The following is a 115,343-nucleotide window of genomic DNA, read 5'->3' as shown; positions in this document are numbered from 1 at the left end:
TTCATTTATTTTTATTATCCGTAATAATTGTTATTTATTAGAATTTCCAACCAAAACCCCCATAAGTAACATCATCATTGATACTATCGTGGGTGTTATGAAGACTTATTTAGTACTCTGGTTCAACAGTAATGGTGCTCTACCCTCAGAAGTAGACAGAAGTCTTATGTCCCTGGGATTCAAGGCTGTTCAGGGAAATTATGATTATGTTTATGACTGGGGTGATAATGTAAATCTGGATGATATACTTCATTTTTCCGATAAAATCCAGATGACACTAAAGGGTAGCGGTGTAATGTTTAAAACAGAAACTGTGAACGGTCAGTAATAAAATAGATTAATTCTTATTTTTCCCTAGTTTGCGGGAAAAATCAATATATCCGCAGGATTGGCCGGTTATTGGAACAATGTTTGTTGTCACAGAGCCGTTCCTGATCTCCAGTTCAACTGCGCAGGGATCAGACATACGCGGTTTTGTTGGTGATCCGGGACATATCAAAAGAACATCACTCTTTTCTATAATTGGCCTGTGGAGGTGTCCGAATATAAGAACATCAACTCCCATTTCAAGGGCCATATATCTTGTTGCTGTGGTATCAACAATAGAAAGGGATGCTTCGTGAATAACTCCTATCTTAACTCCTTCAACCTCTAAGACAAGTTTTTCAGGAAGAATTTCCCTTACAGCAGGTTCATCTGAGTTGCCATGAACAGCTTTCAGTTTTCCCGTGGCTTCAAGTGCCTTGTAAAAAGGAAGAGTATCAAAATCTCCCGCATGGATGATCATTTCATAGTTTTCAAAAAGTTCTGACAGGTAAGCAGGAACGCTATCATTGCTTAAATGTGTGTCTGATATGATAATGATCTTCATGTTTCCTCGAGATTGTATTATTGTATACTGAGATCAACAAGTTCGTATTCCAGGTTCTCAGTCTCAAGTCTGCTAAGTATGGTTGGAACTTCTTCATCAATGGCAAGTACAAGTGATGACAGGCCGTGGTATGCAGCTTCGATAACAGATTCCTTTGCACCGAACATCACATGTGGTTCCATGTCTATTCTTCTAAGAGCTATCAGGGATTCCACGCCAATTGTGGCAATATATGCTTTTGACTTTGCAAGTGCCCTGAGCCTTTCAACATCAACATTGCGGGAACCGCCTCTCTCAACCCTTGGTATCCTGCACACAGTAATGCTGGCATTCTCAAGATCGATAAGCCCCATCAGGTCAGTAACACCTACATCCTCGCCCTGCTTTGCAGCAGAAATAGTTGTTCCGGTTGCATTTGTTACATCAGTGGTGCTTACATAGAGCAATCCACTTTCCATTTTCAGGTAGACTTCTTTACCTTCCCCAAGATCTTCTCTTGCAATAGCAGTCCAAGTAGAGACATGACTTATAATATCGCTCATCACGTAGCGGGCATATCTCTTCATATCTGCTGCATTCTCAAGTACCCATTCAACACCCTGCTTTGTGATCCTGTAGCGTACTCTTCCTTCTGAATAGATAAGACCTTCTGCAACCAGTTCTTTGATATACTCAGAAACAGCCTGGGGCGTTACACCTATTTTCTCGGCAATTTCCTTTTGTCTTACATTGGGCTGATGTGCAGCTACTTCTATCAGGATCTGAAATTTAGTGATACCGCTTTTACTGTGAAGGAGTTCTATCATTCTGTCTCCCCATTCTGAAGGACCTTGAGTCTCTGCCCCATAACAGAAAGCTTATCGGATCTGCGGGCAACAGCGCGAATATACAAGGGACTCTTGTTCAACGCTCTGGTAAGACTACTCATAGAGTCATTACCCTGCTCTACCAGTTGTTCAAGTTCTTCAATGGCATCCTTTACTTCTTCATATGGCATAAAAGTAAGCATTATGATGTCGCTCATGTCCTCAAAAGAGCACTGGAAGTTTGTCTGGACTTTAGAATAGGATGTACGATACTCTTTTTCAGGGGTCTTTCCAGGTTCTGGCATGTGCCACTGACTTTCTATCAGACCACTCTTTTTGAGTATGTTAATACTCTTTGTTACATCGGTTCCTAAAAGCTCCTCAAGATCTTCCTTTGTCATCCAAAGGTTCAGAAGTGCATCAAATACTTTTTTGTGTCTCTGGGATCCAAAAACCTGAAGCAGAGGTACGAGTTCGGAAGGATCATTGATAATTCTTGTTCGTTTACTCATCTAATTACCTCGTATAGCCAACGGACCAGGTACAAAACAGACACATCAGGGCATGAAACACTTTGGAATGCGATAAATATTGCCTATATGTTGTCTATTTTTAGTACCTATCATATGGAGGTTAAACTTAATAAATCTGTTGTGATTTCATAATGTTTCGAAATAGATACTGGCCTTTTCACAGTTCAATTTGAATGAAGACTTCTTTGGAACATGTTCTTTTGTTTTTCTATTTGCAAAGTACATTGGTTCGCATCCATCAATCCTCCGAAATATACATAAATGATAAAACAATGTTCGATTCATCATTTCCTGCACCGCGACATGAACCATAATTATATGGTACTTGTATAGTATTAATGGCTTTCAAAAGCCCGGTAAGATGTCATATATTCCTTTAATTGAATAGGAACATAGAAATAACTCTGATGTACTGTTGCATACAGATTACAGGAGAGGACCGTCTTTTCATGTCGGTAAAAGCCGCATATACTACTACCGTATAACTATCTATTTCCATCCTCTTAAGAGGGACTCTTATAACGTCATTATTCCTATTAAAGGTACCTGTTTTCTGCTAAATTAAATTTGGAAGAGACCGGCAAATATATCAGGTTTGTTATCAATTATGATACAATTATTATGTCCGATAATATCTATTTACTCATAAACGATATCCTGAAAGGTCGACAGCTTTCCATTAGCGGTGTTACAAGAGAACTTAAGGACAAAGGTGTTGATGAACATCGCCTTGTAATGACAGGTTATCTGCGTGCTCTGAAGGATCTAAGAAAGCTGAATGAAGTTGAGATTCCACCTTCAAAAGTCTACAGTCTTGCAGAAACAGAGCAGGCCGACACCGAAGACATATATTCTCTTATAGCTGAAAACATAAGATCAGTAGACTCTGCATACATGGTTCCTGTAGCAGCTTATGTACTTTCCAGGACGGTTGAAAGACCAGTTTTCAAGGAAGAATTTGTACGTATGGGTATCGGTCCAAAAAGCCTGACAGATTATCTTGCTTCGCTGGATTGCGTTCTAAAACCTGCGGAAAAGAGTCCAAAAGAATATGCAACTGGAATAACCAAGCTGAAGATCAGTTCTGCAGAACCGGCCTATGAGCTTGAAAAGATAAATGAGGTCATTCTTAAGCATTCAAATTGTATACTTCTCAAGATTCTCAGAAACTCCGTTGACCTCACAGGTCTGATCCCCAAAACAAAGTCCACTTCGTTAGAGGATTTCAGTTGATAATCCATTTGTCAATGAGTTCTGTTTCACTCGTTATGGTACGTGATATCTATGTCTGAAAATAGCAATGATATTTCCATTGTAATGCATCCAATTGGATTTGTAAATAATATCATCTCCGACCCTGCATATGCAAGAGAGAAAAAAGATACTGAATCTCTGATAGTTCTAAAAAGTGAATATGCTGAAGGTCTGGATAATATTACGGACTTTGAAAGAATACAAGTATTTTTCTATTTCCATCTATCAGAAAGTTTCTCTATGATACAGAAGCGCAGATATGATGGAAAAGTAGCTGGTGTCTTTGCTTCAAGAAGTCCAAGAAGACCAAATGGTATTGGTGTTACGGTTGTGGAACTTCTTAAAGTGGATAATAACATTCTTCACGTAAAAGGACTTGATGCGGTAAACGGCACTCCTGTTCTTGATATCAAACCTTATATGTCTGAATGAGCTATTTTCAAAAAACTTCGTATTTGCCGATAACATAAGGATGGAGATAGTATCCATGTCTGGAAAAAACAGCATTAAAGTAGCCTGTATTCAGATGAGTATATCTGATTGTAATAAATTGTGTAATATTGAAAAAGCATTAGCTATGGCAAAAGATGCTGCTTCTACAGGCTCAGAACTTCTGGTCTTTCCTGAGGTTTTTTCCACAGGTTTCTGTTATGACAATATAGAAATATCAGGCGAAACAGAAAATGGAGATACAATACGGGATATGTGTGCTTTTTCAAAGGAACATGGATGTGCAATGGTATTTTCCATTATTGAAAAACAGATGTCTTCAACGGGATTAGAGTATTACAATCTGGGTGTTTGTGTGGAAGACGGATATGTGGTAGGCACTTATCGAAAAACACATCCTTTCAAGCGTGAAAAACAGTATTTTTCAGCAGGAGATTCTATTATTCCTATCAGACTTCCAATAAGGAAATTAACAATTGGTCTTCAGATCTGCTATGAGATACGTTTCCCGGAAGTATCCAGAAAACTTGCTTTAATGGGTTCTGACATTCTCATAACAATAGCCGAGTTCCCAAGTCCCAGAGGGCACATATGGCGTTCACTTGCAATTGCAAGAGCCATTGAGAACCAGATTCCACACATTGCATGTAACAGGGTGGGAGAAGGCTCAGATTCATCATTCTTCGGAGGTTCTATAATCGTGGACCAGTTGGGTGATGTAATGGAAGAAGCTGGCGATCATGAGACAGTAATTATTGGTACTATTGATCTTGAAAGAACTAATAGAATTAGAGATGAGATTTCCGTATTTGATGATCGAAGGACGATTCTTTATTAGAAAAGGCTAGGTAGTCTCATATCTTCGTTTTTTGCAACGTTACTTTGAATGTTGTTCCTTGTCGGTCAGTTCTGTCAAAGACCTCAACTGTTCCCTCATGAAGATCAACTATACGTTTAACAATTGCAAGTCCAAGCCCGGTTCCTTTAATGTTGACCTTATGAGCTCTTTTAAAGCGATCAAATACATATGGTTTTTCTTCATCAGGAATTCCCTCGCCTTCATCAGAGATCGTTATTTCCCATGTGTCATCGACATCTTTGACATCTATATTGATATTGCTTCCTGATGGACTGTATTTGATAGCGTTCCCTATCAGATTAGAAAAAACATCCTCTATTGTAGTATTCACATCAGCAGGATACTTGGCAGATGGATTGAAAGTGATATTCATGTCTTTTTCTTCAAGTTTTGGAATAAGGTGTTCTATAACTTCTTCTATTATCTCTTTAAGATCTAGTGTCTTAAAGGACATATCATCCATGTTCTCAAGTTTTGCAAGATTTGCTGCATTCTCTATGAGTTCTATTAGCTTTTTGTTATTTCTTTCGATGGCTTCCATTGCATCTTTTTTTCTGGGCTCGTCTTCCACTTCAATAAGGAACTCAACATAACCTTTGATCACAGTTGCAGGGTTTATGAGATCATGTCTGAGTATGTCTGTAAAAAGATCCTTCAACTCATTTGAGTTCTTAAGTTCAAGAGAGTACTGTTTCAGTTTTTCCTCTGCAATCTTTCTCTCCCTTATCTCAACTTCAAGTTCCCTATTCTTTGAATTTAATTCATAGGTTTTCTCTTCAACCTTGTTCTTTAGAGTAAGGCTCAATATGAGAAATATCAGGAGAAGGCCGCCACCGATGCCCACAGAGAATTTAAGCCATGACGGACTTTCCCACGTTGCGAGATTCTCTGCATTATTTTCTTCTTTATTTGAAAGGTATTGTATGTTACCGTCTTCCAGCACCATCTGGCGTATGTCCTGATCGATCTTTTCACTGACGGCAGGGTCTGTTTCTTCAGATAGTGCAAAGACCATATCTGTGGGTGATATCACGAAGGGTATTTTTTGCAGATTGAATTGCGTTTCATGTAGTTCTCCATATGATCTTGCTATTATCCCTGCATCAACTTCCCTTCTTTCTACAAGTTCGAATATCTGCATATAACTTTCAGTTTCAATGAACACATAACTGGTGTTGCCATTTCCAGGACTGGCATTGAAATTTTCATAGAATATGTCATCCACATGGGCTATTCTCTTCCCGCTAAGGTCATTCATGGAACTGATTCCTGAACCTTTGTATGTGTAAACTATTCCCCAGTCTGTGTATGGAGCTTCTGATGTCAAAATATAGTGTTGCTCTATTTCGGGTATATAAGGAACTGCAGGAAGGATATCTATGCTATTGTTATCAAGTCTTTGATAACATTGTTCGAGTGTGCCAGGGATATATCTTAACTCCCAGCCTTCTTTTGTGGCTATACTTTCCAGTATCTCTGCATAAAGCCCGACGGCTGTTCCATTCTGATCCTGTGAGATGAGTGGCTCATTCGGATAGACCCCTACTTTGAGTTCCATGGTGGAATTGGCACCAGCACAGGGAACCAGCAGGAAACTGAGTGTTATGAAAACAAGAAATGTTCTGGCTACAAGCCTGATTATGGTTTTGTTGCTTTCATCTGGAGTCAGATTTCTTTCGTTCATTTGATGCTCAATAATTAACTATGTTTTATTGGCTTCAAATTTATATTTATCGTATATTTTAACATTTCCAATACAGTAGAACAAAAATAATGAAAAAAGAAAAAGAGAAAAATACTGATTAAAAAGCCAGTATTTTATTCAAGATATATTGCAGGTCTGAGTGGTGCTGCAAACCTGGATTTATTCTCCGGGTCATACTCTGGCTTATCGGCATTGTATACCTGTATGGTACAACCGATTTCGTTTGCAAGGCAACCGATATTCTCTTTGAGAATTGTCATCTCATCAAGACTCATTCCCAGCAGCATCTCGAATCTTTCAGTCTTCATGCTGGATATATCAGGTACAAGTTTCTGGATATATTTTGGTATTTCCTTGCCATACTTACGGTTATCAGGGTCTGCCATCAGTGTCTTGATCAAAACACCAGGATTGAGTTCTTCTTTATTCTTCATCTCAAGAGCCATCTTGAAGGCTTTTATTTTCCACTCTGGTGCAGTGTAAAGAGCTACCATATTTGGCGTTATCTTTGTGACTTTGATAATCTCTTCAATGTCTGAAAGTGTGCTGCACATGAGTTCCTCGGCAAGTTCAGCATCGTTATCTACCAACCTTGGGCAGAATATTGGATACGCTGCCTGGGATACAAAGTCTCCTTCACCGTGACCCATTGCGCTCCAGAGCTCTTCACAGATATGTGGTGTGAACGGAGCCATCAGACGCACCCATGTATCAAGGACATCGTAAAGCAATGCGCTTCCGCCTCTTCTCTGGTACCACTTTACATCGTTGTAGAGCAGGAAGAATGCATTCTGGAGTGCACTCCTTGTCCTGATCGATGTCATGTCATTGTTAGTTTCCCTGACACACTGCTGGAGTCTGCTGAGCATCCAGCGGTCGATAAGTTTCAGTTCACCATCAATTCCTGATGTGGCACCAGAATCAATTATCTCCATTGCAAGTTTGTAGAACCTTTCCACCTGTTTCTTTGCACTTTCAACGCCCACGTTTCTCCAGTCAGCATCCTGTGTCTGTTCGGCACTTGAAAGGATATACATACGGGAGATGTCCGCACCATAGTTGCCCACAGCTTCCATGAGAGTAAGTATTGGTCCTTTGGACTTGCTCATCTTCTGGCCTTCAAGGGATACAAATCCGTTAACTGCAAGACTGCGTGGCCATTTGTCCTCTTCAAATATTGCAACGTGGTGGAAGAGGAAGAACAACAGGTGATTTGGTACAAGGTCTTTACCTGATGATCTCAGGTCAACAGGATACCAGTAATCGAAATCAGATTTGATGTTTGCAATGAGTTTGACTGAAAGTCCCGTATCTTTGGCTACCTGCTGGACCGTACCTTTTGCAAGTAGTACATAATCAAAGAGTGAAGGTTTCAGTTGCTCGACATCAACACCCTGTGCAAAGAACTTGTTAGTTATGTAATATGACATGTAGATTGTAGAATCACCAAGCGACTCGATAAGCCAGTTAGTGTCAAATGGAAGTCTCGTTCCAAGACCTTTCTTTCTGGCACATGCCTTGTCTTTTAGCCAGTCTACCTTATTGTTGAACTCAACCCTGATCTCCTCCGGGATGATGTCCATTTTCTCAATGCATTTGTAGACCTTTGCTTTCCACTGCGGGTCAGAGTAGTTGAGGAACCACTGCCCTTTTACCATGTTCACTACACATTTTGTTCCGCAGCGGCATACAACAGGTTCACTGAATTCATAGAACACTTCTCCTATACCTTCATCAAGAAGGTCGTGTGTGAGGATGTCCTTGATCTTGGAAACAGCAACACCTGCATATTTGCCGGTGTTCTCTTTCAGGACCCCACCATGGAATTCACGGCGGTAAACCATCTTTGTTGCTTCCTCGGCCTTCGGATCGTTCTGATCCTTTACGCCAAGTTGTTCAACAGCTTCAACTGCCGGATATTCTCCGAATTCCTTGGCCTGGATAAGTGATATCAGTTTGATATCTTTCAGATCTTCTGTAATTCCGTATTCTGAAAGGTCTTTGTCATAGAGGTCCTTGAGTGCCAGATAGTCATAAGGTGCATGAGCAGGCACACTCATGACAATACCACTGCCGTTTCCAGGTTTGACAAATGATGCTGGAAGTGTGATTACCTCCTTTCCTGAAAGCGGATTTTGAACTTTTATTCCCACAAGGTCTTTACCTGGAACATTCTCTATGAATTCGATGGTCCTGTCTGTAAAAGTAAGTTTTCTATGAGCTTCCTGACTGACGATCCATATCTCTTCGCGTCCATCTTTTGTAACCTTGATCTTTGCATGTTCTACTTCAGGGTTGATCCAGAGATTTGTAACACCAAAAATAGTTTCAGGTCTAAGGGTGGCACATGGGAGTACCATGCCGTCATAAGTGAATTTTACAAGTGTGAAATCAACGATGGTAGCTTCCTCACCATGGAGAATATCATGATCTTCAACAGGGTTGTTGTCGTTTGGACACCATTTTACAGGGTGTGCTCCTTTGACGATCAGACCTTTGTCATGAAGAAGATTGAACTGCCATTCAATGAATTTCTTATAAGTAGGGTCGGTGGTTGTGAACTTGCGTCTCCAATCAATGGAGTAACCAATTGCACGCATTGCTTTTTCAGCTTCCACACTGAAATAGTCAACTATGCTTTCAGGTGTTGTAAGCGTTACAAGTATATCTTCGGGAATCCCATGTAGACGGGAGTAAACATCCATTGTCTGTGGGTCTTTGTTTGCAATAAGTTCTGCAAGACCTACAATAGGTGTTCCTGTTACGTGGAAGCCCATTGGGTAAAGTACGTTGTAACCAAGCATTCTCTTGTGCCTGGCAATAACGTCACCAATGGTGAATGTCCTTGTGTGCCCGGCGTGTAAATTGCCGTTTAAGTATGGGTAGGGGATAGTGATAAAGAATTTTTCCCTTTCATCAGGCTCTGGCTCGAATATCCTGCTTTCATTCCAACGGCTTTGCCATTTGTTTTCTATTCCATGTGGATCATAATCCTGTTCCATTGTCAGCACCTCTCACACCGGGTGTAATTAACCGCAAGAGTTTGTATATTAACTTAAGTCAGGTAAAATATTAACTTTCTGTATTCATCCTGAATTGATCGAACTCACAACTTTCATTCATGAACTCTTATTTTTCATTCCAGAATTTAAAATGAAACTTCAGAATGAAATTCAATTGTCTATTTTCAGTAGTATTTGATGTGGTAATAAATAACAACCTACATAAAACACACGGAAAAGGCAATGTAAGTTGCCCTCAAGGTGCTTTCAAAAGTAGATTCGATTATAGCTGAAAATGAAAACAACTAGTAAATCTTATTTATCTACCATTGTTTAGACATGTGTTCTCCACAAAAAAGACACTTGAATTGTCCATCACCACAACTGTGGCAAGGATTTCTGATTTCCATTTGGTATCCGCAGTTAAGACATCGAAAACGTTCTCTAACTGAAGTTACAAGTTGTTCGTTCATGTCCCATCTCCACATTATCATTAGATTCCACTAGTGATAAAGTTAACCAGTTACACAAGTGCACATTATGATGTGATAATGTTTTTTTCTTTCAGACCGATACGCTTATTCTCGGTTACCTGTGTATTCAGTAATATGGAGTTCAAGACGATTGGCGGTTCTGTATCTATCCAGAATGTACCTATTTTTTTGAAAGAACTTGCATCTATTTCTTCTTTGCACAGTACTGTTGTACAGGCAATGGATGCAGACAAGATCGCAGGTGATGATCATATCTCTTTTGCTGTTGAAAAAGCATTAAGGGCTGTTGAGAATGGATCAAATGTTGCCCGTGACACAGGCGTGGAAATAATGAGGTATGCTTCGGGGAGGAGGCAGATCGAAGAAGCATTCTCCATGGGAGTTCGTGAAGGTGACATGAATGTGGTCTTTGTTGTTCTCGGTGACCCCGAAAATATCGAAAACACTTTGCAGGATCTCAGAAATATCATAGACGTAAAACCTGTGGCAGATTACTCTGAAAGCAAAAATGAAACTCTTGCAGGTCAGTTCTCTATAACCGAACAGGAAATTAAGGCAACAGGAAAAGACAGCGTTCCATTGTTGGTACTGGAAAGGGTTGCTCTTGTTGATATCTTAAAATAGGTTTGTTCTAAATGGACAATGACTGCGTATTGAAGCCCTCGCAACTCTAATATAGTAAACATTAATACATGTGGCACACAATCATTCATGAAAGAAAACGATAAGGAAAAGATAATTATGCCTCATCCGAAAACCGCCGAAGCTTTAATTAAATGTGCAGGACCAATCGAATGTTCCCTTTTACCCAGACTTTTACATGTCACTGAAGCAGCCGCAATTGCAGCTTCTTACCAGATGGGTCGTGGTGACAAGAACTACGCAGACCAGGTTTCAGTTGAAGCCATGCGCAGGATGTTGAACTGTCTTGATATGAAGGGTATTATCAAGATCGGTGAAGGAGAACGCGATGAAGCACCTATGCTTTTCATCGGTGAAGAAGTTGGTACAGGTGAGGGAGATCTTGAAGTTGATATCGCAGTTGATCCTCTGGAAGGAACAAACCTCGCTGCTGACGGGATCCCCGGTGCAATAGCCGTAATGGCTATGGCAGAGAGGGAAGGACTTTTCCACGGACCAGATATCTATATGGATAAGATCGTTGTCGGTCCTGAAGTTGTAAAGTATGAAAAAGCACATCCGGATGAAAGAATTGATCTGGATGCACCTGTTATACGCAACCTTGAGATCGTTTCAAAAGCCTTTAACAGGAATATTGATGAGCTTGTTGTTGTTATTCTTGACAGGCAAAGGCACAAGGATAAGATTAAAGAGATCAGGGAAACAGGTGCAAGAGTGAATCTCATCAGTGACGGTGACCTGATGCCTGGAATTGCAACTGCTATTCGTGGTTCAGGAATTCACATGGTTCTTGGTGCAGGCGGTTCAGGTGAAGCAGTCCTGACTGCTGCAGCAATGAAGATCCTTGGTGGTAAGATGCTTGCAAGACTTGTTCTCCCAACAGTTGCAAATGGCGGTACAGCTGAGGAGATTGAAAAGGAAAAAGCTGAAAAAATGCCAAGACTTGAAACAATGGGGATCACTGAAGAAAATATCAATGATGTCCTGGATATTGAGAAACTTGCTCCAGGTAAGGATATCATATTCTCGGCAACAGGGGTAACTCCCGGAATCCTTCTCAAAGGCGTAAGTCTTTTCGGTGAAGGTGATGCCAGGGTTCACAGTATTACCATGGGTAGCTCCGGTGTTGTGAAATTTACTGACACTATCTACATCCATGACAAAGAGAAAACCCCTCTCAGAATGGCTTGATACATTTTCAGCAACTTAAAATGAAAGTACATATTTCTACATATGGCTGCTCTGCCAGTCAGGCATCAGCCGAAATTATGAAGGCGAGTGTCAGGGATGCAGGACATGAACTTGTCCCTGAGAACAATGCCGAGGTTGTGGTTATTAACACCTGTACTGTGAAGTATAGCACCGAGCAGAAGATTCTCCATAAGATATGGGAGCTTGGCGAAAAAGGAATAGCTGTTATAGTCACAGGATGCATGCCGGAAGTACAGCTTGAGGACATAATGCACCAGAACCCTGATGCTCATATTCTGGGCGTTAACTCAATATCCAGATTAGGTCAGGTTCTTGATTCTCTTTCACGCAATGAACTGACAGGCGGCAGTGTGAAACTCTTCCTTGAGGAACCAGAGGGTTTTCAGAGTGTTCCAAGGATCCGCTATAATTCTAATATTCATATCTGTCAGCTTTCCCAAGGTTGTAATTATGCGTGTGCATATTGCATAGTGACAATTGCACGTGGAAAATTATCTTCTTTTGAACCGGAAGATATAGTTGATGATATCCAGAAAGCAGTCGATGAAGGATGCAGGGAGATCTGGTTGACTTCCCAGGATAACGGGCAATACGGAACTGACAAAGAGATCCTACTTCCTCAGTTGTTGAAAATGATATGCAGCATTCCTGGTAATTACAGGATACGTGTGGGAATGATGAACCCATTCTCAGTTATTCCTATTCTTGATGACCTGCTTGATGCATTTGAGGATGAAAGGATATACAAGTTCCTTCACCTTCCAATTCAATCTGCATCTGATGATGTTCTGAATAATATGAATCGCTATCACTCTATTTTAGAGGCCAATACTATTATTGAGGCTTTCAGGAACAGGTTCTCTGACATGACCATCTTTACAGATATAATTGCGGGTTATCCCGGAGAGTCCGATGAGGATTTTGAAAAAACAGTTGAATGGGTGAAGGAATGGAAGCCTGAAAAGATAAATATTTCTCGCTTTACTCCAAGGCCACATACAAAAGCATGGGATATGCGCAAAATTGATTCCCGTGTTGTTGTTAACAGGTCAAATGAGCTGCATGAGGTGTGTGAGGCTGTCAAACTTGCTACTCGTGAAGGAATGATCGGAAAAGAGGTGGAAGTTTTCCTGTCAAAACCAGCAAAGCAAAAAGGTATGATGGCACGGACCGCATCATACAAACCAGTTGTAATTCCGCAGTGCGATCTTCAACCGGGAATAACTTGCCTTGTACATATATATGATGCGACTCCGGGTTATTTCCTCGGTCGCATTGTTAGTGATAAGTGATATTTGATTTGTTCTAGAAATGAAACAAAGTTCTTTGGACTTAAATCTCTGGAGATCTTACTTGTCAGGGTTCATTTTTTTGTAGTCTCTGAACCTTATCCAATATTTTTTTGTCATAGAGCTTAACAATATCACTACGGGTGATTATTCCCAATAACTTAGTGCTGTCTGACCTTGACACCACAGGGAGCCTGCCTATGTCTTTTGCAGCAAGACGTTTTAGTACGGTGTTAAGTGTTTCATCCTGATATGCCACTGCAACATCTTTGGAACATATTTCTGTAATAGTTTTTTCCAGTTCGTCATGACCTACTTTGTCCCTGACATCTTTGAGGGTTACAATCCCTGATAGCTGACCATTGGAATCAAGTACCGGGAAGCCTGCGTGTCTGCTTGACTGCATGAGTGCGATAAGTGCACCTACATTCTTGTTCTCGGAAACTGTCTGGACATTATGTTTCATTGCGTCTTTAACAAGAAGTGCTTCCATAATGTCGACTTCTCTGCCTTTTCTGATGGTAAATCCTCTGCGGCGCAGTCCTTCTGTGAATATGGACTCGGAATTGATAGAACTGGATATCACGTTACTGACGACACATGCCAGCATGATTGGCAGTATCATATTATAGTCCCTTGTAAGTTCGAAGAGAATAAGAATGGAAGTAAGAGGTGCTCTGCTGGTTCCTGCGAAGACAGCTCCCATTCCAACAAGTGCATATGCTCCGGATTCTGCTGTGACTTGCGGGAATATTCCATGAACTATAGATCCATAACTTCCTCCCATCATTGCTCCTACAAAAAGAGCAGGTACAATTGACCCTCCTGATCCGCCGGAACCCATTGTGAATGAGAAGGCAATTATCTTCAAAAAAATCAGTAAAAACATTAGTTGCAGTGTAAGATTGCCGTTTAAGGCATCTGTTATCACATCATAACCCACACCAAATACCTGAGGATAGAAAAATCCGATAAGTCCTACAAAAAGTCCACCTACCGCAGGTTTTATCGCAGGATGTATCTGCAGGGATTCAAAGGCTTGGTGTGTACTGAAAAGAGCGCGCATCAGCAGTGCAGATATAAGTCCTGCTAAAATTCCAAGTAGAAGGTAGAGCGCGAATTCATGGGATGGATCTACGAATTCGTATGTTGCAACTCCTATATTATCAACACCAAAAACAAGGCTTGAAACGATTGTGGCAAATACTGCTGATACTACAATTGGTATGAAACTGCTTGCTTCCAGTTCACCAAGAATCACTTCTACGACAAAGACAACGCCTGCAAGAGGGGCGTTATATGCTGCAGCAATACTACTTGCAGCCCCACATCCGATGAGTATCTTTACTCTGTTTCCGTGGATATTCAGTGTTTCGGCAAGAGCAGATCCTATTCCTGAACCCGCAAGAACAACTGGTGCTTCCTTTCCGGCCGATCCGCCTGATCCAATGGATATTATGGATGCCAGTACTTCAAGAAAAGCATTACGAACTGACATTCTGCCACCACGCAGGGCAGTTGCCTCGATAATCTCTTCTATGTCATATCTTCTGGTATTGATTGAATAATGGACGATAAGACCTACAATAAGTCCCCCGATTGCAGGCAAAAGAATAATGAAGTATCGTGGTGAGGATGAAATTGTTCCAAAGAAAACGTTGTGACCCATCTCCAGCATTGTATCGTAAAAAACAATTACGAGTCCGGTCAAAATTCCTATGATCATCGCAAGCGAGTTAGAAATCAGTGACTCTGTGTGCAACCACTGAACTATATTCTGCTTGAATTTTTGGAAGGCTGTTTTTTCATCCAAAGATTTCATCTCTATTCATGATAGGTGGCTGGTGTAACATGCACATGATAGATATATTTTTTGAATCACTATTCTTATCTATCATTACAATGATTTATGGTGTAGTTGCCAATACATTACTAATGTATTCAATTTCATACTAAATTAGTATATATTGATTTGTATATTAATCGTGTACGATTTATAAAAACAATGATATTGAATACTTTTATAATATATCAGGATATATTGGTAATCGTGGAGTAATGTGGGGGCATCAGTGATACCACTGTATGTCCGTAAAAGCAATAGACGTAGTTGTATTTATGGTTGTATGCAGCTCAAAATGTAGTAAATGATATATCGGACTCAGATCTCAGATATTTCAAGGGTGAGAGTATGCATCCCTTTATGAAAAACAGTAAGGAAAACGGGGTATTGAATTATATAAGGGTTCTTTTGTCGATCTCGATAGTTCTTTCGGCATTCAACCCAATGCTAGTAGCGAGCGCGAGCTCAGTAATAGGCGTTTCAATCAGTTCAGATAAGGTCATACAGGGCGATGTCGCCAATGTGGTTATTTCTCTTGCTAATTGCGAGAATGTAACCGGAGTGAACATGACTCTGGTGTATGGTCCTGGCATAGTTTCTCTAAAGAATGTCACTCTGAACAACACGGTAATGACAGGTCATTCTGTAAATTATACTGACCTGGGCTCTGGAAAAGTGAATATCAGTCTTAATGGACTTGATTCTATAACAACAGCTAACACTCCAGTAGCAGATGTGGCAATGGAGGGATTGGTTAGTGGTACTTCCAGTCTGGTATTGCAGGATGTAGAAATCACTTATAATGATGGTAGTTCCTCAATTGTGCCAGAAGCTGTTGGAAAAGTCATTGTAAACTCTGCTCCATTGTTTGATCCTATTGCTGATATTAATTCAACTGTAGGAAGTCCTGTGAACTTCACAGTTTCTGCAACCGATGCAGATAATGATGATATTCTTGTGTATTCAGTGATGAATAAGCCAGACAATGCCACCTTTGATTCTTCTACTGGTGATTTTAACTGGACTCCTGTATCAGGTGAAATCGGTGTATTCCCGGTAAATTTCACAGTTTCCGATGGTTACGAAGAGGATTCAGAAAACATTACAATAACAGTAATCGCAAAAACAACATCTTCCACAAGCAATTCTGCACCAGTGTTCAATACTATTGCTGATATCAACACAACTGTAGGAAACCTTGTAAACTTCACAATTTCTGCAAATGATGCAGACAATGATCCACTTACATATTACAATAATTCCATATTGCCAGCAGGTGCTCTGTTCTACCCTGGTAACCAGAGCTTCGTCTGGACTCCTTCATCCAATGGTACATATATTGTGAACTTTGGTGTAGATGATGGAAACGGTGGCAATGATTCTCTTAATGCCAGAATTACAGTTGATGATGTTGTCGTTGAAATTAACCATGCTCCCGTTCTTACCCCAATAGGAGATCACAGTGTCAACGAGTCCGAACTTCTTGAGATTCCACTTAATGCAACCGATATTGATGGTGATTCGCTTACATACTCAAGCAATGCCAGCTTCGGTAATATCACAGGTCATATTTTCAGCTGGACTCCTGATTATAATGCTTCAGGAACCTATGCAGTGAACTTCAATGTCAGTGATGGAAATGGTGGGAATGATTCTGAAATTATACACATAACAGTCAATGATGTGATTGTTACCACAAACAGTGCACCTGTTTTTACGCCTATAGCAGATAGAACTGTAAATGAGTCTGAAACTCTGGTTATCACACTCAATGCAACTGATATAGACGGTGACCCACTTACATACTCTAAGGATGTCGGCTTCGGTGATATTTCAGGTGAGGTTTTTAGCTGGACTCCAGATTCATCTGAGGTTGGAACTCATTATGTGAACTTTAGTGTAACAGACGGTGAGTTCTGGGACTACTATCTTGCAAATATCACGGTAAACGAACTAAGTTCCGTAATATATACACCGGCAGACCCAACTAACTTTGTCAGTACAACCGGCAACTTCTGGGTTCTTCATGACTGGGATTCAGGAAATGGAAATGTAGCTGATGGATACAATGTCAGTTACAATGGAAGCTGGTACAATATAACCGATTCAGAGTTTAATAACACAATAGATCTGAAAGCTCACAGCTGGTCAAACATTACAGTTTATGCTTACAATGTTACAAGTTCCATGCTTTCATCCGGAATTGAAAGCAATGTTCAGATCCCAAATAATCCGATAAACATCACTGATGTTGCTCCATCTTACTCAATAAATGAAGGAGACACTCTGTATATAGATGCAAATTATACGGATATCGATGGAGACAGTGCTGTATTCAGTTCTAATGATACTTACATCTTTGATATTGATTCGGCAACTGGTGTAGCTAGCTGGGATAGCAAGCACAAGGACATTGGAACACATTATGTTAAATTAACAGTATCTGACGGATACGGTTCCAAAGATTCACAGGTTGTAGAGATTACAGTAAGTAAGGTAAATACTGCTCCGGAATTTGCAGCAATTAGTCCGCAGTCTGTCTTTGAAGGTCAGGAACTTGCATTCACTCTCAATGCAATAGATGCTGACGGAGACACTCTTGTCTATAATATAAGTGGTCTTCCTTCAGGAGCAACACTGGACACAAATACAGGTGACTTCTCCTGGACTCCTGGATATGACATGGCAGGAGAGTACACTGCTAATTTCAGTGTATCCGATGGAGAGGATGTTGTTTATCAAGAGGTTGCTATCAATGTAACAAACACTAACAGGGTACCTGTATTCACAACAATTGCAGACAAGACAGTGGGTGAAGGCAATGCACTGTCTTTCACTGTCAATGCAATCGATGCAGATGGTGATTCTCTCACATACAGCGTAACAGGTCTTCCTTCTGAAGCAACACTGGATCCCAGTACCGGTGTTTTCTCCTGGACTCCCGGATATGATATGTCAGGAGACTACACTGCAATTTTCAGTGTGACTGATGGGGAGGATGTTGTTTATCAGGAAGTTGTTATCGATGTAACAAACACTAACAGAGTACCTGTATTCACAACAATTGCAGATCAGACAGTGGGTGAAGGCAATACACTGTCTTTCACCGTCAATGCAACTGATGCGGATGGAACTTCTGTATCTTACAATGCAATATCTTTGCCAGCAGGAGCAACATTTGATTCAGCTTCCGGTGATTTCTCCTGGACTCCTGGATATGATACAAATGGAACTTATACAGCTAATTTCAGTGTATCCGATGGAGAGGCAGTAGTTTATCAGGAAGTCGGTATTAATGTAGAAAATACTAACAGGGCTCCAGTTCTTGATTACATCCAAAGTATATCTGTGAATGAAACTGAAAATGTCACAATTAACCTGAATGCTACTGACCCTGATGGAGACAGTCCACTGTACTACTCAAAGGACTCCACTCTGGGTAACCTAACAGGTAATGTGTTCACCTGGACGCCGGATTATAATGACACTGGAACTCATTATATCAATTTCACAGTAAGCGACGGTGATCTTTCTGACACAAAAACGGCAGTCATAGGTGTTAATGAGACTAACCGCGCTCCTGAATTTATTAGTGCAGTGGGTGCACAGAATATTAGTGAAGGTGAATACATTTCATTTACCGTAAATGCCACTGATGCAGACGGTGATTATTTGACTTATAGTATTTCAGGGAACCCTGGAAATGCAACTATATCTACAGTTCCTTCTGGAGGAATTGAATTCAGTTGGACTCCTTCTTACACGGAAGCAGGAAATTATACTGTAATATTCATCGTAAAGGACGAAATGCAGTATTCTGATACTCTTAAAGTACCTATCACTGTTCTGGATGTAAACAGGGCACCATATTTCTCATCACTTAACTCAAGCTATGAGGTAAACGAAACTGAAACTCTAACAATTAACCTGAATCCATATGATGCAGATACGGACGATGATGTTTCTGTATGGATCAATAATACAGGCAACGCTTCAGGTTCACTTTCAAGTAGTGGAGTTTACTCATGGGATACGGATTATTATGATTCTGGAAATTATACCATAGAATTCGGAATCTCTGATGGTACTGTTACAAGTTACTCTAACACTACCGTGAAAGTCAACAATGTCAATGCTCCACCTGTGCTGGGTACAATTGGTTCCAAGAGTGTAGACGAAGGTGACGCACTCACAATTAATCTCACAGCAACTGATGTAGATGGTGATTCTCTGGAATATACTATCGCAAATCGACCTACAAATGCTACTTTCGATAGTTCCACAGGTAAGTTCGATTGGACTCCAATAGATGGTGAGAATGGCACTTATTATGTATTGTTTGGAGTGACGGATGGAAAACTTACTGATACAGAGAATGTAACAATAACTGTAAGTGCTGTTTCTTCAAGCAGTAGCTCCAGTTCCAGTTCAAGCAGTGGTGGCGGCGGTGGAGGTTCACTGTCCACCGGTGAAAAATTCGAGAACATTTTCCTCAAGGATTATGTACTCAAATCCGTGGTGAGGAATATTGAGACAGTGTTCACATTCGAGAAAGAGAAGAACAGCATTGTCTCGGTGAGCTTTACCTCAGAGCTCAATGGTGGTCAGGTCAAGGCAGTAGTTGAAATGCTATATGACACTTCCAGTCAGGTAAGTTCTGCTGCACCGGGTCTTGTCTACAAGAACATGAATATCTACACAAACGCAAAGCTATCTTCAGATGTTATTGGTAATTCAAAGATCCATTTCAAGGTGGATAATAAATGGATCGAAGATAACAAGGTCGATGTTTCTAACATTGTACTCTGCAGGTATGCAAGCGGTTGGACACAACTACCAACCGAACTTGAAGGTGAGGATGATGTATACCATTATTTCGTAGCCACAACTCCGGGATTCTCCCCATTTGCAATATCAAGCATCGATCCTGCACTTGAGATGACAGGCGACACATCTGCTGCTAAAGCTACTGAAGAGATCCAACAGGATGCAACCTCAATGATGTCTACAGACGATACAACACCTCTGGGGCAGACAGCAGAAGCACCTCAGCAAGGTAACTCTTCCATCGTGCCTGTAGTTGTCCTGTTGGGTCTGATAGCTTTGGCAGTTGTAGGAATATTCGGTTACAGGAACAGAGATTACTATGAGAAGGTAAAGTTGCAGCTAGGAAATCCGGATGGAAAGCGTTACAGGCGCACTAAAAAATAAAAACAGAGCGACAATGCGGCAGGTCATATTCTCTTGATGTGTTCTGCCAGTATTTTCTTTTTTATACTTATTTCACTCGTATTTATTCTTTCAAATATATATTTTCCACTCCATACTCAATTAAGTTTATTATTTTAAAAACTTAAGATATAATTATTATGGAGGGGATTTTATCTTTAAACACGTCAGGTATAGATTTCCACAAAAATCTGGAAATTTGAACTATTTTAGGAATACTGGAAATCACATAATCTCATTAAGAACGTTATTATTTCTTGCAGTTATTTCATTATTATTGATCTCAGGGGTTTCAGCATCGACCAACTCCCCTGTGCTTTCAGTAATTGGAGATCGTTCTGTAAACGAGAATAGCCAACTTGTATTTGGTCTTTCTGCAACAGATCCTAATAATGATTCTCTTGTGTTCTCTGCATCAAATATTCCATTAGGTGCAGTTTTTAATAATTCGACAGGTGTGTTCACCTGGACCCCTACTTTTGATCAGGCCGGCAGTTACCTGACTAAGTTTATTGTTTCTGACGGATCCAATGTGGATTCAGAATACATCACAATAACTGTGAATAATGTCAACCGTTATCCTGATTTTTCATCCCCATCTCCGGTCACGGTAAATGAGGACACTGAGTTGAAAATAACACTTTCAGCAACAGATGAGGACGATGACCTTCTTGTATTTGGTAAAGATGTTTCCTATGGACTTATCGATAACAACGTTTTTACCTGGACACCTGGATTCAATGATCAGGGAATTCATAATATCGTATTTAGTGTTAGTGATGGTCAGTCCACAATACATCAGAGTGTTGAAGTCAATGTTTCAAACGTAAACAGGGATCCTGTATTATACCCGATCAGCGATACGGTTGTGGCAGTCGGTTCTGACATTACAATTGAATTAAATGGCTTTGATCCGGATGGTGATTCTCTCAATTATTCAAGCGTTACTGCATTACCTTCCGGTGCGACACTTGATGCTTCAACAGGTGTTTTCACCTGGATCAATCCAACAGAACTTGGCACAAAAGCATTGACCTTTAAAGTAGATGATGGCTCAGGGTCAGATACACAAACCGCTACAATAACAATAGTTGCAAGTGGCCCCAATCTCCCTCCTGTAATAGACACACTTCAAACTCTCTACGTAAATGAGAATTCCACACTAAGCTTTGAATTATCAGCAAAAGATGATGAAGGTGATTCATTGGCATTTTCCTGGCCAACAGGATTACCAAATACTGCATCTATATCTATGCAAAGTTCCTCGGTAAATGTCACCTGGACACCTACATATGAAGAAGCAGGTGATTACCATGCAGTATTCAGGGTAGCAGACACTCATTCAAGTTATAGAGTGGTTGATATAGTTGTCTCAGATGTAGATCGTGCTCCGGTCATGGGTTCTGTAGCAAATAGTACAGTTTCAGAGAACGATGTGCTATACATCAACCTTACAGGTTCAGACGCAGACAACGATGCACTTACATATTCCACAAATAGCACTCTTGGAACCATTAGAGGAAACACTTTCATCTGCACCCCGGATTATACTGATTCCGGAATTTATGATGTGTTATTCACAGTTTCAGATGGCAGTCTAAGTAACAGCACAACTGCAACGATTAAAGTGACAGATGTCAACATGCCTCCAAAGCTTGAATCTATAAGTTCAAAGGAAATAGCTTATAATGATACTCTGGAGTTTAATTTATCCACTGAAGATGTAGATTCCGGTGAGACTCTGACATATACCTGTCTGGAAACTCCTTCAAATGCCATGCTGGATGCTTCCTCTGGTTTGTTTACCTGGATGCCTGTTGAGAGTCAGATGGGTACTTATTCTGTAAGTTTCTATGTCACTGATGGCAGTGCAGAAGATTATGAAACCGTATCTATAACAGTAACAGAACCTTCTTCTTCCAGTAGTGAAGCAACTTCATCTTCAGGAAGTAGTGGCGGAGGCGGTGGGTCTCTGAATACCGGAGAGAAATTTGAGAATATTGAATCCAAGGACTATTCCATCAAATACGTTATGAAGGATAGAGAAACCATATTTGAGTTCGATAAACCTGCTAATAATATAGTGTCCATAAGTTTCCTATCCAAACTTAATGGTGGCCAGACAAAAGCGGTAATTGAGATGTTAAAGGGAACTTCATCTATTGTAAGTTCATCTCCTCCCGGTAACGTATACAAGAATCTTAATATCTGGGTAGGCGATTCAAAGTTTCCATCCGAAGTAATTTCGAATGTGCTTATCCGGTTCAAGGTAGAAAAATCATGGGTATATTCCAATAATGTCGAACAGGATTCAATAGTGCTTTCACGTTACTCAAATGGAAAGTGGGCACTTCTGGATACATCATTTGAAAGAGAAGATGGGGATTATATGTATTATGTAGCTGAAACTCCCGGATTCTCACCCTTTGCTATTCTTGTTCCCAATATCACTGAAACAATTCTGAGCGAGAACAGCTCAGCTGAAAATCAATCTGTTATGTCAATAGGCGATGAGATAGTTCCTGTTGGAACAGAGGTACCTCAAGACAAACAGAGTAACAAAGGAGTTCTGTTACTTTTATTTGTGGGTATAGTTGCTGCAGTGGGAATTGCAGGATATAGATACAAAGGGCACTATGAACAATTGTATCTCCAAATTAGCAATCCCGATGGGAAGAGATACAGACGCCTGAAGAAATGATGTCATACCAGGCATCGAAATTTATTCTATTTTTTGAAGCATTATATCCTATAACATATTATCTATTTTGATTCTGTTCTTCTATAATTATTATATCGATGTAATTAAAAAAATATATAATCTATTAGAGATTAGATTTTATATGGTGGGTGGTAGTGCTTTCTTCTTTAAGGGTACACCAATATAATAAGTTTAATTAGAAGGCAGTTTCATCCTCCTTAAAAAATGCTTTGGGGGAAAAGCATGTTTCCTAATGGAAAGGAAAAATGTAAAAAAGTGGGCTTTGTTTTTATAAGTATAGTTTTGTCAGTGTTGTTGTTATCGGTATTTGCCAGTGCATATTCCAATGAAACAGTAATTGTGGGGTCAACTGTAGTAAATCCAGGGGTTTCATTTTCATTGCCGGTTTTTATAGATAATATAACGAATATCAGGTTCTTGTCTCTTGATATCCTATTTGACAATTCTTCTCTTCGAATAGATGATATTGATGGCAATAGTTCGTCGATATCAGATAGCCAATTCTATCTTGATAACTCCACTGGTTTTTCCAATATGACACTGGAGTTTGATAATCTTTCAAGCGAAGATGAGATTCATGTTGTTAACCTGTTATTCAGATCTCTGGTCAGCGGTCATTATGATGTCGTACTCAGAAATGTCTCATTTTCAAATGATACAACTTCATTCCCGGCAGAATATGTTGTGAATGGCTCAGTGAGGGTTAACTACCCTCCTGAAATAGACGAGATTGATAATAAAACAGTGAATGCAGGTTCAAATCTTAATTTCTCAATAGTCGCAGTTGATTTTGATGATACAGATCTGAGTTTTGGTGTAGAAAAGCTTCCGGAAGGTTATACTCTCAATTCCAGTAACGGATCATTTTCATGGACACCAACTGAAACAGATGTTGGAAACTATAATGTGAAATTCTCTGTTTCTGATGGTTATGCATCAAACTCTACTTATGCAACCATATTTGTTAATGAAGTAGCAGCAGTCATTGATCATCCACCGGAACTTCAGCCCATAGGTAATAAGTCAGTAAATGAAACAGAAACCCTTTCATTTGTGATTAAGGCAAATGACCTTGATTCAGATCCAATTACATACTCTGCGGATTCTCTTCCGGGAAATTCCACATTGAATGAAACTTCAGGTGAATTTAACTGGGTCACTGGTTATTCCGATGCCGGGGAATATATTGTAGAGTTAGTAGCTTCCTCAACTGATCTCACAGATTCTGAAACAATTTATATTGAAGTTTTAGGTGTCAATCGCGCTCCAGCTCTTAATGATATAGGCTCCCAATCTGTATTGGAGAATTCTGTTCTTGAGATTATTCTCTCAGCAACGGACGAAGATTTGGAAGATTCTCTGACATACTCTACAAACGCCAGCTTTGGCAATCTTTCTGAAAACATTTTCACATGGACTCCTGGTTCAAACGATTCCGGGACTTATAATGTTAAATTCAATGTCACCGATGGTTCACTTGTAGATTCCGAAATAGTAACTATAACAGTGAGTAATGTTAATCATGCTCCTGTTTTGGAAGAGATTGGTGAACAATATGTAAACGAAGCGGAACCCCTACAGATCAGCCTCTCTGCTAATGATACCGATTCAGGTGACATCCTTAGTTACTATACCAATGCTACATTTGGTAATCTCTCTGACAATGTTTTCACCTGGACTCCAGATTATGATGCAGCCGGTATTTATGTTGTAAAATTCACTGTAGATGACACCATGGATACAGATTCAGAAACCGTAGTTATTAATGTTGAAAATACAAACCGTCCACCAATTCTTTCCCCACTAGATGATTTTGAGATAGATGAGAACGAATCTTTATCAATAAACTTGTCAGCTACCGATCCGGATGGGAATAATTTGGAATATTCATCCAATGTTTCTTTTGGAAATATTTTAGGCAACATTTTCACTTGGATTCCCGATTTTGATCATGCTGGTACTTATGTTGTTGAATTCACCGTGAGTGATGGTATCGATTCTGATTCAGAGCTTACTACTATAAATGTGAATAACATTAATCGTGCTCCTGTTCTAAATGTTATAGGCCCACAATCAGTTCTGGAAAATTCTCTTCTTGAGATTAATCTCTCAGCTACAGACCCTGATATAGATGATTCTTTGACCTATGGCTCAAATGCCAGCTTCGGTAGTATGGCAGGCAATGTTTTCACCTGGAACACTGGATTTAATGATTCGGGTGTTTACAATGTTGAATTTAATGTAAGCGACGGTTCGCTAATAGATTATGAAGTAGTAACAATTACTGTCAGTAATGTTAATAACAAACCAGTTTTGTCAGAAATTGGCGAGCAATATGTCAATGAAAATGACACTTTAATTATCTCTCTTTCTGCCACTGATGCAGATACAGATGCCAGCTTGACTTATTCAACTAATGCTACGTTTGGTAACCTGTCAGGTAATACTTTTAGCTGGACACCAGATTCTGATTCAGCCGGGGTTCATGTTGCTGAATTCACTGTAAGTGATGGTATTGATTCTGATTCCAAAACAGTAATCATAAATGTTGAAAATATAAACCGTGCTCCGGTACTATCCACAATTTCCAATGTTGAGATCGATGAAAACGAATCTCTTGCAATTGCTTTGCAAGGCTCAGACCCAGATGGTAATGAGCTTGTCTATTCGAGCAACGTTTCATTTGGCAACGTGTCTGTTAATGTCTTTAACTGGACTCCTGATTATGAAGCTGCAGGAATCTATATAATTGAATTTACTGTTAGGGATGAGTCCGATTCTGATACAGAACTTGTTACTATCAAAGTGAACAATGTTAATCGTGCTCCAATCCTCTCACCTCCTGGTTCTTATATAGTGGATGAGAATTCGTCGCTTATAATTTCCCTTGATGCAACGGATCTAGATTCAGAAGACACTTTGGATTATGATTGCAATGTTAGTTTTGGAAATCTAAATAACAATATCTTCACCTGGGTTCCTGACTATGAAAAATCGGGTGTTTATGCTATTGAATTCACTGTAAGTGATGGTGATGCATATGATTCAGAAGTTGCTATTGTTACTGTAAATAATGTCAACCGTGCTCCAGTCCTTTCATCCCCGGGTTCTTACTATATTGCTGAAAATTCTTCACTTATGATTACTCTTTCTGCAACCGATTCAGATTCAGAAGACACTCTTGCATATAATGACAATGTGACTTTTGGAAACATAGAAGATAACATATTCACATGGATTCCAGATTACAACTCTTCGGGTACTCATGAAATCAACTTTACTGTAAGTGACGGCAACCTTTCCGATTCTGCTATTGCTATCATCGCTGTAACTAATACGAATCGTGCACCATATATCGATTATATTCCTGACAAATTGATTAATGAAAATCAAGAGTTGATTATCGAGATAAATGGAAATGATCCTGACGATGATATTCTGACTTATGAGAAAAGTGTAGATTTTGGTATTCTTGATAACAACATTTTCACCTGGAAACCGGGTTACAATGATAGTGGAATATATGATGTGAGTTTCACAGCTTCAGATGGAAATCTGTCTTATACGGAGAGTTTCAAAATAGCAGTCGGTAACACCAATGTTCCACCTGTTCTTGAATATATAGGAGGGAAATCTATAGATGAGAACCAGTATCTTTCGTTCACTATAAATGCAATTGATGAAGATTCAGGCGATACTTTAACTTATTCCGCATCAGGTCTTCCTCTTGGTGCATCATTCAATGCTCAGACACGTCAGTTCTCATGGATTCCTACATATAACCAGTCAGGAACTCATAATGTGGTTTTTGAAGTCACCGATGGGACCTTTATTGATGCAGAACTTGTGCAAATAGTTGTCAACAATGTCAACATTGCTCCAGTTCTTGTACCTATAGGCAATATGACGGTCAATGAGAATTCAGAACTCAGCTTTATTGTAACAGCTACAGATCATGATAAGGATAATCTTGAATACTCAGTATCAAATCCTTCCCATATAGGAAGTTTCAACTCCATAACCCATGAATTCCGCTGGACTCCTGATTATGATGATGCTGGAACCTACAACCTTACTTTTACTGCAAGTGACGGTGACCTTTCCGACTCAGAAACCATATACATTGAAGTTCAGAATGTCAACCGTGCTCCAGAACTGACACCTATTGGCAATAAAGTTGTCAATGAAGCAGCGGAACTGTCATTCACAATAAGTGCAAATGATTTGGATGGTGACTCTTTAGCATATTCTGCCAGTAACGTTCCTTCAGGTGCGGACTTTGATGAACTGACACATACTTTTAGCTGGATTCCTGACTATGATCAATCAGGAATTTATGATGTAACTTTCACTGTTAGTGATGGTGATCTTTCCGATTCTGAAACAATTACAGTTAGTGTTGGTTCAGTAAATCGCCCTCCTGAACTTGCCTCTATTGGTGACAAAACCGCCTTAGAAGGTTCATCACTCAATTTCACTATAAGTGCCATTGATCCTGATGAGGATACTCTTGAATACTCTACATCTGTGCTTCCTGACGGAGCCGATTTTGATGAACACTCTCATGCATTCTCCTGGACCCCGGATTATGATCAATCAGGCAGTCACTCCGTCACCTTTACCGTAAGCGATGGTAGTCTTTCTGATTCCGAAACAATATCCATAGATGTTGCGAACACAAATCGCGCTCCAATCCTATCGGAAATCGGAAACAAGAACGTTGCAGAAGGTGAAAAACTTTCATTCACGATAAATGGCAGTGACCCGGACTACGATTCACTTAGCTACTCAGCTTCAGGTGTACCTGATGATGCTGATTTCAATCCTTTGAGCCGCAGTTTTGTCTGGACCCCTGACTATGAGGATTCCGGTTCTTATGAAGTAACATTTACAGTAAGTGATAGTGACCTTTCTGATTCCGAAACCATTATTATTAGCGTTGGTTCAGTAAATCGTCCGCCTGTGCTTTCCTCCATAGGGAATAAGGATATCAATGAAAACTCCGAACTATTGTTCTTTGTTACTGCAACAGACCCGGACGTTGATGACCTCACATATTCGATTGAAAATAAACCGGATGGTTCCTATTTTGATGAAGGTACAGGCCAGTTCCGCTGGACTCCTGATTATAATGCATCAGGGACCTATACTGTAACATTCAGGGTGAGCGATGGCAACCTTACTGATTCCGAAACCATCACTATTACTGTACATAATATCAATCGTGCTCCAATTCTTGATAATATTGGCAATATGCAAGTAAATGAAGGTTCATCACTTACATTCAATGTATCAGCACACGATGAAGATGGTGACTCATTGATCTATTATGCAAGCAGAATCCCGCAAGGTGCAAATTTTGACCCCAACACACAAGAGTTTACATGGATTCCTGATTATGAAGACTCCGGTACTTATTCCCTAACTTTCTATGTAAGTGATGGTTATCTTGTTGATTCTGAAACTATCACTATCAACGTAGGTTCAGTAAATCGCGCTCCTGAACTTGTTCCTATTGGAGATAGAACAGTTGATGAAGGTTCAGAACTAAGATTCACCATATCAGGTTCCGACCCCGATTCAAACGGTCTGACCTATTCAGCAACAGGTCTTCCATCAGGTGCAGAGTTCGATGAAGATACACAGGAATTCGTCTGGAATCCCGATTATGACCAGTCAGGAACCTATAATGTAACTTTCAGCATAAGTGATGGATCACTATCAGATCTGGAAACTATCACTATTACAGTAAATCATGTCAACCGTGCTCCTATCCTTTCTGTCATAGAGGATGTATCGGTAGATGAAAATGAATTAGTAACCATAAGTCTGCAGGCTGATGAGTATGATGAAAGTGACATTCTTTTTTATTCTGTGACTGGTGCATCGGAAAGTTCTTCAATAAATACGTCTACAGGTGTTTTCACCTGGATTCCTTCATATGATGATGCTGGCGTATATAATGTTGTATTTTCCGTTTCAGATGGTACGGCAAAAGATACTCAAAATGTTGAAATTACAGTGCAGAACATTAACCTTCCACCACAGATCGATGTTCCTTCTCAGGTTTATGTGAATGAGAGCAGTACATTGGTACTTGATCTCAACGCTTCTGATCCAGATAATACTCCACTTGGTATTACTAAGGATTTCTCCAGGGGTTCCTTGAATAATGGTATTTTCATCTGGACTCCAGGTTATGAGGATGAGGGCAGTTACGATGTTACCTTTACCGTCAGTGACGGAGAGTTATCAGTGAGTGAGACAGTAGAGGTCATTGTAATAGGATCCAATTCTGCACCGATACTTTCATCGATAACAAGTGTAGTTGTTAATGAACTTGAGACGGTGAAGATCAACCTTACGGCAGAGGATATAGATGGTGATGAACTGACGTTCTCCAAGGATGTAGAATTTGGTGAAATCGTAGATAATGTATTTACCTGGACTCCCGGATTAAATAAAAAAGGATTCTATGAAATTCTCTTCACAGTATCAGATGGGCAGCTATCTGATTCTAAGATCGCTATTGTTGCAGTTGGTAGTACTAACCTTCCTCCAGGCATAGTTCATATGGGAACACAATATGTAAAAGAAAATGAGAGTATTGAGTTTACTCTGAATGCCACGGATCCGAATAACGATACTCTAAGCTATGCAGTAACAGGTCTTCCGGAGGGCTCCTTCTTTGATAATTCAACAGGTCATTTCTCATGGACCCCAACCTATGAGCAATCAGGTAAATACACCGTTGAATTCCGTGTATCCGATATTCGGTACACAGCTGTTGACACTGTAATCATCAATGTAGAGAATGTCAATCGTCCACCTGTATTTGATTCAATGCCCATGTATGAAGTAAATGAGACAGAACAGGTAATGATCAATCTCAGTGCCACAGACCCTGACGGTGATTCTGTTTCCTTCTCAACTGCTTTCAATAATGGAAAAATAATCGGAGATACATTTGTCTGGGATACTGGTTATTATGACAGTGGAGAATATTACATACTTTTCAATGCCACAGACGGCAGTCTTTATGATAGTACTACGGTTCATGTAAAAGTGAACCCGACAAATATGCCTCCTGAAATAGAATCTATTGGCTCACGTTACATTTATGAGAACGAGACATTGAAATTCTATGTTAATGCAACTGATGATGACAACGACAGCCTTATTTATTCGGTAAGTGGTGCACCATCAGGATCCTCCTTTGATCCGGTAACACATCTTTTTTACTGGATTCCAGATTATGGTCAGTCAGGCACTTATTCTGTAGAATTCCATGTAACTGATGGCCAGCTCAATGATTCAGAGGCCATTACCATCAGAGTCTATGATGTTAATACCAAGGTTACAGATTACAGTGGTTTTTCAACATCAAGCAGCAGTAGTAGTGGCGGTGGTGCAGGTGCTTCCAGTGGCGCTGAAGACTACAATAATGTTGCATTCAAAGATTATTCAATCAAATATGTGACCCGTGGTCAGCAAATAGAATTCAAATTCCCAAATTCAGAGAATGATCTTGAATCCGTGGAGTTTTCCGCACTTAAGGCTGCAGGCCAGGTAAAGGCAATAATTGAGATCCTGTATGATCGTTCTTCCCTGGTGAACACGAATCCACCTGGAGATGTCTATCGCAATATCAATATATGGGTGGGTGATGTCAAGTTCAATTCAGGAAATTATTTCTCATCAGCAGAGATCACATTCAAAGTTTCAAAACAATGGCTTGAGGATAACGATGCAGACCCTACTTCTGTAAGACTTTACAGGTATTCCGGTGGTTCATGGAATGAATTAAAGACTTCCAGAATCGGTACTGATGCAAATAATTATTATTTCAAAGCCCAAACTCCTGGCTTCTCTCCGTTTGCTATTGTGAGTACAGGCAGCGGTCAAATCTTGCGCAATTCAGTTCCTGAGTCTACGGCACAGAACACACAAATCACATATAAGAGCAATGCCGGATTAAACTCCGTGAATGATGTCCCAGATGTGGAAATAATGAGCAAGGCACTGGAGCAGGAACCAATCAGTCCTTTTAATACAAGTTTCTTCTTCATAGGAATTATAGGTATTTTGTTAATAGGCTCTGCAATTGGATATCGTTCAAGGAATGAATCTCCTGTCCTGAAAAGATATTATGAGGCAATTCATGCATTTGTTCTTGGAATAAAGAATGCAACAGAATGGACAATTCATAAACTAAGCTCCGAATCCATGCATAAGGACTATGCAACCCTCGGTGTGAAATGGAATGAGTTCAAGACTGCTGATTATAAGGCTATCTATGAAAAGAAACTGGCTGAAATAAAGGAAAGACAAAAACAGTAGTTATAGGGAGATTTCCAATTTAACGCAAAATCTCTTTTTCTTTTCACTTTCTCCCTTAATTTTATCTATTATTGAACATTATTAATAAAAAGGGAATAAACACAGGGAGAAATACATGCTCGAGAAAATGTTCAATCCTGATTCTGTAGCCGTTATCGGTGCATCCAGGAAAGAAGGTAAAGTAGGGAGGGCAGTGCTTGAAAACCTCATGCAGAATAGCAAACTCACCATCATACCTATCAATCCTAATGTCGATGAAATACTGGGACTTCCGTGTTATCATAATATACTGGACGTTCCGGCTGAAACCAAGGTAGACCTTGCAATAGTCGTGGTTCCAGCAAAGTTTGTGCCCGGCTCTATTGATGAGTGCGGCAGAGCCGGCGTTGGAAATGTCATTGTCATATCTGCCGGTTTTAAGGAAGCTGGCATTGAAGGTGCACGTCTTGAACGCGAATGTATAGCATTATGTGAAAAATATGGAATAAACCTTATAGGTCCGAATTGTCTTGGTATAATTGATACTGCTTCAGGACTTAACGCATCATTTGCAGCCAATATGGCATATGAAGGAAACATAGCCATGATGTCCCAGTCGGGTGCGATATGTACGGTTACTCTTGACTGGGCTGAAAGAATTGGCGTTGGTTTTTCCAAATTCATAAGCCTTGGAAATAAAGCAGTACTTGCAGAAAATGATTTTTTACAGCTTTTTGAGACAGATTCTACAACAGCAGTTATTGCAGCATATCTTGAAGGTGTAAAAGACGGTCCGGAATTCATAAAGATTGCAGAGCGTGTATCACGTTCAAAACCAATTGTCATTGTAAAATCGGGACGAACCTCAGTTGGTTCTAAAGCAGTTTCATCACACACCGGTACACTTGCAGGTTCGGATGCTGCATATAATGCAGCTTTTAAGCAGGGTGGTGTCCTGCGTGCAGATTCACTTGAGGAAATGCTTGATTACAGCCGTGCATTTTCAGTTTGTCCTCTGCCGGAAGGCAGGAACATTGCCATTATCACTAATGCTGGTGGTCTTGGTATCCTGACAGCAGATGCATGTTATAATTCAGGTCTTTCAATCGCTTCATTTGAAGAGAAAACAGTGGAAAGATTAAGAGAGAAATTACCACCAGCATCAAATTTCTACGACCCGGTTGATGTGCTCGGAGATGCAGGTGCCGACCTTTACGAACATGCTCTTGATGTTGTCATGGATGATATAAACGTAAACGGTATCATAGTTCTTGTTTCACCACAGTCAATGACAGACGTTCCGGGAATAGCGGAAAAAGTCGCAGCAAAGATCAAGGATTCTAAAAAGCCGATACTCTGCAATTTTGCAGGTGGAAGTAGAATTGCAGCAGGTGAGGAAATTCTCAACAAATATGGGATACCAAATTACTCATCTGCAGAAAGGGCAGTTGCAAGTATGAATGCTCTGTGCAACTATTATACGATAAGGAATCACAAACGTGGTGAGCCTGCAGAGATTAAAGCTGACAAAGAGTATGCCCAATCGTTTATAGATTCTGCTTCTGAGAATAAAAGAAGAATGCATGGTCTGGAATCAATGGATATACTGAAAGCATACGATATTCCGGTTGTTGATGCAAGAATAGCAAAAACACTTCCAGATGCGGTCAAAGCAGCAGAAGACATGGGATATCCCATTGTTATGAAAATCCTGTCACCTGACATCTCACATAAGAGTGATGTGGGTGGTATCCGTTTGAACCTCAAGCATGCAGATGACGTGGAACGTGCTTATAATTCGATGATGTCGGATGTGAGGCATTACATGCCCGATGCCACTATTACAGGTGTTCAGCTCCAGAAGATGATCAGCGGAGGAAAAGAGGTCATCATTGGAATGGACAGGGATCCGCAATTTGGTCCACTGTTGATGTTCGGACTTGGAGGAACTTATGTTGAGTTCCTGAAAGATGTTTCGTTTGCAGTTGCTCCTATCACAGAGGCTGAGGCGAAGCACATGGTGTCGTCAATTAAGACTTATCCGTTAATTGCAGGTGTAAGGGGTGAGGCAGCATCGGATATCGACTCAATAGTTAAGACTCTGCTTAAGGTGTCACAGCTAGTTACGGATTTTCCGGAAATATTAGAATTTGAAATTAATCCTTTAATGGTAATGCCTGAAGGTCAGGGATGTGTTGCAATGGATATCAGGTTCACACTGAACCTGAATGAGTAAGGAGATGGTAAGTATGGCTTCAATATTGGTTAGTTCATCAGAAGAGTACTCTGGTAAGAGCTCTATATGTATGGGTCTGGGTAAAATATTCCAGGAAAACACTTTGAAAATCGGTTACATGAAACCTGTTGGAAATCTCCTGATCGATGTGGATGGTTCACTTACGGATGAAGATTCTGAAGGTATTAAGAGATTACTGGGAATTGAAGACCCTGCAAAATATGTAACTCCTATCCATCTTACTGATAGTCTCATAGACGATGCTCTCAAAGGTGTTGAGAAAGATCTTGATAAAAGACTTTCAGATGCATATTCTGTGATCTCAAAAGACAAAGATGTAATATTCGTTGAGGGCACCGGTTGTATCGGTGGCGGTTCAATGTACGGTCTTTCAGACCCTGAAGTGGCATCTAAACTCGGAATCCCAATGCTGCTTGTCACACGCTTTGATTCTATATCTGCAATTGACAGAATACTATGTGACGTGCGTATTGTAGGGGATAAAGCAACTCTTACAGGTGTGATACTCAACGAAGTTCCACGCAATATGGAAGACAGGGTTACTGAGATAGTTGTTCCTTTCCTTGAGCGTAAAGGCATAAAGGTTTTTGGAGTTATCTACGAAGACCATACTCTACGTTCGGTATTCATTTCTGAGATCGTGGAAGACCTGCATGCCGAGGTTCTTGTAGCTCCTGATAAACTGGACCAGCTTGTTGAGAACTACCTTGTAGGCGCAATGGAAGTCGGCTCTGCAATCAAATACTTCAGACGTCAGCCAAACAGCGTTGTTATCACCGGTGGTGACAGGGCAGATATACAGATGGCAGCCATTGATTCAAGAGTGAAATGTCTCATTCTTACTGGTAATATGCGTCCAAGTGGTGCTGTTCTTGCAAGTGCAGAGGAAGCAGGAATCCCTGTTATCCTGGTGCGTGGTGATACCATGAACACAATTGAAAGAATGGAAAACCTGATTGGTCATGCTCATATAAAACAGCAGGTAAAGCTCGACAGGGTCACTGAGCTTTTGAGAAATCATCTGGACATAAATGCTATTGCAGAAAGTATCGGCATTGAATTAAATGAATAAAGGAGATGTGTTCTCCTTTTACCATTACTATTTATTCTGAATATTAATTTTGAATTCTAATATTCGATTTTGCAATTTAACCATCAAGCAACTTTGTTTTTTGTTTTAGTACCTGAACTACATCAGGATCTTGCAGGGTTGTAAGATCTCCAGGGTCTTTTTCATTTGCAATTGCTTTAAGCACTCTTCTCATAATCTTGCCACTTCTTGTTTTTGGCAGGTCATCGGCAAAGATTATCTGTTTAGGGCGGGCAAAAGGACCAATATTCCTTTCAACATAGGTTATGAGCTCTTTCTTGATGTCTTCACTTTCCTCAACCCCTGTTCTGAGAGTTACGTAACAGTAGATTACTTCACCTCTGATCTCATCTTCCTTTCCTACAACTCCTGCTTCAGCTACTGAAGGATGTGACACCATTATGCTTTCAAACTCAGCACTTCCGATACGATGGCCTGAAACTTTAATGACATCATCCACACGGCCTATTATCCAGAAGTAGCCATCATCGTCTCTTTTTGCACCATCACCTGCAAAGTAGGTCTTATTGTCCCATTTGCTCCAGTAAGTTTCTATGAATCGTTCTTCATTTCCAAACACAGTGCGTACCATACTTGGCCACGGATTAAGGATAGCAAGATAACCATCCTCTCCAGGTGCAGTCTCGTTTCCTTTCTCATCAAGGACTGCTGCTTTAATTCCAGGGAATGCCATTGTGGCACTTCCTGGTTTTGTTGTTGTTATTCCGGGAAGTGCGGATATCATTATCATTCCGGTCTCGGTCTGCCACCATGTATCGACCACCGGACATTTTCCAAGTCCTATATTTTCATGATACCACAACCATGCACCCGGGTTTATAGGTTCACCCACAGAACCTATCAGCCTGAGTGTGGATATATCATGCATCTGAGGCCATGAAGGTCCCCATTTCATGAATGTTCTGATGGCTGTTGGGGCGGTGTAAAGTATCGTTACCTTATGTCTTTCAATAATATCCCAGTACCTGTCCTTATCAGGATAATCAGGCGCTCCTTCGTAAGTTACAAGGGTAGTACCGTTGGCCAGTGGTCCGTAAACAATGTATGAGTGTCCTGTTATCCATCCACAATCCGCAGTACACCAGTAGATATCATCTTCTTTCAGGTCGAAGATAAATTTGCTTGTTGTTTGGGTTGCAACCATGTATCCGCCGGTTGTATGGACAATTCCCTTTGGTTTTCCTGTAGTACCGCTGGTGTACATCAAAAAGAGCATATCCTCTGAATCCATTATCTCGGGTTCACAGGAAGTATCCGCTCCTTCCATGACATCATGCCACCAGAGGTCTCTTCCATCTTTCATCTGAATATCATTGTTCTGGTGTTTGACAACAACTACTTTGTCCACAATTCCGCAGGAACGGATTCCGTCGTCTACCTTGTTCTTTTGCTCAACAACTTTTCCACGACGTGAGTATCCGTCACAGGTTACAAGGATCCGGCTATTGGCATTTCCAATCCTGGTCGCAAGTGATTCCCCGGAGAACGCTGCAAAAACAACACTATGCGGTGCTCCAATACGTGCGCATGCCAGCATAGAAATGATGACCTGAGGTATCATCGGAAGGTATATTGTAACAATATCTCCTTTTTTCACTCCGAGGTCTTTGAGAACGTTTGCAAATTTACAGACCTCCTCAAGCAGTTCTTTATATGTATATTTGAGAATCTCCCCACTCTCGGATTCCCAGATAAGAGCATTCTTATCTGCCCTTTCCTTTAGATTCACATCAAGACAATTGTAGCAGGCATTGAGTTTTCCTCCAACGAACCACTTTGAATGCGGAGGTTCCCATTCCAGGACTTTTTCCCATTTGCTATACCACTCAATGTTCTCTGCATTCTTTTCCCAGAACTTTTCCGGGTTTTCATCAGCTATTCTGTAAATATCAGGATCATTGACATTTGCGCTTTTGGCGAAATCTTCCGGTGCTTTGAACAGAGCTCCGCTTTTTTGAGATTGGTCTGATTTTTCTCCCATGGTAACACCCACATGGACAAATAAATCCTATATTTGTCCTTAAAATAAGATTGTATGAATTTGTTTATATGGTTTGTTGTAGGCTGATGAGAAATCATTCATAATAAATTGAAATGACAAATTGTAAATTAATATAGATTGACTAAAGATGTGAAGAAAATATTTCATTTCTTCATCATTTCAAGTACATCACAGACTTTGTTGATCGTATCAATTGCTGTTTTCATGCCTTCATCATCTTCGGCAGCAGGTTTCTGGAGAATTCCACCGAAGTGTCCGCCGTCACCGACAACTATCATTCCATGGATGTGCATCCACTCGTGAATGGTCTGTATTGTTTTTTCCTGGCCACCATTTCTTGAACCGCCGATTGCCATTGCTGCACCAAGTTTGTTGCTGAGCTTGAATCCCTGTCTTCTGTGAACAACGCTTCTGTCACAAAGTGCTTTGAGCTGTGCTGTCATGGTTCCGAAATAGACCGGGGAAGAAACAACGATTGCATCTGCTTCTACAAGCTTGTCATAGACTGGTTGCATATCATCATCAATTACGCATTTTTCTCCCTTTGCGCAAACTCCACATGCAGTACATGGAGCTACTTTTGATTCTGAGAGAAATACAGCATCAGTTTCAAAACCTCTTTCACTTGCGATCTCAAGCACTTTCTTTATCAAAGTGTCATTATTCTGGCCAACTTTTGGGCTTCCTGATATTCCAAGTATCTTCATATGATCACCACTTTGCAATAGAAGGCAAGCAATATTAGTTTTTGGCTGATTTGCTTTATAGAAAAGATATAATAAGATTAGTTCATTATGACAAAAAATTAGACAACATGTGTCATTTATATACTTACATAGACTTATTTACTCTATATATTATATTGATCAGGTCATTCAGGTTAAAAGAAGCGGTGATGGAATTTTGACTAGCAGGGACTATCTTACTATTGATGATTTTGATATAGACGGTAAAACCATACTTGTGCGGGTGGACCTAAACACTCCAATGGATACTGAAGATAATATTCTCGATGATATGAGAATAAAAAGCCATATACCTACTATAAAGGACCTTGAGGATGCAAAGGTTGTACTCATGGCTCACCAGAGCCGTGCAGGTAAAAAAGATTTCACAACTATGAAACCGCATTCTCAGCTGATGTCTCAATATCTTGGTAAAGAAGTAAAGTATGTGGACGACATTTTTGGAACACATGCACGTTCTTCTATTGCTTCCATGAAAAAAGGCGATGTGATTTTACTTGAGAACGTTAGGTTCTATTCTGAAGAAAGTATAACAAGGCCTGCAATCGAACATTCAGGTACACATATGGTAAGAAAACTGTCTCCTTTGATCGATATTTTCCTTAATGACGCTTTTGCTGTTTCCCACAGAAGTCATCTTTCCATCATGGGCTTTACTGAAACTCTTCCAACTGGTGCAGGACGCGTCATGGAGAAAGAGATCTCATCCCTTGACAGAGGAGTAAAAGGTGGTGAGAGGCCATGTATCTTTGTACTTGGCGGAGCAAAGGTTGATGATTCCCTGACAGTTGCTGAGAATGTGCTCAGTAATGGTGGTGCTGACAAAGTGCTTGTTACTGGTGTTGTTGCAAATGTGATGCTTGCAGCATCAGGTGTGGACATTGGTTCTACAAATCTTGATTTTATTGAATCACAGGGTTATACTGAGCAGATAGAAAGAGGAAAAGAGATACTTGGCAAATTTAATGGCAAGATTGGACTTCCTGTTGATGTTGCATTTAATGATGGTGGAAAAAGGATTGAAGCTCTTGTGAGTGAGTTGCCTGACGGAAATCTTCCGATAAATGATATTGGTCTTGAGACAATTGTTGCTTTTTCTGATGAAATAAAAGCTGCAAAGACAGTGGTCCTTAATGGTCCTGCAGGTCTTTCAGAAGTTGAGCCATTTGCTCTTGGTACTCATGAGATTATAAAAGCTGCTGTGCAGTCTGAATATTCTATTGCAGGTGGTGGTCACATTTCAGCAGAAGTAAGAAACCTTGGTTACGAAGAGAAATTCTCTCACCTCAGTACTGGTGGCGGGGCCTGCATTGATTACCTTGCAGGGGCAGAGTTGCCGGGAATTGAAGCTCTTAAGGCTGCAGCCACTCGATACAGACTTAACAGATAAGAACTAAATTAATTTGCTGATGATAAAAGGTCAGCAAAAAGGAGTCTTATTTATGAGTGAAGGGGTAAAATTGCTTTCAGATACCGAAGGTCAGGCAGCTGTTCAGCTTGCCAGGGATGCCATTGAATTGTATTTACGAACAGGCGAGATGATGGATGGTTCGGAGATTCAGCTTCCTGCTATATTCAATGAAGTAAGAGGTGTTTTTGTAACCTTGACCAAAAATCACGATCTGCGTGGTTGTATTGGTCATCCGTATGCTGATTCATCATTAAGGCACGCAATTACAGATTCAGCTCTCTCTGCAGCACTCCGTGACCCAAGATTCCCTCCGGTGAAAAAGGAGGAAATGGAGGACATAACTGTGGAAGTAACTATACTCACAAAACCTGAGCTTGTAGATGTTCCGCCAAAGGACCTGCCATCATCTATTAAGATCGGCAGACATGGACTGATCGTTAAAAGTGGTTACAGGCAGGGTCTGCTATTACCGCAGGTGGCTCCGGAAAACGATTTTGATGAAATAGAGTTCCTGAATCATACATGTATAAAAGCAGGTCTGCCACATGATGCATGGGTTACAGGTGCTGAAGTTTATGCTTTTGAAGGTCAGATATTTACAGAATCTGAACCTCGTGGCGAAGTTACAGAAAAAGATTTCAAGGAAGGATCATGTTCAGGTAAATGATCGATTACCTGACATGAAATTTTATTGCAAAATAATTTTTTATTCATTTTCTAAAGGTAGTTCTCAAGCACTTTGAGTATGGAATCCACATCTCTTTCAAGTGCTTCAACTGCCATTTCCATCATCAAATTGACGATTCCTTCATCACCAAAAGTCCTGAAGTCGGTCTTAAGTCCAAGTACCGGAATTCCTTTTGCATAGGCATAACCCATTTCCCATGCTGTTCCTGAATCCACATCGCTGCCACCATCCAGCACTGCCAGTACAATGTCTGAGTTATCAATTCCCCGAACATCGTTGTCAAAGATAGTTTTCTGCCTGTCCTCCATACGGCTTGATTCGGTGTCATTACCATCCTCCTGTGGCAGGAATACAGAGAACCCCATCTCAATCAGTTTGTCCCTGAGCAGTACGTTAAAATCCCTCTCCGCCTGTGAAAAAAGTGGTCCTGCTAAGTATATCTGTTTTTTTCCATCCATTAATTATTCCATCCATTTAATTTAAGAGAAATCTATAATTGACTACCTGATTAATAACAGTGTTGTAAGCGGGGTGAAAATAATGTATGGTGGTCTACTCTTCATCGGTATCGATGTTTTCCATTTCGTCAAGGAAATTTTCGACAATTGATTCGAGTTTCAGTATCTGCCTGTAATAACGGGTAACTATTTCCAGTTCACTGGCAGTTTTATCTGATCCGTCACGCTCGTATTTTTCGATGATATCCGGTAATATTTTTTTAGACGGAAGGATCACATTGTCGTATTTCATTCGCAGTGCCTGTGCACCGATAGCTGCAAGATTCTTATCAAGGAAAAAGAAAGCTTTTTTTGAGCCTGGTTTTTTGAATCTTTTTATAATATGGAACTGTGAGAGGTTCTTCATAGCTGTGCTGACAGCAGACAAACTGTATCCGGTCTCAATGGATATCTCTTCAAGTGACATTTCTTCAGGTTCTATGAAGAGCACTCCGACAATTCTTGAAGATATCTCGTCAAAACCCTCTGACTTTAAATTCTCTACTATAAGTTCCGTAAATTCCTGCTTAGGGCTTTCCGGATCAGAAGGTATCCAGGATACAGCTCTGGTTTCCCTTTTCGTATTCGGATAGAGCAAAGAACATTGTTCTCTTGTATTGCATCCTCTTTCATCGTCCGAATGCAGAGATGTTACATTTGCTGTTTTTTTTTCGTTATCATCCATGGAACTGCCTCAATATCGAAATTGCCGGATATTCGAATATGTGCGAAAATACGATATTTTAGTCATGAATTCCATGCCTATAATGTTTTCTATGAAAAAAGTACTGGAACTCGCTAATTTCGGCTCTGTAGAAATCCTGATCATATGAATTATACAGTCTTTGCCATATTTTATTTCCACAAAACAATTGGCAATCAGAAAACAAAGCAACCATCCGCCGAAAGCGGCACATTCCCATGCTGCTGTGCAGAGTATTAGTCATAAGATCATTACATTAATATTAATAATTCTACAGAAGTCCTGAGACGAAAGTATTTGAGAGTATTATGCAAATCATTTTGTTTTGTTTTGTGGGAAAACGCCGGCTTTGCCAGGCCCTCCGGGATAACTTCAGTTATCCATGAACCAAGAGGAAATGATTTGCTGCTTGCTTTTAAGTTTTAATCGCAGGATTTCTACAGAGTCCTAATTTCAGTATTCTATAGTAGCTTGTTCCCGATCAGAATTGTTGAAAGCTGATTGAGAAATGGAAAAAAGAAATTGCTTTCCTCCTTCCATAACTTCGTTTAATCTGTTATTCGTCGATAGCCTTCCACATATAGTTAAGACCCGAACTCATTCTTATCAGTGAAGCTACAAGTATTGCTTCATTGATTTCCTCGTCCGAAATTCCTGCATCCATTGCACGCTTTTTGTTAGCTGAAAAACATGCATCACAACCAACGGCAACAGCACTTGCAATTAAAAGGAGTTTCTTGGTTCTGCTGTCTATTGCTCCATCTTCCATAATGGTTTTTTTCATGGCCGAGAAGCCGATCTTCCTGTCAATTTCGTCAATTTTTTCCTGGTCGTTCATCATTATGTCTCCTCTACATTCTCAAGAAAAGCTTCTCCTCTAGGCGATATCTGGTACATGAGCGGCTCACTGTCCACAACTCTGTCTACGTAAAGTGCGTTTTCCAGCATTTCAACATGAAACTTGGTCATAGAGCTATTGAGGTTCAGGCTATTCCTTATCTCTTCTATGCAAAGTGGACAGCCATTGAGCATTTTGAGAATCTTACGACGTGTCGGGTTTTGCATCGTCTGCAGTCCTATCTTATGATCTTCAGTCGGATTTGCCTTCAGTCTTCCTTCTTTCTCCAGCCTGTTAAGCCATTCATGTTTTTTTGTTGAGTTTTCTTTTTCACTCATCTGACCACCGGTTTATATTCTAAGTTATCAAAATTTCAGTAATTACAGAAAGTTATAAAACTTTAATTTATTTAATTTTATGGGTCTGGTTGTATTATCCGGGACCGGCTTGCAAAAACTTTTATTTCCTTGGTTCCAATTATTAACAGGGGTTGTGATGTCACGATTATTATCAAGTCAGAGGGTTTGGTGGATAGCTTTTGTTTTCATATCAATTCTTGTAATTCTTGTCCTGTCTGCCAATTATCTGGGTGTTCGTCCAACAGTTACAGGTTCAGGAGTGGAAGGAATCACTTTACCTGAAGGTTTTGTTATCGATGTCTATGCTGAGGATCTTGGAAGCACCCTGCTTTCTTTCGGTGGCCCTTCACCAGGTCCTCGCATGATGATGATAAAAGATGGTCTGCTTTTTGTCTCAATACCGAACAAAGGAATGATAGCTATTCTGCCTGACAGGAACGATGACAATGTTGCCGATAAGTTGCAGGTTTTCATTCAGGACCTTGATTATCCGCATGGAATTGACTATTATGATGGCTGGTATTACATTGCAGAGGAAAGTCGTGTCATTCGAGTTAGGGATGATGATGAAGATCTTGTAGCTGATAATGGTAGTATTGAAGTGCTGATAGACAATCTTCCTACAGGAGGTCATTATACAAGGACCGTCAAAGTTCATGATGGTGAACTTTACCTGAGTATGGGCTCTTCATGTAATGTCTGTGACGAGTCCAATAAAATGAGAGCAGCTATATCAAAGAGTGACCTTGACGGAAGTAACCTTACAGTATTTGCAAGTGGACTTCGAAATTCAGTAGGTCTTGCATTCCACCCTGTAACAGGAGAGTTATATGCAACTGAGAACGGAAGGGACTGGCTTGGTGACAACACTCCGCCTGACGAGATCAACCTGATAGTTGAAGGCGGAAATTACGGATGGCCGGATTGCTATGGCAAGAATATCTTTGACACTGATTTCAACAATAGTGAGTACATCGGAAACCCCTGTAATGACAGTGGCAGGATACCAAGTTTGATTGACCTTCAGGCTCATTCCGCACCACTTGGACTAACATTCTACGATGGTGACATGTTCCCTGAAAAGTATCAGGGTGACCTGTTCGTGTGTTTCCACGGCTCATGGAACCGTCAGGAACCCACAGGATACAAGATAGTCAATATTGATATGGACACTCTTCAGGTCAATGATTTTGCAACCGGATGGCTCAAGGCAGCAACAATAAGCGGCAGACCTGTTGATGTTATAGTTGCAGATGATGGTTCGCTTTTTGTTAGTGATGACAATGCCGGAAAGATATACAGGATACACTATGCAGACTGAAAAAAGGAACTACTTAAATATAAGAGTTGGATACAGTTATAGTGAACTAATTTATGTTGTTCTCATAACAACATTACATTCATATTCACATTAGCGGGGTTATATTATTACTATACAGAGTATCCGGTCAGATATTAATTTTAGAGAGGATATGATACAGGGTAATTCATTTTCCCTGCTCTATGACACCACAGAGCAACTTGTGGATATAGTTGCTTCCTTTTTTGATGCTGGGCTAAAAAACAATGAGTGCTGTCTCTGGGGTGTAGCAGGGCAACTTGATACTGAAAATGTGAAAAACCTTCTCAGGGATTCAGGACTTGATGTTGACAGGTATGTTGAGAGCGGACAGTTGATACTTTCGCAGTGTAATGAATGCTACATTGCCGGAGAAGGTGCAGTTTCTGACATGGATCTTCTGAAATGGGAAGAGATATACAATATTGCAATGTATGAAGGTTACAATGGTCTGCGGATCGTTGACAAATTCACAATTGTAGATGGTGATTCCTGGGACAGCTTTGTGGAATATGAGAAAAAGGCCATGGACCTTATCAGGGCAAAAAAGATCACAGGTCTTTTTGCATTTCTCCTTGAGGCACGTTCAAGAATGGAAATGATCGAACTTATCAGTATGCATGACGGGACAATTATTGAGAAGAATGGCAAGTGGACCCTGCTTCAGAGTTCATCGTCCTGCAAGACTGTTAGTAGGAGTCAGTATTTCAGAGATGAGATCCTTGAAAATGTCTGGACAGGTTTCTGGGCTGTTGATGAGAATGACAAGATCGTCTTTTTCAACAAGGGTATGGAGTCTATATCCGGCTTATCAAAAAGTGATGTATGCGGGAAGAGACTAACTAATTTCATACCACAAAGCATTGGGGGCGATGACCCCGGATTTGCAGATGTTTTTCAGGCTGTGAAAGAAGATCTGCAATCAAGAAGTTATGACGTTTTTCCATTTGTAAAACCGGACGGTCAGTTCATTTATCATAGTGGTTTCCTGCTTCCTCTCACAGATGACAAGGGAAATTACAGCGGTATGATAGGTACTATAGGTAAGCTTGTGGAGCAGACCATCGATCATGAAACACTGCGTGATAAGTTCAAATCCATAGAAAAACTGGAAGATATATACAGAAAAAGTCCTGTTGTTGCATTCCTGTGGAGTGCAGAGGATGACTGGCCTGTTGCTTTTGTTTCAGAGAATATTTCCCAGTTTGGCTATACTCCAGAGGACCTGATCTCCGGTAAAATGAATTACGGAGACATCATCCATCCTGGTGACCTGGATCATGTACGCACCGATGTATCGGAGCTTGAAGTTCAGGGCAAGATGTTCTTCTCAAAGGAATACCGCCTAATGACAAAATCCGGCAAGGTTCGCTGGGTTACGGAAAGGTCACACCTTATCAGGGATGAAAAAGGTGATCCTGCTTACTATCAGGGAATAATCATAGATGTTACGGAAAGGAAAAAAGCAGAAGAAACCGCTCTTGCTTCTGAGAAGAAATATCGTCTTATTTTTGAGAATTCCCCTCTTGGAATTTTTCATTTCAATGAAAAAGGAATCATTACTCACTGCAACGAAAAGTTCCTGGAAATAATGGCGCTGAAAAGCAAGGAAGATATCATTGGATTCGATCTTGGAGCCTCAATTATAGATAAAGATATGAAAAAAGCAGTTGATGACGCTCTTTCAAGAAAGCAGGGTTTCTTTGAAGGAGAATATCATACAGTTTCCACAGATATTACAATCTATATAAAAGCATATTACAGTCCAAATATTGCAGAAGATGGCAGTTTCCTCGGTGGCATAGGTGTTTTTGAGGATATCTCTGAGAAAAAAAAAGCAGAAGATGCTGTTCTTGAAGCGGAGAAGAAATACCGCCTTATATTTGAGAACTCTCCGGTCGGGATCTTTCATTTCAATGAAGAGGGCATTGTATCTCACTGTAATGAAAAGTTCCTTCAGATAATAGGAGTCGAAAACAAGGATAAGGTAATTGGTTTTAACATGGTGACCCAGATACACGATGAGGATATGAAAAAGGCAATTTCGGATGTCCTGTCAAGAAAAAGCGGTCATTTTGAAGGCAAATATCATACTGTCATCAGTGGCAAAGACCTTTATCTCAAAGCTGATTTTAGTCCTAACCTTGCAGACGATGGAACTCTGCTTGGAGGCATTGGTATCTATGGCGATGTTTCTATTCGTAAAAGAGCAGAGGAGGCTTTACGTCTTGATGAATCACGTCTTGAAGCATTACTGAAGATAAGTCATGTCACAGATCTCTCTCTCAGTGGTGTTGCAGACTTTGTACAGGAAGAGGCTGTAAGGTTGACCCAGAGTAAGATCGGTTATCTTGCTTTCCTCAATGAAACAGCTACAAAGCTCATAATTTATTCATGGTCACAAAGCATCATGGACAAATGTAAGGTGAAGGGAAAGAAGCTGGAGTACACTATTGAAGAAACAGGTCTCTGGGGAGAACCAATCAGGCAGAAAAAAGCTGTAATTGTAAATGATTTCGCTGCTCCCAATCCGTTAAAACATGGTTACCCTAAAGGTCATATAAGGCTCAGACGTTACATGAGTATTCCAATATTTGATGGAAAGAAAATAGTAGGTGTTGCTGGTGTTGGAAACAAGGATGATGACTACGATAAGACTGATGTAAGGCAACTAACACTGTTCATGGAAGGCATGTGGAAACTTATCCAGCGCCAGAAATCAGAAGATACTTTACGTGAGTATGCCAATGAACTCTCCAAAGTCAATGAGGAACTTTCAAAGACAAACGAAGAACTTTCACAGGCAAACGAGGAATTGAAGTCCCTTGACAGGATGAAGGATGATTTCCTCTCAAATGTCAGCCATGAGTTCAAGACTCCGCTGACATCTATTCAGGGATATAGTCAGCTCATTTCGGACGGAACACTGGGTGAGGTTAACGAGCAGCAGCAAAAAGCTGTTGAAACTGTTCTCAGGAACTCGGAACGTCTTCGCAGACTTGTAGACTCTTTATTGTATCTAAGCCGTGCTCAGTCCGGCAAGCTGAATTATTCTTTTGAAAAGTTTTCTATCAAGGACATACTTGAACATTCGGTTCAGGATCTTGCACTTCAGGCTGCAAGTAAGAATATAGAACTTGTAACTGATATTCCGTCCGACCTGCCACAACTTGTTCTTGATCGCGATAAAATGATGGATGTATTTGTGAACCTGATCGACAATGCTGTTAAGTTTACTCATGATGGTGGAAAAGTTACAGTTTCAGCACATGTTTCCGAAGGTTCGATGTATATGGATGTAGAGGATACAGGTATCGGAATTCCTGAAGATAAGATTCCAATGCTTTTCCAGCGTTTCTATCAGGTTGATTCTTCTGTGAAGAGAAGATACGGCGGTACCGGACTTGGTCTTTATATCTGTAAGAAGATAGTTGAAGACCATAAAGGTGACATTTACGTCAGCAGTGAAGAGGGTAAAGGAACAACAGTTCATGTTCGTCTTCCTCTTGAACAATGAATCTCTTTGAAATCCTGCATCACGGACTATTTTCAAAAAGCTTTTAGTTTAGTAGTCGGATTTATGGGTATATTTGCTTTTGGACCCACACTAATTACAGGCAATATTAAGATATTATGTTATGGTGAAAAAATGAAAGTCATAATCATAGGCGGTTTTCTTGGCAGTGGCAAAACAACTACGTTAAGGAATCTTGGAAAACATCTAATTGATAAAGGTCACAAGATAGCCATAATTGTCAATGAAGTTGGTGAGGTTGGAGTGGACGGTGAGACCATTTCAAGCAGCGGTCTTGTGACAAAGGAACTCACAAGTGGTTGCATATGTTGTTCACTCAAGGTAAGTATGGAGTTTACTCTGGATACTCTTATCGAGGATTATAATCCTGATGTTGTTATCATCGAACCTACCGGAATTGCATTCCCGCTTCAGATAAAGGAGCACATTGAACTTATGGATCTTGGCGAACTTTCCTTTGCTCCGGTTGTTACAATTATTGATGCCAGCAGGTTTGGTGCTGAATGGAAGCAGATCCCAAAGTTCATCGAGAACCAGATAAAAGAGTCTGAGATAGTTTGTATCAATAAGATCGATCTTGTTGACAGGGAAACAATAGCTTCCTCAACTCAGAAGGCACTGGAAATAAATCCTGATGCTATTGTTGTTGAGTTCTCTGCAAAGAATGCCGATGATAAGTTTGAGAGGTTCATGGACCTGCTTACCGGTGAAAGTGATCTTCATCAGGAACGTGAGGACATGAACTCCATGGAAGTTTCAGGTGTTGGAAGCTATGCAGGTGAGTATTCCATTACTTCCAATGGCAAAGATGTTGACAGGATTACATCTATGCTTGTTCATATGCTTGTGGATATTAAGGAGAAGGTAAAGGAACAGAATCCTGATTTTGTGGGTCATGTAAAGATAAGTTTCAAATCATCCTCTGGTCTTGTCAAGGGCAGCCTGACATCTTCAGATGGTGAACCCGTGGTTGAGATCCTTGATGAGAAAGGAAATGGGGATGAACATATCAAGTTCCTTAGTGCTGTTACCAAGGTTGAGAAAGAAAAACTTGTGAAGATTGTGGACAGTTGCATCCAGGCTAATCTCAAAAAGGAAGCTGTGGAGTTTGAAAAGACCCATTCTCATGTTCATGATGAACCTAATTTCCTGAGTCTTAATCTTTGATCTTTCGTTTTTTTAGTGTGAACGATAATCGGTTTGATAGATTTTTTCTACAACCTTTCGTTCTCACATTCATTAATATATTCTTATTTAAATATTGGTACATGTGAGTTTATATCCAATTAACTCCTATTATTTAGCATGAAAGGATTTTCTATCAATATCGAAGAGGCTACTCTGGAAAATACCAATTTCCGCAAGGTTCTCTACACATCAAAGCACAGCCAGCTTGTACTTATGAGTCTTAAGCCCATGGAAGAAATAGGAATGGAAGTTCATGAGGAAAACGACCAGTTCTTCCGTTTTGAAAGCGGACAGGGCAAATGCATAATTGATGGTAATGAGTATGAACTTGGTGACGGTGTTGCAGTAGTAGTACCGGCAGGTGCACAGCACAACGTTGTCAACACCTCAAAAACAGAGGAACTTAAATTGTATACCATCTATTCCCCGGCACACCACAAGGATGGAATCGTACGTTCCACGAAGGAAGAAGCCGAGGCAAATGAAGCGGAATTTGATGGAAAGACAACAGAGTAGGTTCTGAAAAGGTCGAATCAGAATCCTCAATGAATATATACAATCAAAACATTTCTTCTTTTATGAAACAGAATCCTGAACTTGAAGTGGTTGAATCGCTTGGAAATACTATTCTTGTGGCTGCGAGGACTGCACCGAAAGGTAAAGGTATCGATGATATAGTGACCTATATTTTCGATGATGACGAGAAAATGGAGCTTGCTGATAAGATGGTGGAACTCAGTAAGATCAAAGGTCTGAAATTCCTGATACGCGATGCTCAGAATGTCAGGGATGCTGATTGTTTGTTGATAATTGGTCTGAAACCTTCAGGTGTAAGTTCACTTAATTGCGGGGCATGTGGATTTGAGACCTGTGCTGATATGGTTATGCACAAAAAAGTAAAGGTTGAATTCACAGGTCCTCACTGTATGATCAAGTATATGGATCTGGGAATTGCAGTAGGCTGCGCTGCTGCCAGGGCAAAGGACCTGTGCATAGATAACAGGATTCTCTATTCTGCGGGAGCAGCTGCATGTTATTCAGGAATGATCGATGCAGATGTTGCAATGGCAATGCCGCTGAGTGTTAAGGGTAAGAACATCTTCTTTGACAGGCCATCCACACGGTGAATGGCCGGTTGGCAATCTACTAGATAGTCGAAGCAGTTTCTTCTATCTTACTATTTTTTTCTTTTTCTTTTATTTCATATATTATGTATCATAGAAAGTTGATATGTGCTTCTAACTATACCCTCTATAATCTATATAGAGTAACTTTATATCATGGACTGTTGACAACTCTACTACATGGTGTCTGACAAAAATAAAATCAATGTTCTTTTTATTTGTATTCGTAACAGTGGCAGAAGCCAGATTGCCGAAGCTTATCTGAAAAAAATTGGCGGTGAAAGGTTTGAGGTTGAAAGTGCAGGCTACAAACCAGAACCAATAAATTCTCTGGTGCTGAAAGTTATGGAAGAGGATGGCTTTGACCTGAGTGGGAGCAAACCTCAGTCAGCATGGAACCTTTTCAAAGAGGGAAAATTGTACCAGTATATAATCACGGTATGTGACAGGGCACATGAAGAAGAATGCCCGCTTTTCCCAAAACCATTTCTTCAACTTCACTGGCCTTATCCGGATCCTGAAACCTTTACTGGTTCTGAAGAAGAAAAACAGGAACAGGCACGTAAGCTCAGGGATTCAATAAAGAAAAGAATTGAACAATTTGTGGAAGACATTAACAATTCATAAATCCAGTTTATTTTCATATCAATGAGTTTTATGAGCCTGGATTTGAAGGATTCCGGAGGTGGAAATTATAGAAAAGCAGAATAAAATGAAGATCCTTTTTGTGTGCTACCACAATTCTGCAAGATCACAGATGGCTGAAGGGTTAATGAAGTCTATCTATGGTGATAGTTATGAGGTATACAGCGCAGGTGTGGAAACAACTGCTGTTGACCCTCGTGCTATTCAGGTAATGCGGGAGATTGATATTGATATTTCAGGTCAGCGTTCAAAAACAATGAGTGAATATAAGGATGTTGTATTTGATGTCCTTGTAACCGTTTGTGATAAAGCTAAACAGGCATGTCCTGTTTGCAACACACCGGAACTTGTAGGTGTAAATGTCAGAAATGATCAGCCACAGGCGAAAAAGTTGATGCACAGGACTTTTAAGGACCCTGCAGGAGCTACAGGTTCAGATGCCGAGCAACTTGAATTTTTCAGGCAGATACGGGATGAGATTAAGGACTGGATTGTTATGGTTTTTGGTAAATAGCTTTGTATATTTTCTGGCACCGACGTGGTACCATTTATATATGCTTGTAAAGAGATATGTTATTGGGAATATTGGGGTAATATTTCGTGGCTACAAAAGCATGTATAACTAAACAACCTCAAGGGCTGGCTTTCTTTGAAAAATATCTTCCTTTATGGGTAATTCTCTGTATAATTGCCGGGATATTTCTTGGAAAATTAGCACCCGAAGTTGCTCTGTATCTTGACAGTCTTTCAATTTATGTAGAGGGAGCACCGGTTGTTTCAATTCCGATTGCTATTTGCCTGTTCTTTATGATGTATCCTATTATGGTGAAGATCGATTTCGGGGAAGTTGTCAAGGCCAGCCAGAATCTGAAACCTGTCGGTCTTACTCTGTTCATTAACTGGGCTATAAAACCATTCACAATGTATGCTATCTCTCTCTTCTTCCTTGGAACACTGTTCCTCGGTTTCATAGGTCCTGAAGCAACTGACCTCGTAAAGATGCCGTTCGGACTTGACCTGCCTGTTGGTGCAAGTTATGGTGTAGGTACTGTCGTACTCCACGAAGGTGTGAAAATGCTTGAGGTTCCGTTGTGGAGAAGTTACCTTGCAGGATGCATCCTTCTGGGAATCGCTCCGTGTACTGCAATGGTGCTTGTATGGGGATATCTGGCACGCGGAAATGACTGTCACACACTTGTTATGGTTGCGATAAACTCCCTGACAATGCTTTTCCTCTATGGTCCTCTTGGAGGTTTCCTGCTTGGAGTTGGAAAACTTCCTGTTCCATGGCAAGCGCTGGCATTGTCCATAGGAATATATGTTGCACTTCCGCTTGCAGCAGGTTATATTTCCAGAAAAATGATAATCAGGACAAAAGGCGAGGAATGGTTCAATACAAGTTTTGTCCATTTGCTGACACCGATAACAATAACAGCCCTTCTTATAACACTGATATTGCTTTTTAGTTTCAAGGGTGAGACTATTCTGGCACAGCCGCTAACAATACTGTGGATAGCCATACCACTTTTCATCCAGACAGTGTTCATCTTTACACTTGGATATGTTCTTGCGAAGCTGCTTAAACTTAGTTATGAGGATGCTGCTCCCTCGGCAATGATTGGTGCATCAAACCACTTTGAGGTAGCTATTGCAACAGCAACCATTCTTTTTGGTCTGTCTTCCGGTACAGCGCTGGCAACTGTTGTAAGTGTTCTTATCGAAGTTCCTGTTATGCTGATGCTTGTGAGGATATGCCTGAGAACCAAAGGATGGTTTAGCTGAACATTCCTTCCTAATTGTCATAGTCTCTGATAACTATTTTTCACAGGATGTTGTTTCTGTTTTATAGAATAATGAAGTGTTCAATTTGTCTATTTTTGTTTATAACAGTTGACTTATTTTTAATTATACTGTAAAAAAGTATGGCTAGATTTATTACGTATGTGTGTATAAATAATAAATATAGAATTTGCATATTTCCTGATATGAAGTTTTCAGGTATGTGTTGTAAACAATAAATAGGAATGGAGTAAGCGGATGAAAAAAATAATAGTTATTTTAATGCTGCTGATGTCAATGATGATGCCGGTTGCCAGTGCTGACATCGTTACTGATCTTAAGGCTGATGTAGCCGAATATAATGCGAATGTGGCTGCTGTCCCATCTTATCTTGTAACTCTTCTGGGTGATGAGACCATTAAACTTGTAATAGTCGATGATGACGGAGATAAGGTCTACATAAAAGCCATTACAGAGGGTGCCAAAATCACAACATTTGAAGAAGTAGATGGAGATGAGGATTTTGGTGCGACCATGGTTGTCGGTGCCAATGCATTCACTGTAAGGTCAGTTCTCAGGTCATCTGATCCGTTGACAGAGTTCATCGCAGCAAAAGACAACGGTGAGATAGTTGTGGAACCTGTGGGTATTACAAGTACTGTGAAATATACCGTTGCCAGTGTAGTAATGGACGTAACGTCATTGTTTGGATTTTAAGATTGATTTTTGAGGGTGGTTTTTTTAACCATTCTTTGTTTTCTGTTTTTTGGAGCGTTTTTTAGAATCCGAACTTCCTATTAGTCAGCATAATAGGAAATTAATTTCCACACCTTCTACCGATTCAACAAAATCCGAGATTGCATATAAACAAAAAAGAGATTTAATAGCGGTTGTTGGAAGTTTTTCTTTTATGGGTGGTTCGGGAAGCTTCCATGTAACAGAATAGCTTCCAAGGCAGAAACTGCTAGAAGTAGATGACCACACATTTCTTTAATTGTTGAGATATAAGTGCCCCTTGTTATTTATTTCCTCTACTGGGTGGTTTATTACCCAATATTCAGGAAAAGTAATTAATGTTTGCACCACTTTATCTCTTTTAGTTGATATTAATATGGTAGATATTCGTATCAACAGTGACAACAAAAATAAATACAGGATGGCACAAACATAGAATTGCGAGATGATTAATAAGTAGGAAAATAATAAGTATGCAGCTCTGTAAAAGCTACATACAATGGATTACAGGCATTCACAGTGCCTGCTGTAAAGATAGCTTAAAACAAGCCAATTTCACATGTTACCATTGTAACAATTAATTAATATAGGTTGCGATGATCGCACTTGTTTTAAGTTCTCAGCATATTAAAATGAGGCATAGCCATGGATATCGAATTTGCGTTAATAATCGCATTAAAAGTTATTCAGATTGCTGATTATGGTAGCCGTATCATTGCACGATATCATAAGAAGAAATAAGCAAAAGAACTTAACATACAAACCAAAGAGGATTCTATCCTCTTAGGTACCAATCATTCCTTTTTTGTGCAATCTTCCTTTATTATGAGATTTATGGTGCTTAAGTATTTATAGCAAAAAAACAAATTATATCTTACGTGTCTTACAGATATTACATGTAAGGACGTGTGGTACAAAAACTTTCAGGAGGAAAATATACATGTCTGTAATAGACATTCGCACTGCAACAATAACAAGCAAGGGACAAATTGTAATCCCATCTGCCATGCGAAAAGGGCTTTTTGAAGTCGGAAATAAAGTTGCAGTCATAGCCAAAAAAGATCGTATTGAAATTCGTCCACTAGATGATATTGAGACACGGATGGATACAGCGATAGCATCAGAAAAAGCCCTTTCTAAACTTTGGGATACTCCCGAAGAAGATGAAGCATGGAACTATCTATGAACAACAAAATATGAGGAAAAAAAGTGAGTCACTGGAAAAAAGGATCGATAGTAGTAATTCCATTTCCGTTTACGGATTTGACGAACACTAAGAAACGTCCTGCACTCGTAATTGCTGATTTAGAAGGAGAAGATGTAATACTAAGTCAAATAACAACTTCTTCTAATCGACAAGACGAATATGCTGTAACATTAAGTGAAACAGATTTAGATGAAGGCTCTTTAAGAGTAGAAAGCCTTATTCGGACAAATAAAATATTTACAGCTGCAGAAGATTTAATTGAATATAAAGTAGCAAAAATTAATGCAGCTAAAATGGAAGAGGTCCAAAATAAGTTAATAGATCTATTTACAAAGAGATAATATTCATCTCCTTTCTATTTTTATAATTGTCTTTTATTTTCTGAAAATTTTAATTGCCTTCCTTTATTATGGGAAATCTGAAAACACATATCCATTTCCTAATCTGCACCAAAGCGCAACCATTATACCCCTGCAACCACTTTTTCACCTTATATTCAAAAAAGCATGGACTATGTGGAATTCTGCCCTCACTTGAGGTGCAAATCCTGAAATATCATAGTAAAGTAAGGTATAATCATGGACGTAAAAGATGTAATGAACACTGACGTTGTAACCTGTTCCTCTGAAACACCTATCAGGGAGGTAGCACAACTCCTGAAGCAAAATAAGGTAAGTGGTCTTCCAGTGGTAGATGACGGTAAAGTAGTTGGAATCGTTTCAGAGGGGGACATTCTCAAACTGCTTGAGGTTCCGGAACATGGTGGTCTCTGGCTGCCAAGTCCTTTTGAGGTTATCGAAGTACCTATCCGCGAGCTTCTCAACTGGGAAGAGACCAAGGACATGCTTGAGGACTTTGGTTCAAAACCAATTAAGGAAATAATGACCAAGAGTGTTTACGCAGTAGGTCCTGATACATCTATCGAGGATGCTTCCACAATTCTTAGCAAACATAAGATAAATCGTCTCCCTGTAGTGAACGAGGACGGCACGCTTGTTGGAATTGTAACACGCGGTGACATCATCAGCGGTCTCGGGCAATTGTAAGTCCGGCCAAATCTTAAATTAAGTCTGAAAATCACTCTTAAAACTAAATTCTGGCAATCACAATCACAAAATCATATTCAAATTAAGTAGAAGGCATATTATGAAATTCATTGAAGGCGGTATCTGTGCTGTAAAAGGCGTGCGTGCCGGTGGAATCAAACCCGGAAAGATGGGACTGGCAATCATCCAGGCAGAAGGAAATGCTGCCGGAGTTTACACAAGGAACAAGGTCATAGCAGCTCCTCTGGTAGTAACAAGGGAGCATATCTCAAAGACCGGCCGACTCTCAGGTGTAATTGTGAACAGCGGCAATGCCAATGCTTTCACAGGTGTTCAGGGTCTTGCGGATGCAAGAATCATGGCATCCGCTCTCGCATCAAAGATGAGTGTCAACGAGGAGTTTATTGGTGTGGCTTCTACAGGTGTTGTAGGCCGAAAACTTGACACCGGCTGGATTACTGCCCACATCGACGAAGTTCTAAAATCACTGGGCGAGGACGGCGACGCTAGCATGAAAGCAGCACGTTCAATCATGACAACCGACACAGTCCCAAAGGAAATCGCGATTGAAATGGACTGTGGCATCCGCATAGCAGGAATTGCCAAAGGTGCTGGAATGATCGAGCCAAACATGGGTACAATGCTCGCTTTCGTTTATACCGATGCGGAAGTTCACCCTGATGTATTACAGTCATGCCTGACAGTTGCCGTTGACAAGAGTTTCAACATGATAGTAGTAGACGGTGACACAAGCACCAACGATATGGTTCTTGTAACAGCTACAGGTCAATCCGGCATCACTCCTGAAGTTTCTGACATTCAGGCAGGTCTTGATTATGTTCTCACAGAGCTTGCAAAGATGATAGCAGTTGACGGCGAAGGTGCTACCAAACTCATTGAATCCAAAGTAACAGGTGCAGCAACAGAAGAGGATGCCCGTCTTGTAACCAAAGCAATTGTCCGTTCCCCACTTGTAAAAACCGCAATATTCGGTCAGGATCCAAACTGGGGACGTATCGTAGTAGCAGCAGGCTACTCCGGTGCCAATATGGATCCTGAAAAGATCTCTCTTTCATTCTCAGCAGGAACCGAGGTTGTGGAGCTTGTAAAGAACGGTGAGGTCGTCAGAAACGATGAGGAAACCCTTTCACAGTTAAAAGCCATCATGGAAGAAGATGAAATTTACATCATCACCGACCTTGGCATGGGTGATAAGAGTGCAACAGCATGGGGTTGTGACCTGACTTACGATTATGTCAGGATTAATGCTGAATACACAACCTGATAATTCGACCTGATTACTAATCTAATTATTAATTTAACTGACAATTATTGATTTCGAGGAAGATAATGTACAAGATATATGTGGACGGTCAACACGGAACGACTGGATTACTGGTAAATGAGCGTCTGGCAAAGCATCCGGAAGTAGAGATACTTGAGATTCCATACGATGAGCGTCACAACAGGGAACTGAGAACAAAGCTACTCAACGAGGCAGACCTTGTATTCCTGTGCCTGCCGGATGAAGCTGTCGCAGACACTGTCAATCTGGTCACAAATCCTGACACAAGGATAATTGATGCATCCACAGCCAACCGTACAAACGATTCATGGGCTTACGGACTACCGGAACTCTCTGCTAAACACAGGGAGAATGTAGCCGGAGCAATCAGGGTTTCCAATCCTGGTTGTCATGCATCAGCGGCCATAGTTGCACTTTATCCTCTTATAGAAGAAGGAATCATCTCAAAGGACACAGCAGTTCCATTGTTTTCAATCACTGGATATACAGGTGGTGGAAAGCAGATGATACAGACATACGAAACCACAGAAGAGAGAGCTTACAAAGCTCCAAGGCAGTATGCTCTTGGCCTGACACACAAGCACGTTCCAGAGATAAAGGTACGTGCCGGTCTGAGCGTAAATCCGATCCTCATGCCAGTTGTTTCTAATTTCCCAAGGGGACTTGCAGTTACATTACCTCTTTCAGTGAAGGACCTGGAAAAACCTGTAACAAAGCAGGATCTGTATGAGATCTACCAGAAGTATTTCGGTGATTCAATATTCGTCCGGGTCCACAAAGTTGATGAGGCTGATGACCTTGTGGACAATGCTTTCGATGTTCAGGGAAGCAACGACACGAATTATTCTGACATTTACATCTACGGCAACGATGAGCAGATCCAGGTAATCTCACGTCTGGACAACCTTGGAAAAGGTGCATCAGGTGCTGCTATACAGAACATGAACATCATGCTTGGCATGGATGAAACGACCGGTCTCATTTGAGATTGGTTTTGTTATTTTCTTTTTTGACTTTTTAATTCTTTAATTTTTTTATATTTCCTCTCCATCCATCGTTTATAAATACTCTATAAACATAATTAATATCAATTGGGTGAAGTAATGGAGATCGAGGAATGGGAGAAACGTTATTCTGAAGCTGTTTCCAATGTAAAGGGAGAGCTTGGGAACGTACAGGGTGTGTTTGTGGCTTATAACAGCAATGTTGATGCCATGAAACATGTTCGCAAAGATGACATTAAAAAGCTCACAAATATCATTGGTTATGAGCATGTGAGGGAAAGAATAATCGCTTATCCCCGTGAGATCAATGAACCGGCTGATTTTCTTGCAAGACTTATAATCGCTATGCGTGATGGGAAAGCCGCCGAGGTTCCAACTTATACATCTGACCTTCATGAGTGGCTCATGGACAACATGGTCTTTGACTCTGCACGCATGGGAGGTCAGGCAGGAATAATCTCAAACTTACTTGCAAACCTTGGCGTGAAGAACGTAATAACATATGTTCCCTGGCTTTCAAAAGATCAGGCGGACTATTTTGTAGATTCTCCCAACCTGAAACATCCTGTAATAGAGAACGGCAAGCTATATCTCAAACACCCAAAGGAAGCATACGATCCTAATCAAAAACCCAAGATCAACTGGATACTTGAATTCTCTAAAGGCATGCGTTTCCGCTGTTCTGGTGAGGAGTTCGTAGTTCCAAGGGACAACCGACTTATTGTTTCATCAAGACCAAAATGGCTTCGTATTGATATGAGTCCTGAAATGTACGAGCAACTTTCAGATATCAGGGAAGACATTGACGGTGCCATACTTTCAGGTTACCAGATGATCAAGGAAGAATATGATGACGGCACCACATACAAGGATTATGTTCAGCGTGCTGTCAAAGTCATAGAACGCCTGAAAGGATGCAATCCCCAGATGCGCCTTCATGTGGAATTCACATCCATACAGAATAAGGTTATTCGCAAAGCATTGCTCGCTGAGATTGTAAAAAAGCATGTAACCTCTCTTGGTCTTGACACCGTGGAAGTTGCAAACGCTCTCAATGTCCTTGGTTATGAGGAACTTGCATATTCTGTTATCAATAAAGGAGAGAACAGCATTGTTTCACTTTACGAAGGCGCTGTAATGCTGCTCAGGGAACTGGAACTCCAGAGAGTACATATTCATTCACTAGGATTCTACATTTGTGTGGTCTCAAAGGACCATCCTCTTGATGCAGATGCACATCGTCAGGCGTTACTTTTCGCATCGGCCGTGGCAGCAACACAAGCTGCAACCGGTAACATCACAGGTATCGATGACATAGATATAGGTCTTGGAGTGCCGGTTTATGATGAGGGTTACAGGGATCTGATAGAACTTGAAAAACACCTTGTCAGGAACAACATATGCTCAGCCGAAGATTTCGAAGATGGTTGCATAAGTGCTCTGGATCATAATCTCATAATCATTCCTTCCAAGGTCGTAAAGGACCCCGTTGCAACAGTAGGAATTGGTGATGCCATCTCAGCAGGTGCGTTCATCGCTTTACTGGCAAAAATGCCAAAAATAAACATATGCAGAATAACGGAGTAATCGATGAATATTCTTTGTGCCTATAATGCCAATATAGATTCAATTTACCATATAGATGGCAGTGAATTATCCCACATGATAAGAGAATTGGACGCAGATGATTCCGTATTTTCAGATAAGCTTCAAAAAAAGCTCACTTCATCCCCAGGTTCGATTTCTTCAAAGACTGATTTTCTAGCAGGGCTTATCACCTGTATGCGTAAAGGAACAGGTGCAGAGTGGATGATTAAAGATTCACATGTTTTCCAATGGATAAAGAACACGTTCATCGATGGCTCTTTTATGAGAATGGGCGGCAACATGGGAATAATGTCAAACGTCCTTTCAGAACTTGGAGCTTCCAGAGTTGTGCCTAATGTAGCAAGTTTATCAAAGTTACAACTATCATTTTTTTCCAATAAAGCCATTTATCATCCATTTGAAGGGAAGCTTTACAAAAGCGCTGAATTGGAAAATTTTCTTCCCGCAAATAACAATCAACCAGAGCTAATACATTTTGTTTTTGATTTTAGAAAAGGTGATGTGGTCTCTTTTTCAGGGCAGGAATTTGAAGTTCCAAGGGAGAACAGGTTCATAGCAACCTATGATCCGTTGAATTTTGAGCTTCATATGGATGAGGAATTCAGGAACTATTCAATGGACCATGTATCGGAAATGAATGGGGCTATAATTTCCGGTTATCATATGCTTCATGAGAATGAGGTTGACTCTTTACCAGCTGGCTCTGAAAAAGCTTCTTCAGGGTACAAGGAAAAACTGAATTCATCTTTAGATCAACTTCAAAGCTGGAAAGATATCCGTAAGGATTTGCACATCCATGTTGAATTCGGTCATTTTTCATCAAACGATATTGCATTATATGCATTCTCTAAACTTTCGCCAATCGTTGATCGTATAGGAATGAACGAGGATGAACTTGCCATGCTTGCAGGATTAAATGGCATTGACTCGAAATCTATTCTTGAAATGGATTCTGTAGCAATTGCAGATGCTGCAATTTCTCTATGCAATGGTTCTGGACTTTGCAGGATGCTTGTTCATACAAGAGAATTTGTTGTTTCAGTTTCGTGCATGAAAAATGATGACCCTGAAATTATAATCGAAGCGATGAACTTCGGAGCCGGATGCGCTGCAGCTTTTGCATGTTCCGGTAAACTTGCTGACAGGAATTCATTACTTGAAATTGCATCTGAGATTCCTGAAAGTGAATTTGGTAAAAATGAATGTTCGAAATTGGCACAGCACATTGGGGATAAACTGAAGTGCAGCACCGTGTGCGGAATGCATGATTCATACCAGGTGACCATTGTGCCGACACGTATCTGTGATGAACCGGTTTCAACCGTGGGACTTGGGGACACTATATCAGCCGCCATTTTTTTAAGGGAGCTTGAACTCAGTTCCTGACATGTACACTCTTTTCTCTGAGAATTTCAATCTTGACTACACTCTTGATTGCGGGCAGGTCTTCCGCTGGGACCTTATTGATGGTTGGTGGACCGGGGTTGTGAATGGTCATATTGCGAGGTTGCAGCAGGACAAAAACAGCCGTGAAGTTCTTGTAGACTGCTCCCTGCCAAAAAGTTTCTTTGAGAATTACTTCCGTTTTGACGATGACCTTGATTCCATTCTTCAGGAAGTGAATAAGGATGAATTCATGGACGAAGCCATTAACAAGTATATGGGTCTGCGTCTTATCAGGCAGGACCCCTGGGAGTGTTTAATATCCTATATGCTTGCAACGGCGTGGAGCATTCCTAATATTAAGCGTGCAATTTCCATGATGTGTAAGAATTACGGAAAAGAGATCGAAGATGGTTACTACAGTTTTCCTGAACCTCATGCACTTGTTCATGCATGTGATGATGATCTGAGGGCCTGCAAACTAGGCTTCAGAGGTGGCCGTGTCATTAAGGCTGCAAAGCATGTAGAGGATGGTAATCTAATTCTTGATGATATTTTTAAAGTTGACTACGAGGAAGCCAAACAGAGGCTGATGTTCCTTGAGGGCATCGGTGAGAAAGTTGCGGATTGTATCCTCCTTTTTGCATTTGAGAAGATGGAAGCATTTCCTGTAGATACTCATGTTGAAAAAGTTGTGAAAACAATTTACGGTCACCATGAATATTTCAATGGGAATGCAACCAAAAGTAAAATTGGCAACTGGGGACGAATGTATTTTGGACGCTACTGCGGCTATGCGCAGCAGTATTTCTTCTATCAGAAAAGACTTGAAGGACTCTGATTTAAATCCCCCTGGAATTTGCTAATACAAAGTGTCGGGTGTAGGCCTATTTACCCTGCTCCCATTTTCTCATGAAAACCCTGAAACCAGGATCTTTTATCTCAAGGATGGCATTATTTTCAAGAACTGTAAAGCTTTCCAATACGGCTTTCCCAAGGTGTTTTCCAAGGGAACAGGTTTGCATTCTTTTCTGAAGCAGTTCTTTTGCAGTTGTGAACTTACGTTTTATATCAGCTACATAGAACCCGTTTTCAATGTACATGGAAAACAGCTCATCAGAGTTGCTGTATTTAGTCTTGAATCCTTTTGCATGTTCCGTTACCCATACCGGCGGTCCTCTGTGCTTTTTCACAGCCGGGAGTTCAGATGCTATCAGCTCGACAACAACTATGGACTGTTCATTCGCCCAGTATCCTGAGTTGAGAACCTGGAACTCGTAATCTTCCAGAAGTGCATGGACTGAGTGTTCCATCTTATCAAGTTGCGGATAGAGTATGTCATCCACAAGTTCAGGAGTTTCAAAAACAATTGCTATAAATGAGCTTCCTCTGGATTGCATCATGTTTCTTATCTCATAATCTGACATTGGTTCCTTTGCTTTTGGGAAAAAGAATTCTTCTGAAGGATTATCAGAATAAGCCCTGCAAGCATCGATAAACTGCGCAAAACGGTTCAGGGAAAGTGCTGCTGCTACATTTCTTTTAGGATCAGTGGGATCAATGACAACCAGAGGATCTTCGTGCCTGAGAGTACCGTGTTCCAGCATATCTATTACAAGTCCTGGTTTCCAGGTGCAGGCATTGCGTATCAGGTTGCGGAATGAGCCATAGTGTACTATGAGCAGTTCAGTAAGGTAGCCAGAAAAACCCTGTGTCCGAAGTTCTGAACCATAAGTGCCGGTGCCTTTCATGAACTGTTTCATCATGAGTACATCGTCCTCTCTTCCGGGGATGCTCATTTTGATGAATTCGTTGTGGAATGGCGTCCTGTCAACAGCAGATTTAATCTCTGATGCGGATTCAACGGCAAAACAGGGTACGAGATCAACATCGAAGCCTTTGTAATGCATGTTAAGGTAAGGATGCTCAGCATAGCGTTCTTCAACATTGGTTCCATTTCTTGCAACTTCTCTTGCGATCAGGAGGCCGTTCTCTTCCAGTTCTTCACGGCTCACACTTTCCGGGAATGAGATAAAGACATCAAGGTCGTGTGTGCCTGATATCCATGTGTCTCTGGCCGCAGAACCTACAAGCTTTGGGATGATGCCCTCTATTCCTTTTATTCTTGCAATGGTACTGACTCTTGCAAGTAATTCTGAAGCAACTTCCTGCAACTTCTCTTTTTCAGCAGGACTGGGTTTTATTTTTTCAAGTACCTGTTCTTCGAGTGTCATTTTTGATCTTGTGATTTGAATCCTTATAAGCGGGACTAGTTATAATAAAGTAATGAAGATATCATTAAAAAAGTTAGCAAGAACTTTCGTAGCTGTTAAAAGGTATCCTAGCAAATACCGATGTTCTCTTTCTTCATTACATGGTTATAGTTCTTATAACCAAGAATGTCAACTATCAGGTCTGTATGCTGCCCTTTGACTTGTTCCAGTTCATCGGATGTGTAGTCAGTTATGCCTTTTGCAAAGACTTTGCCTTCACAGATTATCTCTACTATCTCTCCTCTGTCAAACTCACCATTGACTTTAGTAACTCCTGAAGGTAGCAGGCTCATGCTGTTAAGTATGGCTTCTCTTGCACCTGTATCTACTTCAATGGAACCACATGATTTTGAAAGCAGTATCCAGCGTATCCTGTTCTTGTGAACTTCCTGGTTGGCAAGGAAAAGCGTTCCGATATCTTCCCCGGAAAGTACTTTTGTGACTACATTCTCAGTAGCGCTGTTAGTGATGATCATATAGCAGCCTGACATGTAACATATCTTGGCGGCTTCTATTTTGGTTCTCATGCCGCCCACACCTTTCATGCTTGTGGGACTGCCTCCGTAACTTTCGATCTCGGGAGTTATTTCTTCCACAAGGCTCAGAAGTGTGGCATCATGATTGCGTTTTGGGTTCTTGTCATAAAGGCCGTCAATGTCTGAAAGGATTATGAGCAGGTCAGCTTCCATCTTGCTGGCAAGCATTGCGGAAAGTTTATCGTTGTCGCCGAATGTTGCTTCTATCTCGTTAACGGATGTGCTGTCGTTCTCGTTGATAATCGGTATGACTCCATAACTAAGCAGGGTGGAAATACTGTTCCTGAGGTTGAGATAGGTGAGTCTGTTTGAGAATGATTCGTATGTCAGGAGTATCTGAGCTACCTTCAGGTTGTGTTTTGCAAAAGAATTGCACCACTCCTGCATGAGCACACTCTGGCCAACAGCAGCACATGCCTGTCTGACCGGTATCTCTTTGGGGCGACTGTCAAAATCAAGAATGTCAATACCGATCCCGATGGCTCCTGAACTTACAAGGATGACTTTTTTTCCTATTTCATGGAGTTCGGCAACCTGTGCAGCCATGTTCTCCATGAAATCCCTGTTAAGTTTGCCGTCTTCGGTATTGATGGATGATGTTCCTATCTTTACAACGATCCTGTTCACATCTTTGAAGAGCTCTTTCCTGTTATGCAAAAGTGATGCCCCTGCGTGTTGTTAACCTTTCTTATTTTCTGGAAACTGCATCACCGACTTTCTTATTGAGCGTGCGGTGTGTGTATTTCTTTGCTTCAGGACCGACATAGTCTGCAACTTTGTCTCCATTGCCTACGAGTATGTACTTGTAGATGAGGAGCCCTTCCATTCCTACTGGGCCACGTGCATGGATCTTGTTTGTGCTTATTCCGACTTCTGCTCCTTTTCCATAACGGAAACCATCTGCGAATCTGGTTGATGCATTAAGCATTACACTGGATGAGTCCACAAGTTCTGTGAATTTCTTCTTCTTGAGGTCATTCTCTGTGATTATGCCGTCAGTGTGATGTGAACCGTAGTTGTTGATGTGCTCGATGGCTTCATCCATTGATTCTACTATCTTGATGGAGAGTGTGAGGTCGTTGTACTCTGTTCTCCAGTCATCTTCAATGGCTCTTGCTATGCTTTTAAGGAAGTCGATCTGTCCGAGTAGCTCAAAGGATGCTTCGTCACAGCGCATCTGGACACCTGCTTCATCATACATTCTTGCCATCTTTGGCAGGAATTTGTCAGCTATGTTCTCGTTGACAAGCAATGTCTCCATTGCGTTACATACAGCAGGATACTGTACTTTTGAGTCAAAACAGACATCATATGCTTTTGATAGGTCTGCTTCATCGTCAACATAAACATGGCAGATACCGTCTGCGTGTCCGAGGACCGGGATCTTGGTGTTGTCCTGCATGTATTTGACAAATGCATTGGAGCCTCTTGGAATGAGCAGGTCGATGTATGCATCCATGCTCAGGATGTCGTTGACCTCTTCCCTTGTTTCCATGAGCTGGAATGCACCGGATGGCATTCCTTTTGTGGATTCCGCAGCTTCATTTAATAAGTCAAAGATTACACGATTTGAATTTAGTGCCTCGCTTCCGCCTTTGAATATGGTTGCGTTGCCGCTTTTAAGACATAAGGACATGACTTGTGGCACTACATCAGGACGTGCTTCAAATATTACTCCGATAAGTCCGATCGGACAGCTTACCTGATAGAGTTCTAGTCCCTGATCAAGTTCAAGAGCATCAATGGTTTTGCCCACAGGGTCTTCGAGCTTGATTACGTCACGGATGCCATCTATCATTCCGCTGATCTTGCTGTCGTTGACCTTGAGCCTGTCTACAAGAGCCTGGGAAAGTTCGCCTTTCCTTTTGAGCTTCTCTGCTGCTTCAATGTCTTTCTTGTTTGCTTCGAGTATCTTATCGCGATTATCATCAAGTGCCTGTGCCATTGCTTCAAGGGCTGCATTCTTTGTGTCTGTGCTGACACTTGCAAGAATGATGGACGCCTTCTTTGCCTCAATGACCTTTTCTTCAATTTCAAGAACCATGAATAAACCACCCTGGGTTTTTTAAAACAGTGATGTCAGATTATATACTATAGAGGTATTGCACATAGTTCTTTGGTTTTATATTTGTCGATTATGCTTTAGATATAATTTTATTCAAAGAAAACTCTTTTTAGTTATTTGCTATTATCTTGAATATTGTAATGGGAGTATCAATGTCGTTAACAACTGAAATAATAGGATTTACATTTGGGTTTTTAGGAGTAGCTTTAGCTTTGTATTCTATAATAAAACAGAAGAACCTTGAAAAAAGGCTTAAAGAAAAAGAGAAGCTTAAGTTGTTATCAACAAAAATTAACGATGGCTTGTTAAAAGATATTCATAGGTTTTACAAAATTACTGTCCCTAAAGATGACGAAGATACTATCTATCAACTAGATTCTTTGGGTAGAGATATTATTTCAACATCTTATGAACATAAGGAGGATACTGTTATAGTTGAAACTTCTACCGATATTACTTTAGAAAATAATAAAGAAATATCAATTGAAAACAAGGGTCTAATACTTGTTTCTTTTAGAGAAGGTAAGTGTAGTTATGTAAGTTTATATTGTTCTCCAATTGGTAGTTCAAATATGAATTATGATATTGATAGTATGTCTATGTTATACCTTTTAGGCATCCTAGAAAATCTAAATGAACTAGAAAATGAATTTGGCTCTATAATTCAAGAGTTTAAACCTGAATTGTTTTCGAATTTGAGAGTGTGTATTACTGATATATTCGAAGAAATAATAGATTCAGCTTGTGCAAATGAAAAAATAGTTGTCAATATCAGGGATTTTGATAAAGCTGAAGATATCGGATTGTGGATCCATAATATTTATTTAGGACTAGATAGGTTGCTTCCTTTAATAGCAGAGCTGAAAGAACTAGAGAATGATCTTGATGAGTTTAGGGAAAAGTTGATTCTTACAAGTTACACGTAACTTACCTTCTCCATCACGATCTCAATAGCTATCAGCACAATAATTATCCATTCAAGATAATTGGAATGCTCAATCCTTACCTCGTTAGAGGCATTGAATAATTGCCCAGTACAGTTGTCTTCTTTTGATGAATAACAATTTGTCTGCAAGGGAAATAAACTCTCAAATATTATTCGTACCCCTACTTATAATATCCACATAGTCCGTAAACAGATACCTCTTATATCTCTTCTTGCCGGTGATCTCGGTCAGAATGCCGATCTCTTCGAATTTGTTCATGAGGCTGGTTGCGGTTACGGATGTGATGTTGAGTTTTTCCACAACATCAGCATTGCTTATAAGAGGGCTTTCAAAAAGAAGGTCAATAAGTCTTATTGCATGGATGCTTGAGACTGATTTCTCATAGAGGAGTTTTGTCATATCATCTTTTAATTTAATGATTTCTCTTGCAGTGTTCACAGCTTCCTCTGAGGTTTCGCTCACTCCTTTGAGGAAGAACTTGAGCCAGTCCTCCCATGCACCTTCGGTACGAACCTTCATCAGCAGGTCATAGTATTCGCTTCTGTTGTTCTTCAGGTAGAAACTCAGGTACAGCAGGGGTTTTGAAAGAATCTCTTTCCAGACGAGATCGAACGTGATCAGAAGTCTTCCAATCCTTCCGTTCCCATCAAGGAAAGGATGGATTGTTTCAAACTGTGCGTGGATAAGTCCAATCTTCACAAGTGCCGGTATGTTATCTTTCTCAAGAAGGAATCTTTCAAGTCCTTCGATTGCAGGGATAGTTATTTCTGGAGTGGGGGGAACAAATATTGCTTCCATGATAGAAGCACCTGGAGTTCCGATGTAATTCTGGCAGGTTTTAAAATTGCCGGAATTAAGTCCGTCCCCTCGTGTACCTTCAAGCAGGATTTTATGGATCTCCTTAATCAGCTCAATAGACATTGAAGTCTCTTTCAGTCTGTTTATTCCATAATCAAGAGCTGAAATATAGTTCACTACTTCTTTGATTTCATTGATGTCTTCTTTTGGAACAAGGTCTGCCTCAAATTCCAGCACTCCTTCAAGAGATGCCTGAGTGCCTTCAATCTGTGAACTGAGAAGCGCTTCTTTCTTCACATACATGGCAATGAACAAATCAGGATTTGGAAGCACTGAAGTAATCCCGTCAAGCCTTGCTAAATTTCTATCAGCTTTCGATAAAAGAAGTCTTAGCTCATCATCGTAGTCAATTGGAGGCTCTGGTGGCAACTCTTTGGGTATGAACGACCTATATCCGTTAGGTGTCAGTACAAACTTTCCTGCTCTTTCACTCACGACTTCCTCCTCCAAACTAAACAAAGAATATATTCAATATCTAAATTAAGGAATCTTAATTTAAAAATTAAATCTCATTCTAAGTAAAGCCTTCTTTACTTAAAATGCTATCTTCTATTCTAAGCAAAGCATCCTTTACTTAGAATCCTCCATTTCACTCTAAGTAAAGCAAACTAAAGTTAGAGCAAAAACCACAAACTTCAAACAATCCTATCCACCACAGCCATAACAATCTCAATAGCTATCAGCACAATAATTATCCATTCCAGATAATTGGAGTGCTGGATCCTTACCTCGTCGGAGAGCATTGAATAATTGTCTCGTATGACCTCTATTTTATGGTTCACACTCTCGCTCCACTGCTCGCTTCTTAGTGTTTTCAGGACAGTTTCATATACCCTTGCATAGTAAACGTCCTCAGTGACCTTGATAAGATTGTTGACCTTCTCGGTGACCTCCGAAAGTGCTGCATTGTCCTGCATGAGCTTAGTCATAATTGTCCTGTACAATTTCCTTCTTTTGAAGAACGAGAGTTTGTCTGCAAGGGCAATGTCCTCATACATCTTTTCCATGCTCCTGCTCAATTCCCTGTCATAGTAACGCAGTTCAAAGACCTGTACATTTGCAAACTCAATGAGGTCAAAAAGGTCTGTAGGTGTGCCAGGATCGCAGATAAGGGCAGAGTCCCAGGAAAAAATAGCACGGTCATTTTTAGTATAACTATGCGTACCTTTGAGGATTTCCTCTCTCATCTGCGGCGAAAAATCTATTTTCTCGCCAGCAAGGAGTGGTAGCAGGTCAATGGAATCGTCAATCCAGTTCATATGGTAGATTGTATAGTCCTCAAAGAAATCAGGGGTCATCTCAAATCCCCTGATGTGAGGTTTGAGTATGTCTGCAAGGGTATTTAGATGTGAAAGGAACAGATCCTCAAGCCCTTCCTGCTCGGAGAATAATAATGCTGTATTCTCAAGGAACTCAAAGTCAGCATCTTCGTTCTCATATGCAAAACACAGGCTGATGGCACCAATCCGGAAAATACGTGCAAAGACAGAAAAATTGAATTTCCTTCCATCCTTCTCCACACCGCACTGCCCGAGTCTGATTAGCAGTGGCGGAACTTCCATTATAATAGATGTGGGCCTCACACGCACAAAGCTTGCTCTTGCCGTTGTAAAGCTGCTGGCAAGTTCCTTTTCAAGCCAGTCAAGGTCGATATCCAGTCCGATGTCATATATCCTGTAAAAACGAATCGTTATCATGGATTTTGTCTTCCCGTGGAGAACTATAATTTATATTCTACAATGTAAGCTTATAAACCTTTACAGGAAGCTGTTGACTTTTGGATCTCTCGTGTTCAATTATTGGTAAATCATCATGCAGTGACATGTGTTAACACACAACATCCGTCCAGATATCTTTATCAATAATCATTTTGTATGACTTGGCAGGAGATTAAAATGAGCACACGCGAGTACATGCTGGGAAACGTTGCAATTGCACGCGGTATCGTAGAAGGAGGCGGACAGGTCATATCCGGTTATCCGGGAACACCATCCTCTGAGATCATCGGTACACTGGCAGGAATGAAGGAAAGAGACTTTTACGTAGAGTGGTCGGTCAATGAGAAAGTTGCCCTTGAAGTAGCAGCCGGTGCTGCAATGGCTGGCGTGCGTTCAGTAGTTACAATGAAACACGTCGGGTTGAATGTAGCAGCAGATCCCTTACTCACACTTGCTTACACAGGTGTCAAAGGCAGCATGATAATAATAGTAGCAGACGACCCATCATGCCATTCATCACAGAACGAGCAGGACACCCGCAGATATTCACAATTCTCACTCATACCATGTCTTGATCCTTCCACACCACAGGAAGCCAAGGACATGATTCCCTACGCATTTGCATTCTCGAACAAGGTTCAGATGCCTGTGATTTTCAGGCCAACAACCCGTATCTCCCACGGAAAATCCGATATTGAGCTCGGACCGGTGGAAGAAACCAGACCTACAGCAGAGTTCGTAAAGGAGCTGGAGCGCTGGGTCATGGTTCCAAAGAATGCAAGGATACAACATCCTCACCTTCTTGAGATACAGAAAACCATGCAGGAAGAACTGGAGAATTCACCCTGGAACTCTCTTGAACTCGTTGACAGCGCAAAGGTCGGAGTCATAGCATCAGGCATTGCTTCTGTTTATGCAAAGGAAGCCGTAATGCAACAGGGAATCAACGCATCATTCCTCAAGATCGGAACCTATCCTGTCCCGGAGAATAAGATCCGCACCCTCATGGAGAACACAGATAAGATAATCATCTTCGAGGAAATGGAGCCAATAGTTGAGGAACAGGTTAGGATTATTGCACAGCAGACCGGTTCAACTGTAGAGATAGTCGGCAAGATGCCAGGTCCGGTGCCAAGGATATATGAACTGAACACTGATATCTGTGCAGACGTTCTTGCAGAGGTTCTTGAACTTGAAAGACCGGATGTTCCTGCAGAAGTTGCAGAGGATTTCGATTACGACAGGTGCAGGATAGACCTGCCAATGCGTCCTCCTGTCATGTGTCCTGGATGCTCTCACAGGGCAAGTTTCCATGTCATGAAAAAGGTCTACGGCAAGGATGCGATCTTTCCAAGTGACATTGGATGTTACACACTGGGAATTCAGAGCGGCACAGTTGATACAACACTCTGTATGGGTGGAAGTATAACCGTGGCAAGCGGAATGTATCAGGCAGGAGAGAAAAAACCTATATGCTGCTCAATTGGTGATTCTACATTCTTCCACACTGGAATGAATGGTCTTCTCAATGCTATCTATAATAAAGCGGACATCACAGTTACTATAGTAGATAACCGCATCACTGCAATGACCGGTCACCAGCCAAACCCTGGAATGGGTAAGCTTGCAACAGGTGAGCCAACCATTGAAGTTTCCCTTGAGGAATTATGTAAGGGCATGGGTGCAGGATTTGTTGAAACAGTTGATCCATACGATCTTGAAAAGGCAGAAGAGGTCTTCAAAAGGGCAAAAGAATACAAGGGAACATCAGTTGTTATCACAAGGCAGTTCTGTGTCATTGATGCAAAGCGTTCCGGTATTCGCAGGAAGCCATTTTCAATCGATGCCGAAAAGTGTGTCGGATGCAAACTCTGTGTTAATCTTGGTTGTCCTGCAATTGAGTTTGACACAACAACCAAGAAAGCATCCATAAATGCGATGTGCACTGGGTGTGGAGTATGTGCAGCCTTGTGTAAGTTTGATGCCATTACGGAGGTGAAGAAATGAGTGCAGAAGGAATATCAAAATTCGATCTTGTCATCGCCGGTGTAGGTGGACAGGGTACTATACTTGCATCTGATATAATCGGCAAGGCCGCCGTTAAGGAAAACATGTCAGTGCGTGCAGCAGAGACACATGGAATGGCACAGCGTGGAGGTTCAGTTGTCAATCATATCAGGCTTGACTGTGAACTTGGTTCCATGATCCCGATGAAAGGTGCTGATGTACTACTTGCACTTGAACCAAGTGAGGCACTTCGGTATCTTGAGTTCCTTTCCGATGATGGTATTATTATAGTAAACACAGACCCGATTCTCCCGGTAACTGTGACCTCAGGACTCTGTACTTATCCTGATGTTGATGCGATTATTGCAAAGCTGGAAGAATCTCATAAAGTAAAAGCCTTCAATGCAACCGAGCTTGCAAAAGAGGCTGGTCATCCACAGTCCATGAACGTTGTCATGGTGGGCGCAGTCTCAAATTATCTGCCGGTTTCTGTTGATACTCTTGTGGAATGTGTGAGGGAACTTGTTCCACAGAAAACTATTGCCATCAACGTAAAGGCTTTTGAGATGGGTAGATATGTTACTCAGGGATGATTCAATCATCCTTTTCATCAATTTTTTTAATTTAATTATTATTTTGTGCATATTCATGCCATAATATCATTTTTGATTCTTTTTTTGATAGAATATATTCTTTTATATCATTTCAGCATGGGTCTTGGTACTTATTATTTACAGTGTTTTTATTTTTAGTGTCGTATTATTTATTTCGATGTGTGCAGGCATACTCAGATATCTTTTTTATATTTACTGTGTTATTTTTAGCAAAGTCTTTAAATTATATTGTCCTATATTATATTGCACCATAAATTTTGGAGGGTAAACTATGGTATCAGTTGGTCAAAAACTATTAGATGTTCCATTCGGGGACATGATTAAAGAAATGGCATTCGCCATTGCCGAGGGTCAAACAGCACTTGATATGAACTCTATCAATGTTGCGCAGGCTCTTGCAGAGACAGAACTAGAGGCTGGAAGTGTAATTTTATACATAGAAGAAACTGTAGATGAGGACGGTAACGTTACTGCAAGTAATGTTGTTACCAACGACAAACCAATGTCCTTATTAACATACGGTCTTGAGCCCCGTTTCTATGAGTTTACTGAATCTGTCATTGAGGTCAAAATGACAATTTCAATGAAGAAGGAGTATTCTACAGAAAGGAAATACGGTAGAGAGTTCAAATTTACCAATGAGTCCAAGATCAAGGGAAGCTATAATTCAGGCGGACTTGCAGGTCTTCTCTTTGGTAAAGCCAAGACAAGTTTTGAGAACACTACAAATGTTGCATACACATCTACTTATGATGCAACATACAAGTCAAAGTACACCTTCAGCGAAGAAGGTACAAGCCTTCTGAGGACCACTTTAAAGCCAGTGCCTGCACCTGAAAGAGCTGTTCCTACCGTAAGGGTAAAAGAGAGCACATCTTCAGAATAAGGTGGATATTTGATATCAATGCAGAATTCCTGCATTGGTAATCTTTTTTCAAAATAATCAGGAGGTATTGTATTGCCATCCATTAGTAGTGAAAATATCGAAGAGGTCCTTGTCAGTCCACTTTCAACGATCCTTGGTGAAATGGGTAAGTCGATTGCCCAGACCCAGAGAGCACTTGATCGTAATTCCATTGATACTCAAATTGAACTTTCAAGTGATGAAGTACTCAAGGATTACAACCTGGAAGCTACATGGTATCACATTCCGGAAGTGGATATTGAACTTAAAATGACCCTTTCCATGTCATATGAGGAAGAAAAAGATTCCAAGGGTCGTGTTCGTGGATACAAACGCATTCTTAATGCAGCACCTTTGAATGCATCTTACAAGTCACTCAATTCCTATGATGTCGAAGGCTCAAGTGTCCTGAAGGCCAAGATCGTATCCGTACCACCATCCTATCGTGTAACAGAAGACTAAAGGGGGAGTGGAATGGTCGATATTACTGATCTCAGGAAGAATATTGAAAGTCTGAACAAAGCAACTACTGCTGCATCTAAAAGAAAAAGCTATCTTCTAACTGAAAGGAGTATTGCTACAATTGAATCTGAAGTCGATACTATCAACAAAGAGCTTATATCAAAAACAGATGCCCTTGAAAAGCTCCAAAAAGAGAATCTGGCTTTAAAACAGGAGTATAATATACTTGATAGCCGTGTGAAGGACATTATCAACGAGAAGCTGGAAATCGAGAAGAAGCTGGAACAATTATCCCGCACCAGATCAGAGCTTTCATCCACGAATCTGGTAAAGGCATTCAGTGATTCACTTCAGAGTATGGATTCCTCTCTTAAAGGAAGTTCCTCAAGGGTAAACTATAGCATTAGTTCCATGAACATTAAACTTAAGACAAATATCGCCATGGATGGCAATGATCTTCGTTTCCAATTACCAAAAGCTGATGATGTCATTCCTGCAAGTAATTTGAGTGAGGTTGAATTCACTATCACTTCATCATCAAAGGCTCCGGAACTTGCCAGTTTTGAAGATGTGCCTGGTGTTGTGGGACTTGAACTTGAAAGTGCACTTTCTGTCATTAAAGAAGCAGGTTTTGTACAGGGTGAGATTATCGAAAAAGACAGTGAGCTTGCACAGGGTACGGTACTTTCACAGATCCCGTCCGGCAGTTCCGTTGCAAAACCAGGTGATGCCGTAGATCTTGTGATCTCAAAGATCACTTCTGTAGAGATTCCTGACCTGACTGGTAATACTCTTGCAGCTGCTAAGAAATCACTGGCAGATATTGGTCTCTCTGTAGGTAATGTCACTGAAGAAATAAATTCTATGAAGGCAGGCACAATCATAGGTCAATCTGTTGAGGCAGGTAGCTATACGGATATTGGTTCTGCTATAGATCTCGTTGTTGCAAGTTCAAAGATTGAGTTTGCTGCGGTTTCAGGAAAGACAACTGTAAATCCGATAATTTCGAGGTCCGTTGATAAAACAACGTCTGATATATCCACCAGGATTAGTTCTACAAGGAGATCCGTTTTACGGAAGTAGTAGGATGCCAGTTGAAACACATCTTGTAAGGGTTGCAGACAATGCAACTCCTTCTCAGATAGAAGGGATACTAAAAGCCCTTGTAAGTATAGGTGGTCGAGTAGACGTTATTGCAAATAAGACTATAATTGCCACATTCGATGGTGATTATTCTGAACTTATCAAACGCAGACCTGGCGTTCTTCTTGTAGGTGGTGTGAATTTCAGGGGAAGGACTGTGAGAAAAGTTGTTAAACGAAGTTCACAATGAGTTGTGTGTTGTGAACTTACGTCCTTACCTAATATATTATACTGTGCATGCTGTGAACAGAGTGGCAGGATATGATACACTATATAAAAAAGGTCACAGGTTGATACCTGTGATGTGCTCTTTTATTTGTTCTCTCATATCTTCTTTATTCAGGGCAAAGTCAATCACTGCTTTTACGTATTCTACTTTGTCACCGGTGTCATATCTTTTACCCGTGAACTTGTAAGCATAGACTTTTTGTTCTTCATTTAGAAGACGTATCCCATCGGTTAGCTGGATCTCATTGCCTACTCCTCTGTCGGTCTGTTTTATGCAATCCAGTATTTCAGGTGTGAATACGTATCTTCCGATTGCACCAATGTTTGAAGGTGCTTCCTGTGGAGATGGCTTCTCTATTATATCTTCTAGAATGTAGAGTGAATCGTCCAGTGGCTGTCCCTTGATAATTCCGTAACTTCCGGTTTTTTCCATAGGGACCTCTTCCACTGCAATAGTCGAACGGCCATATTTCATGAAATTATCAATAAGCTGTTTTGTACATGGTTTTTTATTTACTATTATGTCGTCACCAAGGAGAACAGCAAATGGTTCTTCATTTATGTGTTTCTTGGCAGTTAGGATTGCATCTCCAAGTCCCTTGGGTTCTTTCTGGCGGATATAGTGTATATCTACCATAGAAGATATATCCTGTACGACTTTCAGGAGCTTCTCATTATTTTTCTGGCGAAGGTGGTTCTCAAGTTCGGGTGAGTCGTCAAAATAATCTTCGATAGAACGTTTACTTCTACCTGTGATGAATATAATGTCGTCAATTCCGGATGCTATTGCTTCTTCTACAACGTAATGGATCACTGGTATGTCAATTATAGGTAGCATCTCTTTTGGCATGGATTTTGTAGCAGGCAGGAATCTTGTGCCCATTCCTGCAACAGGTATCACAGCTTTTTTGATTTCCACTTTTTAACTCCTTATTTTATTTCTATTGTGAATGGTAATTTGTTATTATATGTTGTTTCTCTGATGAACTTTATGTATATATAATCTATACATGCAATATTATTCTGAACTCACTTCATCAACTTTATCATGTGAAATTCGGTAAAACAATTTGAATTGTTCTTTTTGTGGATTGTACATAGCATTGATATACGATCAGAATAATCAATTTCCTATTGAACAATAGTATGTTTTCAATAATCTATAGCCTTTGTATTTTTATCTGTTTTCTTGCAAAGGTTTTATATATAATATGTTCCTTTAATGGCGCAGCGTAGATTACATAGGAATATGTAATTCTGCATGTATTAAGATTACAGTGCGAAAAAGTCGGATTTAACATGAAGTATAATTGGGCCTCTTCAAGAATGCCCGCTTACACATAAGGTGTTAAAATACTGGGATGTTTAAATCTTTTCGAGATGACCCCTCAGTAGTTCCTTTGGGCTACGAAGGTCCGGTGATGACTGGAATATTGTACAGGTTTGGCGTTGAATGCGTATCATATGAATACGTGGAGTCCGCCTTATCTAGTCTTTTTCCTGATTGTTTTCGGTTCCTGCCTGACTTTCTCGCGTAAATTGGCCTATGCAAAATTGCATAGACCTGCCAAGAAGAAAATGTGTAAATTAGGAGAATAATAATGGCAAAAGGACATAGACCAAAACGAGGATCACTCGCTTTCAGTCCACGCGTAAGAGCAAAAAGCCACGTACCAAGGTTTAACTCATGGCCAGAGGCAGCTGGAGAACCAAAGCTCCAGGATTTTGCAGGCTATAAGGTAGGTATGACTCATGTGGTAATGATAGATGACACAAAGAACAGCCTCACAGAAGGTATGGAGATATCAGTTCCTGTAACTGTTGTAGAAACTCCGGCTGTTCGTGTTGCTGCAATTCGTGCTTACGGGAAATCCACACACGGTGAGAAGGCGCTTTCTGAAGCATGGGCAGCTGATCTTGATGAGGGTCTTGGGAAGACAATTGCACTTCCAAAAGAGTCAAACACTGAAGAGGCTCTTGGTAAGCTCGAAAGTCTTGTTGATGAAGGTAAGGTTACGGACGTTAAGGTAATCACATACACTTTACCAAAGAAGCTTACAGGTGTTCCAAAGAAGAACGCTGATATTATGGAAACAGCAGTAAGTGGTTCTGATGTAAAGGCAAAGCTCGAGTACGCAAAATCCGTGCTTGGTGCAGAGATCAAAATTACTGATGTATTCAATGAAGGCGAATTTGTTGACGTAGCAGCTATCACAACCGGTAAGGGTACTCAGGGTCCTGTAAAGAGATGGGGTATTAATCTGGCTAAGAACAAGCACTCACGTCAGGGAAGCCTCAGACAGATAGGTACTCTCGGTCCGTTCCATCCTTCCATTGTCAGATGGACAGTTCCACAAATGGGTCAGATGGGTTACCACCAGAGAACCGAATACAACAAGCGTATCCTTAAGGTAGGCGAAAATGGAGATGAGATCACTCCAGCCGGCGGTTTCCTTAACTACGGTCTTGTACGCGGTGAATACATCCTCATCAAAGGCAGCATTCCAGGTCCTTCAAAGAGGCTTGTAAGGCTTAGAGATCCGATGAGGTCCAAGGTACCTGCTATGGGTGAACCGGAGATCGTTCACGTAAGCACACAGTCCAAGCAGGGGTGAACTGAATGGTTACAGCAAATATTATAGATTTATCAGGAAACACAAAGGGTGAAGTTGAACTTCCTGCTGTGTTCGATGAAGTATACAGACCAGACCTTATTAAAAGAGCAGTTCTCGCAGCTCAGGGTAACAGGTACCAGCCATATGGTCCGAGGATGTACTCCGGTATGGATACGTCTGCACGCTCCTGGGGTTCAGGAAGAGGCGTAGCACAGCTCCCAAGGATTGCAAATGGCAGTCGTGCAGCAAGAATTCCTCAAGCAGTAGGCGGTAGGAGGGCACACCCACCAAAGCCTGAAGCAGACAGAACTGAAAAGGTCAACAAGAAGGAAAGACGTATGGCCATCCGCTCGGCAATTGCTGCAACATGCGATGCAGATCTTGTAAAGGCACGTGGCCACAGGTTCGAAGCTCAGCTTCCTCTTGTCGCTGCAAATGAATTTGAGAACGTTGAAAAGACCAGGGATGTAGTAAGCTTCCTTCAGAATGCAGGTCTTTACGATGATGTACTCCGTGCAAAGGACGGAAGGAACATTCGTGCAGGAAAGGGTAAGCTCAGAGGAAGGAGATTCAAGAACAAGAAGAGTCTTCTTATAGTTGCAACATGCGACAGTCCTATCATGAAATCTGCAAAGAACCTTGCAGGCGTGGATGTAGTTTCAGTCGATTCACTGAGCGCTGAAGTTCTCGCACCAGGTACACATGCAGGTAGGCTGACAGTCTGGACAGAATCTGCAATCTCTTCACTTGGAGGGATGTTCGAATGAGCGTCATCAAATATCCGTTTATTACTGAAAAAGCAATGATGCTGCTGGAAGACAACAAACTTCAGTTTATTGTTGATTCCCGCGCAAACAAAAAGCAGATCAAGGCCGATGTAATGAAGATGTATGGGTTCCCTGTATCATCTGTCTGCACAATGAGCACAATGAAAGGTCTTAAGAAAGCTGTGGTAACTTTCGAAGGAATCGATGCAGCTCACGAGATCGCAACCAGAATTGGCCTGATGTGAGGTGGACGTAAATGACAAAGAGAATCATATCACAGAACAGAGGTCGCGGATCTCCAACATACAGGGCTCCATCACACAAGTACAAAGCTGCACTTAAACACCCACGTGTCGATGAAGAAGGCACATTGTACGGTACAGTTATCGAGATTACACACGATACGGCTCGTTCAGCACCAATCGTCAAAGTATCTTTTGAGAATGGTGAAGAGCGCCTTATCCTTGCTCCTGAAGGTATAGCAGTTGGTGAGAAGATCGCCTGCGGAATTTCAGCTGAGATCAAACCCGGTAACATCCTGCCTCTTGCAGAGATCCCGGAAGGTATTCCAGTCTGTAACATTGAGTCCAAGCCAAATGATGGCGGACACTTCGCACGTGCATCAGGTACCTATGCAACTGTTGTTTCCCACGACCGTGGTAAGACAGTTGTCCAGATGCCATCAGGTGAAATGAAGTGGTTAAATCCTAAATGCCGTGCAACAATCGGTATTGTTGCTGGTGGTGGAAGGGTAGATAGACCTTTCCTCAAGGCAGGTAAGAAGTACCACAAGATGAAGACAAGAGCTGCAAAGTATCCTCGTGTATCAGGTATTGCTATGAACGCCATTGACCACCCGTTCGGTGGAGGTAACCGCAAGCATCCTGGTAAGCCAACAACAGTTGGAAGGAATGCACCTCCTGGACGTAAGGTAGGTCAGATAGCAGCACGCAGGACCGGAAAGCGTTAACCGGAGGCTAATACATGGCAAAGAAATCATCATCAAGATTACCAAAACGAAAAGGTGAATATACCTACCGTGGAAAGACGGTAGCAGAACTCCAGGCTCTGGATATGGATGAGTTTATCAGTATGCTTCCTGCACGTGAACGCCGTACTCTTAAGAGGGGCTACACAGAAGGTAGGAAGGATGTTGTCCAGAAGCTCAAAGATGGTAAAGACAACTTGAAGACTCATTACAGGGATATCATTATCTTCCCTGATATGGTCGGCAAGAACGTAGAAGTATACAACGGTAAGTCATTTGTGGCATTTGAGATACAGCCGGAAATGATCGGACACAGGTTCGGAGAATTTGCACCAACCAGACCAAAGGTTTCCCACGGTAGCGCTGGTGTAGGAGCAACCCGTTCAAGCAAGTTCGTGCCACTTAAGTAAGGTGAGATAGATGGCAAGAATTGGATATTCAATTGAAATAGACCCTGCGTCAAGCTCAAAGGCAATGGGTGCTGAGCTTCACATCTCTCCGAAAAAGTCACGTGAACTCTGTAAAGCGATCAAAGGCATGCGTACAAGTGTTGCCCAGAAGTACCTTGAAGATGTAGTGATTATGAAACAGGCAGTACCTTTCAAGAGGCACTGTGATGGTTCAGGTCACAGAAAAGGTCCAATGGCAACTGGCAGGTATCCTGTAAAGGTTGCTGAAGCATTCCTTAAAATACTGGAAAATGCCAGAAGCAATGCCGAATACAAGGGACTTGACCCTGAGCACATGTACATTGTACATACTGCTGCAAAACGCGGACGTGTGATCCATGGTATGAGACCAAGAGCACGCGGACGCGGCAGTCCAAGTAACACAGAGACTGTAAACGTTGAGATTATTTTGAATGAGGTGCGCTAATGGCAATAGAAAAGAAATTCGTTCAGGAAGGATACGTAAAAGCTTCAATGAACGAATATTTCGCAAAACAGCTCAGCAAAGCAGGTTACGGTGGAATGGAGATCAACCGTACTCCTATGGGAACCCAGATCACTGTATATGCTGAGAAGCCAGGCATGGTCATTGGTAAAGCTGGTAAGGTTATCCGTAAGCTGACACGTGATATTGATAGGATGTACGACATTGACAATCCACAAATTGATGCACAGGAAGTCAGAAAGCCGGAACTTAATGCTCAGATGATGGCAAGCCGCCTTGCTTCTTCCATTGAAAGAGGCTGGTATTTCAGAAAAGCTGGTCATAATACCCTTAGGGCTATTATGAACTCCGGTGCACTGGGCTGTGAGATCGTTATTTCAGGTAAATTGACAGGTGCAAGGTCAAGGGTTGAAAAACTCGTTGACGGATACATCAAGCACGCTGGAAAACCTGCTGAAGATATGGTTGATGAGGGATTCGCAGTAGCTGTCAAGAAGCTGGGAACCCTTGGATGTAAAGTAAGGATCATTTCTCCAGGAGTTGTACTTCCTGATGCTTTTGATATCAGAACCGATGTTGTGGACGAGGTCATAGAAACAGCTGCACCAGAAGCTGTAAAGGCTGATGTTACAGAACTTGTTGGCAAGGAATCAGAAGGTGAGGTTGCAGACGAAGAGGAAGCAGTGGAAGTTGCCGAAGAGGCTGCAGAAGCAGGAGTCACAGAAGAAGCTTCAGCTGAGGAAGTTGAGGAAGAATCCTGTGCAGAAGAGGCATCTGAATCTGATGATTCAATTCCGGTAGAGGATCTCGGAGATGAACAGCGTAGGCTGGTTGACGGTGTATGGCAGCACAAGCATGAAGGCTATGACTACTGGCACCCTGTCGCACGTGTTCATAAGGAGGGATAATTAATGGCAATTCTTCACATGAACGAGATCAGGGATATGTCCCCGGAAGAAAGAATGGACGAACTTGAAAAGATGAGAGATGAGCTTATTCGCGAGCGTGCTCTTTCATCTGCAGGTGGTGCTCCTGACAACCCCGGAAGGATTGGGGAACTCAGGAAAACCGTTGCAAGGATAAAGACCGTCCAGAGGGAAATGAAGGAGATCTGACTTGGAGATTACTCCTTCAAATCTGGTATTCCATGAACTGATCGGATTACAGGTGGAAGTTGCAGTGTCTTCAAACTCTGCGCTAAAAGCCATAAGTGGAAAAGTGGTCGACGAAACAAGGAATATGCTGATAATTCAAACAAAGGAAAGAACTGAGAAAATGGTTCAAAAAAACGGTACAACCTTTGTGTTTCAGATACCTGCCCATCTGTCCGGTAAACATGCTGAGAGGTATGTCAAAGTAAATGGAAACCTTCTGCTCTCACAACCTGAGAACAGAACAAAGAACATAAGAAAAGTACACATGAGGTAATAATCATGGTTAAAGATATTGGATTGGATGTCCCTGCTCCTGAAAAGGAGTGCGATGATGTCAATTGTCCTTTCCACGGAGAACTCCCTGTTCGCGGACAGGTTCTTGTAGGGACCGTTGTCAGCGACAAAATGGACAAGACAGTGGTCATCCAGCGTAAACATGAAATGCTGATCAGAAAGTATCAGAGATACGAGAAGAGGCAATCCAAGATCCACGCACACAACCCTCCATGCATTGATGCAAAGGTTGGAGATGTTGTAACCGTGGCAGAATGCAGACCTCTTAGTAAGACAAAATCATATGTAGTCATTAATAAGGAGGAGGCACAGGAATGAGGGGTATAAGATCCACCGTTCCACGTGCACTCAACGCAGGTGCTAAGATAGACTGTGTGGACAACACAGGTGCACGTGTAGTTGAGATTATCTCTGTAAAGGGCTACAGAGGTGTTAAGAACAGACACCCAAGGGCTGGTGTAGGCGATATGTGCGTAGTTTCCGTGAAGAAAGGAACTCCGGAGATGCGTAAACAGATTCTCCTCGCAGTGATTGTACGTCAGAAGCAGGAGCTTCGCCGTCCAGATGGTCTGAGGGTTTCCTTTGAAGACAATGCAGTAGTCATTGTTGACAAGGATGGAATTCCAAAGGGAACCGATTTTAAGGGTCCTGTTGCCAGAGAGGCTGCAGAAAGGTATCCAAAGATCGGTACAACTGCATCTATGGTAATGTGAGGTGTGAATAATGGTATCAAATCAGCCAAGAAAACAGAGAAAAGCAAGGTTTACCGCTCCTCTGCACATCAAACAGAAGTATATGGGTGCTCCTCTTTCTAAGGATCTCCGTGATAAATATGGGCGCCGTAGTGCCAATGTTATCGTTGGCGACACAGTAAAACTTATGCGTGGCGACCATGCAGGGACAACCGGTAAGGTAGAGGCAATTTCCCTTAAGCACGGAACCATCGTTGTTGAAGGTGTTACAGTTTCCAAAGCAGATGGAACTGAGGTTGCAAGACCGGTCTACCCTTCAAATGTGATGATCACAACCCTCGATATGAAAGACAAACGCAGAGAAGAAGTAATCAATAACAGGTGATTTTGTGGGCAAACATCAGAAAAGAATATCTGTCCCTAACAGCTGGCAGATATCAAAGAAATCCAACAAATGGATCACATCAACAAGGCCAGGTCCACATAACAAGCAGCAGAGCATTCCTCTGGGTGTAGTTCTCAGAGACATGCTGGGTGTAGTAGACACTCGTGCAGAAGCAAAGCGCGTTCTTTCCGAAGGTAATGTGCTTGTTGATGGTGTCATCAGAAAGGATCTCAGGTTCCCTGTAGGTCTTTTGGATGTAATTACAATCCCTCTTGAAAATGTAGCATACCGTATGCTTCTGGACCGCAAGGGAAGACTTGAGGTTCACAGGCTTGAAGATGTAAATGCAAACAAGCTTTGCAGGATCAGCGGTAAGACTGTATTAAAAGGCGGAGCTGTACAGCTTAATCTTAATGACGGTACAAACCTTGTAGGTTCTAACGACTACAAGACAAAGGATTCACTTATCCTCTCACTGCCTGACAAGTCAATTGTCAAGCATATCAAGTATGAGGTAGGTAACCTTGCTATGATCGTAGGTGGAAGACACACTGGCGAGATAGGAACCATCAAGGAGATCAACACAGTAAAAAGTTCCAGGCATAACACAGTTTCAATCTCCGGCGACTATGAGTTCGAGACAATCGAGGACTTTGTAGTTGTGATCGGCGAGAAGGAACCTGAGATCAAACTAGGTGGTGAGGCAGTTGAGTAATCCAATGAGAACACCTGTAGTTGAAAAGGTCGTTGTTCACATGGGTGTCGGCGAAAGTGGTCAGCACCTTGTAGATGCTGAGGGAATTCTTGGTGAGATTACCGGTCAGACCGTTGTAAGGACTTATTCAAAGAGAACTCTTCCAGCATTTGGTATCAAGAAGAATGAACCAATTGGATGCAAGGTCACACTCAGATCTGACCAGGCAGAAGAGTTCCTTAAGACAGCACTTGATATTGTAGAGAGCAAGCTCAGATCATCCCAGTTCGACAAGTACGGAAACGTTGCTTTCGGTATTGAAGAACATACAGACTTCCCAGGCATGAAATACGATCCGAACATCGGTATCTTTGGAATGGATATCAATGTTGTTGTAAACCGTCCAGGTTACAGGATCAGTAAAAGAAGGATAGTCAAGAGGAAGATCCCATCATCTCACAGAATTACAAAAGAGGATACAATTGCTTTCTTCAAAGACACATATTCCGTGGAGGTAATATAAATGGTACAAACCACAAAGAGCTTTGGAAGAGGAGCAAGCGAATGCAAGAGATGTGGAAGAAAACAGGGTCTTGTAAGGAAATACGGTATTTACCTTTGCAGACACTGCTTCCGTGAAGTTGCCCACGATATGGGATTTGAAAAGTATACGTGAGGTGAAAGAAATGGTATTATTAGATCCACTCGCTGATGCTTTGTCTACAATCAAGAACGCAGAGGCAATTGGTAAGGATTCCTGTATCATTAAACCCGCATCAAAACTCATAGGCACTGTACTGAAAGTAATGCAGGACCGTGGCTATGTTGGTGAATTCGAATTTATCGAAGACGGTAAGGCGGGTATTTACAAGGTAGAACTCATTGGTAGGATCAACAAGTGTGGTGCTATCAAACCACGTTATTCAGTAGGTGCTGCAGACTTTGAGAGATGGGAAAAACAGTTCCTTCCTGCAAAGAACTTCGGGACACTGATACTTACAACATCTAACGGTGTAATATCACAGTACGAGGCCCGTGAGAATAATGTTGGTGGACAGTTACTTGCATATGTGTACTGATGGATGTGATGTCACATGGCAAAAGAAATAAAGAAAACAATCACAATCCCAGAAGGTGTGACCGTTACAATGCAGGGCAGGCTCCTGTCAGTCACAGGCCCAAAAGGCAAGATTGAAAGGAACTTCTGGTACCCTGATGTTAAGGTAGAGGTTGTAGGTTCAGAGGTCATTGTGGACTCAACAGTCATGAAGAAGACTCAGAAAGCAATGGTTGGTACCTTCGCATCTCATATCACTAACATGGTAAAGGGTGTCACCGAGGGATTCGAATATCGTATGAAGGTCGTTTACTCTCACTTCCCTATGCAGATTAAGGTTGAAGGGGACAGATTGATGATCGGTAATTTCCTTGGAGAGAAAAAACCAAGGTCTGCCAAGATCCTCGGAGAGACCAAAGTAAAGGCTTCAGGTGACGAGGTAGTTGTTACAGGTAACAACAAGGAAGATGTAGGGCAGACAGCTGCCAACATCGAGCAGACAACAAGGATCAAGAGATTCGACCCTCGTGTATTCCAGGACGGAATATATACTGTAGAGAAGATAGTGTAGGTGATTTGAATGGATGATAAAGTAAAACGCCTTTTTAAGGTAAGAAAAATCCAGAAGCACAAGAAACCTCAGTTCAAGAGGACAGACAGTCACAAGTACAAGCGTCTGGATGATAACTGGAGGCGTCCAAGAGGTATCCAGGGCAAACAGCGCAGAGGCATCAAGGCAAAGGGTGCTGTGGCACAGGTAGGCTACGGAAGCCCGGCTGCTGTAAAGGGATTACACCCATCCGGATATGCAGAAGTTCTCGTTTGTACTGTTTCACAGCTTGACAATGTCAACGCAGAGGCAGAGGCTATCAGAATCGCTGCAAAGGTCGGCGGAAGAAAGAAGGCACTCATCGAGGCTAAAGCCGCAGAACTTTCCATAAAGGTCCTTAACCCAACAAGAGGTGAATAAGATGACCGATCTGACAAACCAGAAGAGGATTGCTGCAGCGGTTATGGGCTGTGGTGTCAACAGAGTTTGGCTTGACCCTGAAGCAGCTGAAGATATTGCGGTAGCTATCACAAGAGCTGATGTCCGTGACCTCATTGAAGCAGGTAGCATCAAGGTAATCCAGGCAAAAGGTGTAAGCCGTGGACGTGCAAGAGAAAGAGATGCAAAGCGCAAGTACGGTCACCGTAAAGGACATGGTAAGAGAAAAGGTAAGAAGGGCGCACGTAATCCTCGCAAGGAGCAGTGGATGAAGAAGATCCGTGCTCTGAGAAAGGAACTTAAACAGATGCGTGAAGATGGCTCACTTGACAGGTCAACCTATTGTAAGGTTTACCGCAAGGCAAAGGGTGGAGAATACCGCAGTGTAGCTCACCTTAAAGCACACCTTGAGTCAGAGAAGCTCATTAAGCACGAGGAATAATCATGGCAACAGGACCCAAATATAAAGTCGCATTCAGGCGACGAAGAGAAGGGCGTACTGATTACCACCAGAGACTCAGGTTACTCCTTTCAAAGGAGGACCGTGTGGTAGTACGCAAAAGTTCAAGGCACATGCAGGTCCAGCTTGTAGCTCCAAAACCTGAAGGAGATGTAACTCTTTCAGCTGCAATTTCAACAGAACTTAAGAAGTATGGATATGATGCTCCAACAGGAAACACAACAGCAGCGTATCTTACAGGACTGTTATTCGGTTACAGAGCACTGAGCAAGGGATATGATTACGGCGTTCTTGACATAGGACTCCAGGCATCATCCTCTGGATCACGTGTGTATGCAACCTTAAAAGGCATCGTAGATGCAGGATTCGAGATTCCTCATGACTCATCTGTTCTTCCTTCAGATGAGAGAGTAAGAGGAGAACACGTAGCAGAGTACATGGAAGACTCAAATCTGCCTGAGCTGTTTGATGCAGTTAAGGAAAAGATCTCTGCAGAGTTCAATTAGGTGATTACATGGCATATGAATATGAAGACGAATGGGTTCCACAAACCAGACTTGGAAAACTCGTTCAAGAAGGGCAGATCACTTCCATGGACGAGGTAATCGATTCAGGTCTCCCTATAAGGGAATCCCAGATTATCGATATCCTTTTACCTGATCTTGAGGATGAGGTTCTGGATATCAACATGGTCCAGAGAATGACTGACTCCGGACGTCGTGTAAAGTTCAGAGCAACAGTTATTGTTGGTAACGGAAACGGCTTTGTCGGTCTTGGACAGGCAAAGGATGTTCAGGTCGGACCTGCTATCAGGAAGGCTATCAGCAATGCAAAGATCAACATTATCAAGGTAAAGCGTGGATGCGGTTCATGGGAATGTGCATGCGGTCTTGAGCACACAGTTCCTTCACAGGTACGTGGAAAGGCCGGCAGTGTCCTGGTAGAGCTTAAACCAGCACCACGTGGACTTGGTCTTGCTGCAGGAGATACTGCAAGGAAAGTTCTTGAGAAGGCAGGCATTAAAGATGTCTGGACAAGAACCGAAGGTACTACAAGGACAACCCTGAACTTCGCAAAGGCTACATTTAACGCGCTGGAAAACACATGTGTTGTAAGAATGCCTGCAAACCGTGGCAAGAAGGAGGCTTAAAATGTACGCTTTGATCAGGGTACGTGGTGACGTAAATGTCAGGGGTAATATTAAGGATACTCTTAAGATGCTCCGTCTGCACAAAGTAAACCACTGTGTTCTCCTTGCTGACAATCCTCACAACTCAGGAATGATCCAGAAGGTAAAGGACTACGTTGCATTTGGTGTAATTAATGCAGATGCACTCGCAGAGGTGCTTGCAAACCGTGGAAGACTTGAAGGTGACGTAAGACTTACCGATGAGTACGTGGCAGAAAACTCTGACTTTGACTCAATCAAGTCATTTGCACAGGCAGTCTGTGATGGAAATGCAACTCTTAAGGATGTTCCAAAGCTGAAACCTGTATTCAGGCTCCATCCTCCAAGGAAAGGTCACGCAGGTATCAAGAGAACAGTCCAGCAGGGCGGTGTACTTGGTAACCACGGCGAAGATATCAATAAATTACTGAAGAAAATGAGGTAATTCCATGACATCTAAGAAAACCAACACAAAGAAGTTCAGAGGTTCACGCACATGTGGTGGTGGAACAACCAAGAACAGACGTGGTGCAGGTAACCGTGGTGGTAGAGGCAGAAGTGGTGAGAATAAACATCATTTCTCCCGTGCAGTACTGCTCGGATACTGCCGTGGACACCAGAGAGGTTTCACACGTCCGTTGAAGGTATTGAAGGATGCTTCAATTGTAAACGTCGGTGAACTTGATGAGCTTGCTGATCAGCTTGTTGAAGATGGTTTTGCAGAACTTCAGGATGGCACTTATGTCATCGACCTTGCAGTTCTTGATATCGACAAGGTACTTGGTTCAGGCAAGGTTTCAAAGAAGCTTGCAATCACAGCAGCTGAATTCTCTGCCAGTGCTAAAGAAAAGATAGAAGGTGCAGGTGGATCTTGCACTGAGATAGAAGCTGAGATAGAAGAGTAATGCCATCTGGCATTACCTATTTTATTTTATAATATTGCAAATTAAAGGGTGCATATTTATTAATGTGTAAATCCATTAAGGTGTACTTTACCTAAATTTGCATGGATTTTTCCATTCAAGGGTGGAATTAATGAGTCTTAAGGATAGTTTGGAACCAATTTTTAATAAATTGCCTGCGGTTGCAAGTCCAGAGGGGCATGTCCATTTCAAAAATAAGTTAATGTGGACGCTTGGAATTCTTGTGCTCTATTTTGCACTTGCAAATGTACCGCTGTTTGGATTGTCATCGGATTCGATTGACCTTTTCGAATCCTATAGAGCGTTTTTTGCCGGAGCTTCGGGTTCTTTGATGCTTCTGGGTATAGGTCCTATTGTTACCGCATCCATCGTCCTTCAACTTTTGGTTGGTGCAGATGTCATTAAGCTTGACATGTCCGATCCATCTGACCAGGCATTCTTCCAGGGTGCACAGAAGTTTATGGTCTTTGTAATGATAATACTTGAGGCTCTGCCGCAGATAGCCGGAGGTTACATACAGCCAGATCAAGCACTTGCATCTACTCTGGGAATAAGTATTGGAGCAATCACTTTTATCATATTCATACAGATCTGTATCGGTGGTCTCCTTGTACTCTTCATGGATGAAGTTGTATCAAAATGGGGTATCGGTTCAGGTGTCGGTCTCTTCATCGTGGCTGGTGTTTCCCAGCAAATAGTAACCGGTCTGTTTAATTGGGCCACAGATTCCAGTGGTCTACCAACAGGTCTCTTCCCTAAGTGGATCTATATTGTGCAGAACGTGGGAGCAGACTACCTCTTTTCAGGTGATGGTATTACCTTTATGTTGGTAAGAGGTGGAATTCTCGCATTGATAAGTACAGTGATGATCTTCCTGTTTGTAGTCTATGTCGAAAGTACCCGTATTGAGATCCCTCTGGCACACAGTGCTGTAAGGGGTGCCAGGGGTAAATTCCCTGTCAAACTTATTTATGCTTCAGTCTTGCCAATGATCCTTGTAAGGGCATTGCAGGCAAATATCCAGATGATAGGTCTTCTGCTTAGCAGTAAAGGAATTACTTTCCTTGGTGAGTTTAGTGGTTCTAAGCCTATTAATGGTCTTATGTACTATCTGGCACCGATCCACAGTCCATATGATTGGATTCCTTCCCTGGTAAGAGAGACATTCACAAGTTATGGTGCTCCAGTGCCTGCAATCTGGCAGATCGTTTTGCACGTATTTGTTGATGCGACTTTCCTTATAGTCGGAGGTATTATATTCGCACTGTTCTGGATCGAAACCACTGGCATGGGTGCAAAACCAACAGCTCAGAAGATATTTAATTCCGGTATGCAGATTCCGGGTTTCAGAAGAAACATTGGAAGTATTGAGAAAGTTATGATTAGATATATTCCAAAAGTAACTGTTATCGGTGGTGCTTTCATAGGTTTGTTGACACTTATTGCAAGTTTACTTGGTACCTTGGGAAGTACAAGTGGTACAGGACTTTTGCTTGCGGTGAGTATCGTATATCGTCTGTATGAGGATATAGCATCTGAACAGATGATGGAAATGCATCCGATGATAAGATCCTTCTTCGGACAAGAATAAAGGTGTTGATTATGAATATTGCATTATTTGGCCCACCGGGTGCTGGCAAAGGCACCCAGGCAAAGGAATTATCAAAATATTACAATATCCCTCATATATCCACAGGTGACATTTTAAGAGCAAATGTCCGTGATGGAACAGAATTGGGATTAAAAGCAAAACAGTATATGGACAAGGGTGAACTTGTCCCTGACGAGGTCCTTATCGGACTTATTAGAAACAGGCTTACAGAGCCTGACTGTGAGACAGGTTATCTTCTTGATGGGTATCCAAGGACTATCCCTCAGGCAGATGCACTCACTGGGATTCTCTCTGACATCAACAAACCTCTTGATGCTGTAATTAACATTGAGGTAAGCGATGATGAGCTTGTAAAAAGACTCAGTGGACGACGCAGTTGCACATGTGGTGAAAGCTATCATGTTGTGTTCAATCCTCCTGAAAAGGAAGGAGTTTGTAATGCATGTGGTGCTGAACTCTATCAGAGAGATGATGACAAAGAAGAGGTCATACGCCAGAGACTTTCTGTCTATAATGAAAAGACAAAACCTCTCATCAACTATTATGATGATGCAGGTATTCTTGTCAACATAGATGGTACAGGTGCAGTAGATGCTGTATTTGCAGATATTTGCAAGGTAATGGACCAATTCAAATAAAAAATTAAGAGAGGCTATCCCTTGGTTACAGAACAATTCAAGAAAAAGCTGGACCAGTTTCTTCTAGCTTTTGGACTTTCCCTTATGCTGGGAATAATGATACTTGGTCAGGATTTCAGGGACTCCCTTGGAACAGCAATGAGTGTTATCATGGATCCTGTAGTGGGTGTCTTGGGAACTGATAACCTTCACATTGTTCTGTTCATTATGGCATCCATAACAGCTCTTTATGCGTCTCTCATCCAAAAATATACAATTGACTGGGATCTCATGCGCAACACCCAGGAAAAGATGAAGGTATTTCAGAAAGAGTTCAGGGAAGCACAGCTTTCCAACAATACAGCTCTCATGAAGAAGATGGAAGACGAGCGTAAAGAGATGATGGAAGATCAAATGCAAATGTCCAAGCAGCAGTTCAAACCCATGGCATACATCAGTGTGATTTCTCTTCCACTGTTTATGTGGGCTTACCACTATATAAAAAGTCTTGAGTTTGCTACACTTGTTTTTCCTTTCTGGGGAGAGCAGGCACTGACCACTCCTGCAATCGGTCCTTTCCAGCATTGGATCTTCTGGTATTTCATTGTCTCTTTGGGTGTAAGTCAATTGATAAGAAAGGCTCTGGATGTTGGTGGAGTCTGAAGTGTTACTGACTATCAGCGGCCTTCCGGGAAGTGGTACTACCACTGTATCCCGTTTACTTTCTGAGAAATATGGACTTGAAATGATCTCAGCAGGTGAGGTTTTCCGTTCTCTTGCAAAAGAATACGGAATGACCTTAGCAGAATTTGGTACTCTTGCTGAATCCGATGACAGTATCGATCTGAAAATAGATGAGCGTCAGAAAGATATTGCTTCTACTCGAGACAATATCATTCTTGAAGGGCGCCTTGCAGGGCATATGGCTGAAAAAGCATTAAAAGTCTGGATAAAGGCTCCCGTGGATATCCGTGTAGAAAGGATTGTCAGCAGAGAAGGCAGTTCTTTTGATGGTAAGCTAGCTGAAACAATTGAACGTGAAGCATCCGAAGCTATAAGGTATAAGTCTATATATGATATAGATATCAACGACCTTTCAGTTTACGATCTTGTGATCGACTCTCAGAAATGGGATCAGTTCCAGATAACAAGTATTATTTCCGTTGCAATTGATAATTATTCAGATGTTTGATCGGATATCCGGCGATTTTTATGAATAAGTGTATTCTTCCTTCTGAACAAAAACGTGAATTACTTCACAAAGCGGAGGCTACAACCAGTTCTCTTTACGGTTGTTCCCCATATGATCGCCCTATGAGAAAATACATTGAGATGGGCGTTGTAAATCTTGATAAACCAGTAGGTCCTACAAGCCACGAGGTTACCGCATGGGTCAAGGACATCCTGGAGTTAAACAAGGCCGGTCACTCAGGTTCACTCGATCCTATTGTGACAGGTGTGCTTCCTATCATGCTTGGCAAAGCAACTAAAACAGTTGCAGCTCTGCGTCTTTCAGGGAAAGAATATATCTGTCTGATGACATTGCATGAGTCTGTCCCTGAGAAAAAAGTACGCAAGGTATGTGCTCAGTTCACCGGATCTATTTTTCAGATGCCTCCTGTTATTTCGGCAGTAAAGCGGGCGGTCCGTGTAAGAAAAATATATTATCTGGAAGTTCTTGATGTAAAAGAAAAATCAGTTCTAATGCGTGTTGGCTGTGAGGCAGGAACATATATGCGCAAACTTTGTCATGATATAGGTGTTGCATTGGGTTGTGGAGCTCACATGCAGGAACTGCGCAGGACAAAGACCGGTCCTTTCAGAGAAGATACTCTAGTAACGCTTCAGGAACTGAAGGATGCATATGTTTTCTGGCAGGAGGATGGTAATGAGTCATTCCTGCGCAAGGTTGTCAGGCCAATGGAAGAAGGTCTATCTCATCTTCCTCGTATCATCATTCGTGACAGTGCTATTGAGGCTATATGTTGTGGTGCGGCAATTGCGGCGCCAGGAATTCTAAGTTTAGACAGCAATATTGAAAAAGGCAATGATGTTTGCCTCTTTAGTTTAAAAGGAGAGGCTGTTGCTTTGTGTAAATCTCTAATGGGTTCTGAGGAAATTCTTCAAAATGAGCATGGAATCATAGCTACGACCGAAAGAGTAATAATGGATGCTGGCACTTATGCGCAAGGCTGGCACAGCAAGCCTGCAAAAACATAATGAAACTCGTGTGCCGAGATAGTCTAGCGGTAGGGCGCAAGCCTGGAAAGCTTGTGGGGCATCCGCCCCTCGGGAGTTCGAATCCCCCTCTCGGCGCCACACTTTTTCTAAATTACGATATCATTTGCAGTTGAGTTGTTCACCAGTTATTAATCTATATAATCTATAGTATCTTGGATTCTATAATGTTGAGACTTAAATAAGGGTATAATTATGTCTGATGTTAATGTATTCTACATAAAAGAAAACATGGATGTCAATGATGATGGCACCACTATTGTTACATGTCCTGAATGCGAGAGTGAAATAAGTGTTCCAATCTCTAATGTATTGGATGATAGCATGGCACTTGCTGAGTGCATAGATTGTCCAGTCTGCAACAAAACTCTGGATCAGGTACATCCTTCAGAAAACTTGAACAAAAAGATTGCTGATCATGTGGCAAAGGAATTGTTGAAGGGACTTGAACTTGACCTGGGCAAAGTATTATCAAAACGATGATATACGAAGTGTAAATGCATTCTACTTTTTCAAATCAATAGATTGCTATTCAGTAAAAAAAGTAATGATGAGCAAGCAGATGCTTACTCTTGCTTACGGCGCTGGATAAAGAAAGCCAGTCCAAGTATTGCAGCTACAGGAAGTGCAATTGTTGGGAACTCTGGAATTAGGAAATTTCTTGCTGCTGAACCAACATCTTTAGTTACTGCATCTTCTCCTGCTCCAACGGTAACTCTCCACTGTCCAGTTGCTGGTGCATTTGCATCAAGTGTGATTTGAATTACACCTACATCAGTATATGGGTCAGCAGTTCCTGGTTCAAAATTTGCTTTACTAATGGTCACTGTCATATCCGTATCTACAGCTCCTCCACTTACAGCCACTACCTCTGAATAGTATGGAAGTACTTGATTGTCAGCTGCAAAATTAACTCCATGGTAGCTAAATGTGAGCGTTTCTCCTGGATGAATGACTATTGGATTCGGCGCTGCTGCCGTTCCTGCCGCATTCCATATATTTGCATCATAGGGCTCAGCAGATGCAACACCTACTAACAGTGCACACATTGCAAATACAATTAGTATTTTCTTCATTGTTTACCCCCTCCGTACATTGTACGGATTTTCCCGTTTTTCGGGAAAGTTTCCCATATTATAATTACTAATTTTATGTATTTATACGTAATCATGGTCTGTATTTTTATTCAGTACTGTTGCTGCTATACAGTCCTTATACCATTTTTGTACATTGTTATATCTTGATGATTTTTCAGTTTGTAGTGCCCCATGTATAGTAGATTTATTTGTAATTTTACTTCACGGGAAAGTATTTATGTAATTAACTAGTACTGAGTGCTCACCTGTTTCACTATTTTCTGTGACATGAATACTGTTAAATAAGAACAATGGTATAGACAGGCAAGTTATTCTATTAATCTTTAGAATTGCCTGCTCCGTAATGTCGGAGTGTGTCGAAACTTATGTTTCGGGGCTACAGGACGCATGCGTCCCTAAGGAGGAAGAACTAATGGCAGATGAAGAAATAAGACACTTAGTCCGTATCATGAATACTGACCTTCAAGGTAGTCAGCCTGTTATGTACGCGCTGACTGGTATTCGCGGTATTGGACTTAGGACATCAAGAATTATTGTTGATAGTACGGGTATTAACCCAAAAGAAACAATCGGTTACCTTTCCGATGAGGATGTTGCAAAGCTCGATGATGCTATTGCTAATTTTGAAAAGAACATCCCAACCTGGATGCTTAACAGATGTGAAGACCCATTAACAGGAGACGACAAGCATCTTCTTGGTCAAGACATCATTATGACTCTCAGGGAAGACCTGAACAACCTCAAGAAGGTCAGGGCTTACCGTGGTCTCAGGCACGAGAGAGGTCTTAAGGTCAGAGGTCAGAGAACAAAGTCCACAGGAAGGCGTGGCTCTACCATTGGCGTAAGCAAGAAAAAGTAAATAAGGTGATCTTATGGGATATCCAGGTAAAAAGAGAAAGAGTTACGATACTCCAAAACACCCATGGCAAGCTGCCAGGATGGCCAATGAAGTAGAACTCCTTAAGAAGTACGGTCTCCGTAACAAGAAGGAACTCTGGAAAGCAGTCAGTATTCTTAGAAGGTACAGAGCTGATGCTCGTAGGATTCTTGCAGAATCTGCAGAAACCGAACTTTCCGGTCACCTCAAGACAGAATCCGATCAGATCCTTGCAAGGCTTATTAGGTTCTCAGTCCTTCCATCCGATGCAAACATCGATGACATCCTTGCACTTCAGACTGAATCAATCCTTGAACGCAGGCTTCAGACTCAGGTATACAGACTTGGACTTGCCAGAACTCCAAAGCAGGCAAGGCAGTTCATCACACACGGTCACATTGCTGTCAATGGGCAGAAGGCAACCGTTCCAGGTATGCTTATCTCTAAAGAAGAAGAGATGCAGATCGATTACTATGGTAACTCACCACTGACAAGTGAGTCCCATGCAGAAAGACCTGCACAGATCGCTTCAGCAGTAGCCGGAAAGGAGGAGTAATACTATGGCAGCAAACGGAATCTGGGGTGTAGCACACATAAAATGCTCATTCAACAACACTATTATTACCATAACTGACATCACAGGTGCAGAAACCATCGCTAAATCATCTGGTGGAATGGTTGTAAAGGCCGCACGTGATGAAAGTTCACCTTATACTGCTATGCAGATGGCAAGCCAGCTTGCAGATACTCTTAAGGACAAGGGCATTGAAGGAATCCATATCAAGGTGCGTGCACCTGGTGGAAACAAGCAGAGAAGTCCAGGTCCAGGAGCACAGGCTGCTATCAGGGCATTTGCCAGGGCAGGTATCAAGATCGGAAGGATACAGGATGTAACACCTGTGCCACACGACGGTACACGTCCAAAAGGCGGTAGAAGAACATAATACTAAATAAGATGGATATGAACTCATGACAATGGAAGTAGACATACTTGAACTGTCTGAGAGGTCTGCAAAGTTCATATTATCCAATGCAAGTGCGGCATTTGCCAATGGTGTCAGAAGGGCGGCGCTCTCTGACGTACCAACTCTTGCTATTGATGATGTGAACATCTATAACAATACGTCAGTCCTCTTTGACGAGCAGTTAGCGTTAAGGCTTGGCCTTATCCCTTTGACAACAGACATTGAGGAGTTCGTACCTTTAGAAGAGTGCACCTGTGGCGGTACCGAATGTCCTGCATGTAAGGTTTCCCTTACACTCAGTGCAGAGGGTCCGAGAATGGTATATTCAGGAGATCTCGTATCATCTGATGAGAGGGTGCAGGCAGCTGACCAGAACATTCCTATCATTGATCTGAAGGAAGGCCAGAAGGTTGTGCTTGAGGCCATTGCTCATATGAATTATGGTTACAAACACGCAAAATGGCAAGCTGGTGTGGCGTGCGGCTACAAGAATATGCCAATAGTCACGTTCAATGACTGTGACGAATGTGGTGCATGTGTGAACGAATGTCCTAAGAACATTATTCACATTGGTCCGAACGGTGCAGAAATATCCGGTGACGATATCCTGAAATGTATTCTCTGCAAACTTTGTGCATCTGTCTGCGAGATTGATGCAATAACTGTATCTGAAGATGAAAATTCTTTCATTTTTACAATGGAATCTGATGGTTCATACACGGTTCAACAGTTAATTATAAATGCAGGAACAACTATTAAGGAGAAAGCCAGCCGGTTAGGGGAGATTTTAGAGTCCCTCTGACACGGTTTTAGGAGATTTACTCTCCTAATAATTTATATTTGAGTATAGGAAATCCAACTTGATGCGGGGGTTGCCCAGCCAGGCCAAAGGCGCTAGGTTGAGGGCCTAGTCTCGTAGGAGTTCGTGAGTTCGAATCTCACCTCCCGCACCAAATTCTTCTTAAAAGAAGAATAAAGTCAATGGCAAATTTCCTGTAAACTAACAATTCAACTGCATATCTTGTGCGGGGGTTGCCCAGCCAGGCCAAAGGCGCTAGGTTGAGGGCCTAGTCTCGTAGGAGTTCGTGAGTTCGAATCTCACCTCCCGCACCAAATTCTAATTTTGTAACTCTTCGAATCCTCTTCAATTATAACAGTCCTTTTTTCCAGGAAAAAATATATGTAATTTAGCATCTCACCTTTAAAGGGCGTTATGTCTAATTTAAGTCGTGGAGAGTAAACATGGATAAGAAATTTACAAAGGACGAAGAGGAAATAGAAGAGCTGCGTGTCAATAATACAACAGCAGACGAACGTAGGAACGCAATAGAAAATATAGAAGAAAATGAAAAAAAGAACATTAAGCCGGATGGTAAAACTGCAAACTGGAATAAGTGATACAACCGGGAAAGTTCACTCTTTTACTTTTTAAATTATATCTTTTCAATTTTAGCTTTTCTTACTTCCTGAATTTCCGCTTTTCCAAGAGCTTTTAGGAAATGTGCTGCGCGTATGGTGGTATGCTGGTTTTTTTCTCTCATACGGGCCTGATATACGCGAATAGAACGAAGAAAATCTATCTTACGGAACTCCGGCCAGAATGGAGCACAGAAATAAGCAGCACACTCATTTCCATTGGCTTGCCATGGGAGGAAATTGGATACTCTTTCATCTCCTCCTGTACGAATAATAAGATCTACGTCAGGCAAAGCAGAATTCCCGGAAGGATAAAGATGACTGGAGATCATATCTTCATTTATATCATCAGGTTCTATATCTCCTGCTTCAACTTTGCTAGCTATCTCTTTAACTGCCTGGATGATTTCCTGTCTGCCACCATATGCAATAGCAACGTTGAGGACAAAACTATCATATTCTGATGTTACAAGTTCTACGTTCTTAATTGATTCTTTAAGAGGTTCTGGCAATTTATCAATATCACCGATGGCATGAACCCGCATTTTTCTTTCATGCGTTCTTTCGTCAACTACTATTTCATCGAACTTCACTCTGATAAGGTCAAAAAGCTTATCTTTCTCATCATTATTCCTGTTAAAATTCTCAGTAGAAAATGCATAGATTGTAAGATATTCAATACCCAGACTACAGGCCCATTCCATAACATTTTCAGTTACATCTGCACCTCTGGCATGTCCATAAGAAGTGATCTGCCCGAGTTTGCGTGCATACCTGCGGTTACCATCCATAATAATGGCTACATGTCGGGGGACTTTCTCACTCTTCACTTCTTGAGTTAGAAGACGTTCATATCCTTTATAGACTATTCCGGGTATGTTTTTTAGTATATTTGACACTCCCGTAAGTTAGGTAAGAATAATTTCCATACACATTTAATTTCTACTTGAAAAAATGATCAAACAAAAAAGAGATGGAATTAGTAGTTATCAAGTACATTCCTGACAATATCTCTGTAATCTTCTTTAAGTAAGTAAATATTGTGGTCACCGGTAACATCAATGCTCAGAATTCCAAGTCTTGTGTTCATGAGGCCAACCATTGCGGAAACACCTCTGTAACTCACATCAAAATCTGTATCATGAAGATGCTCGTACACGTCTCCTGTAGTGAATTTACCACCATTAAGGAACAATTTCAGAACTACTTTACGTATACCTGTATCATCGCGACTAAGATATTTTATAAGCCTTTCTCTTACTCGCTCTTCAATCGTTTCCAGTACAAACACCTCTTTCTTCAATATGTTATTTTATCTTATAAAACTATTTATTTGCAATAGCTTTAAAACCTGTATTGTATATGAAAATTGTACCATCTATATCATTCTCACATATATATTTTGGCCTTTCACAAGGGTATTTTCTCAACAATTAGTCCCTCTTCAAAAGGATATCTTTCTATAATGTACAATTTTCTACCTGGTTTCTTAATAGATTCTGCAATTTCTTCAAGTATCCACCAGGCAAGATCAACACCTTTAGATTTTGTTTCCATCATGTCTGCCTGAACTTCCATCTGCACCAGTTCTTCTAAAACAGATTCCAAGTCATTCTCCGCGCATTCAATATTCCCGTAATAAACAGTACCTTCCTCGCCGATATCATCAAAAGGTCTTGCCGTATTTCCTGCAATCCGTATGAGCCTTTTGCGAAGCTGTACTGCATCCTTATAACTTGATGAGCAGAAATGAATTCTTTCACAATCCTTTGCCACTTCACGGGCAAACTTTTCAGAACCTTCTACTGCATTTGATACATCATCGATCAGAGAGTATCCCAGCTTTATCATAGCATCGGAGTTAGTGTCTGAAAATTCCAGTTCGTTGAGGTTCAGGAAACATTCTATATTGTTTGCAAAATGTCCTACTTTTTGCACACCAGCAATAGATGGAATCTCAATGCCCGTTTCCATTCCCAATTCCTTGGCATATTTGATAGAATTTGCATAGTCCGTCCTCTCAAGTTCATTCCATGCTTTCACAGGTGGATGGAACCTTATCTCATCCAGACCCGCATCTGCTAATTCTTTTAATGTATCGAACTCCGGTGCCATGGATGTGTACATGTGAATATGATGTTGATGCCCGAAATTATCTTTCAGGAGCCTGATATAATGAATAACTTTCTCTTTTCTCAGGAGCGGTTCACCGCCGGTAATTCCTGTTCCCAAGGCATCCATCTGTAATGCTTCGTCAACAACATCCTGGTCTGAAATAACCTTTCTTTCGTTCACGTAGGTCACGTCTGCACGTCTTTCTTCAGATACGGGGCAGTAGAAACAATCCTTTGGGCAGATTCCTGTAATGAAGAGAACCATCTTTGCTCCCTGTTTACAGAGCTTACAACCTTCTGAAAGAAAAGAATGGAAAGAACCTGCCTCTCCCTGTGTGACCTTACTCATCAGGGCTTTCTATAACCTGCTTGTATTTAAGGATATTTTACTTCAAAGGGTTAAGGCTTATCTAAGATTCAAACGTTTATCTGTTCTGATGGAAGAAAGAGATGGTTTTATTGTCTCAATAGGTTGCCGCAAATGCGGTAAATGTGAGAATATTTGTCCTAATGGGGCACTTTACAGGATCAACGGTTTTGTTAATGTTGACCATGGAAAATGCGATCTTTGTATGAAATGCGTGAATATATGTCCTAATAAAGCTCTGGTATACATGGAATAAGTTCCATGTTCCAGAACCGATTAGCCATCAACTTACTTTTTTATTCCTTCCATGCCAATGGAAAATGCCTTACCCAGTAACTCACCAAGTCCGTAATAACTTCTTTCAGGTGAATAGATGATAGGTTTTATCTTTTCGATCACAGGATTTCCTTTTTCGTCCAGTACAGATTCATCTGCTTTGATATCCATGATCTCACCTATGAATTGAGTATGAAGCCCAAGTTCAAAGCTCTGTACCAGCTTGCATTCAAGAACAACAGGGAATTCTTCTATGTATGGTGCATACACGACATCACTCTTAACAGGTGTAAGTCCCATTTTTTCAAACTTGTCCTCATCCCTGCCACTTGCGATTCCAAAATAATCCGTTTCTTTGACATAGTTCTCAGACGGAATGTTAATGGTGAAAGCTTCCTTTTCCATGATATTGGCATAACTGTATGTCGCCTTTCTTAAGGATACGCTGATACATGGGGGGTCTGAGCAACATATTCCTGCCCAGGCGGCAGTCATAGCATTTGCTTTTCCGAACATGTCATAAGTTCCTACAAGCCATGCGGGAGTAGGGTATGCCAGTGTCTTTGCTCCGATTGATCTTTTCATAATAGCACCTATATAAAAAAGAGCATTAAAGCAGCTTTAATCTTGCGGCAGTTGATATATGATAATTATCTTTCAAATTTTCCTTCATTACGTGCTATTTCCCCGAATTCATATCATTCCCCTGAAAATGATCCTTGAGAATATGGTTGAAACTGTAAAGACAATTATTGTCACTGGAAGTATCTGCCCAATCTCATATCGCAATTGTGATTTATCTCCGCCATATTCTATTGTTCCTGAAAATCGTATCAATATAACGGTTATTAGTATGATGTAAATCCCTATCGCAAACATGAAAAGATCAGAGGGTATGGACTGGTTCAGATTATCGGGTGATATTTGTGCAGGTCCGGGTAGTGAATTCTCAGGAAGTCTCCTGATGCTGTCAGATATATTCTGAAGTATCTTTGCTATGACTTCAGAAAGTGCGATGGTGACACCAGCTATAAGTGGCGCGAAGACTGCCGCAGTTGAACGCATGGTAGAAGTCATGTCATATAATGATTGTTTGATATTGAGTTCCACATTCTGAAGCTCCTTCAAGTGGTCTGCAAGTTTTACAATTGCAACACCTGCTATCTCATGGCTTTTATGAGTGCTTTCCACAAGCAGTTTCATCGTGGTCTTTATCCTTTCTGAGTATATGTCTTTGAAAGCCCCGAAATTCTCATCAAATATTGCAGAGTAAACATCTGTTCTCATATTCATCAGATTCAATGATATTCTTTCAAATGCTGGCGCAATATCTGATCCTTCCATGGTGCTTGCAGTGTGTATGAACGCCTCTTCTGCAGATCTTCCTTCTGATATCCTTCTTCCAAGAATGAAGAGTGCATCTGAGAACTCATTCTCCATCTTGCGTATTTCGTCTCTTATTTTCTTGTATGGGGCGTAGCTGATGTTCAGATAGATTGCCACTGCAAATACAATCCCCCATATCACAAAGAGCGTAGGCGGGATTATTCCTTCAAGTGTATTGGTAGAAACAATATTCCATGGATTTCCTTTGAGGATTAATATATATCCGAGTGAGGATATCAAAAGACCAATGGACAAGGAAAGTATCAATGATTCACGTTTTCTTTTTTTGATACCTTCAAGTCCCGGGTGGCTGTCAGGAATATTCTGTGGTATGAATGCAGCAGGTCGCTGCATGAGTATATATTCCGCATAGGCGAATGTGAAGAGTGGCAGGACAACGTCGTACACTATCACAAGTGTACCTATTCCAAACTTTATACCCACAACTGTTATGGCAGGCATGAGTGCCACAAGTGCAAGGGGTATCAGGATGAAAACTGAGTAAAGCACATAAGTGGGCGTTTTAAGTTTGGATGCAAAGCTGTCCATCAGGTTCTTCGTACTTTCAAGCACAAGGTCAAGAGACCTGTTCAGCGTGATTATTCTCTGTGCTTCATCAGGTTCGCTGGTTGAACTTTTAATGAGGTGTAATGCCCTTTTGAAGAATTCACTGTCCTTGCCCCAGAGATTTGAGAATTCAAGGATCGCATCATCAATTCCACGATATTCCCTTACATGCAGGTTCCATATCATTTTCTTCAGGTCTTTTGCAAGTGGTCTGCCGGAATTCTCAGCGGCAAATCTGATGGCTACTTCCATATTCGGCACAAGTTTCATGGACATTACCAGATAGCTCACTATCTCCGGCATATCTCCTAGAGAGCTTACCTTCATCCATTTTGCATGAAGCTTGATATACTCGCTAGTGTAAAGCATCACGGCCAGGGGAAACAAAAGGCTCAATACGATAACTGCATGCAATGTTGAGCTTTCAAAGCTTGTTATCCTGAACAGGAAATAATCAAATATCAGTATGCTTACAAGTGCACAGGCAGCCGCAACATAGGAAAACATAACTGTTTCATAAGGCTCAAGTCCCATGCCAGTGTAGACCATTGCATTCCTGTATTCCTCGCTGGTTGAATTGTCAGCTTTTCGCCGGAATGAATCAAGGTCTTTTAACAGCCAGTTGAAGTTTGCAGATATGAATTTACATCCATGGTAGTACCAGTTCTCACTGTACAGTCTGACCACCTTCTGTGAAGTAATCTTCATTCGTGATCAGGTCACAGGGTCCATCTGGAATAATATCATCAAAAGAGAGTGCAGCCATTTTTTCCGAAAGAGTGTTCGCATCACTTTCAATGTCTCTCTCGTTGCTTTCATTTGACCTCTCTCCAGTATCATCTTTCCTTCCTGCAAATGAACTGAACCATTCATACCACCTATCATAGACTCTCTGGTAGTTCATTCTATCTGGTTCTGTGATCTCTTTGTCCATGAGCACCCAGAACATATTGTTAGCTGTTGCCACATTCTTAGCCTCAAGCAGATGAGGCTGCTCCAGTCCAAACTCTGCTATCTTTCCTTTGATCATTGCTCTCATGCGGATATTCATAGCAGCATCATCCATGGATATGCCCCATTTATCTGCAATTTTTCCAATGAGGACAGATTGGCCTCTGTCCATGAGGTCGGATGGCACAATTCTGTCAGTTGAAGCATCGTAGCTTAGTATATCAGAGAAAACCTTTCCAGAGTTCTCATCCCATTTCTCGTTAACCTCTGCAACCTGCATAACACGTCTTTTCATTGTCATGCTACCTGAGAGTCTAGTATTAGCGCAAACTATCACAGCATCGGTGGCCTTGAATGATGCAGGAGGAACTTCCAGGGTGTTGACTATCCTTTCGTACACTGCATCTGTAGAAGATCCGTGAATCGTACCAATGACAGAGTTTCCTGCCGCACCAACCTGCATAGCCTCGTACAACACTGCCACTTCAGGTCCCCTTACTTCTCCCATAATAAGTGATGAACTACCAAGCCTCAGGGAAGCACGTAAAGCAACGGACGGTTCGATCTCCACACCATATTTCATTATGGCTGACTGTGAATTAAGTCCCTGCACCTTCCATCCCATTTCCTGAAGTTCTTCAATGGGTATCTCCGGTGTGTCCTCTATTGTTATCATGCGGTATTTCTGTGGCATTTCCAAAAGTAGTGCACACATGAGTGAGGTCTTTCCAGCTCCTACGCCACCGGCAACCAGCACTGACGCCTGGCCGTCCATGATAAAGCTCAGAAGCCCTGCAGCAAGTGGTGAGATGGAACCCTTGTTGATGAGTTTTGGTAATGTCCACGGGTCTTTTGCATGTTTTCTGAAAGCATAAGCTATACCTTTTGCACTAAGAGGATCACCGATAACAGATACTCTCACTCCATACTCCCTGAGAAACATTTCAAGAACAGGAGTAGCTTCACCAAAAGGTCTTCCACTTATCGAACGCAGCCTTGAAACCATGGATTCCATATCTTCTTGTGACAGATAAATGTTGGAAATACATTCCTCTCCATCAAGCACTACATGAACAGGATTCAGGTCCGCAGGTGCATTTACATAAACATCTGTAACTCTCTCGTCAGACAGCAAATCCTCAAGGATGCCAAGTCCTGTTGTATATTTAGTGAGCAAGTCGCAGCAGAGTTTCACCTTTGCAGGATCAGTAAGTATATCCTCTACATCTTTTTCTTCATACAGGAACTGTTTACTAAGCCTGCGAAAATATTCTCTTGAACTTCCCGGGTCTGCGAACTGCAAGTCTGCAGGCCGGTGAGTTATCATTTTCATCCTGATCCTTTCTATTAGTTTCAGTTCCTTTTCCTCAAGCGAATACTCCACAGGATTGATGATGTACATTTTCTCCGGGCGGTCTGTCAGCTGGTAGATATTTACCGGCAGTCGTCTTTCATCCTGATAACTGATGTCATAACATTCAAGGAAAAGAGTATTGTCAGGTGGTTCTGTGTATATTCGGGATGTTGAAAAGGGAGGCCTGACATAAGAACGCAGCTGGCTCTCATAATCTATTGCACATTTTTCGTCACTTATACCATCTGCCTTTATGTAGCAGATCATGGAATTCGCAGTTCCTGCCCTGATATTACTGGTTATTCGTCCGGATAATGCTTTCATTTCCAGCAAAGTGTTGAGAAATCTCTTTCTGCAGATCGAACACTCATGCCGGATATCAAAGCAGCTGTCTTTTTTTTCATTATATACTACCAGTTTCTCAATTGAATAACAGGTCTTTAACGGATCAGTTCCAGCAGCCGAAATGATTGAATCCATTATTCTGGTGTGCTCTTTTTTGCAGAGACTGGAATTGTCACAGCTTTCACTTGTGAATCTGGAATTTCTGTATGGTATAAGTTTGTCCTGCAAGCCTGCCATGTGATAAATTGTAGCCAGAGATCTTCCTTCGTAATCTCTTTCATAGAGTTTTGCAAGCGTAAGTCTCTCAACAGCAGGCTCTTTTCTTAATATATCAAAAATATTCTTCCTGCAATGTTCGTTTTGCAGGCTGGACCCGTGTTCACATTCACTGCAATCTATTGTTATATTCCTGCTGTTTCTGTTTACTTTGGATCTGTAAGGGCAGATCTCATCCTGCTGCGCTTTCTTTCCAGCCAGAATGCTGAATCTGCCAACCAGTTTGCTCACCATATTTTTAGTCTTATCTTTCTCTTGATCGTTTGCGGCAACAATGCCTGCAATTATCATCTTTTCCTCAGGTAAGACCATTTGCATTTGCGGATAGTCAATGACATCTGTTATCGCGTCAGAATTGTCATTTAGATCACTATTCACTATGCAGGTAGTTTTTCTTTTTTTCAGTACCACGTTTTTCACCACCTATGAACTTTTTTCAAATGAAAAACGAACATATTAAAACTTTTCTAAATTAAATTTTAACTATTTACTTATTTACAAACTTATTTTTTAGAAATATTTGCTGTCAGAAGGTATCGGGGGGAAAATATCAGCAACAAGCGTTAATACAATACTTTCACATTACTTCCCACTGGTTTTAATACTCCCGGAGCATATTCTCTTAAAAGACCGGAGGTCTGTATGGGTATATACACCGTATCACAGCTAAATGAGCACATAAAAAAGGTTCTGACAAACGATCCGCAACTATCGCAGGTGTGGGTTCGCGGTGAGATATCGAACCTGACGAAACATAGCTCCGGCCATTATTATTTCACACTTAAGGATGGGAACGCGCAGATAAGCTGCGTGAGTTTCAGGATGACCAACAGGACCCTGAAATTCGAACCAGAATCCTCAATGAAAGTCCTTGTGTTCGGAACTGTTGACGTGTACACTGTCCGAGGTCAGTATCAGCTTAGGGTTCTTGATATGCGTCCTGATGGTATCGGTGAGCTTTACAAAGCATATGAACAGCTCAGGAACAGGTTACAGGAGGAAGGTCTGTTCGATGTTGTTCACAAGAAGAAGATTCCTCAATATCCTTCCAGAATTGGTGTTATTACGTCACCGACCGGAGCAGCAATTCATGACATACTTCATGTGCTCAGGCGCAGGTTCCCTGTTGACGTCCTGCTCAGTCCTGCGATAGTTCAGGGTGAGAACTCTGCAGGGAGTATTGTAAAAGCCCTTGAATATCTAAACCAGACCGATGTAGATGTGATTATCGTGGGAAGAGGTGGCGGCTCTTTGGAAGACCTTTGGTCCTTTAATGAAGAGCTTGTTGCAAGAGCCATATTTGATTCCGAGATTCCTGTTATATCTGCTGTGGGACATGAAACAGATTATACCATTTCAGATTTTGTGGCGGACGTAAGAGCACCAACTCCATCTGCTGCAGCTGAAATTGCAGTTCCTGAAAAGACTGGCCTGAAAAAACATGTTGAATCTGTTTCATCACGTATGCAACAGGCAGCAATACATCTTATTGCTGACAGACGGCATCATGTTGAGTATCTTTATTCCCGCATAGAGCCGGAAAGATTTGCTGAAATTGTGCGGCGTGATATGCAGAGGATCGATGAGATGGGTTCCCGAATGGAAATGGCTTTTGGGAGGGCAATGGAATCCAGGTATGCTTCACTTAGTGGACTTGCAGGCAGACTGAATGCAGTAAGTCCTTTGAACACTCTTGAACGTGGATATAGTATTGCTCTGAAAAATGAGGATCATGCTGTGATCAGACGTGTTGATGACGTGGAAACCGATGAATTGGTGGATGTAAGGTTAATAGATGGTACACTAGAGTGCAAAGTAACGGGTAAGGCCAGAGAAAGGAAATAAAGCTGAAAATAGGAGTTGAAGTTTATGGCAGGAACTGGGAAAGGTTCTGAAGAAAGGACAGATGTTGGGAAGCGCCAGATGAGTGATCTTATGAGCGGATTGGAAGATTCAGAGACTATAAGTTTTGAAGATTCCCTTGTAGAACTTGAATCTCTGGTTGAGAAACTTGAAAAAGGACAATTGACCCTTGATCAGAGTCTGGGACTATTTGAGCGTGGCATGAAACTTGCTAGGATCTGCAACCAGAAACTATCCAAAGCTGAAAGAAAGATCGAGATTCTGATAGAAGAGAATGGCAATCTGAAGACTGAGACCTTTATTGAAGAATAAGATCATCCAAAATTAAGGGGGATTTCTGTGAAAAAGGGATTTGATGGTGAGAAGTACGAGAAATTTTCAGCACCACAACAGGAGTGGGGCAGCAAAGTAATGGATGAGCTTGCCCTGAAAGGCAATGAACACATCCTTGATCTTGGTTGCGGCAATGGTCTTCTCAGCGCAAAACTTGCAGAAAAGGTTCCGGATGGAAAAGTAACTGGTATTGACAGTTCACCTTCTATGCTTAAACAGGCAAAAAAGCACAAGAAAGGCAATATGGATTTCTTATTGTGTGACATTACCGGGATGGACCTTGAGGATGAGTTCGATGTTGTGTTCTCAAACGCTGCTCTTCATTGGGTGAAAGATCATTCTCTTGCTTTGCGTCAGATCAATCGCTCAATGAAAAGTGGCGGAATCATGAGAGTACAGTTTGCGGGTGAAGGTAATTGTATGAATCTGATTCCAGTCCTTAAAGAAATAATGGATTCTCCGGAATTCAAGGATGATTTCAGTTCATTTGAGTGGCCTTGGTACATACCCGGTGTTGAAGAATACGAAAAATTGCTTATCGAGGCAGGCTTTGAAAGCATCCGTGTGTGGATAGAGAACGCTGATCGCAATTTTCCTGATGAAGAATCTTATGTTGGATGGATAAACCAACCAAGTCTTGTTCCTTTTGTATCTTTTCTCCCGGAGGATAAGGCTATTCTTTTCGCAAAGCGCGTTATCAAAGAAGCAAAAAAGATAGCTGAGCAGGAAGATGGAACCTATTTTGAATATTTCAGACGTCTGAATGTTCATGCCTTAAAAAAATAGAATGACAAATGCTCTAAAGCAATTATCTGTTACTTTTTCCTTTTCAATTTTCGTCCAGATATCTCTTACCCAGAAGGAATATACTACCTCCTGTAAGAAGTACCAGGAATATGGCTATGACCAGTCCTTCTGTTGTGAAGTCCTGCCATGAGTGTACAGAAGCCCAGATGCCACTTCTTGTTACAAAGGTTGCGAATATAACAAGAATAAAAGATACCACTGCCATAAATGGTGCCAGGAATCCATATTCTCCATACTTTGTACGTGATTGCGCATGAAGATATGCTGTTGCAGTTATCCATGGTATAAGAGAAGATGTTTCTACGGGGTCCCAGGTCCAGTACCATGCCCCCCATCCAAGCACTTCGTATGCCCAGAATCCTCCAAGACCGATTCCAAGTGTCAGGAATAGCCATGCAATTCTCATCCAGTCTCTTGATATTAGTGTCCAGCGATTGTCTTTTGTGATAAGGTTGGCAACGGCAGCAGAAAATGGAATGGTAAAAGCTGCATATCCCAGGAAGAGCATTGGGGGGTGGACAGCCATCCATGGGTTTCTCAGGAGAGGGTTCATTCCCTGGCCGTAGGGCACATTATAGAGTGTTGCAAAAGGATTCCAGTTAGTTGGTTCTATGGAACCTGTTGGCAGAACCCTGAAAGCTGAAAAAGGATTGTCAATTACAAGCAGTATCAGGAATACAGAAACAATTGCCATGGTCACCATTGTGGTGATATCCATTAACTTTGATTCTGAAAGTTCCTTTGTGTGTCCGGTATATCGCACGAACATAAGCATCACAAGGATCGCCCACGCCCAGAGCAGTAGTGAACCCTGCTGGCCTGCCCAGAATGCTGAAATGCGATAGAACCATGAAAGATCGGTGCTTGAGTGATTATACACGTATTCGTAGGATGCGTTCACACTCAACAGGTGTATAATGAGGATCATGGATGAGAGTGTGACGGCAAGCGTGCAGAGTATTTCCAGTTTTTTTGTCAGTATTCCTGATCTCTGGTCAGAATTCAAATTATATCTTATTGAGGCAAATGTGGCACCCAGTCCACAGATGAAGGATATCCATATTAGTATCATTCCAAAATTCAAAACATCACCTCTTTCCCTTCACCCTTTTTGCTTTACGCTTCTCTATTTCCTGCTGAAGCATTCGGTCGTACTTATCTCCACTGTCTGTAATATTTGAACTGGTTTTTACTGAAGTGTTGTTGGATTCAATTGCTCTATCTTTGTTCCCGCGGTCAGTCAGAAGAAGGGCAATGATGCCTATTATCATGAGGTAGATACCTCCCCAGAGGCAGTTGATAAATGGTACAGTTCTCATGTAGAGGTCGATCTCACCGGCAGATTCGTCAATAGCTCTTGGAGCGATGAAAAGTTCCTCAGTGAGTCCGCGGTTTATGTAAGTGGTTGTATATGTCTGCCCCCACTTGAAATCGGTGATGTAGTTCACTTTTCCGCCCTTGAAATATCTGCCATTTTTGTAGATATCAAAAATGACCTCTGTTGTGTACGATGATGCTGGATAGTTTCTGAAAGCTTCTCCGCTGTAGTATGAGTTCATACTGTTCATTTTAAGTTGGTAGTGTTGTCCGTCGAAGCTTATGATCTCGCTGGAACCTGAATTTAGGACTGCGGAGCTTTCCATCTTCATGTTGGAGCTGAGTACTATGCCGAGAAGGATAAGCAGTATTCCAACATGGATTATGTGTGCGCTGATCTTACGTATCTTATCTTTAGTTGCAGTATTCTGTTTACTTGAAATCATTCTGTATATGCGGTACAACGTTGCCAGGAGAGCTACTATCAGTATTGGCAGGGAAATGTCGATCGGAGTATTTCCAAATGGTGATAGCACTGCAAAGATCAGTGAAATCAAGGCTGAGCCTGTTACTACGGGGATAATATATTTTTTATCTGCATATCCTATCAGCATGCATGTGCTTAGAAGCAGCACCAGTACAGCAACAGGAATTGCAGATCTGGTGTTATAATATCCAGGGTCAAGGCTCAGATTCACGCCGTTTACAAGCTTTGCGATCAGGGGAGTTAGCATCCCTATTGTAATGATAGTTGCCAGTATGAGAAAAGTGACAACAGTCGCAAGCATGGTATTACTAGTTGTCAGGTTCGGTATTTTGTTTTTCATCTTGCGGGAATTTTTATGTGTACAATGTATTTATAGTTAGAGCTATTTTATCCGTTGTACTTTGATATATTAAATAACGTATATGCAAACGGAAATTGCAAAAAAGAGTTTTCAAAGAGGGTTGTTACTTGATAGAGATAATCATCACTGCTGTCTGGCTGATGCTTCCTGCTTACCTTCCAAACTCCATGGCTGCTGTTTTTGGCGGTGGCCGTCCTATAGATGGTGGCAGAACGATGTCTGATGGGCGTCGCATGCTTGGGGATGGAAAGACCTGGCGCGGTCTTATTGCAGGTACTGTGTGCGGAATGTTGCTGGGCATGTTGCAGATGTATTATCTTAGCAGAAGCAGTAGCATATTTGGAGTTGAGTTGCCATCCTTTGGAGAGGGTATGGGTGCTTTGCTTGTGATATTCACCCTTGCATTCGGTTCGCTGTTGGGTGATATGTCCATGAGTTACTTCAAACGCAGGATGGGATACAAGAGAGGTGCTGCCCTGCCAGGTGTTGACCAGCTTGATTTTGTCATGGGCGCATGGCTGCTGACATTAATAACTTCACCTGCATGGTTTTTGGGCAATTTCACATCCAGTATTGTTCTTACCCTGCTTATCATAACTCCTCTGCTGCATTTTGTAACAAACGTTATTGGTTATTTCATAGGGGTAAAGAACGAGCCCTGGTGATTGACAGAGTTTAACAATTATCAAACAAATTATCTATTTAGCAATGATTTTAGCAATAATCGGTGATCTTATGTCTGACGGGAATGGCAAACGTACATTAATTGATGCATTAAAGGCATGTGGTGCAGTCAAATTTGGAGATTTCACACTTGCTTCAGGAAAGAAGAGCAGTTATTATATTGATATAAAGAAAGCAAGCACGGATCCTAAGACCCTCAAGGTTATAGCAAAGGAGGCAGGCAAGGTCATAAAGGGTCTGGATATCGATTCAGTCGGTGGTGTTGTGCTTGGTGGTGTTCCACTTGCAACAGCAGTTTCAATGGAGACCGATCTTCCACTTATACTTATTCGTAAATCTGCGAAAGAATACGGTACTGGGGGACGCTTTGTTGGTGATTTCCAGAAAGGTTCAAAGGTACTGCTTCTTGAGGATGTGACCACCAGCGGTGGTTCTGTAATGGATGCCATTGTGGCAATTCGTGAAGCAGGTGCCGTGGTTGACAGGGTCATTACTGTCGTTGACCGTGAGTCTGGGGCTGAAAAGAGCCTGAGTGATATCGGTGTGAAACTTGTGCCTCTTGTCAGGGCAAGTGATCTCATCTGATGTATTGACTGAGAGTCTCATCAGAAGTATCATCTGAACATCCGAATAAAAGACAAGTTATTTATTTCAGGAATTAGAACTTTCTGATATTCTAATTCCTACTTATAATCAAACAAAAATATCTCTAATTAATCGAATACCATATACAATTTTGATAAGATTTTTCTGACAAATTTTGATAAATGAGGTTTCATAAATGAATATACTAGTAGTTGGTGGCGGCGGAAGAGAGCATGCTATCGTGGCAGCAATTGAACGTAGCAGAAAAGACCCGTCCATCTATGTGGTGATGTCAAAGAAGAACCCGGGCATTGCTGCTCTTTGTGAGGATTATCTCCTTGAGAAGGAGACAAACGTTGAGAAAGTTGTCGAGTATGCTGTTTCTAAGAACATTGAACTTGTTGTAGTTGGTCCGGAAGCTCCTCTTGCAGTAGGCATTGCAGATGCCCTTGAAGCAGAAGGTATCAGCGTTGCAAGTCCTAAGCAGAAGGTTGCACAGCTCGAGTTCGATAAGGCATGGGCACGCAACTTCATGAAGAACAACAATATTGCAGGCTGTCCTGTTTTTGATGTTTTCACAGATAAGGCTGCAATGGATGCTTTTATCGATGAGCTTGGAAATGTTGCTATTAAGCCTGCAGGTCTTACAGGAGGAAAAGGTGTCAAGGTAATGGGTGACCAGTTACCTGATGTTGAAGCTGCAAAAGAGTATGCATCAAGTCTTCTTGATATGGGAAGTGTTGTTGTTGAGGAGAACCTCGTTGGTGAGGAGTTCACACTTCAGGCTTTTGTTGACGGAAAGAACCTTGCTTTCATGCCAACAGTCCAGGATCATAAGAGAGCATTTGAGAATGACCTCGGACCAAACACCGGTGGTATGGGTTCATACAACGGCGCAGGCGAGATTCTTCCGTTCCTGACCGCTGAGGATGTTGAAGGTTCAAAGCAGATCATGAAGGACACCATTAAGGCTCTTTACAAGGAGACCGGGCAGGAGTATAAGGGAACGCTCTACGGTCAGTTCATGATCACAAAGGACGGTCCAAAGGTTATTGAGTTCAATGCACGTTTCGGTGACCCAGAAGCAATGAACGTATTGCCTCTTCTGGAATCAGATTATGTTGATGTGCTGGCTGCAATGGCAAGTGGTACACTTGATAAGATCGATGTGAAGTTCAGCAATAAGGCAACAGTGTGCAAGTATGCTGTTCCTGCAGGCTATCCTGATGATCCTACAAAGGACAGGGAAGTAACAGTTGGTGATATTGGTGATGCAATTCTTTTCTATTCAAGCGTTTACGAGAAGGATGGGAAGGTGTACACCACAGGTTCAAGGGCTGTTGCTGTTGTAGGTGTTGCGGATTCAATTGAAGAAGCAGAAGAGATCGCCCAGAATGCTCTGGAGAATCTTTGCGGTGACCTTCATTACAGAAGTGATATCGGCAAAGCGTTCCTTATTCAGAGACGTATTGACCACATGAATGAAATACGCGGGCAGTAATTTTATTAGGTATATAGTGAGGGTTTAAGTATGAAGCACCTGATTTCAATGGCAGACCTGACTCATGATGAGATCAATGAGTTACTTGATATGGCGGAGGATCTTAAGGAGAAACGCCTGAGAGGTAAGGTCACAGACCTGCTAAAGAATAAGAGTCTCGGCATGATCTTTGAAAAGTCATCTACACGTACACGTGTGTCCTTTGAGGTTGCTATGTGCGACCTTGGAGGACATGCTCTCTATCTCAACGCCAGGGATATGCAGCTTGGCAGAGGCGAGACTGTGGGCGACACTTCTGAGGTTCTTTCCAGATACCTCTATGGTATCATTGCAAGGGTTTACAGCCATGAAACGGTGAAACAGCTGGCAGAGCATTCCTCTATTCCGGTTATCAATGCGCTTTCGGATAAGGAACATCCATGCCAGATACTTGCCGACCTTCTCACTATCCGTGAGTATAAGAGCAAGATTGCCGGCCTGAAGTATGCGTGGGTTGGCGACGGAAACAATGTTTGTAATTCTGCTATTATCGGCGGTGCCCTGATGGAAATGGAGGTGGCAGTTGCATGTCCTCCGGGATATGAGCCGGATGAGGACATTGTTGAGCTTGCAAGAGAACTTGGCGGAAATATAACTATCACCAATGACCCGAATGAGGCTGCAAAGGATGCAGATATCCTTTATGCTGATGTATGGGTTTCCATGGGCGATGAGGATGAGCGTGAGAAACGCTTGAAGGACCTTGCACCATACCAGATCAATAATGAACTGGTGGAGCAGGCTAAACCGGATGTCATCGTTATGCACTGTCTCCCTGCACACCGCGGTGAAGAGATTAGCGCAGAGGTTATGGATGGTCCTCATTCAGTTGTTTTTGACCAGGCAGAGAACCGCCTGCACGCCCAGAAAGCTCTTCTTATGAAAATGATGGCATGAACTTTTGTAGGCTTTAATACTTTTCAAATCTCATAATAATTATGAGATTTCTATTTTTATCAATTAACTGGGTCAGGTTTATATAACTTTGTTACTGAACATAATTACGTATTAAACGTACAGTGGTGGTAACGATATGAAAATGATGAAAACATTTATGCTACTAGCTGTGCTTATATCTCTTGTAGGTATGGCATCAGCTGCAACGACTGTAGAACTAGACCAAACAGATTTCGGATGTACTGAAGGTCAATTCGATGTTACAGTAACTGAATATCCAACATATGTTGAATGGGTGGTCGAGATCGATCCTTCAATTGCACCAATAAGTTCAGCAACAGGTGTTCAACTTGCGATTTCCGATCAGACAGCTCCTGTATTCATTCTTGGTGTAATGCCTGGTGAAAGTGGAATTGATGACTCGCAACCTGCTTATAAAGAATATTCTAGTGGCTGGGGACCTGCAACTAATGTCCTTCCTGCAGGAATGTCTGTTACAGGTAACAATGCAGATCTGACAAAAGCAACTACTTTCACTATAATGATTGATAAGACGGTCTTTGAATGTGAATCATTCAGATGGGCAATGAACATCGTAATAGATGATGACAACAATCCAGGACCTGATAATCTTCAGTGTAAGTATCCTATAGGATGGGGATGGAGCTCACCAGCATGTGATTACGTTCCAATGGAAATAAGCTGTGACCAGGAAATCCCTGAATTCCCAACTGTTGCACTGCCTATTGCCGCAATCATCGGTCTGGCATTTGTGTTCCAACGCCGTAAGGACTAATCAGAAAACTTAGTAAGCAAATATTGACCGGAATAACCGGTCTTATCTATTTTTTCTTCTATTCTCCTTATTTAATAGCGATAGCTCTATATGTCATTAGCCAATACCAGAGTCAACGTTGTTCTTTCCGGGTCAGAACACCCAATAATCGATAAAGGATATATAGAATAAATCCATTTAATGACCATTCACAATGCGGGAGTTGCCCAGCCTGGCCAAAGGCGCTAGGTTCAGAGCCTAGTCTCGTAGGAGTTCATGCGTTCGAATCGCATCTCCCGCACCACGATTTTTGTTATTTATGAGTGACTTATGCTCTAAATTTCATAATGCTTAATTTCATTTTTGTTATAGTATATTTTGTGATGACATTGTACCCAAAGTGAGACTTACCACCTTTGTTACCGGTGTCCTACTTCTGGTTCTTATTGTTTAGCATCATTTTTTCAGGTTTATAAGTTTTAGAATCTATTGGATCCTCCCTTTTTTTATTTTCAACCCAAGGACATTAAGCTGGCTATGAATCTCATATTTTTTGATTTTTACCATTATCGGCAATTCTCTGTCTGAATGATCAAACAGTTGTGCTTTCAGGAACTTATTCTGGGATACACAAGAATTTCCTAATAGATATTCTGTCAACATATTGTCTTTCAAGTTTGGATCAGATGAACCATGTCATTGTCGCAGAACACGTATTTTGACCATCACAATAACATCAGCTTCAGGTCTGCCGTATAAAGCTGTTTTATTGCTATTTATCAATTCTAAGATTAATCTAAAAGTTTTCCAATCGATTAATGATTCAATTTCAGCAATTTTTTGATCAATCGATTGAAGACGTTTGTATTCTCCATAAAGGGCAAAATCAGTTAAATTACTCACAATACTTGATTTATTCATGTGTTATTTATATTTTAGTTCTATATTGAATGAGTTCATCGAGTTCCTCCATATACAAAAAATCCAATTATCAGTGCTATGACAATAATTGCCACAAGTATTACAAAGAATTGTAATATCCTTTTAATTAAGTCCATGGTTAATTAGTCCCTCCTGAATGATATTATCTACATATTCACTAAATTGTTGTGTAGCTATATATCATTTACTTTTTTTTTTAAATTTATGTAAATATTCTTTTTTAGTATTACTCTTAGAATTGTATGTTATTATACTTGTTTTATGTTCATTATTTACTATCAAATTACTCACAGTTAATAATAAATAATTTACTTCATGTATTTTATTCTATAAGTATTATCTTTTTTGATTAAGATATTACTTTTCATTTGGAAAATATCCTATTTTTTAATATAAAATTAAAAATAATTGGATATATTCCTCGTAAAATGTGGAGATAAATAAAATGTCACTTAAATTTAGAACAAGTATATTGCTTATTGCGATGCTTTTGGTATGTGCATTTATTGTACAACCTGTAAGTTCACAAGAAGTATTGACAGCTAGTGAAACACCTTCCGATTTTGAACAAGGATTAATCGATGCATTGAATTCAAAAAGTAACATTCTGACAACAGACACTATAATTACTGATTATTTTGAGAAAAACCAAGTATCCACAGATTATATTAAAAAAGATAGCACCTCCTCTAAGACGATTAGTTTAAGAACATATGAACTAAATGATGGGTCTTACATATCATTCCCAAACGATAATTTCTTTTTCATAAGTGATATTAAGGAAACGGAGAACACTAGCATTGTAACAAAAAGTACTTCTAGAACATCTGATATTTTGGCATCGAGAGCAGTGTACTCCAAATATGGTGGTCAAAAAGTTTATACTCTATACACACAAGGATACTTCACCTATGATGGTGAAACTGTAGATGCTCACCTTCTCAACTCATGGTATAAGAAGGAGTTTCTTGCCGCTGCAATTTGGAAAGTTTCAAACTGGGAAAAAGGCACATATGAATATAGCTCTGGCACCACCTCTAAATTCTATGGCAGAGGTAATTTTGAATGGGGACTATACATCAGTGGTTATGGTCTGACTTTGGGAGACTATTACAATGAGCTATATGTTGTAGGTGATGAGGATGGAGATTATATAATAGCTTTTGATTCATATTAAATGAACACTATGTTATATTTTTAAATTCAACTTGAACTATTTGCAGCCATGTGTGCTGCTATTTTTTTAACCAAATAATTGCTTTTGCAAGTATTTATTTACTATTTTTAAAAATTTATTGCAATAGGCCTTAAACGAGATAATAAGTGGTAGTGTTAATGTTTAATCGGCATTGTTACTCAAACATAGTTAGCTCTTTATTTCTGAATTTCATTAACAGTAGGACAGAGTACCGCAGCATTTCAATACTCTTTGTATAACACTTGGACTTTCTTCTCAACCTTGCCAGAAAATGCCTAAATATACTATTATATCCTTCTACAGTATATGTTTCTGCTTTGGATCGAGTATGAATCGCCGCTGGAAGAAACTCTGCATATGCTTTCCAGTGATCCGTCATGACTTCTTTTATCTCAATATCCTTTAATTTGTCCCAGAGTTGTATTCCAGTTTCTGTGCCTCTGCTGCCAAAAGAACAGTTGATGAACCTTTTCCCAACTCTATCAATAGCAATCCAGATCCAGCAATATTTTTTTTGTTGC

At 41.2% G+C, this 115,343-nt stretch carries 112 protein-coding genes and 4 tRNA genes; 86 read left to right on the top strand and 30 right to left on the bottom strand.

The genetic code is table 11. From position 1 onward, the window contains the following. Positions 1–97 precede the first annotated feature (97 nt). A complete protein-coding gene (locus tag BLP52_RS05390) occupies positions 98–328 on the top strand; it encodes a hypothetical protein (RefSeq protein WP_091709389.1) in 231 nt (76 codons plus the stop codon). A gap of 9 nt (positions 329–337) precedes the next feature. Here the strand turns inward: BLP52_RS05390 and BLP52_RS05385 are convergent, their stop codons facing one another. Genes BLP52_RS05385 through BLP52_RS05375 form a run of 3 tightly spaced genes read right to left on the bottom strand, consistent with a single transcriptional unit; the run spans position 338 to position 2,189 of the window. Then, the gene (locus tag BLP52_RS05385) at positions 338–871 is read right to left on the bottom strand and encodes a metallophosphoesterase (RefSeq protein WP_091709387.1); all 534 of its coding nucleotides are present in this window, start codon (positions 869–871) and stop codon (positions 338–340) included. Between the two features lie 17 nt (positions 872–888). Further along, positions 889–1,677 (bottom strand): DUF7839 domain-containing protein, encoded by a 789-nt coding sequence (locus BLP52_RS05380; protein ID WP_091709385.1) that lies wholly within the window; start codon positions 1,675–1,677, stop codon positions 889–891. After that, the gene (locus BLP52_RS05375; RefSeq protein ID WP_091709383.1) at positions 1,674–2,189 is read right to left on the bottom strand and encodes an ArsR family transcriptional regulator; all 516 of its coding nucleotides are present in this window, start codon (positions 2,187–2,189) and stop codon (positions 1,674–1,676) included. The genes BLP52_RS05380 and BLP52_RS05375 overlap by 4 nt, the downstream gene beginning before the upstream one ends. Before the next feature lie 642 nt (positions 2,190–2,831). Between BLP52_RS05375 and BLP52_RS05370 the strand changes: the two genes are divergently transcribed. From BLP52_RS05370 to BLP52_RS05360, 3 genes are read left to right on the top strand one after another with little or no spacing between them, the layout of a single operon-like run. Further along, positions 2,832–3,443 (top strand): hypothetical protein, encoded by a 612-nt coding sequence (locus BLP52_RS05370; protein WP_154717794.1) that lies wholly within the window; start codon positions 2,832–2,834, stop codon positions 3,441–3,443. Between the two features lie 51 nt (positions 3,444–3,494). Then, positions 3,495–3,896, top strand: coding sequence for a tRNA (N6-threonylcarbamoyladenosine(37)-N6)-methyltransferase TrmO (gene tsaA / locus BLP52_RS05365; RefSeq protein WP_091709380.1), 402 nt, complete (start codon positions 3,495–3,497; stop codon positions 3,894–3,896). A gap of 55 nt (positions 3,897–3,951) precedes the next feature. Then, on the top strand, positions 3,952–4,752 hold the full coding sequence (locus BLP52_RS05360; RefSeq protein ID WP_091709676.1) for a nitrilase-related carbon-nitrogen hydrolase: 801 nt from the start codon (positions 3,952–3,954) through the stop codon (positions 4,750–4,752). Positions 4,753–4,768: 16 nt separating this feature from the next. On the opposite strand, the gene BLP52_RS05355 is transcribed toward BLP52_RS05360, so the two are convergent. Next, positions 4,769–6,457, bottom strand: a complete 1,689-nt coding sequence (locus tag BLP52_RS05355) for an ATP-binding protein (protein ID WP_091709379.1) — start codon at positions 6,455–6,457, stop codon at positions 4,769–4,771. 134 nt (positions 6,458–6,591) lie between these two features. After that, positions 6,592–9,480 (bottom strand): leucine--tRNA ligase, encoded by a 2,889-nt coding sequence (leuS, locus tag BLP52_RS05350; RefSeq protein ID WP_091709376.1) that lies wholly within the window; start codon positions 9,478–9,480, stop codon positions 6,592–6,594. Positions 9,481–10,088: 608 nt separating this feature from the next. Between leuS and cgi121 the strand changes: the two genes are divergently transcribed. The 3 genes from cgi121 (at position 10,089) to BLP52_RS05335 (ending at position 13,120) form a co-directional block, all read left to right on the top strand. Then, complete coding sequence (gene cgi121 / locus BLP52_RS05345; RefSeq protein ID WP_091709374.1) at positions 10,089–10,598, top strand: KEOPS complex subunit Cgi121; 510 nt, start codon at positions 10,089–10,091, stop codon at positions 10,596–10,598. A gap of 117 nt (positions 10,599–10,715) precedes the next feature. Then, positions 10,716–11,807: a class II fructose-bisphosphatase gene (gene glpX, locus BLP52_RS05340; protein WP_091709675.1), complete on the top strand. Its 1,092-nt coding sequence runs from the start codon at positions 10,716–10,718 to the stop codon at positions 11,805–11,807. A 20-nt stretch (positions 11,808–11,827) separates the two neighbouring features. Further along, positions 11,828–13,120 (top strand): tRNA (N(6)-L-threonylcarbamoyladenosine(37)-C(2))-methylthiotransferase, encoded by a 1,293-nt coding sequence (locus BLP52_RS05335; RefSeq protein WP_091709372.1) that lies wholly within the window; start codon positions 11,828–11,830, stop codon positions 13,118–13,120. A 64-nt stretch (positions 13,121–13,184) separates the two neighbouring features. On the opposite strand, the gene BLP52_RS05330 is transcribed toward BLP52_RS05335, so the two are convergent. Then, positions 13,185–14,930, bottom strand: coding sequence for a chloride channel protein (locus BLP52_RS05330; RefSeq protein WP_394328630.1), 1,746 nt, complete (start codon positions 14,928–14,930; stop codon positions 13,185–13,187). A gap of 390 nt (positions 14,931–15,320) precedes the next feature. Between BLP52_RS05330 and BLP52_RS05325 the strand changes: the two genes are divergently transcribed. The 5 genes from BLP52_RS05325 (at position 15,321) to BLP52_RS05305 (ending at position 34,559) form a co-directional block, all read left to right on the top strand. After that, a complete protein-coding gene (locus BLP52_RS05325) occupies positions 15,321–20,171 on the top strand; it encodes an Ig-like domain-containing protein (RefSeq protein WP_162272940.1) in 4,851 nt (1,616 codons plus the stop codon). A gap of 295 nt (positions 20,172–20,466) precedes the next feature. Next, positions 20,467–22,890: a PGF-pre-PGF domain-containing protein gene (locus BLP52_RS05320; RefSeq protein ID WP_154717793.1), complete on the top strand. Its 2,424-nt coding sequence runs from the start codon at positions 20,467–20,469 to the stop codon at positions 22,888–22,890. A 243-nt stretch (positions 22,891–23,133) separates the two neighbouring features. Further along, positions 23,134–31,251, top strand: coding sequence for an Ig-like domain-containing protein (locus BLP52_RS05315; protein WP_162272939.1), 8,118 nt, complete (start codon positions 23,134–23,136; stop codon positions 31,249–31,251). A gap of 115 nt (positions 31,252–31,366) precedes the next feature. Next, positions 31,367–33,466, top strand: coding sequence for an acetate--CoA ligase family protein (locus BLP52_RS05310; protein WP_091709363.1), 2,100 nt, complete (start codon positions 31,367–31,369; stop codon positions 33,464–33,466). Between the two features lie 13 nt (positions 33,467–33,479). After that, positions 33,480–34,559, top strand: coding sequence for a phosphotransacetylase family protein (locus BLP52_RS05305; RefSeq protein WP_091709674.1), 1,080 nt, complete (start codon positions 33,480–33,482; stop codon positions 34,557–34,559). Between the two features lie 76 nt (positions 34,560–34,635). Here BLP52_RS05305 and acs read toward each other — a convergent pair whose 3' ends face one another. Both acs and BLP52_RS05295 read right to left on the bottom strand, forming a co-directional pair. After that, entirely contained in the window at positions 34,636–36,579 is a 1,944-nt protein-coding gene (gene acs, locus BLP52_RS05300) for an acetate--CoA ligase (RefSeq protein ID WP_091709362.1), read from the bottom strand. A gap of 164 nt (positions 36,580–36,743) precedes the next feature. Then, positions 36,744–37,307 carry a flavodoxin family protein gene (locus BLP52_RS05295; protein ID WP_091709360.1) on the bottom strand — a complete coding sequence of 188 codons (564 nt, stop codon included), beginning with the start codon at positions 37,305–37,307 and terminating at the stop codon, positions 36,744–36,746. 193 nt (positions 37,308–37,500) lie between these two features. Between BLP52_RS05295 and BLP52_RS05290 the strand changes: the two genes are divergently transcribed. Next, positions 37,501–38,736: a phosphoglycerate kinase gene (locus tag BLP52_RS05290; RefSeq protein WP_238380750.1), complete on the top strand. Its 1,236-nt coding sequence runs from the start codon at positions 37,501–37,503 to the stop codon at positions 38,734–38,736. A 52-nt stretch (positions 38,737–38,788) separates the two neighbouring features. Beyond that, positions 38,789–39,424: a TIGR00296 family protein gene (locus tag BLP52_RS05285; RefSeq protein ID WP_394328629.1), complete on the top strand. Its 636-nt coding sequence runs from the start codon at positions 38,789–38,791 to the stop codon at positions 39,422–39,424. Positions 39,425–39,474: 50 nt separating this feature from the next. Here the strand turns inward: BLP52_RS05285 and BLP52_RS05280 are convergent, their stop codons facing one another. From BLP52_RS05280 to BLP52_RS05265, 4 genes are all read right to left on the bottom strand, one after another. Then, complete coding sequence (locus BLP52_RS05280) at positions 39,475–39,903, bottom strand: nucleoside 2-deoxyribosyltransferase (protein WP_091709357.1); 429 nt, start codon at positions 39,901–39,903, stop codon at positions 39,475–39,477. Positions 39,904–39,997: 94 nt separating this feature from the next. After that, a complete protein-coding gene (locus BLP52_RS05275; RefSeq protein WP_091709355.1) occupies positions 39,998–40,627 on the bottom strand; it encodes a GbsR/MarR family transcriptional regulator in 630 nt (209 codons plus the stop codon). Between the two features lie 574 nt (positions 40,628–41,201). Next, positions 41,202–41,486, bottom strand: a complete 285-nt coding sequence (locus tag BLP52_RS05270) for a carboxymuconolactone decarboxylase family protein (protein WP_091709353.1) — start codon at positions 41,484–41,486, stop codon at positions 41,202–41,204. Further along, entirely contained in the window at positions 41,486–41,821 is a 336-nt protein-coding gene (locus BLP52_RS05265; protein WP_091709351.1) for a winged helix-turn-helix domain-containing protein, read from the bottom strand. The genes BLP52_RS05270 and BLP52_RS05265 overlap by 1 nt, the downstream gene beginning before the upstream one ends. Positions 41,822–41,978: 157 nt before the next feature. On the opposite strand from BLP52_RS05265, the gene BLP52_RS05260 reads away from it, so the two are divergent. The 17 genes from BLP52_RS05260 to BLP52_RS05180 all read left to right on the top strand — a co-directional run bounded on the left by BLP52_RS05260 (position 41,979) and on the right by BLP52_RS05180 (position 60,582). Beyond that, a complete protein-coding gene (locus BLP52_RS05260; protein WP_162272938.1) occupies positions 41,979–43,163 on the top strand; it encodes a PQQ-dependent sugar dehydrogenase in 1,185 nt (394 codons plus the stop codon). A 151-nt stretch (positions 43,164–43,314) separates the two neighbouring features. Further along, positions 43,315–46,698: a PAS domain S-box protein gene (locus tag BLP52_RS05255; RefSeq protein WP_091709348.1), complete on the top strand. Its 3,384-nt coding sequence runs from the start codon at positions 43,315–43,317 to the stop codon at positions 46,696–46,698. 132 nt (positions 46,699–46,830) lie between these two features. Beyond that, positions 46,831–47,883 (top strand): GTP-binding protein, encoded by a 1,053-nt coding sequence (locus BLP52_RS05250; RefSeq protein ID WP_091709672.1) that lies wholly within the window; start codon positions 46,831–46,833, stop codon positions 47,881–47,883. A 138-nt stretch (positions 47,884–48,021) separates the two neighbouring features. After that, positions 48,022–48,420, top strand: coding sequence for a cupin domain-containing protein (locus BLP52_RS05245; protein ID WP_091709346.1), 399 nt, complete (start codon positions 48,022–48,024; stop codon positions 48,418–48,420). 62 nt (positions 48,421–48,482) lie between these two features. After that, positions 48,483–49,031: a ferredoxin domain-containing protein gene (locus tag BLP52_RS05240; RefSeq protein ID WP_091709671.1), complete on the top strand. Its 549-nt coding sequence runs from the start codon at positions 48,483–48,485 to the stop codon at positions 49,029–49,031. A gap of 177 nt (positions 49,032–49,208) precedes the next feature. Next, positions 49,209–49,655 (top strand): arsenate reductase ArsC, encoded by a 447-nt coding sequence (locus BLP52_RS05235; RefSeq protein ID WP_091709344.1) that lies wholly within the window; start codon positions 49,209–49,211, stop codon positions 49,653–49,655. 58 nt (positions 49,656–49,713) lie between these two features. Continuing rightward, entirely contained in the window at positions 49,714–50,187 is a 474-nt protein-coding gene (locus tag BLP52_RS05230; protein WP_238380733.1) for an arsenate reductase ArsC, read from the top strand. Between the two features lie 86 nt (positions 50,188–50,273). Continuing rightward, entirely contained in the window at positions 50,274–51,455 is a 1,182-nt protein-coding gene (gene arsB, locus BLP52_RS05225) for an ACR3 family arsenite efflux transporter (RefSeq protein WP_091709342.1), read from the top strand. Positions 51,456–51,710: 255 nt separating this feature from the next. Continuing rightward, positions 51,711–52,169 (top strand): hypothetical protein, encoded by a 459-nt coding sequence (locus tag BLP52_RS05220; RefSeq protein WP_091709340.1) that lies wholly within the window; start codon positions 51,711–51,713, stop codon positions 52,167–52,169. Between the two features lie 958 nt (positions 52,170–53,127). Continuing rightward, positions 53,128–53,373, top strand: coding sequence for an AbrB/MazE/SpoVT family DNA-binding domain-containing protein (locus BLP52_RS05215; RefSeq protein WP_091709338.1), 246 nt, complete (start codon positions 53,128–53,130; stop codon positions 53,371–53,373). Between the two features lie 23 nt (positions 53,374–53,396). Further along, complete coding sequence (locus BLP52_RS05210) at positions 53,397–53,735, top strand: type II toxin-antitoxin system PemK/MazF family toxin (RefSeq protein WP_091709336.1); 339 nt, start codon at positions 53,397–53,399, stop codon at positions 53,733–53,735. Between the two features lie 237 nt (positions 53,736–53,972). After that, positions 53,973–54,440: a CBS domain-containing protein gene (locus BLP52_RS05205; RefSeq protein ID WP_091709334.1), complete on the top strand. Its 468-nt coding sequence runs from the start codon at positions 53,973–53,975 to the stop codon at positions 54,438–54,440. Between the two features lie 100 nt (positions 54,441–54,540). Next, positions 54,541–55,725 carry a bifunctional ornithine acetyltransferase/N-acetylglutamate synthase gene (gene argJ, locus BLP52_RS05200; protein WP_091709332.1) on the top strand — a complete coding sequence of 395 codons (1,185 nt, stop codon included), beginning with the start codon at positions 54,541–54,543 and terminating at the stop codon, positions 55,723–55,725. Between the two features lie 65 nt (positions 55,726–55,790). Then, on the top strand, positions 55,791–56,732 hold the full coding sequence (argC, locus tag BLP52_RS05195; RefSeq protein ID WP_091709330.1) for an N-acetyl-gamma-glutamyl-phosphate reductase: 942 nt from the start codon (positions 55,791–55,793) through the stop codon (positions 56,730–56,732). A gap of 117 nt (positions 56,733–56,849) precedes the next feature. Beyond that, positions 56,850–58,337, top strand: coding sequence for an ADP-specific phosphofructokinase (pfkC, locus tag BLP52_RS05190; RefSeq protein ID WP_091709329.1), 1,488 nt, complete (start codon positions 56,850–56,852; stop codon positions 58,335–58,337). 3 nt (positions 58,338–58,340) lie between these two features. Continuing rightward, a complete protein-coding gene (locus BLP52_RS05185; RefSeq protein ID WP_091709327.1) occupies positions 58,341–59,744 on the top strand; it encodes an ADP-dependent glucokinase/phosphofructokinase in 1,404 nt (467 codons plus the stop codon). Continuing rightward, positions 59,728–60,582 (top strand): DNA-3-methyladenine glycosylase family protein, encoded by an 855-nt coding sequence (locus tag BLP52_RS05180; protein WP_338011370.1) that lies wholly within the window; start codon positions 59,728–59,730, stop codon positions 60,580–60,582. The genes BLP52_RS05185 and BLP52_RS05180 overlap by 17 nt, the downstream gene beginning before the upstream one ends. A 46-nt stretch (positions 60,583–60,628) precedes the next feature. On the opposite strand, the gene cca is transcribed toward BLP52_RS05180, so the two are convergent. The 3 genes from cca to BLP52_RS05165 all read right to left on the bottom strand — a co-directional run bounded on the left by cca (position 60,629) and on the right by BLP52_RS05165 (position 64,594). Then, positions 60,629–61,975 carry a CCA tRNA nucleotidyltransferase gene (cca, locus tag BLP52_RS05175; RefSeq protein WP_091709324.1) on the bottom strand — a complete coding sequence of 449 codons (1,347 nt, stop codon included), beginning with the start codon at positions 61,973–61,975 and terminating at the stop codon, positions 60,629–60,631. 107 nt (positions 61,976–62,082) lie between these two features. Next, a complete protein-coding gene (proB, locus tag BLP52_RS05170; protein WP_091709322.1) occupies positions 62,083–63,207 on the bottom strand; it encodes a glutamate 5-kinase in 1,125 nt (374 codons plus the stop codon). Positions 63,208–63,238: 31 nt separating this feature from the next. Beyond that, the gene (locus tag BLP52_RS05165) at positions 63,239–64,594 is read right to left on the bottom strand and encodes a glutamate-5-semialdehyde dehydrogenase (protein ID WP_091709320.1); all 1,356 of its coding nucleotides are present in this window, start codon (positions 64,592–64,594) and stop codon (positions 63,239–63,241) included. 173 nt (positions 64,595–64,767) lie between these two features. Here BLP52_RS05165 and BLP52_RS05160 point away from each other — a divergent pair, with 173 nt between their 5' ends. Beyond that, a complete protein-coding gene (locus BLP52_RS05160; protein ID WP_091709319.1) occupies positions 64,768–65,541 on the top strand; it encodes a hypothetical protein in 774 nt (257 codons plus the stop codon). Here BLP52_RS05160 and BLP52_RS14320 read toward each other — a convergent pair. The 3 genes from BLP52_RS14320 to BLP52_RS05150 form a co-directional block, all read right to left on the bottom strand. After that, positions 65,532–65,690 (bottom strand): hypothetical protein, encoded by a 159-nt coding sequence (locus tag BLP52_RS14320; protein ID WP_154717792.1) that lies wholly within the window; start codon positions 65,688–65,690, stop codon positions 65,532–65,534. The two genes, BLP52_RS05160 and BLP52_RS14320, sit on opposite strands and share 10 nt — an antisense overlap. A 13-nt stretch (positions 65,691–65,703) precedes the next feature. Then, complete coding sequence (locus BLP52_RS05155; protein WP_091709317.1) at positions 65,704–66,855, bottom strand: Fic family protein; 1,152 nt, start codon at positions 66,853–66,855, stop codon at positions 65,704–65,706. 200 nt (positions 66,856–67,055) lie between these two features. Continuing rightward, on the bottom strand, positions 67,056–68,117 hold the full coding sequence (locus tag BLP52_RS05150) for a hypothetical protein (RefSeq protein WP_091709316.1): 1,062 nt from the start codon (positions 68,115–68,117) through the stop codon (positions 67,056–67,058). 198 nt (positions 68,118–68,315) lie between these two features. On the opposite strand from BLP52_RS05150, the gene iorA reads away from it, so the two are divergent. The 6 genes from iorA to BLP52_RS05120 all read left to right on the top strand — a co-directional run bounded on the left by iorA (position 68,316) and on the right by BLP52_RS05120 (position 73,458). Continuing rightward, positions 68,316–70,145: an indolepyruvate ferredoxin oxidoreductase subunit alpha gene (iorA, locus tag BLP52_RS05145; RefSeq protein WP_091709314.1), complete on the top strand. Its 1,830-nt coding sequence runs from the start codon at positions 68,316–68,318 to the stop codon at positions 70,143–70,145. Continuing rightward, entirely contained in the window at positions 70,142–70,738 is a 597-nt protein-coding gene (locus BLP52_RS05140) for an indolepyruvate oxidoreductase subunit beta (RefSeq protein WP_091709312.1), read from the top strand. The genes iorA and BLP52_RS05140 overlap by 4 nt, the downstream gene beginning before the upstream one ends. 292 nt (positions 70,739–71,030) lie before the next feature. Beyond that, a complete protein-coding gene (locus BLP52_RS05135; protein ID WP_091709310.1) occupies positions 71,031–71,645 on the top strand; it encodes a hypothetical protein in 615 nt (204 codons plus the stop codon). Between the two features lie 72 nt (positions 71,646–71,717). After that, positions 71,718–72,125, top strand: a complete 408-nt coding sequence (locus BLP52_RS05130; protein ID WP_238380732.1) for a hypothetical protein — start codon at positions 71,718–71,720, stop codon at positions 72,123–72,125. Between the two features lie 12 nt (positions 72,126–72,137). Next, positions 72,138–73,208 carry a PASTA domain-containing protein gene (locus tag BLP52_RS05125; RefSeq protein WP_091709308.1) on the top strand — a complete coding sequence of 357 codons (1,071 nt, stop codon included), beginning with the start codon at positions 72,138–72,140 and terminating at the stop codon, positions 73,206–73,208. A 4-nt stretch (positions 73,209–73,212) separates the two neighbouring features. Beyond that, a complete protein-coding gene (locus BLP52_RS05120; RefSeq protein WP_091709306.1) occupies positions 73,213–73,458 on the top strand; it encodes a hypothetical protein in 246 nt (81 codons plus the stop codon). A 93-nt stretch (positions 73,459–73,551) separates the two neighbouring features. Here the strand turns inward: BLP52_RS05120 and galU are convergent, their stop codons facing one another. Beyond that, positions 73,552–74,415, bottom strand: a complete 864-nt coding sequence (galU, locus tag BLP52_RS05115) for a UTP--glucose-1-phosphate uridylyltransferase GalU (protein WP_091709305.1) — start codon at positions 74,413–74,415, stop codon at positions 73,552–73,554. A gap of 682 nt (positions 74,416–75,097) precedes the next feature. Between galU and rpl3p the strand changes: the two genes are divergently transcribed. From rpl3p to BLP52_RS04965, 30 genes are all read left to right on the top strand, one after another. Continuing rightward, positions 75,098–76,111, top strand: a complete 1,014-nt coding sequence (gene rpl3p / locus BLP52_RS05110; protein ID WP_091709303.1) for a 50S ribosomal protein L3 — start codon at positions 75,098–75,100, stop codon at positions 76,109–76,111. A gap of 5 nt (positions 76,112–76,116) precedes the next feature. After that, a complete protein-coding gene (gene rpl4p / locus BLP52_RS05105; RefSeq protein WP_091709301.1) occupies positions 76,117–76,878 on the top strand; it encodes a 50S ribosomal protein L4 in 762 nt (253 codons plus the stop codon). Continuing rightward, the gene (locus BLP52_RS05100; RefSeq protein WP_091709300.1) at positions 76,875–77,123 is read left to right on the top strand and encodes a 50S ribosomal protein L23; all 249 of its coding nucleotides are present in this window, start codon (positions 76,875–76,877) and stop codon (positions 77,121–77,123) included. The genes rpl4p and BLP52_RS05100 overlap by 4 nt, the downstream gene beginning before the upstream one ends. Before the next feature lie 11 nt (positions 77,124–77,134). Next, positions 77,135–77,848, top strand: a complete 714-nt coding sequence (locus tag BLP52_RS05095; RefSeq protein WP_091709298.1) for a 50S ribosomal protein L2 — start codon at positions 77,135–77,137, stop codon at positions 77,846–77,848. A 14-nt stretch (positions 77,849–77,862) separates the two neighbouring features. Further along, positions 77,863–78,276: a 30S ribosomal protein S19 gene (locus tag BLP52_RS05090; RefSeq protein WP_091709296.1), complete on the top strand. Its 414-nt coding sequence runs from the start codon at positions 77,863–77,865 to the stop codon at positions 78,274–78,276. A 10-nt stretch (positions 78,277–78,286) separates the two neighbouring features. After that, positions 78,287–78,742, top strand: coding sequence for a 50S ribosomal protein L22 (locus tag BLP52_RS05085; protein WP_091709294.1), 456 nt, complete (start codon positions 78,287–78,289; stop codon positions 78,740–78,742). Next, entirely contained in the window at positions 78,742–79,668 is a 927-nt protein-coding gene (locus tag BLP52_RS05080; RefSeq protein ID WP_091709293.1) for a 30S ribosomal protein S3, read from the top strand. The genes BLP52_RS05085 and BLP52_RS05080 overlap by 1 nt, the downstream gene beginning before the upstream one ends. 3 nt (positions 79,669–79,671) lie before the next feature. Beyond that, the gene (gene rpmC, locus BLP52_RS05075) at positions 79,672–79,875 is read left to right on the top strand and encodes a 50S ribosomal protein L29 (RefSeq protein WP_091709291.1); all 204 of its coding nucleotides are present in this window, start codon (positions 79,672–79,674) and stop codon (positions 79,873–79,875) included. A gap of 1 nt (position 79,876) precedes the next feature. After that, entirely contained in the window at positions 79,877–80,188 is a 312-nt protein-coding gene (gene rnp1 / locus BLP52_RS05070) for a ribonuclease P protein component 1 (RefSeq protein WP_091709290.1), read from the top strand. A gap of 5 nt (positions 80,189–80,193) precedes the next feature. Then, positions 80,194–80,526 carry a 30S ribosomal protein S17 gene (locus tag BLP52_RS05065; protein ID WP_091709288.1) on the top strand — a complete coding sequence of 111 codons (333 nt, stop codon included), beginning with the start codon at positions 80,194–80,196 and terminating at the stop codon, positions 80,524–80,526. Beyond that, entirely contained in the window at positions 80,523–80,921 is a 399-nt protein-coding gene (locus tag BLP52_RS05060; RefSeq protein ID WP_091709287.1) for a 50S ribosomal protein L14, read from the top strand. The genes BLP52_RS05065 and BLP52_RS05060 overlap by 4 nt, the downstream gene beginning before the upstream one ends. 10 nt (positions 80,922–80,931) lie before the next feature. Continuing rightward, positions 80,932–81,285 (top strand): 50S ribosomal protein L24, encoded by a 354-nt coding sequence (gene rplX, locus BLP52_RS05055; RefSeq protein WP_091709285.1) that lies wholly within the window; start codon positions 80,932–80,934, stop codon positions 81,283–81,285. A 4-nt stretch (positions 81,286–81,289) separates the two neighbouring features. Beyond that, positions 81,290–82,000, top strand: a complete 711-nt coding sequence (locus BLP52_RS05050; RefSeq protein WP_091709283.1) for a 30S ribosomal protein S4e — start codon at positions 81,290–81,292, stop codon at positions 81,998–82,000. 4 nt (positions 82,001–82,004) lie between these two features. Continuing rightward, the gene (locus BLP52_RS05045; RefSeq protein ID WP_091709668.1) at positions 82,005–82,502 is read left to right on the top strand and encodes a 50S ribosomal protein L5; all 498 of its coding nucleotides are present in this window, start codon (positions 82,005–82,007) and stop codon (positions 82,500–82,502) included. Next, positions 82,503–82,655, top strand: coding sequence for a 30S ribosomal protein S14 (locus BLP52_RS05040; RefSeq protein WP_091709280.1), 153 nt, complete (start codon positions 82,503–82,505; stop codon positions 82,653–82,655). A 10-nt stretch (positions 82,656–82,665) separates the two neighbouring features. Then, positions 82,666–83,058, top strand: a complete 393-nt coding sequence (locus tag BLP52_RS05035) for a 30S ribosomal protein S8 (RefSeq protein ID WP_091709279.1) — start codon at positions 82,666–82,668, stop codon at positions 83,056–83,058. 15 nt (positions 83,059–83,073) lie between these two features. Further along, positions 83,074–83,607: a 50S ribosomal protein L6 gene (locus tag BLP52_RS05030; RefSeq protein ID WP_091709277.1), complete on the top strand. Its 534-nt coding sequence runs from the start codon at positions 83,074–83,076 to the stop codon at positions 83,605–83,607. A 9-nt stretch (positions 83,608–83,616) separates the two neighbouring features. Continuing rightward, positions 83,617–84,006, top strand: a complete 390-nt coding sequence (locus tag BLP52_RS05025) for a 50S ribosomal protein L32e (RefSeq protein ID WP_091709275.1) — start codon at positions 83,617–83,619, stop codon at positions 84,004–84,006. A gap of 1 nt (position 84,007) precedes the next feature. Continuing rightward, on the top strand, positions 84,008–84,466 hold the full coding sequence (locus tag BLP52_RS05020) for a 50S ribosomal protein L19e (protein ID WP_091709274.1): 459 nt from the start codon (positions 84,008–84,010) through the stop codon (positions 84,464–84,466). Between the two features lie 2 nt (positions 84,467–84,468). Beyond that, positions 84,469–84,990, top strand: a complete 522-nt coding sequence (locus BLP52_RS05015) for a 50S ribosomal protein L18 (protein ID WP_091709272.1) — start codon at positions 84,469–84,471, stop codon at positions 84,988–84,990. Positions 84,991–84,998: 8 nt separating this feature from the next. Beyond that, on the top strand, positions 84,999–85,634 hold the full coding sequence (locus tag BLP52_RS05010; protein WP_091709270.1) for a 30S ribosomal protein S5: 636 nt from the start codon (positions 84,999–85,001) through the stop codon (positions 85,632–85,634). Position 85,635: 1 nt separating this feature from the next. Then, on the top strand, positions 85,636–86,097 hold the full coding sequence (locus tag BLP52_RS05005) for a 50S ribosomal protein L30 (RefSeq protein ID WP_091709269.1): 462 nt from the start codon (positions 85,636–85,638) through the stop codon (positions 86,095–86,097). A 4-nt stretch (positions 86,098–86,101) separates the two neighbouring features. Continuing rightward, positions 86,102–86,557, top strand: coding sequence for an uL15m family ribosomal protein (locus BLP52_RS05000; RefSeq protein WP_091709267.1), 456 nt, complete (start codon positions 86,102–86,104; stop codon positions 86,555–86,557). Between the two features lie 130 nt (positions 86,558–86,687). After that, entirely contained in the window at positions 86,688–88,166 is a 1,479-nt protein-coding gene (secY, locus tag BLP52_RS04995; protein ID WP_091709266.1) for a preprotein translocase subunit SecY, read from the top strand. 11 nt (positions 88,167–88,177) lie between these two features. Beyond that, positions 88,178–88,825, top strand: a complete 648-nt coding sequence (locus BLP52_RS04990; protein WP_091709265.1) for an adenylate kinase — start codon at positions 88,178–88,180, stop codon at positions 88,823–88,825. 21 nt (positions 88,826–88,846) lie between these two features. Next, positions 88,847–89,467 (top strand): DUF106 domain-containing protein, encoded by a 621-nt coding sequence (locus BLP52_RS04985; protein WP_091709263.1) that lies wholly within the window; start codon positions 88,847–88,849, stop codon positions 89,465–89,467. Position 89,468: 1 nt separating this feature from the next. After that, positions 89,469–89,996, top strand: a complete 528-nt coding sequence (cmk, locus tag BLP52_RS04980; RefSeq protein WP_091709261.1) for a (d)CMP kinase — start codon at positions 89,469–89,471, stop codon at positions 89,994–89,996. Between the two features lie 20 nt (positions 89,997–90,016). Beyond that, the gene (locus BLP52_RS04975; RefSeq protein WP_091709667.1) at positions 90,017–91,024 is read left to right on the top strand and encodes an RNA-guided pseudouridylation complex pseudouridine synthase subunit Cbf5; all 1,008 of its coding nucleotides are present in this window, start codon (positions 90,017–90,019) and stop codon (positions 91,022–91,024) included. 12 nt (positions 91,025–91,036) lie between these two features. After that, positions 91,037–91,123: transfer RNA gene (locus tag BLP52_RS04970), tRNA-Ser, on the top strand. Positions 91,124–91,237: 114 nt separating this feature from the next. Then, entirely contained in the window at positions 91,238–91,525 is a 288-nt protein-coding gene (locus tag BLP52_RS04965) for a hypothetical protein (RefSeq protein ID WP_091709260.1), read from the top strand. Between the two features lie 83 nt (positions 91,526–91,608). Here the strand turns inward: BLP52_RS04965 and BLP52_RS04960 are convergent, their stop codons facing one another. After that, positions 91,609–92,118 carry a PEF-CTERM sorting domain-containing protein gene (locus tag BLP52_RS04960; protein ID WP_091709258.1) on the bottom strand — a complete coding sequence of 170 codons (510 nt, stop codon included), beginning with the start codon at positions 92,116–92,118 and terminating at the stop codon, positions 91,609–91,611. Between the two features lie 433 nt (positions 92,119–92,551). Between BLP52_RS04960 and BLP52_RS04955 the strand changes: the two genes are divergently transcribed. From BLP52_RS04955 to BLP52_RS14315, 7 genes are all read left to right on the top strand, one after another. Continuing rightward, on the top strand, positions 92,552–92,998 hold the full coding sequence (locus BLP52_RS04955; RefSeq protein ID WP_091709256.1) for a 30S ribosomal protein S13: 447 nt from the start codon (positions 92,552–92,554) through the stop codon (positions 92,996–92,998). Positions 92,999–93,011: 13 nt separating this feature from the next. Then, on the top strand, positions 93,012–93,572 hold the full coding sequence (locus tag BLP52_RS04950) for a 30S ribosomal protein S4 (protein WP_091709254.1): 561 nt from the start codon (positions 93,012–93,014) through the stop codon (positions 93,570–93,572). A 4-nt stretch (positions 93,573–93,576) separates the two neighbouring features. Next, positions 93,577–93,960: a 30S ribosomal protein S11 gene (locus BLP52_RS04945; protein ID WP_091709252.1), complete on the top strand. Its 384-nt coding sequence runs from the start codon at positions 93,577–93,579 to the stop codon at positions 93,958–93,960. A gap of 25 nt (positions 93,961–93,985) precedes the next feature. Then, positions 93,986–94,783, top strand: coding sequence for a DNA-directed RNA polymerase subunit D (locus BLP52_RS04940; protein WP_091709250.1), 798 nt, complete (start codon positions 93,986–93,988; stop codon positions 94,781–94,783). Between the two features lie 63 nt (positions 94,784–94,846). Next, a tRNA-Leu gene (locus tag BLP52_RS04935) sits at positions 94,847–94,934 on the top strand. A 72-nt stretch (positions 94,935–95,006) separates the two neighbouring features. Beyond that, positions 95,007–95,094 (top strand) — tRNA-Leu (locus BLP52_RS04930). A 129-nt stretch (positions 95,095–95,223) separates the two neighbouring features. Next, a complete protein-coding gene (locus tag BLP52_RS14315; RefSeq protein WP_154717791.1) occupies positions 95,224–95,379 on the top strand; it encodes a hypothetical protein in 156 nt (51 codons plus the stop codon). Positions 95,380–95,414: 35 nt separating this feature from the next. On the opposite strand, the gene uppS is transcribed toward BLP52_RS14315, so the two are convergent. From uppS to BLP52_RS04915, 3 genes are all read right to left on the bottom strand, one after another. Further along, on the bottom strand, positions 95,415–96,296 hold the full coding sequence (gene uppS / locus BLP52_RS04925; RefSeq protein ID WP_338011369.1) for a polyprenyl diphosphate synthase: 882 nt from the start codon (positions 96,294–96,296) through the stop codon (positions 95,415–95,417). Between the two features lie 80 nt (positions 96,297–96,376). Then, entirely contained in the window at positions 96,377–96,700 is a 324-nt protein-coding gene (locus BLP52_RS04920; RefSeq protein WP_238380731.1) for a DUF2551 domain-containing protein, read from the bottom strand. A gap of 107 nt (positions 96,701–96,807) precedes the next feature. After that, complete coding sequence (locus BLP52_RS04915) at positions 96,808–97,860, bottom strand: radical SAM protein (protein ID WP_091709248.1); 1,053 nt, start codon at positions 97,858–97,860, stop codon at positions 96,808–96,810. A gap of 88 nt (positions 97,861–97,948) precedes the next feature. Between BLP52_RS04915 and BLP52_RS04910 the strand changes: the two genes are divergently transcribed. Beyond that, the gene (locus tag BLP52_RS04910) at positions 97,949–98,134 is read left to right on the top strand and encodes a 4Fe-4S binding protein (protein WP_091709664.1); all 186 of its coding nucleotides are present in this window, start codon (positions 97,949–97,951) and stop codon (positions 98,132–98,134) included. Between the two features lie 32 nt (positions 98,135–98,166). Here BLP52_RS04910 and BLP52_RS04905 read toward each other — a convergent pair whose 3' ends face one another. The 3 genes from BLP52_RS04905 to BLP52_RS04895 all read right to left on the bottom strand — a co-directional run bounded on the left by BLP52_RS04905 (position 98,167) and on the right by BLP52_RS04895 (position 103,444). Continuing rightward, a complete protein-coding gene (locus BLP52_RS04905; RefSeq protein ID WP_091709247.1) occupies positions 98,167–98,739 on the bottom strand; it encodes a flavin reductase family protein in 573 nt (190 codons plus the stop codon). A 108-nt stretch (positions 98,740–98,847) separates the two neighbouring features. Next, positions 98,848–100,815 carry a hypothetical protein gene (locus BLP52_RS04900; RefSeq protein WP_238380730.1) on the bottom strand — a complete coding sequence of 656 codons (1,968 nt, stop codon included), beginning with the start codon at positions 100,813–100,815 and terminating at the stop codon, positions 98,848–98,850. Next, the gene (locus BLP52_RS04895; protein ID WP_238380729.1) at positions 100,775–103,444 is read right to left on the bottom strand and encodes a type II/IV secretion system ATPase subunit; all 2,670 of its coding nucleotides are present in this window, start codon (positions 103,442–103,444) and stop codon (positions 100,775–100,777) included. Before BLP52_RS04895 ends, BLP52_RS04900 begins: the two co-directional genes overlap by 41 nt. A 231-nt stretch (positions 103,445–103,675) precedes the next feature. Between BLP52_RS04895 and xseA the strand changes: the two genes are divergently transcribed. Genes xseA through BLP52_RS04880 form a run of 3 tightly spaced genes read left to right on the top strand, consistent with a single transcriptional unit; the run spans position 103,676 to position 106,015 of the window. Beyond that, on the top strand, positions 103,676–104,878 hold the full coding sequence (xseA, locus tag BLP52_RS04890) for an exodeoxyribonuclease VII large subunit (RefSeq protein ID WP_091709246.1): 1,203 nt from the start codon (positions 103,676–103,678) through the stop codon (positions 104,876–104,878). Positions 104,879–104,902: 24 nt separating this feature from the next. Continuing rightward, positions 104,903–105,208 carry an exodeoxyribonuclease VII small subunit gene (locus tag BLP52_RS04885; protein ID WP_238380728.1) on the top strand — a complete coding sequence of 102 codons (306 nt, stop codon included), beginning with the start codon at positions 104,903–104,905 and terminating at the stop codon, positions 105,206–105,208. Between the two features lie 27 nt (positions 105,209–105,235). After that, positions 105,236–106,015, top strand: a complete 780-nt coding sequence (locus tag BLP52_RS04880) for a class I SAM-dependent methyltransferase (RefSeq protein ID WP_091709244.1) — start codon at positions 105,236–105,238, stop codon at positions 106,013–106,015. 43 nt (positions 106,016–106,058) lie between these two features. Here the strand turns inward: BLP52_RS04880 and ccsA are convergent, their stop codons facing one another. Together ccsA and BLP52_RS04870 are read right to left on the bottom strand one after the other, a co-directional pair. Further along, a complete protein-coding gene (ccsA, locus tag BLP52_RS04875) occupies positions 106,059–107,120 on the bottom strand; it encodes a cytochrome c biogenesis protein CcsA (protein WP_091709242.1) in 1,062 nt (353 codons plus the stop codon). 4 nt (positions 107,121–107,124) lie between these two features. Continuing rightward, positions 107,125–108,180 carry a cytochrome c-type biogenesis CcmF C-terminal domain-containing protein gene (locus BLP52_RS04870; protein ID WP_091709240.1) on the bottom strand — a complete coding sequence of 352 codons (1,056 nt, stop codon included), beginning with the start codon at positions 108,178–108,180 and terminating at the stop codon, positions 107,125–107,127. A 137-nt stretch (positions 108,181–108,317) separates the two neighbouring features. Here BLP52_RS04870 and BLP52_RS04865 point away from each other — a divergent pair, with 137 nt between their 5' ends. The 6 genes from BLP52_RS04865 (at position 108,318) to BLP52_RS04840 (ending at position 112,986) form a co-directional block, all read left to right on the top strand. Beyond that, entirely contained in the window at positions 108,318–108,866 is a 549-nt protein-coding gene (locus BLP52_RS04865; protein WP_274377641.1) for a CDP-2,3-bis-(O-geranylgeranyl)-sn-glycerol synthase, read from the top strand. Between the two features lie 43 nt (positions 108,867–108,909). Further along, entirely contained in the window at positions 108,910–109,470 is a 561-nt protein-coding gene (gene pyrE / locus BLP52_RS04860; RefSeq protein ID WP_238380727.1) for an orotate phosphoribosyltransferase, read from the top strand. 196 nt (positions 109,471–109,666) lie between these two features. After that, complete coding sequence (gene purD / locus BLP52_RS04855) at positions 109,667–110,971, top strand: phosphoribosylamine--glycine ligase (RefSeq protein WP_091709237.1); 1,305 nt, start codon at positions 109,667–109,669, stop codon at positions 110,969–110,971. A 30-nt stretch (positions 110,972–111,001) separates the two neighbouring features. Next, positions 111,002–111,907, top strand: a complete 906-nt coding sequence (gene argF, locus BLP52_RS04850; RefSeq protein ID WP_091709235.1) for an ornithine carbamoyltransferase — start codon at positions 111,002–111,004, stop codon at positions 111,905–111,907. Positions 111,908–112,043: 136 nt separating this feature from the next. Continuing rightward, positions 112,044–112,703, top strand: a complete 660-nt coding sequence (locus tag BLP52_RS14680; protein WP_091709234.1) for a PEF-CTERM sorting domain-containing protein — start codon at positions 112,044–112,046, stop codon at positions 112,701–112,703. A gap of 195 nt (positions 112,704–112,898) precedes the next feature. Then, a tRNA-Leu gene (locus BLP52_RS04840) sits at positions 112,899–112,986 on the top strand. 392 nt (positions 112,987–113,378) lie between these two features. Here the strand turns inward: BLP52_RS04840 and BLP52_RS04830 are convergent. Beyond that, the gene (locus BLP52_RS04830; protein ID WP_091709230.1) at positions 113,379–113,603 is read right to left on the bottom strand and encodes a hypothetical protein; all 225 of its coding nucleotides are present in this window, start codon (positions 113,601–113,603) and stop codon (positions 113,379–113,381) included. A 466-nt stretch (positions 113,604–114,069) separates the two neighbouring features. Here BLP52_RS04830 and BLP52_RS04825 point away from each other — a divergent pair, with 466 nt between their 5' ends. Then, positions 114,070–114,801, top strand: a complete 732-nt coding sequence (locus tag BLP52_RS04825; RefSeq protein WP_091709228.1) for a hypothetical protein — start codon at positions 114,070–114,072, stop codon at positions 114,799–114,801. A 175-nt stretch (positions 114,802–114,976) separates the two neighbouring features. Here BLP52_RS04825 and BLP52_RS04820 read toward each other — a convergent pair. Continuing rightward, on the bottom strand, positions 114,977–115,343 hold a 367-nt coding region (locus BLP52_RS04820), incomplete at its 5' end, for an IS1 family transposase (protein WP_154717769.1).

Source organism: Methanolobus vulcani (assembly GCF_900100715.1).
Taxonomy (GTDB): Archaea; Halobacteriota; Methanosarcinia; order Methanosarcinales; family Methanosarcinaceae; genus Methanolobus; species Methanolobus vulcani.
Note: the sequence above shows the minus strand (reverse complement) of the source record. Positions and strands in the feature narration are given on the sequence as shown.

What these genes read in the sequence shown, in the direction of transcription:
- BLP52_RS05390 (WP_091709389.1), top strand. Translation starts at nt 98, where the DNA reads ATGAAGACTTATTTAGTACTCTGGTTCAACAGTAATGGTGCTCTACCC.
- BLP52_RS05385 (WP_091709387.1), bottom strand. Translation starts at nt 871, where the DNA reads ATGAAGATCATTATCATATCAGACACACATTTAAGCAATGATAGCGTT.
- BLP52_RS05380 (WP_091709385.1), bottom strand. Translation starts at nt 1,677, where the DNA reads ATGATAGAACTCCTTCACAGTAAAAGCGGTATCACTAAATTTCAGATC.
- BLP52_RS05375 (WP_091709383.1), bottom strand. Translation starts at nt 2,189, where the DNA reads ATGAGTAAACGAACAAGAATTATCAATGATCCTTCCGAACTCGTACCT.
- BLP52_RS05370 (WP_154717794.1), top strand. Translation starts at nt 2,832, where the DNA reads ATGTCCGATAATATCTATTTACTCATAAACGATATCCTGAAAGGTCGA.
- tsaA (WP_091709380.1), top strand. Translation starts at nt 3,495, where the DNA reads ATGTCTGAAAATAGCAATGATATTTCCATTGTAATGCATCCAATTGGA.
- BLP52_RS05360 (WP_091709676.1), top strand. Translation starts at nt 3,952, where the DNA reads ATGTCTGGAAAAAACAGCATTAAAGTAGCCTGTATTCAGATGAGTATA.
- BLP52_RS05355 (WP_091709379.1), bottom strand. Translation starts at nt 6,457, where the DNA reads ATGAACGAAAGAAATCTGACTCCAGATGAAAGCAACAAAACCATAATC.
- leuS (WP_091709376.1), bottom strand. Translation starts at nt 9,480, where the DNA reads ATGGAACAGGATTATGATCCACATGGAATAGAAAACAAATGGCAAAGC.
- cgi121 (WP_091709374.1), top strand. Translation starts at nt 10,089, where the DNA reads ATGGAGTTCAAGACGATTGGCGGTTCTGTATCTATCCAGAATGTACCT.
- glpX (WP_091709675.1), top strand. Translation starts at nt 10,716, where the DNA reads ATGCCTCATCCGAAAACCGCCGAAGCTTTAATTAAATGTGCAGGACCA.
- BLP52_RS05335 (WP_091709372.1), top strand. Translation starts at nt 11,828, where the DNA reads ATGAAAGTACATATTTCTACATATGGCTGCTCTGCCAGTCAGGCATCA.
- BLP52_RS05325 (WP_162272940.1), top strand. Translation starts at nt 15,321, where the DNA reads ATGAAAAACAGTAAGGAAAACGGGGTATTGAATTATATAAGGGTTCTT.
- BLP52_RS05315 (WP_162272939.1), top strand. Translation starts at nt 23,134, where the DNA reads ATGTTTCCTAATGGAAAGGAAAAATGTAAAAAAGTGGGCTTTGTTTTT.
- BLP52_RS05310 (WP_091709363.1), top strand. Translation starts at nt 31,367, where the DNA reads ATGCTCGAGAAAATGTTCAATCCTGATTCTGTAGCCGTTATCGGTGCA.
- BLP52_RS05305 (WP_091709674.1), top strand. Translation starts at nt 33,480, where the DNA reads ATGGCTTCAATATTGGTTAGTTCATCAGAAGAGTACTCTGGTAAGAGC.
- acs (WP_091709362.1), bottom strand. Translation starts at nt 36,579, where the DNA reads ATGGGAGAAAAATCAGACCAATCTCAAAAAAGCGGAGCTCTGTTCAAA.
- BLP52_RS05295 (WP_091709360.1), bottom strand. Translation starts at nt 37,307, where the DNA reads ATGAAGATACTTGGAATATCAGGAAGCCCAAAAGTTGGCCAGAATAAT.
- BLP52_RS05285 (WP_394328629.1), top strand. Translation starts at nt 38,789, where the DNA reads ATGAGTGAAGGGGTAAAATTGCTTTCAGATACCGAAGGTCAGGCAGCT.
- BLP52_RS05280 (WP_091709357.1), bottom strand. Translation starts at nt 39,903, where the DNA reads ATGGATGGAAAAAAACAGATATACTTAGCAGGACCACTTTTTTCACAG.
- BLP52_RS05275 (WP_091709355.1), bottom strand. Translation starts at nt 40,627, where the DNA reads ATGGATGATAACGAAAAAAAAACAGCAAATGTAACATCTCTGCATTCG.
- BLP52_RS05270 (WP_091709353.1), bottom strand. Translation starts at nt 41,486, where the DNA reads ATGATGAACGACCAGGAAAAAATTGACGAAATTGACAGGAAGATCGGC.
- BLP52_RS05265 (WP_091709351.1), bottom strand. Translation starts at nt 41,821, where the DNA reads ATGAGTGAAAAAGAAAACTCAACAAAAAAACATGAATGGCTTAACAGG.
- BLP52_RS05260 (WP_162272938.1), top strand. Translation starts at nt 41,979, where the DNA reads ATGTCACGATTATTATCAAGTCAGAGGGTTTGGTGGATAGCTTTTGTT.
- BLP52_RS05255 (WP_091709348.1), top strand. Translation starts at nt 43,315, where the DNA reads ATGATACAGGGTAATTCATTTTCCCTGCTCTATGACACCACAGAGCAA.
- BLP52_RS05250 (WP_091709672.1), top strand. Translation starts at nt 46,831, where the DNA reads ATGAAAGTCATAATCATAGGCGGTTTTCTTGGCAGTGGCAAAACAACT.
- BLP52_RS05245 (WP_091709346.1), top strand. Translation starts at nt 48,022, where the DNA reads ATGAAAGGATTTTCTATCAATATCGAAGAGGCTACTCTGGAAAATACC.
- BLP52_RS05240 (WP_091709671.1), top strand. Translation starts at nt 48,483, where the DNA reads ATGAAACAGAATCCTGAACTTGAAGTGGTTGAATCGCTTGGAAATACT.
- BLP52_RS05235 (WP_091709344.1), top strand. Translation starts at nt 49,209, where the DNA reads ATGGTGTCTGACAAAAATAAAATCAATGTTCTTTTTATTTGTATTCGT.
- BLP52_RS05220 (WP_091709340.1), top strand. Translation starts at nt 51,711, where the DNA reads ATGAAAAAAATAATAGTTATTTTAATGCTGCTGATGTCAATGATGATG.
- BLP52_RS05215 (WP_091709338.1), top strand. Translation starts at nt 53,128, where the DNA reads ATGTCTGTAATAGACATTCGCACTGCAACAATAACAAGCAAGGGACAA.
- BLP52_RS05205 (WP_091709334.1), top strand. Translation starts at nt 53,973, where the DNA reads ATGGACGTAAAAGATGTAATGAACACTGACGTTGTAACCTGTTCCTCT.
- argJ (WP_091709332.1), top strand. Translation starts at nt 54,541, where the DNA reads ATGAAATTCATTGAAGGCGGTATCTGTGCTGTAAAAGGCGTGCGTGCC.
- argC (WP_091709330.1), top strand. Translation starts at nt 55,791, where the DNA reads ATGTACAAGATATATGTGGACGGTCAACACGGAACGACTGGATTACTG.
- pfkC (WP_091709329.1), top strand. Translation starts at nt 56,850, where the DNA reads ATGGAGATCGAGGAATGGGAGAAACGTTATTCTGAAGCTGTTTCCAAT.
- BLP52_RS05185 (WP_091709327.1), top strand. Translation starts at nt 58,341, where the DNA reads ATGAATATTCTTTGTGCCTATAATGCCAATATAGATTCAATTTACCAT.
- cca (WP_091709324.1), bottom strand. Translation starts at nt 61,975, where the DNA reads ATGACACTCGAAGAACAGGTACTTGAAAAAATAAAACCCAGTCCTGCT.
- BLP52_RS05165 (WP_091709320.1), bottom strand. Translation starts at nt 64,594, where the DNA reads ATGGTTCTTGAAATTGAAGAAAAGGTCATTGAGGCAAAGAAGGCGTCC.
- BLP52_RS05160 (WP_091709319.1), top strand. Translation starts at nt 64,768, where the DNA reads ATGTCGTTAACAACTGAAATAATAGGATTTACATTTGGGTTTTTAGGA.
- BLP52_RS05150 (WP_091709316.1), bottom strand. Translation starts at nt 68,117, where the DNA reads ATGATAACGATTCGTTTTTACAGGATATATGACATCGGACTGGATATC.
- iorA (WP_091709314.1), top strand. Translation starts at nt 68,316, where the DNA reads ATGAGCACACGCGAGTACATGCTGGGAAACGTTGCAATTGCACGCGGT.
- BLP52_RS05140 (WP_091709312.1), top strand. Translation starts at nt 70,142, where the DNA reads ATGAGTGCAGAAGGAATATCAAAATTCGATCTTGTCATCGCCGGTGTA.
- BLP52_RS05135 (WP_091709310.1), top strand. Translation starts at nt 71,031, where the DNA reads ATGGTATCAGTTGGTCAAAAACTATTAGATGTTCCATTCGGGGACATG.
- BLP52_RS05125 (WP_091709308.1), top strand. Translation starts at nt 72,138, where the DNA reads ATGGTCGATATTACTGATCTCAGGAAGAATATTGAAAGTCTGAACAAA.
- BLP52_RS05120 (WP_091709306.1), top strand. Translation starts at nt 73,213, where the DNA reads ATGCCAGTTGAAACACATCTTGTAAGGGTTGCAGACAATGCAACTCCT.
- rpl3p (WP_091709303.1), top strand. Translation starts at nt 75,098, where the DNA reads ATGGCAAAAGGACATAGACCAAAACGAGGATCACTCGCTTTCAGTCCA.
- rpl4p (WP_091709301.1), top strand. Translation starts at nt 76,117, where the DNA reads ATGGTTACAGCAAATATTATAGATTTATCAGGAAACACAAAGGGTGAA.
- BLP52_RS05100 (WP_091709300.1), top strand. Translation starts at nt 76,875, where the DNA reads ATGAGCGTCATCAAATATCCGTTTATTACTGAAAAAGCAATGATGCTG.
- BLP52_RS05095 (WP_091709298.1), top strand. Translation starts at nt 77,135, where the DNA reads ATGACAAAGAGAATCATATCACAGAACAGAGGTCGCGGATCTCCAACA.
- BLP52_RS05090 (WP_091709296.1), top strand. Translation starts at nt 77,863, where the DNA reads ATGGCAAAGAAATCATCATCAAGATTACCAAAACGAAAAGGTGAATAT.
- BLP52_RS05085 (WP_091709294.1), top strand. Translation starts at nt 78,287, where the DNA reads ATGGCAAGAATTGGATATTCAATTGAAATAGACCCTGCGTCAAGCTCA.
- BLP52_RS05080 (WP_091709293.1), top strand. Translation starts at nt 78,742, where the DNA reads ATGGCAATAGAAAAGAAATTCGTTCAGGAAGGATACGTAAAAGCTTCA.
- rpmC (WP_091709291.1), top strand. Translation starts at nt 79,672, where the DNA reads ATGGCAATTCTTCACATGAACGAGATCAGGGATATGTCCCCGGAAGAA.
- BLP52_RS05065 (WP_091709288.1), top strand. Translation starts at nt 80,194, where the DNA reads ATGGTTAAAGATATTGGATTGGATGTCCCTGCTCCTGAAAAGGAGTGC.
- BLP52_RS05060 (WP_091709287.1), top strand. Translation starts at nt 80,523, where the DNA reads ATGAGGGGTATAAGATCCACCGTTCCACGTGCACTCAACGCAGGTGCT.
- rplX (WP_091709285.1), top strand. Translation starts at nt 80,932, where the DNA reads ATGGTATCAAATCAGCCAAGAAAACAGAGAAAAGCAAGGTTTACCGCT.
- BLP52_RS05045 (WP_091709668.1), top strand. Translation starts at nt 82,005, where the DNA reads ATGAGAACACCTGTAGTTGAAAAGGTCGTTGTTCACATGGGTGTCGGC.
- BLP52_RS05040 (WP_091709280.1), top strand. Translation starts at nt 82,503, where the DNA reads ATGGTACAAACCACAAAGAGCTTTGGAAGAGGAGCAAGCGAATGCAAG.
- BLP52_RS05035 (WP_091709279.1), top strand. Translation starts at nt 82,666, where the DNA reads ATGGTATTATTAGATCCACTCGCTGATGCTTTGTCTACAATCAAGAAC.
- BLP52_RS05030 (WP_091709277.1), top strand. Translation starts at nt 83,074, where the DNA reads ATGGCAAAAGAAATAAAGAAAACAATCACAATCCCAGAAGGTGTGACC.
- BLP52_RS05025 (WP_091709275.1), top strand. Translation starts at nt 83,617, where the DNA reads ATGGATGATAAAGTAAAACGCCTTTTTAAGGTAAGAAAAATCCAGAAG.
- BLP52_RS05020 (WP_091709274.1), top strand. Translation starts at nt 84,008, where the DNA reads ATGACCGATCTGACAAACCAGAAGAGGATTGCTGCAGCGGTTATGGGC.
- BLP52_RS05015 (WP_091709272.1), top strand. Translation starts at nt 84,469, where the DNA reads ATGGCAACAGGACCCAAATATAAAGTCGCATTCAGGCGACGAAGAGAA.
- BLP52_RS05010 (WP_091709270.1), top strand. Translation starts at nt 84,999, where the DNA reads ATGGCATATGAATATGAAGACGAATGGGTTCCACAAACCAGACTTGGA.
- BLP52_RS05005 (WP_091709269.1), top strand. Translation starts at nt 85,636, where the DNA reads ATGTACGCTTTGATCAGGGTACGTGGTGACGTAAATGTCAGGGGTAAT.
- BLP52_RS05000 (WP_091709267.1), top strand. Translation starts at nt 86,102, where the DNA reads ATGACATCTAAGAAAACCAACACAAAGAAGTTCAGAGGTTCACGCACA.
- secY (WP_091709266.1), top strand. Translation starts at nt 86,688, where the DNA reads ATGAGTCTTAAGGATAGTTTGGAACCAATTTTTAATAAATTGCCTGCG.
- BLP52_RS04990 (WP_091709265.1), top strand. Translation starts at nt 88,178, where the DNA reads ATGAATATTGCATTATTTGGCCCACCGGGTGCTGGCAAAGGCACCCAG.
- BLP52_RS04975 (WP_091709667.1), top strand. Translation starts at nt 90,017, where the DNA reads ATGAATAAGTGTATTCTTCCTTCTGAACAAAAACGTGAATTACTTCAC.
- BLP52_RS04965 (WP_091709260.1), top strand. Translation starts at nt 91,238, where the DNA reads ATGTCTGATGTTAATGTATTCTACATAAAAGAAAACATGGATGTCAAT.
- BLP52_RS04960 (WP_091709258.1), bottom strand. Translation starts at nt 92,118, where the DNA reads ATGAAGAAAATACTAATTGTATTTGCAATGTGTGCACTGTTAGTAGGT.
- BLP52_RS04955 (WP_091709256.1), top strand. Translation starts at nt 92,552, where the DNA reads ATGGCAGATGAAGAAATAAGACACTTAGTCCGTATCATGAATACTGAC.
- BLP52_RS04950 (WP_091709254.1), top strand. Translation starts at nt 93,012, where the DNA reads ATGGGATATCCAGGTAAAAAGAGAAAGAGTTACGATACTCCAAAACAC.
- BLP52_RS04945 (WP_091709252.1), top strand. Translation starts at nt 93,577, where the DNA reads ATGGCAGCAAACGGAATCTGGGGTGTAGCACACATAAAATGCTCATTC.
- BLP52_RS04940 (WP_091709250.1), top strand. Translation starts at nt 93,986, where the DNA reads ATGACAATGGAAGTAGACATACTTGAACTGTCTGAGAGGTCTGCAAAG.
- BLP52_RS14315 (WP_154717791.1), top strand. Translation starts at nt 95,224, where the DNA reads ATGGATAAGAAATTTACAAAGGACGAAGAGGAAATAGAAGAGCTGCGT.
- BLP52_RS04915 (WP_091709248.1), bottom strand. Translation starts at nt 97,860, where the DNA reads ATGAGTAAGGTCACACAGGGAGAGGCAGGTTCTTTCCATTCTTTTCTT.
- BLP52_RS04910 (WP_091709664.1), top strand. Translation starts at nt 97,949, where the DNA reads ATGGAAGAAAGAGATGGTTTTATTGTCTCAATAGGTTGCCGCAAATGC.
- BLP52_RS04905 (WP_091709247.1), bottom strand. Translation starts at nt 98,739, where the DNA reads ATGAAAAGATCAATCGGAGCAAAGACACTGGCATACCCTACTCCCGCA.
- BLP52_RS04900 (WP_238380730.1), bottom strand. Translation starts at nt 100,815, where the DNA reads ATGAAGATTACTTCACAGAAGGTGGTCAGACTGTACAGTGAGAACTGG.
- xseA (WP_091709246.1), top strand. Translation starts at nt 103,676, where the DNA reads ATGGGTATATACACCGTATCACAGCTAAATGAGCACATAAAAAAGGTT.
- BLP52_RS04885 (WP_238380728.1), top strand. Translation starts at nt 104,903, where the DNA reads ATGGCAGGAACTGGGAAAGGTTCTGAAGAAAGGACAGATGTTGGGAAG.
- BLP52_RS04870 (WP_091709240.1), bottom strand. Translation starts at nt 108,180, where the DNA reads ATGAAAAACAAAATACCGAACCTGACAACTAGTAATACCATGCTTGCG.
- pyrE (WP_238380727.1), top strand. Translation starts at nt 108,910, where the DNA reads ATGATTTTAGCAATAATCGGTGATCTTATGTCTGACGGGAATGGCAAA.
- purD (WP_091709237.1), top strand. Translation starts at nt 109,667, where the DNA reads ATGAATATACTAGTAGTTGGTGGCGGCGGAAGAGAGCATGCTATCGTG.
- argF (WP_091709235.1), top strand. Translation starts at nt 111,002, where the DNA reads ATGAAGCACCTGATTTCAATGGCAGACCTGACTCATGATGAGATCAAT.
- BLP52_RS14680 (WP_091709234.1), top strand. Translation starts at nt 112,044, where the DNA reads ATGAAAATGATGAAAACATTTATGCTACTAGCTGTGCTTATATCTCTT.
- BLP52_RS04830 (WP_091709230.1), bottom strand. Translation starts at nt 113,603, where the DNA reads ATGAATAAATCAAGTATTGTGAGTAATTTAACTGATTTTGCCCTTTAT.
- BLP52_RS04825 (WP_091709228.1), top strand. Translation starts at nt 114,070, where the DNA reads ATGTCACTTAAATTTAGAACAAGTATATTGCTTATTGCGATGCTTTTG.